This window comes from Flavivirga eckloniae, from assembly GCF_002886045.1.
In the GTDB taxonomy this organism is placed as follows: domain Bacteria; phylum Bacteroidota; class Bacteroidia; order Flavobacteriales; family Flavobacteriaceae; genus Flavivirga; species Flavivirga eckloniae.
Genome location: NZ_CP025791.1, coordinates 1,466,714 through 1,582,056, shown reverse-complemented (window position 1 = coordinate 1,582,056; position 115,343 = coordinate 1,466,714). Strand labels below are relative to the sequence as shown.

Sequence of the window (115,343 nt, the reverse complement as noted above, 5' to 3'; positions counted from 1 at the left end):
CGTTATGATGAGTCTATAACATTAGCCATTGGTGACGAACCAAAAACAATCGAGACTTACATAGGTAAATATTTAAAGGAGAGCATAAAGATTAAGATTAATAACGAAGAAACAGCGCTTACTTTTATAGGTAAAGAATACGATCAAGATATTATGCGTTGTTATTTAGAAATAGAAGATGTTAAAAGCATTGAATCCTTTGAGGTTAGCAATAAAGTGTTGTTCGATTTATTTAAGGAACAGCAAAACATTATAAAGACAAAAATCAACTCCAAACAAAAAAGTTTTATACTTATTCGTGAAAAAGATAATGCTCTGTTAAAATTTAATTAAAAATAAGTTAAAACCTTTCCCAATTCATTATTTTCAACCGTTTTTTGTAATAATTAATTCAATTATTATTACTCAAATGTTGAATTTATTAAACAAAATTTAAAAACGGACAATGAAACAAATCAAATATTATCTCCTTTCTGTGGTTTTTGCTTCAACTGGAATTTTTGCTCAAAATCAAGTAAACGAAAAGCCTCAAGGTCATACAGACCAGAATAAATTTAGGCAAATGAAAGATGTGTTGCCTACACCTAATACGACCAGAACAGCTTCTGGAGCACCAGGTTATGAATATACGCAACAGAAGGTAGATTATATTATGGATATTCGTTTGGATGAATCTAAAAATCAGATTTTCGGAAACGAAAAAATAACATATCATAATAATTCTAAAGACCACTTAGAATATCTATGGGTGCAGCTCGATCAAAATATGAGAGCTAGAGATTCTAAAACCCCAGATATTAATTCTGAAGATTTCAATGCCACATTTAACGGACCAAGTAGTTTTACTTCATCGAACATGAAAAAACGTTTTGATGGTGGATTTAATATTGAGGCCGTTAAAAACTCAGATGGTTCCGATTTATCTTTTATGATAAACCAAACCATGATGCGGATTAATTTGCCTAAGCCGTTAGCACCAGGAGCTGTATTTAAGTTCCAAATAAAATGGTGGTATAATGTTAATAATCACATTGAAGACCATGGACGCTCCGGTTACGAGGCATTTCCAGATGGAAATAGCAATTATGTAATTGCTCAATTCTATCCAAGGCTTTGTGTTTACGATAATGTTGAGGGTTGGCAAAACATGCAGTTCTGGGGGCGTAGTGAATGGGCTTTAGAGTTTGGAGATTTCGAGGTTAAAATTACCGTGCCTGCAGATCACAAATTAGAGGCTACAGGAGTGCTTCAAAACGAAAAGGATGTTTTAACTAAATTACAGCTTAAGCGTTTTGAGTTGGCTAAAAAATCATTTAAAGATCCTGTATTTATTGTAACTCAGGAAGAAGCAGAAGCAGCAGAAAAAGAAAAGAGTACAAAAACTAAAACATGGCACTTTAAAGCAAATAACGTAAGGGATTTTGCTTTTGCAACTTCAAGAAAGTTTATATGGGATGCCATGGCTGTAGATATAAATGGAAGAGCTGTTATGGCTATTTCGTTGTATTCAAAAGAAGGGAATCCGCTTTGGGAAGAGCATTCAACACGGGTTGTGGCCAATACATTAGAAGAGTATTCTAAGCTTACTTTCGATTATCCATATAATAAAGCCGTTTCTGTACACGCACAAATGGGAATGGAATATCCTATGATTTGTTTTAACTATGGAAGACCAAATCCAGATGGAACCTATTCAGAAAGACTTAAAAGAGGTATGATTGGTGTTATTACCCATGAAGTGGGTCATAATTTTTTCCCAATGATTGTAAATAGTGACGAACGTCAATGGACATGGATGGATGAAGGTTTAAACTCTTTTGTTGAAACATTGGCTGAGCTAGATTACGACCCTAATTTTTTTACAGGTAATTTACCTAAAGATATAGTGCATTATATGGGAGGCGATCAAAGCCATCTTTCCCCAATTATGTCGCAAGGCGATTATGTATATCAATTCGGTCCTAATGCTTATACGAAACCTGCAGCAGGATTGTATATGCTAAGACATACTATTATGGGGCCAGAGTTATTCGATTATGCTTTTAGAACATATTCGAAACGATGGATGTTTAAGCACCCAACACCAGCAGACTTTTTTAGAAGTATGGAAGACGCTTCGGCCATGGATTTAGATTGGTTTTGGAGAGGCTGGTTTTATACTACAGATTATACAGATATAGGTATTAAACAAGTTAAGAGTTATTATTTAACAGATAAGCCAACCGAAAAAGCAAAAGAAGTTGCCGAGCAAAATAATTTTAATCTTGATAACTATAAGGACAGGTTAATTTATTTTGCAGAAGCCGAAAATGGAGTCGTACCGGCAGATGCAAAAAAACCTTCAGACTTTGAATTCTTAAATAATCATTTAAATGCTTTGAACGATCAAGAAAAAGGAGAGTTAAACGAAGCGCCAAAATACTTTTACGAGGTTACTTTCGAAAAACCAGGAGGATTGGTTATGCCAATAATTTTAGAATTAACTTACGAAGATGGCACTAAAGAAAGAAAAAAATACCCGGCACAAATTTGGAGGTATGATGAAAGAGAAGTAAAAAAGGTTTTTAAATCGCAAAAGGCTATTACTGGTTTTGTTGTAGATCCGGACTTAGAAACTGCCGATGTGGACATGTCTAATAATTCATGGCCAAAAGAAGAAAAGCAGAGCGATTTCGATCAATTTAAGAAAAGGGTTAAAGGATAAAAAAATATTTTAAGTTAAAAAGCCGATTTTAAGATCGGCTTTTTTTATTCTAACAAAACAACTCACTATATTTGCGTTGTGATACAACAAGCTACATTTTTATTTATTAGTGGTGCAGAAATAGCTTTTATACTATTTATTGTCATCATGGTTTTTGGTGCAGATAAGTTACCAGAAATAGCTCGTGGTTTAGGTAAAGGCATGCGAACTCTTAAAGATGCTACTAACGATATTAAGCATGAGATCACTAAAACTGCAGAAAACAACGGCATCGACACAAGTATCACAGACGATGTTAAGAACGAACTTAACAAGGTTAAAGATGATTTGGAGGATTTTACGGGATCGGTAAAACGTAAATTCTAACACCCCTGTAGGTTTTACCCCCTGAAGATGCATGTTGTCGGTTTAATTTAGTTTTCAACGAGTATTTTTACTTTATGGTTTTGATTATAAATATATTGCGAATCCAAATCTAATCTAAAAATACTAACCAAAAATGAAAGCAATCCTACTTGTGTGTTTTATGAGTGCTACTATGTTGTCGTTTTCTCAAGATGATCGGCACACAATCTTTCAAATAGATAGTTTAAACTCAAGAGCTTTAAGATTTTACAATAGTAATCAGATTGTTGATGCGCTGTCTTCTATTGATCAGTCTAAAAAAATGTCGAATACCATTAATGATGTATATGGTAACGCGTTAGCTAATTTTATTCAAGGTTTAATTTATAGTTCTATAGAAGAGTTCGACGCTGCAGAGAATAGATTTGTAACTTCGCTTAAATCTTCATTGGAAATAGATGATAATTACCTTATAGCAAACTCATGTTTAAATTTGGGAAAGCTGTTTAAAGAAAAAAAATCATTTAGTCAAGCGCATTATTATTATGAGAATGCTTTAAAATATGCCTCAAATGGTAATGTTAAGGATCATAATAACATTGAAAAACAAAAACAAGTTCTATTTGATATTCAAATTAACTTGTGCCAGGTGTATTTAGAGAATAATCTAACGGAAAAAGCACTGATATACCTTTTAAGAGCAGAGGAAAGCCTGAATGAATTCAAGGCAGGCGCGAAAGATTATGGAAGTTTAAAATATACTCAAGGATTATACTTTATAAATAAGGAATTGTATAGCAATGCTAATAAAAAATTAAATGAAGCATTGGTGTTTTTAGATAAAAGCGTAACTGGTAATAAGCAACTACATAATTTACTTTTACTTAATGTATATGAAAAACTAGCTTGGTCATCAGATAAGCAAGGTTTAGATAAACAGGCATACGATGCGTTATTAAAGTATAACGATTATATGTTTAAGTATACAAATAAGGCGCAATCTGAACGAAAGTCTATTTCTGGATCAAAAATTCTTATTGAAGATTACAAAAAGGATGCTCAAATAGCAAATACAGAGCGTATTCAACAAGTAGAAATTACCAATAAAGTAAAAAACCTAAACATTATTATTACGGTTGCATTGGTGCTATTTCTTATATCGTTAATTACGGTTTACAAAAGTTATGTGTCTAAAAGAAGGCTTACTAATATCTTAAAAGTTCAGAACGAGCAATTAGAAATAGCACGTAACGAAGCTGTAAAATCATCAGAGTTAAAATCGAAGTTCATATCTAATGTAACACACGAGTTAAGAACGCCACTTTATGGTGTTGTTGGAATAACATCTTTACTTCTGGAAAACACCAATTTAGTAGAAAGTGACGTTAAGCTTATTAATTCGCTAAAATATTCGGGAGATTATTTATTGAGTCTTATTAATGATATTTTACAAGTAAGTAAAATAGAGTCGCATAAAATCGAATTAAAAAATACATCGGTAAACCTAAAAGGATTAGTAAAGAACATTGTTGATTCTTTCGACTTTAGGTTAAAAGAAACCAATAATAAAATTAATGTCTTAATAGACAAAGGACTTCCAGAATATATAAAATGTGATAATGTTAGATTATCTCAAATTTTAATTAATCTAATAGGAAACAGTATAAAATTTACAGAAAGCGGATGTATTAATCTTCGCGTAATCATGCTAAATAGAAATAGGGAAGAGGTTATTGTGCGTTTTGAAATCGAAGATAATGGTTGCGGTATTCCAGAGCATAAATTCGATACTGTTTTTGATAATTTTTCACAATTAGACGAAAATAATAACATCAATTACCAAGGTACTGGTTTAGGGCTTTCTATTACCAAGAATTTAGTAGAACTGTTTAAAAGTAAAATTGAACTTAAAAGCGAAGTAGGCGTTGGTACGATGTTTAGTTTTGATATTACTTTTGAAATTGATGCTGCTGATAAAAATGAGTTAAAATCGAAAGGTAAGCGACAATTAAAGTCTTTAAATAAAAAGTTTAAGATACTTATAGTAGAAGATAATAAGATAAACCAAATTGTTACACAAAACCTATTGAAAAAGGCCAACTACGAATATGAAGTGGCAAGTAATGGTTTAGAAGCTTTAAACTTAGCTAGAAAAAATAAGTATGATCTTATTTTAATGGATATTAATATGCCGGTTATGAACGGTAGGGATGCAACCAAACAGATTAGGGAGTTTGATGTGCATATCCCAATAATTGCTTTGACAGCATCTGATGTTGATAGTATGAAAAAGGATTGTAATGATGATGGTACAGGTTTTAATGATATTATCTATAAACCTTTTGACACATACGAGTTCTACCAGATTATCGAAACCAATATTCAATCGTGCAAGTTAAAACTGTCTGAAGAAAACAGATCTGGAAATAATATGCAATTAGTAGGTTAGTAGATTATTATTTAACCTTTTTAAGTAATATAAATAGCCCATCTTCTTGATGGGTAAAAACCGGGGGGTTGCCCGATTATCATTTCTTTTTAGAATAGATAATTGGGTTTTTTGTTTTAGATGGTTACCTATTCTAAAGTTTAGTATTAGATAAAAATATAATATTAGAATAATTTTCTATAACATTGTTAAAGAACATGGTAAGGTATTAATAGGTGTGAAATTACAAGGTTTACTTGTATTGATAGATCTTTACCGTTTATCTTTAAAGAATACAGAGGTTTTATAGTTAATATTGACTGCGTTTATGAGGTCCAGAAATATTTTAACGGTAGGTATATAATAAAGTCTAGTTTAAACTTTTCTGCTAATTGTTAACCCGTCCCTGATAGGTAGAACAACAGTTTCTACCCGATCATCATTTTTTAAGAGTAAATTGTATTCTATTAGCGCTTTTGTAGAAAAATCATCAGGCTTTAAATCTTCAAGAATTTTACCACTCCAAAGCACATTGTCTGATAAAATAATACCTCCGGGATTTAATTTATCAATAACAATATTGAAGTAGTTAGGGTAGTTTTCCTTATCTGCATCAATAAATACTAAATCAAACATTTTATCCAGTTCAGGAATAATCTCTTGAGCATCCCCAATATGCTGAAAAATTTGACTTCCATAACCCGATTTATCGAAATACTTTCGTTGAAAATCTGCCAGTTCTTCATTAATATCTATGGTGTGCAATGCTCCAGAAGCTTGTATGCCTTCGGCCAAGCACAAAGCAGAATACCCTGTGTAAGTCCCTATTTCCAAAATGTTTTTAGGATTAACGAGTTTAGAGATCATGCTTAACACACGCCCTTGATAATGACCGCTAAGCATTCTTGGCTGTAATATCTTTTGATACGTTTCTCTATTAAGCTGTTGTAAAAGTTCTGGTTCGTCCTCAGAATGCTTTACAACATAATCATCTAATTCTTCAGGTATAAAATGCATGGATCGTTATTAATGAACACCAGACATCATATTCTTAATAACTGGCGAAGTTAGTATTGCAAATATACCAACAATCACACTAATAAAACCAACCCCATAATAAAAGACACCTATTTTTTGGGGATAGCTGAACTATCTTAATTAGCTAAAATTCGCTGTACTAATTTTTGTTTAGCATCGTCGTCGTCACCAAATAGCCACCGCAGTACATTGTCTTCCCATATATCGTCATATTGCTTTTCGTTGATTACTTGCTTTTCCAGAGCTAAATCTAATAGTTTTCCGGGATAAGACGATTGTGCATCGCTTTCCATTTCACCTAAAGGGTAGGGGTCGTCTAGCCCCATAATAACTTGATTGCTGCCTTGGCGCTCTATCATGAGTTTTAACGAATCGGTATCATGTACCAAGGTGTCGAAGTAAATATTTGGGTGTCCGACAGCTTTTCTTGGGTGGTGTTTTCCTTCAAACAAATCAGGTCTGCCATCAAAACCTTGAATCCGTCTTCCTAAATTCATTTGAGCTAATTGTCCACCATGGGCAAAGCAAGTTCTTATATTGGGAAAACGCTCTTGCATACCATTTAAGGTGTAGAAGTGATAAGCATCGCCACACTGTGCCAGCATCCATATTAAATGAAATCGCCAGGCAGAGTTTTCTAAATTTATCATTTTATCACCATCGTAAGGATGAATTTCGATAGCTAACTTATACTTATTGGCCAATTCGAAGATGGCATCATTTTCTTTATCGAAAACCGAACGCCATTGTCCTATAGAATCCATAAAGTGTGTTGGTAAACACAATACTTTCATATTAAGTTCTTCAACACAACGTTCAATTTCATATAAGGCACCGTGTATAAAACCTGGATGTACTACAAAGCCACAAGTGAACTTTTCGGGATGATCGCGCTGTATTTTTGCATTAAAATCATTTTGAAACCGAAGCGCTTTTTTCATTTCCTCTAAACGCAATCCGTTACCATAAAGCTGCGATAAGTTTAGAACCACAGCATGATCGAGTTTGTTACGTGCCATCCATTCCAGTTTTTCATGCAAGAAGAAACTAGAATCGGTTACTGGTCTTCTCCAGCCTTTTTGAAGCATATATTTACGCTCGTCATCTACCCAGAAAATTTCCTTTTCTTTCATGAATTGTGGTATTTCCTCAGGATAAGGAAGTAAATGTGAATGTCCATTTATGCGGAGTTTACGTGCCATATTTTTGTTTAAACTTTATTAGGAGCTTCCATTTTTACACCACATTTTTTACAAGTACATTTTTCTTCACTGGAGTAGTACTTGTCAAAAATCTTTGGCATATCGGTTTCTATATTGTCGAGTTTGAATTTTTTTCTATATAATAAATTATTACAGTTCTCGCAGTACCACTCTAAAGCGTCTTTCATTTTTTTAGAACGCGGATACTCAATAACCAATCCAACTGTATTGGCTACACGTTGCGGTGAGTGCGGTACTTTAGGGGGTAATAAATAAATATCACCTTCTTTAATATGAACATCTTTTGGTTTATTGCCGTCCATGATTTTTAAAACCATATCGCCTTCTACTTGATAGAAGAATTCTGGGGTTTCATTATAATGATAATCTTTCCTATTATTAGGGCCGCCAACTACCATAACAATAAAATCGCCATCTTTCCAAACACATTTATTACCAACTGGTGGTTTTAAAAGATGTCTGTTTTCTTCAATCCAAGCCTTAAAATTTAAAGGAGAAACTAATTTGCCCATAGAAAGCCCCTTTTAATCTCCCCTAAGGGGAGAAACTCAAATCGGGTATTTGAGTTTTTGTTAAACATAGTATTTTATATAAAGATAATGCATTTGTATAATTTTTCCTCACGAAGAGTTGGTGGTACTTTTACAAACTTTTTGTTCGTCCGCCATCAACAGGCAGGTTAATTCCATTAACATAACCAGCAACCTCACTTGCTAAAAAAGTAACGACATTAGCAGTTTCTTCGGGTTTGGCAAAACGTTTGACTGGTGTGTGCCCCTTCATAGTTTTAGTCATTTCCTCAACAGTAGTATCTTCATTTTTCGCCTTAATTTTAATGATTTCCGATAAGCGTTCCGTTTCTGTAAACCCAGGAAGAACATTGTTAACCGTAATGCCAAATGGGGCTACTTCTTCCGATAAGGTTTTGCTCCAATTACCAACGGCGCCTCTAATGGTATTGCTAACGCCAAGACCGGGAATAGGTTCTTTAACCGAAGTGGAAATAATGTTTACAATTCTCCCGAAACCTTCTTCTTTCATAAACGGGATAGTTGCTTGAGCCAATACATGATTGCATTTAAGATGTTGTACAAAAGCGTTTTCAAATTCATCTAAACTTGCAGTCAAAATATTACCGCTCCTTGGACCTCCGGTATTATTAATGAGGATATGAAATCCGTGATTTTGATTTATAAATTTGATAACCTTCTCTTGTAAATCTCTAGGATCTGAAAAATCTGCTACAATAAAGCTGTGGTTTCTGTGCTCGGGTAATTCGCTTAAAACGGCTTTAAGTTTTTCTCTGTTTCTAGCTACTAAAGTTACGTTTACACCTTCCTGAGCTAATGCTATAGCTGTTGCCTTGCCTATGCCTTGGGTGCTTCCGCATACTAGGGCGTTCTTATTGTTTATGTTTAAGTTCATATATTTTGTTTTATCCTGAATTTTTTCAGGGGCATTTTTGTTTTAATTCAAAAGGAGGCTGACTAAAAAGTGTCATTCAGAACACCCGACTGCCGGCAGACAGGGAATCTCATAAAATTAAACACCTGTTTGTTTAAGTGTTGAGATTTTTCGACTTTAGTTTATGCTGAGCATAGCCGAAGTACTCAAAATGACAATTCAAGAACCTTTTAGACATCCTCTTAATACTTTATACATACGTTTTTTGCTTCTGTAAAAAACCTTAAAGCTTCAAAACCACCTTCGCGACCCATTCCTGAATCTTTTACGCCTCCAAAAGGTGTTCGTAAGTCGCGCAACATCCAGGTGTTTACCCATACGATTCCAGATTGTAATTTATTGCTCATGCGCATGGTACGTTTTAAATCATTAGTCCATAATGTTGCCGATAAACCATATTTCACTTTATTGGCTATTTGTAAAACTTCTGCTTCGGTATTAAAAGGCATAATGGTTACCACGGGACCAAAAATTTCTTCTTGATTCACTCTGCATTCGTCGGTTGGGACTTCTATAATTGTTGGTTCTAAATAATAGCCATTTTCGTAATCTGCAATGGTTATTTTATGCCCTCCGTAAAGAATGGTTCCGTTTTCTTGTTTAGCAATGTTAATGTATTGCATGACTTTTTCTAAATGTGGCTTAGAAACTAAAGCGCCTATATTGGTGTCTTCTTTTGAAGGGTGCCCGACTTTAAGTTGTTTTACTTTTTCAACAAAATCAGTTTTAAATTTTTCATAAATGGGAGCTTCTACAAAAATGCGACTTCCGCATAAGCAAATCTGACCTTGATTGGCAAATGAGGAACGCACTGTAGTTTCTAGCATATCGTTATAATCGCAGTCTGCAAAAATGATATTAGGATTTTTGCCGCCAAGTTCCAGAGATAATTTTTTAAACATTGGAGCAGCTACTTTAGCAATATGCGCACCTGTAGCTGTGCCTCCTGTAAATGAAATGGCTTTGATATCTGGATGCTCAACAATAGCCTGTCCGGTTGTAGTACCTAAGCCGTGAACAATGTTTAAAACACCATTTGGTAGCCCGGCCTCTGTACAAATCTCGCCTAATAAATAGGCTGTTATAGGTGTGACTTCACTTGGTTTGGCAACTACACAATTACCTGCTGCAATGGCAGGGGCAATTTTCCAGGTAAAGAGATAGAGTGGGAGGTTCCAAGGTGAAATACAGCCTACAACGCCAATGGGTTGGCGTAAGGTGTAATTTATGGCATTATGACCTACACTTTCGTGGCTTTCGCTTGCGAATTGTGTGATGGCATTTCCGAAAAAACGGAAGTTACTTGCTGCTCTTGGAATATCTACCGTTTTTGCCAAATTAATAGGTTTACCATTGTCTTTACTTTCGGCTTCCGCGAAACGTTGTAAGTTGGCTTCCAGTAATTCTGAAATCTTGATAAGGATTCTGCTGCGTGTTTCCAAGGTGGTTTTAGACCAATCTGGAAAAGCTAATTTTGCTGCAGTATATGCGTTTTCTACATCTGCTTTTGATGAGTTTGGGATTTGTCCGTAAACTTTACCATCGGCAGGGCAATAGTTATCTATCCATTCGTTAGAGAAAGGAGGTGTGAATTTGCCGTTTATGTAATTCTGAATGTTCATCGGTTTGTCTGGTCGAGCGCAGTCGAGACCTATTCGTTTTCTAAATTATATTTTGAATGTGTTGCATTTCTGCATTCCGCTAAAATTTGTAACATGTCAAAGTTTTTATCTGCTAAAGCTAACTTTTTCTTTGCACTCCAATTTTTAATTTTCTTTTCAAAATAAATAGCTTGATTAATATCGTTAAATTCTTGATGAAAAACTAACTGTAAGGGTCTTCTTTTAAAAGTGAAACAACTTTGGTTTAAGCCTTTTTGGTGTTCTTTAAAACGTCTTGAAATATTATTTGTAACTCCCGTATAAGTTAAACCGTCATTGCATTTTAATATATAAACGTAATAAGTTTTCATAATTAACCTCTCGACTGCGCTCGAGGAGACATTTAGTTAATTTTTATAATTTATTTCTAATTTTTTACAGAATATCATTTATTGAAAGACCATGGTTTATGGCTAGGTCATAATTTGGTTTTATAAGCCATCACCTTAATCTCCACAACCAAATCCGGATGAGGTAGCTGGTGTACTGCCACAGTTGTACGTGCTGGTCCGGTTTCTACATCAAAAAATTCGGCATAGGCTTTATTGTAACCTGCGAAATCATTCATATTTACTAAAAAAGACGTCACGTCTACTACGTCTTTTAAAGTAGCACCTACTTTGGCTAGATTTTTTTCTATGTTTAATAACACTTCACGCGTTTGTACTTCAATATTCAAACGTTTGGTACCCATGTCGTCAATAATATCGACTCCAGCTATGGTGTTATCAGGTCTTCTTGAACTGGTGCCGGATACGAATATAAAATCACCAACACGTTTGGTGTGTGGGTATGCGCCTCTTGGTGTTACGTTGTTTGGTATGCTCATTTTTTGTTGTTTCGATTGTGTTCTCTCTTCCATTTTCAGTTCCTTTTAGAGGGACTGCATCCATACCGAATCAAGTTCGGTAAAGCTCTTCCTTTAAAAAGTGAAAGAGCTGATTTAGAATGTTATTTCAATTCAGTCATATTGTTTTTAATTCTAAGAATTGATTTTGGACTTTACCAATTCCTTTTTATTTCCTAACTCAACGATGCATGGTTTTCGCAATTCTGTCATCTTCAAGTATGTTATTGGTTTCTTGTTGAACCTTCTTTAGAATGCTTTTTAATTCATCTTTGCTTAGATCCAGTTCTGTTGAGATTGTCTTATCTGCTAACATGCTTAAAATAGCTTTGTCTTGTGCACGGCCTCTCGTCATAGCTTCATGATAGCCCATGTTTTCATTAAATGTTACCAGTGAATACTTGGAGGCGTATTCTTCTGGGAAATTTTGTTCTAAAGCCATCTCTAATTTACGTTTTTCTTGGAACATGGGGTTGGCAACATGGTCTCTCATTTCATAAAAGTTATCTATAGCTAAATCTGCAATAGCATCGGTGTCTTTTTTACGGGTTTCTTCATAGGTTTTAAATATGGTTTCCCAACTTCCTAAGTTTTGGTCTAAAACCGCATCAAACTCAACAACATCTTCAAAGGAAGCATTCATGCCTTGACCATAAAATGGTACGATGGCGTGAGCTGAATCTCCCATTAACAGCGTGTTGCCTTTGTAATGCCAAGGCGAACATTTTACGGTACCTAATGGTGATGTTGGATTCTTAAAGAAGTCTTCAATAAGATTAGGCATGAGTTGTAAAGCGTCTGGGAACTCTTTTTGAAAGAATTCTGTAACGATCTCGGGAGTTGTTAGATTGTTGAAATTGTAGGTGCCATCATCATAACTTAAAAATAATGTTACCGTAAAACTGCCGTCTAAATTTGGTAGGGCTATAAGCATAAAACTACCTCGGGGCCATATATGCAATGCGTTTTTGTAGGTTTTAAAATCGCCTGTTTTACTAGGTAGAATACTTAATTCTTTATAACCATGTGTTAAATAGTCTTGCGAAAAGCTAAATAAAAACTTTTTACCTAAATAATAGCTTTTGCGCATTGCAGAGCCCGCACCGTCTGTAGCGATAATAACATCGGCGTCTTCTACAAACTCCTTTTTTGTTTCATAATCTTTAAATAATGCGGTTGTTTTTTTAAAATCGACCGATTTACACTTTTTATTAAAATAAATGGAAACATTTTTATGCTTTTCAGCTTCATCTAAAAGTAAGGCGTTTAACCCACCACGAGACACGGAGTTGATGTATTCGTGGTCGCGTCCGCTATAATTAGATAGAAAAGTGCGCTCTTCTTTATCGTGGATCATACGGCCATTCATAGGAATGCAGAGTGCTTTTACTTTTTCTTCTATACCTACGAGTTTCATGGCTTTATTACCGCGATTTGAAAATGCCAGATTTATAGAGCGTCCTGCACTAATATCTACTTTACGTAAATCTGGACGCATTTCGTAAACGGAGACATTATATCCTCTTTGACCTAGACGTAATGCGAGGAGGGAACCGCAAAGACCTGCGCCTATAATAAGTATGTTTTGTTGTTTTTTCATGACTATCATCCTGAGCTTGCTTATGCTAAACTCGTTTCAGTATTTCAGGATCTTATTTTATTTCTACTGCTAATAATTAGTTCAAGATACTTTTTATTTGTTGAATTTCTTCAAGGGTAATTCTTAGGTCGCTCAGTTCAATATATTCTTTTTCTTGCTTTTCATCATAATATTCGATTCTGTTTTTTTTTAAATCAAAATTAACTTTAGATTGGTTGCTATATGAAACATTCTTTATAACCTTATTTCTTATAATGTATAGTATTCTTTGTTTTGTAATTATTAGATAATCGAATTTTTTACGTTTCAAAAAGAATAAGAGTCCAATAAGCGATTTATCTGATGACATTAATGTTTCTGAAAAATTACCCTCTGAGGTTTTTTTAATCATTAATATATTTTGCTTAGCAGACAAGGTTTACTCTATTTGATTTTTGTTTAGTATGTCTTTTAACTTATCAACCATGTAATAAACATCTTGAAATGAATTGTAAAGTGGAGCGGGAGCACAACGAATAACATCAGGCTCTCTCCAGTCGCTTATTATTCCGGCATCGGTTAATTTATCATGTAAGGCTTTGTCTGCATTTAAAACCTGGATAGATAGTTGGCAACCTCGTTCATCTGGATTTTCAGGGGTAATTATTCTTATAATATCTTCTCCTAATTGTTTTAGTAAAAATTCAAAATAGCCTGTTAGTTTTTTAGATTTATCAGTGAGTTTCTTTATGCCCACTTCATTAAAAATATCTAAAGAAGCTTTAATGGCTGCCATCGATAATATTGGTGGGTTGCTTAGTTGCCATCCTTCGGCTCCGGGGAGTACATCAAATTCGTCACGCATATTAAATCGGGTTTGCTTATTATGGCTCCACCAGCCTGTAAAACGATTTAAGTCTTTGTTGTGGGCATGTCTTTCGTGTACAAAGCAACCGGCTAAGCTTCCTGGTCCTGAGTTTAAATATTTGTAGGTGCACCATACAGCAAAATCGGCACCAGAATCGTGCAGATTAAGTTGTACATTACCTGCCCCATGAGCGCAATCGAATCCAACCATACAACCGTGTTTGTGTCCGAGTCCTGTAATCCGTTTTAGGTTAAAGTATTGACCTGTGTAATAGTTTACCCCGCCAATCATAACCAATGCTACTTCGTTACCGTGTTTTTCAAGGATGTCTTCTAAATCCTCATAACGTAATAGTTCTTCATGCTCTCTGGGTTTCCAAAGAATAACCCCTTCCTTATCATTAAAACCATGATGTCGTAATTGCGATTCTACCGCATATTTATCAGATGGAAAAGCGTCACTTTCAATAACTATTTTGTAACGTGTTTTTGTTGGTTTGTAAAAGGACACCATCATTAAATGAAGGTTGGCGGTTAATGTATTCATGGTAACCACTTCAATAGGTTTAGCACCAACAACGTTTGCCATGCTTTCTGTTAAAAATTCATGATATGGTAACCATGGGTTTTTAGCTTCGGTGTGTCCTTCTACACCTAAATTAGCCCAATCTTCAAGTTCCTGGTCGATATATGCTTTGGTTTGTTTTGGTTGAAGGCCTAGAGAATTCCCGGTCATGTAAATCAATTCATTTCCGTTCTTGTCTTTTGGAATATGAAACTGATTGCGGTAATTAGAAAGTTCGTCTAATTCGTCCTGTTGTTTAGCGTAATTTAAAGTGGCTTTATGCATTTTAAACCGAATAGTTTATTGTATAAATTTATTATTCTGATAATGAAATGATTGTTTCCTGCAAAGTAAAAAAACAAGAATCGTTTCACTATATGAAACGCTGTTTCAAAAATAATACTTATTTTTGAATAACAAAAACTATTTACGCTCTCTGATTAAAAGATCGTAAGTAGATATCTCCCTTATGAAAGAAGTTAATAAAGATTTAAATTTATCTGTTATTAAAGCTTTTAAGCTTTTAGATGTGTATTTAAGTAATAAGCAAGAATGGGGCGTGCGTGAATTAGCTAAAGAAACTGGCTATAATAAAACCACCACTTATCGCTTACTAAGTACATTGGAGTCTTTGGATATTGTACAGAAAAATAACGACGACAAATACATTTTAGGGCTCAAGCTATTTGAACTTGGGAATTTGGTTTCTGTATACAAATCATTAAGAAACTATTCTCGGATTCCTTTGGAGAATATTGCTAAGGAAATTAAGGAAACGGTGCATTTTGGGGTGTTAAACGATCATCGGGTTTTATATTTAAATAAGGCAGAAAGTCCTTTTGGATTAAAGGTGAGTACGTTAATAGGATCTTATCAGCACGCTTATTGCACGGCTTTAGGGAAAGTACTTTTAGCTTTTTCATCAAAAAAACAAATCTCAGATTATTTAAAACATATAGAATTTGAAACCTACACTTCAAATACGATAGCACATTCTGAAGCATTATTGTCAGAGCTCAAACAGATAAGAGAAAATGGCTATGCGTTGGATATGGAAGAACTCGAATTGGGACTTATTTGTATTGCTATACCTGTATTTAATAAAAAAAAGGAAGTTATTGCCGGTATTAGCGTTTCTGGCCCTTCTAGTAGATTTAAATCTGAGAATATTAAGTCTTACCTATCTATTGTAAAAAGAGGTGCTTCTGAAATTGAAACCCATTTACGGGATTACAATTAAAGTTATTCTGTTAAAAACAGGTAGTGGTCTGTAGGTGTTTTTGCATAATCATTTTTTGTATTTTTAAGGGAAAATTTGAACTATGAGTAAAATAAAAGAGTATTCGAACGGTGAAACGACTGTTGTTTGGGAGGCTGAAAAATGCATTCATTCGGCAATTTGCGCTAAAGGTTTGTCCCAAGTGTTCAGACCAAAAGAACGTCCTTGGGTTAAAATAGATGCAGCTTCTACTGATGCTATAATAAATCAAGTGAAACAATGTCCTTCGGGAGCTTTACGCTACTATATGAATGCAGAAGGTGATAATGCTTCTGAAACTTTAGAAACGAAAGTTGAGGTTATGAAGAATGGTCCGCTATTGGTTTATGGTACATTAAAGGTGATCCGCAAAGACGGTGCTGAAGAAACCAAAAATAAAACCACTGCGTTTTGTAGGTGTGGTGCTTCTGCAAATAAACCCTATTGTGATGGCGCTCATGTAAAAGTTGAGTTTGAGGGGTAGTTGTTAGTTTTCAGTAAGCAGTGTTCAGTGATCGGTAGGCGGTGTTCAGTGATCGGTAGGCGGTGTTCAGTGATCGGTAGGCAGTGTTCAGTATTCAGTGATCTGTGGTCGGTATTCAGTGATCAGTTTTGAAGAGTTTGGGGTGCTTTTATTTGAAACGTAACTCATATTTTTAAATCAAAAATAAGTATGCATAAGCGGAATATGTTATGCTTTAATGCTAAAAGTAATAAAAAGAAAAGGGCTTCAATCATTTAGATTAAAGCCCTTTTGATATATATAGGCGCATAATGCGGAAAATTCTATTTATACTTTATATACGAATTTTGTCGTATGTTGGATGTTTTCATTACACAAAGATTAAATAAAATTCTATTTTTAGGTTTATGTCAATATTAAATGTGTGCTAATTAATTGATAATATTGATGTTGGTGAAGTTAAGATTCCAATTAGCATCACCCTTCTTATGGTCTAAAGCAATCTTGATACCGTTAAAGTCTTTGTAGTTTTCGAAAGTTGTAATCATAGATGGTTCCGTTACATTTCCTCTTCTAAAAATCCATTCTTTAATTAAAAAGTCATTTCCATAGTAAATATCGTAAGCATCGCCAGGAGTGTAACCGCCTTCGTCGGAATAGGTTAAAGTGATTTTGTTTAGTTCTGTTTTACTAATCGGTGCTGCTTCTTTGGTGGGTTCAGAAATGGTAAGGCCTTTATCCCAAATTAATTGAAAAGGAACTAGTAGCCAGTATTTATCATTTATAAATCTACTGTCAGTTTGGGTTAATGTTGAATCAATCTTAGCTCTATTGTAGATGATTGTATCATTTTTATTTATGGCGGTAACATCGTTTGTTTTAGGTTTCCATATCCATGTGCGATCAAAATGACTGCTGTCTTTATCTACATTAAAGGAAAAGGTTATTTCGGATACGTTTTTCCAGTTTTCAAAACCATGGGCATTGGCTATTTTTTCTGCAATAGTGAGTGGTTTAACATCAGCCTGTTTTTCCTGTTTTTGTTTGCATGAAAAACATAATGTAATGATGAGGGTAATTAGGATATATTTTTTCATAATTGAAATTTTTGGTAAAGGTATAGAAGATTGGATGAGATTTTTTATATTGAAGTATTAAATTCATGTAATGAACACAAACGATAAATATTTTAGTACGAATAAAGCGACTTGGAATGATAAGGTAAAGGTACATGCCAAAAGCGAGATGTATGATTTAGAGTCTTTCAAACAAGGTAAATCTTCTTTAATGCGCTATGAGTTGGAAGCTCTTGGGAATGTAAAAGGAAAATCGCTTTTGCATTTACAATGTCATTTTGGACAAGATACATTAAGCTGGAGTAGGTTAGGGGCTAAATGTACGGGAGTTGATTTAAGCGATGAAGGTATTAAGTTGGCGCAAAGTTTAAACAGAGAATTAAATCTAGATGCGGAATTTGTTTGTTGTAATGTTTTAAATACTTCTGATGTTGTAAAAAATACTTTCGATATTGTTTTTACAAGTTATGGTGTGATTGGTTGGCTACCCGATTTAAAGCCTTGGGGGCAAATGATTGCTGAGCGTTTAAAAACAGGCGGTACGTTTTTTATGGCTGAATTTCATCCTATAGTCTGGATGTTCGATTATTTGGAAGCCCAACCGGTTATGAAATATGGGTATATGCAAAAAGATGTGATTTATGAAGAATATGAGGGAACGTATGCCAATGAAGCATCGAAAATGGTGAGTAAGGAATATGGGTGGAATCATGGGTTGGGTGAAGTTGTTTCTGTTTTAACTGAGGCTGGTTTGCATGTTGAATATTTAAAGGAGTATGACGAAAGTCCCTATGATGTTTTGCCGGATTTAGAAAAAACCGAATCTGGAATGTATGTAACAAAAGATAAATTGTACCCGTTAATCTTTACACTAAAGGCTACTAAATCGTAAGTTGTAAATATTTTGTAGAATAAGATAAGCTTATATATAAAGCTTTTGTGTGTAAAAAGTAACGGGAAGAATCTAGTTTTCCAAATGAGGTTTTTGTAAAAAATAAAGCCGATGAATTTTTCATCAGCTTTATACTCACTTGCGTGTTGCATAGGACTAGTTCACTACTTGTTTGTTTGTTTGTTTGTTTGTTTGTTGTGAATACATCCTATAAAGTTCGTCTGTCTACACTAACATAATCGACTAACACTTCTGTTCTGTTAAATACATTGTTTTTCGTGTTATCGAAAAGATATAGTTCATCATTAGAACCGATATTTAAATTTAGGATTATATTATGTGCTGAAAACTGGTCTAAACGCAAACCACTTACATTATTATTGGTATATGTTTTCTTTAAACTGTTGTTTACATAAATTTCCACTTTATTCCATCCATTTTGATTAGACCAGCGCATTTCAAAATCATTCCAACCACCTTGGGCATTAACAGAATTGCTATAGTAATTTACAGATTGACTAGAATTTAGAATATTATTGCCTTGCTGCCATCCGAAGAAAAGATTACTCGCATATTTATCATTCCAACTTTGTCCAAAAGTATACCCTTCCATGATATCAATTTCGCCTTTTGTTGGCCATCCGTTCTCTTCAACAGTCCAGAAAGCTGGCCAAGCCCCATAAGTTAGATGAAAAGGTTTCCATCCGTTATTATCAAAAGCATTAAACTTAATTCTAGCTTTAAAACGTAGCTCTTCATTATTACCAGGTCTAAAATTCTGTTTGGATTTTACATGTCCCGATTTCCATTGATTGCTATTCCATTTTTCGGCTCTTAAAACCAAAAAAGTATCTCCTTGCCAAGAACCTATAAAAACTTGTTCTGGTAGGTATCTGCATCTCCAAGAGTTATAATCTGTTCTGTTTGTTTTTGACCATTTACTCCAGTTAAACCCGTCGAAATTGTCCCAAAAGATATTTTGCCAAGCAGATTTTGCTGTTGAAGTTTTGGTTGACATCTTATCTGTAGTTATAGAACTGGAAACATTTTCAGTAGCTTGGTCTTCCTCAAGTTCATTTTCGCAGGAAGTTATTAGAGCAAGGCACAACAGCATTGTAATTAATGATAGTTTTTTCATGATTAAATTGATTTTAGTTTGTTTAAATTAATGACTATAACAAGTAAGCTAAATCAATGGTAGTTCTACGCGTATGATGATATTCGGGTACTAATAAAATTATACAATAATTGCTGTTTGGATATGTAGTTTTGCAGCGTATTGTATAAATTATGATGTATAATTCGTTTTTATGGTAAATAATTGATTGTGTGATTCTTAGATGGTGTGTAGAGATAGAGTTACAATCAAGAATGCTTATTGAATTGAAGTATTGTGTTTATGAAAAATATAAGGGAGATATGCAAATGAATAATCAAAATGGAGAGTAAGGAATATTCATGGAATCATGATTTGAGCGAGGTTGTTTTTGCTTTAATGGAGGCCTGTTTGCATATTGAGTATTTATAGGAGTGTGATGAAAGTTCTTATGATGTTTTTTAAGGTTTAGAGAAAACCGAGTCTAGAATGTGTTTTACCAGATATAATTTACACTCTTTTAATTTTTATTTAAAGGTTGTTAAATTATAGTTTTTAAGTGTTTTGTGTGTGTTGTTTAATGTTCTAGTATAAGAATAGTAACGGATTTTGAAACGCTAATTTTTTCGATTAAATTCAGACTTTTTTAGATTCTTTTAGTTTTAGGGATTATACCTCTATTATTTTTATACATTGCTAAGTACTGGTATTTCTTTCTCTGTCAATAATATTTCTTTCAGTTTAGCCTTGATTTTCTCAGTTCTATATTCGTTAAATTCCTTAATTCCACCCCAATTTAGTTCACAATTCTCGTCTATATAATTCCTTCGCTTGTAGGCTTTAATTTGCTCTTCGTTATTAGAAAAATGTTCTCCTAGCCAAATTTCTGGGTTTTTTGCTTTTTTAGCTAAATTTTCCTCTCCTTGTAGAAGTTGAAGGTTGTAAAGGAAATTAGCTTCTGTAAGATAGTCCCCATCTAGATCTGTGTTCTTGGGTTTAAACTTCGATTTCGGATAAATGTGATCAATATGAAAAGTTGAATTTTTATAATCTAAATCTGGATATAAAATTTGTAAAATTGGAAGAATTGCGGGATTTCCATATTGAAAGTCCATCATTCTATCGATGTCATCTCTTGATATTTTTAAGGGTTGTACTTTGCTTATAGCCAATTTATTATTAACCATTTTAAAATTTTCCGCTGTTCTAATGATTTTTGCTACAACCTCTAATTTACCATCTAAAGAAGTTGTGAAATAACTTGTGATTTGTGCGTTTCGCACAAATTTGAGTAATTCAGTTTTGTCTTCTTGTACTATGTTTTTCTTTTTGAAAATGTAATATGCGACAGCTGATAAAATGTAAGCGGAAGAAAGTTGGTTTGTATAACCAAACTCTTTTAACAATTTTGTTGCTTTAAAAATCGTTTCGGTTATTCCTTCCCAATTATCCTCAATTTTATTGATATTACTTTTGCTGAAATTCTTTAGTTGAAAGATATGGTTGCTTTCGGTCAGTAGTAAGCAAGTTTTTAACACTTGGTCCCTTCCCATTACTCCAAAACCCTGTTCTTTTAAAGAGTCGACAAATTTATTCATCACATCACGAATGTCAGTCGAGAAATTCGCAGTCAAAATCGACATTAAAAGGTCAGAATATGATAATTGTGTTCCGCCACTATTTACACGAATAAAAATCTTTAAAACTTTATCAAGGTTTTTTTCGGTTTCCTCAAAATATGAAATCAAACTTTTTGTGCAAAAAGCATCTTTTAATTTTTCAAGTATTTCCGCTTCGTTGTCCGAAAGGTTTTTCTCTCTAGCATAGCTTACAATACTACCCAATTCAAGAATATCACCAATTTTAAACCAATAATTATTTTCATCGATTTTTGGAATCGTGTTTTTACGAAGAAAATCGAAATCGAAGTTGTCATCTGGATTTTCTTCATTTGGTTGGTATCTTAAATTTAAGAAAAGTTGTTTTTCCTCAAACGCATTTGGATTGTCCCACCACGCTTTTGGTTTTTTCAGAGTTCTCGTACCTTTAAGTCCAATGTAAAGCGAAGTCAATCTTTGTTGCCCGTCAAGTACAATAGATAAATCATCAGAGTTGATTTGTTCTATGTTTACTTTTTCATTATGTGTTTTTCGTTCATCGTAGTTTTCTATGAACTTATATAGTTGAAAGTTCAGTTTTTCAGAATCTTCTTTAGCATCTTTATTGGTTTCAATATCGTCTTTCTTGAGTTTCCAAAACAGGAATGAGCCAATTGGATAACCTCTTAAAATGGAATCAAAAAGTTGTTCGATTTTCTTCTCTTTTGCTTTTCGTAACCAAACATATTCTCTTTGAATGTCAGGTAGAAAATAGCTTTGGTTTAAGTCCTCAATTACATTTTTTATTGATACATCTCTGAATTGCCCCATATTTTTTCAAATGCTTGTTGGTTAGTTTTACTTGTGCCTAACAATATGATATGATATGAAACATTAAAATGATATCATATTGTTAGGCAAATTTAGAAGAAAATTTTTACAAAATCAAATTTGAACCAAAAACTAATTAAAGCTACTTTTTTTAATAATTCTTTTGGAAATGCAGCTTTAGTTCTATTTGGTTTAGAAGCAGGTATGTTTCTTATATAAAAAAGGTTAGGATGTAATTTTTCATAATCCCGATGATAATTTTCATCAAACCAAAACTTTTGAAATGGATTATGCCTAAATACCTTTGGCTATTTTTTATTCAGGTTTGTTAATATAGAAATTCAATAAATCAATAGCTTTTTGATTATTTAGTTTTTTTGCAACAAGCATAGGTGTTTCTTGCCCCATGACTTCTTTAATAGATGGATTCCCGCCACTTTCAAGTAACAATTTTGCTATTTTTAAATGGTTATATCTAATACTCTCTACCAGAGGTGAAGCCATAAATTCTGGATGTTGATAATTGGGGTCTATTCCCATATTAAGGTAGAATTTTACTAATTCAAAATCATCTTCCTGAACAGCCTTAAACATGGATTTCCAATCTCCTCCTGACATGCGTTATTAATTTTCTTTTAGTTGCTAACTAACCGCTATATTCTTTTTCTGCTTGTTTGTATTGCAAAAGATAAAGTTTCGTTTCAATGAATTTTATTTGTTGTTGAACTAAGTTAGCTGAAAATTTTTATAAAATCAAGTTAGAGCGAAATACTAATTATGGCTCTCTTTTTAGTAACTCTGGAAATTTGGATTTAAATCTGTTTAATCGCGGAATAGATACGTTTTTTATATAGGGATGGTTGGGATGTAACTTTTCGTAGTTTTGATGATAATCTTCTGCAATCCAAAACTTTTGAAATGGATAGACTTCTGCAGCAATCTTAACGCCTAGTTCTTTTGCTAGAACCGCTTTTTTCTTTAAAATGATTTGTTTTTGCTCTTCATTTTGATAAAAGATAATAGAACGGTATTGAGAACCTCTATCGTTACCTTGTCCGTTTACTTGGGTTACATTTTGTGATCCAAAGTATACATCGACTAAAGTTTCGAAACTTACAATTTTAGGATCGTAAATAATCTCAACGGCTTCTGCATGTCCCGTTCTACCAGTATTGCTGGCTCCGTAGGTTGGGTTTTTAGTATATCCGCCAGAATAGCCTGAAATAGATTCTTCAACACCTTTTACACTTTCGTAAATAGCTTCTACACACCAAAAACAACCACTGGCAAAATAAGCACGAGCTTTTCCATTTTTTATAGGAACTTCAATAGGGTCTGCGTTAATAACAGCTTGTTGTTTTGATTTATCTTGTGCTGTGTTTTGACAGCTAAATAGGAGGGCTAAAACGAATAGTGGAATTATCTTTTTCATTGAGAATATGTTTTTCATGTTGTAATAGACGAATAAAATTATAAAACCTTAAAAGCTGATAAAAAAATAGAATTATCAAGAAGCTAATTTTGTATCCTTGTTAAGCTTGCTTGTCGTCAAGGAGGTGCAATTGTGGCAATTTAGTTTTATATTAGATTTTATTTAAGAGATTCCCTGCTGGCAGCTACGGTGTACTCATATCTTTTTAAGTTATTTTTCCTATTAGCTTTGTGAAATTTTAATCTATATAAGCTGAGACAGTAAACTAGAGCCTGAGTACCACGATAATTAAGACACGAATTGCACAAATTTACACGAATAGAATCTCAATGTGATTGGGGTTATTTTCAACATAAATACGAATATAGCTTTTAGTCTGTCTTAAACCCATACAGATTTTAAACTTGCTATGACTTTAGCTTGGAAAATCATGCCTTTAACTTAGTGAACTAGTAGATAGGATAATTCGTGATAATTAGTGAAATTAGTGTCTACTTTCTTATGTAATATTATTTTTTAAGTATGTCTATAAGCTATGTATTAATATTTGTGGCTATACCTTAACTGCCGGCAGATAGGTTCGTTTGCTTCAACTACGCTCAGCACGAGCTGTTCTGGATGACAATAAAAAAAGCCTTCATGAAAATGAAGGCTTTAAAAATATATGTTTTGTAATGGATTATAGTTTTGAAAACATTTTTTCCATTTTCGCTTTTTGTTCTTCGGCTAAAGCGGCATCTACCAAAATTCTACCACTATGCTCATCTGTAATTACTTTTTTACGAGAAGCAATTTCCACCTGTACTTGTGGTGGTATGGTAAAGAAAGAACCTCCAGAAGCACCTCTTTCAATAGGTACAACTGCTAAACCATTTTTTACATTTGTACGAATTCTGACATAGGCAGCTACTAGTCGCTCTTCAATTTGAGTTTTGTAGGTTTCAGACTTTTCGATTAAAGCTTGTTCTTCTTTTTCGGTTTCAGCTAAAATGGCATCTAATTCACCTTTTTTGTGCTTTAAATGTGTTTCACGTTCTTTTAAACGCTCTTTGGTTTCAGCTATTACTTGTTTTTTCTGCTCTATTTGAGCTTTGAATTCTTTAATATGCTTTTCGGCTAATTCAATTTCTAATTCTTGAAATTCAACTTCCTTAGTTAAAGAATTGTACTCTCTGTTATTTCTAACATTTTTTTGTTGTTCGCTGTACTTCTTTATTAAAGCTTTAGATTCTTCAATAAGATTTTTTTTCGAAGCAATATCGTTATCGATAACCTCTAAACTTGAAACAAGTTTTTCTAATCTTATGTTTAGTCCAGCAACTTCATCTTCTAAGTCACGAACTTCTAAAGGAAGTTCTCCACGAACATTTCTTATTTCGTCTATACGAGAATCAATTAGTTGTAAATCGTAAAGAGCTCTTAGGCGCTCTTCTACAGTTACTTCTTTCTTTTTAGCCATACTTTAAAAATACTTAACAGGATTGGTAGTTATCTTTGATAAAATGACTGCAAAATTAGTAATTTTTTTTGTAAGATATGCTACTAAAAGGTTTTTTGTGTATTGTTCGCTTTCATAATGACCGATATCTGTCAAAAGAATGCGGTTTTCTGCTGTAAAAAAGTCATGATATTTTAAATCTGCAGTTATAAAGACGTGAGCACCAGATGCTTTAGCGGCTTGGATGGCAAAACTTCCGGAACCTCCTAAAACTGCTACTTTTTTTATTGGTTTGCTCAAAAATGATGAATGTCTGATGCATGCCGTGTTCATTTTTACTTTTAAATAGTTTAAAAAGTCAGGCTCATCCATCGGCACTTTTAATTCGCCAACCATACCCATGCCAATGTTTTGGTTTTTATTCTCCAATGTGGTTATTTCGTATGCAACTTCTTCATAACTATGGGTGTCGAAAAGGGTTTTTATAATTTTCGATTCTAAATGTTTTGCGTATGTAACCGTAATTTTGGTTTCGGCTTCGGTATGTATTTGTCCTTTTTCTCCTTTTGTAGGGTTAGAGCCTTCATTACCATTAAAGGTGCCGTAACCTTCTACATTAAAACTACAGTCATCGTAATTACCAATGCTTCCTGCTCCTACATTAAATAAAGCGGCTCTTAGCTGCTCTGCTTCATCTTTTGGTACGTAGGTTGTTAGTTTTTTAATGGTTTGAGATTGCGGAATTAATATGCGTTTATTGGTTAGTTCTAACTGATTGCAAATTATATCGTTTACACCTTGCAAGGCGTTATCCAGGGCGGTGTGCATGCTATAAATGGCGATATCGTGTTTAATGGCTTTCATAACCACACGTTCCACATAGTTTTTACCCGTTAGTTTTTTTAAACCTTTAAAGATAATGGGGTGAAAACTAACTATAAGATTACAGTTTTCCTCTATAGCTTCGTCTACTACGGCTTCGAGTGTGTCTAACGTAACAAGTACGCCAGTTAGTTTTTCATTTTTGTTACCTACCAAAAGACCAACATTGTCGAAATCTTCAGCGTAAGCTAGTGGTGCTAATTTTTCTAAGTGGTTAATAACGTCTTGAACAATCATACCATTTGTGTTTATTTTCAAAGATAAAATAATTACATTCGTTGCAATGATTTTTTTGCGTTACATTTTGTTTCCTGTGGTTCCCGTTTACTATTTAGTAACATGGCTAAGGAATAGGTTATATGATTTAGGAATTAAAAAATCCACGGCTTACGATTTTCCGGTGATTTGTGTTGGTAATTTAAGTGTTGGAGGCACTGGTAAAACACCCATGATTGAGTATTTGGTTACCCTTTTGAAGGATGATTTTTTAGTGGCTACATTAAGTAGGGGGTATAAGCGCAAAACAGAAGGTTTTCAATTGGCCAATAAAGATGCTACGGCAGAATCGATAGGGGATGAGCCTTTTCAATTTTATAATAAGTTTAAAAATGATATTCTTGTAGCGGTTGACGCCAATAGGACTAATGGCATTAAACAATTGCGATCTATTGATGATCAGCCAGAAGTTATTTTGCTAGATGATGCTTTTCAGCACAGAAAAGTAAAAGCTGGATTCAATATCTTACTTACTACGTATAGTAATCCGTATTTTAAGGATGTTGTTTTACCAACGGGTAATTTACGCGAACCTAGAAGTGGATCGAAACGAGCAAATATTATTGTAATTACTAAGTGTCCGAACGATTTAAGTGATGCTGAAAGAGATGCTATTTTGAAGAAAATAGCTCCTGAAACCAATCAACATGTGTTCTTTAGTTCGATTAGCTATTCAAACAATGTTATTTCCAGTAACATGACTAAATCTATTGAAGCTTTAGAAGATTTTACTTTGGTTACAGGTATTGCTAATGCTACCCCTTTAGTTAATTTTTTAAGCGAAAAAGAGCTGAGGTTTGAGCATTTAAATTTTAAAGACCACCATGAGTTTTCAAAACAGGATATTGTTGAGTTAAATAAAAAGGAATTAATAGTGACTACCGAAAAGGATTTTATGCGATTAAAACAATATGAATCCTTACAAGATAAGTTGTTCTATCTACCCATTAGCGTGGTAATTAATGATACTGAAAAAATGAATGGGCTGATTAGAGATTTTGTAAAAACTAAGCTGTAGCCGATTTATCGTTATTAGAAGCTAATGCGTTGTAAAGCTTTTTCTCGAACTCTTCTTGTTTAAATGGTTTTGGAATAATATCGGTAAAACCAGCTTCATCAAATTCGTGCATTTTATCTTCAATGGTAACGGCCGTTAAAGCAAAAATGGTTAGTTCTTTATCGAAAGCTCTAACTCTTTTAGTAGCTTCCATACCGCTTATTCCTGGCATGTGAATATCCATTAAAACAATATCGTATTTGTTGGCCTTAATCATTTCAACGGCTTCTTCACCATTATCTACTATATCACATTTAAGACTCATTTTGGTAAGAATCTTTTTGGTGATCATTTGGTTGATTTTATTGTCTTCAACAACTAAAATCTTAACATCGGAAAGATCTAATTCGTTAGTATCTCCGTTAAAGTAAGCGACCTTGTTGTCTTTTTCTTCTTCAACAGATGTATACTCAAGTGGTATTTCGAAATAGAATGTTGTTCCTTTGTCTAATTCACTTTTAACGTAGATGGTACCTTTTAAAATGTCGATTAATCCTTTTACAATGGAAAGACCTAAACCGGTACCACCATATTTACGGTTTATTTGAATAGAACCTTGTGAGAAACTCTCAAACATATTGTCTTGTTTCTCCTGACTAATACCAATACCGTTATCTTCTACCTCGAAGCGTAAGGTGTAAATGCTGTCTTTTTCTTCTATTTTATAAACTCTAATCCAGATATCTCCATCTTTGGTAAACTTAATAGAGTTACCAATTAGGTTTATAAGTATTTGAGAGATCTTAAGTTGATCGGCAATAAAGTTCTCAGGTAAATTGTTGTCGTACTCGAAGTGAATTTTAATATTGTTGTCTTGTGCCGAATTGTTAAGAGCTAAAACAATATTGTTTATTTTCTTCTTTAAGTTGAAAGATTCTGGCTCTATGTCAACTTTATTAGCTTCAATTTTATTTATTTGAAGGATGTCGTTTATAAATGTTAGAAGATAATCCCCAGAAAACTTTAATGATTTTAAATGCTGAACTTGTTCGGGTTTTGGGTTTTCATCCAGTAACATGTTACTTAATCCTGTAACGGCATACAGAGGCGTACGTAGCTCATGAGTTACCGTAGACAGGAAATTGGCTTTGGTTTTAGATGCCAATTCTGCTTTTTCTTTTGCAATAATAAGTTCCCCATTTTTTTTATGAAGCATATTATTGGTTTTAAGCCTAATGTTATTGTTTTTGTAAAGTGATAAGGTGAGTAGCGATAAAATGGTGATTAAAGCAACACTTAAAATAGAGATTAAGGTACCAAGGTTTTTATCGTCTTCGGCTTTTTCTAACTTTTCTACAATTTCAATATTCTTCTCATTAGCTTCATTCAATAAGTATTGTGTTTCTTGATCTTTTGAAGAGTTTAAGCGTGTTAAGTCTCTTATAGAATCTGTAAGTGTTGAATGCTCGCTAAAATAATCTCTGGATAGTTTATAGTTTTCGGTAGCATAGTATATATTACTAACCACTAAATACCCTTCATTAAGTATGGCTGTAAAGTTATTTTCTTTAGCAAGTGTTAAACCTTCATTGGCAAAGCTCAAAGCCTTTTCATAGTCGCCTAGTTTATGGTAAATGATACCATGATTAATAAGTGCCTCGCTTAATATTTTTTTGTAATCTCCTTTTTTTGCTTGAGCCAAAGATTGCTCAATAATGTCTCTAGCTTTTTCGTAATCATCTAAAAACATATAGGTCTTACCTTCACATAAAAGAATCTCGGCTAAATTTTCATTTAAACCTTCTTCCTGGAATTTCGACTTAGCCGCTTTATAGGAATCTAGGGCTTGCGCATAATCCTTTTTGGTTAGATAAACATCTCCGAAAGTTTTATAAGATTTACCCAGATTTTTGTTGTCATTAATAATTCTTTGTACTTCAATTGCTTTATTAAGGGATTTTATGGCGTTGTCTTCCTCCTCAATTATAAGTTGAAGTTTTCCTTTTATGGTGTAAATAATTCCAATACTCTTTTTATTATCTGATTTTTCGGCCAATTTTAAGGCTTCATCTAGATTTTTTTGAGCATCGTAGTAGTTGTATTTTTCCAATTCAACCTGAGATTGCTCAATACGATAATTAATACTATTTTGCTGTATCTCAGGGTCATCATCGATTGTTTTTTGCGATGAAGCACAGAGGCTGAATAGCATTATTATAAGATATATGTAGTTTTTAACCTGGGACATATTTATTCAATATTACCGACAAATATAATTATTTTATCGACAAAATACACTTTTTTTCCGACAAATTGCATATTAAATCAATTATTCGTTTGGAATAACCACTTTCATTATCGTACCATCCAATTATTTTCACCATGTTTCCAATTACAGATGTCATACCCGAATCGAAAATGCAGGAGTGTGTGTTTCCTACAATATCAATAGAAACGATAGGATCTTCTGTATATTCTATTATGCCTTTATAATTATTTTTTGACGCTTCTTTAAAAGCATTATTAATATCTTTTATCGAAACATTTTTTTTCACATTAAATGTAATATCTGTTAAAGAACCATTTATTACAGGAACTCTTATACCGCAACCTCCAATAACATCAGACAAATCTGGAAATATTTTAGTAAGCGCTTTTGCGGCACCTGTTGTTGTAGGCACTATAGATTGTCCGGCAGCTCTTGCACGACGCAGGTCGCGATGAGGTTGATCGTGTAAACTTTGATCGGTAGTGTAGGAGTGTACCGTAGTAATGTATGCCTGATCAATGCCACAGAGGTTATTGATAACATCAATCATAGGGGCTGCATTATTTGTGGTACATGATGCATTGGAAATTATGGTTTCAGATCCATCGATACTACAATCGTTAACACCCCTAACAATGGTTTTTATTGAGTCTTCAGCTGGCGGCACACTTAGAATTACACATTCTGCTCCATTATTTATATGGTTTTGTAGTTCGGATGTTGTTTTAAACTTTCCGGTAGCTTCAATAACAAAATCTGGGTTATATGGTTTCCAATCTGTTGCTTCTGGATGATTGTTATTGAGTAAAGGAATCTTTTCTTCGTTAACTATGATATGGTTGTTATCGTAGGATATAGAACCATTAAACAAGCCATGTATACTATCATATTTAAGAAGATGGCTTAACGTTTTGGCATCTGCCAAATCGTTAATAGCTACAACCTTTATGTTATTATAGTCTTGAAGTAATCTAAAAACACGCCTACCAATTCTACCAAAACCATTGATTGCAACAGTAATCATATATTTAATTTATGTGTTTTTGTGCTCGGTAAGAGGATCTTACCAAGGCGCTACTTTCAACATGACGGAAACCTAATTCAAGACCAATGTCTTCATATTCTTTGAATTCGTCTGGGTTTATGAATTTTTTTACCGGTAAATGCTTTTTGGTAGGTTGTAGGTATTGACCAATGGTAACGACGTCTACATCATTTGCTTTTAAATCGTGAAGTGTTTCTATAACTTCTTCCTTGGTTTCTCCTAAACCAAGCATAATACCAGATTTTGTACGTCTTTGTCCTTGTTGTTTTAAATACTTTAAAACGCCTAAACTTCTATCGTATTGAGCTTGTATACGAACTTCGCGGGTTAAACGTCTAACAGTTTCAATATTGTGCGATACAACTTCTGGAGCTACATCTACAATTCTATCGATATGTTGTTCGATACCTTGAAAGTCTGGAATTAAAGTTTCGAGTGTTGTTTCAGGATTCATTCTACGAACCGCTTTCACGGTTTCAGACCACATGATGCTTCCCATATCCTTTAAATCATCCCTGTCTACACTGGTTAAAACGGCATGTTTAATTTTCATGATCTTTATAGATCGCGCTACTTTTTCAGGTTCATCCCAATCTACGGTCTCTGGTCTGCCGGTTTTTACACCACAAAAACCACAAGAACGGGTACATATGTTTCCTAAAATCATAAAGGTAGCTGTACCTTCTCCCCAGCATTCACCCATATTTGGACAGCTTCCAGAGGTGCATATAGTATTTAGTTTATACTTGTCGACTAAACCTCTAAGTTCTGTATATTTTTTACCTGTGGGTAATTTAACCCGAAGCCATTTTGGCTTAGCTTTTCGCTCTGGTAATATATTTGAAGCGGTTTCTGAATTCATATATTAAAAAATAAAGGGCAAAGATACAAATAATGCTTTTAAAAGTAGCTTATAAAGTCGTGAGGTACCAGATGCTAAATCCTATTAAAAAAGCTATTCCCAACCAACTTAGGATATGAAGCTGTTTAGAGGGGTGCCAATCTTTAGGTGTATGTTTACTGGAGATTAAACGATAGTTTATAATGGCATAAAAAGGCGCTGTAATAAAGGATAAAATGGTAGCTATTTTTACAAGGAAACCCATTTCTGATGCAAAAAAGAAAAAGATACCTATAGTTCCAATCGCTAATAGGGCTATCCAAAAGCTATAGTTGAATTTTGATGATGTACTAAAAAGTAACTTTATAGTTTTTGTCATGGCTCTTGGCGAGGCATCTAAAGTTGTTAGGGTTGTGCTAAACATGGTTGTAAATGCTGCGATACCTATAATTATATAAGCCCAATCTCCTAAACTACTTGTATACATTTTTATTAATTGATTAGAAAAAGCGCCTGCCGCATTACTAAATGTTTCTCCATTGTTAAACATAACTAAAGCTCCTAATGAAAGAAAACCAATGCCTAAAAAGATTGTGCTTATGTAGCCAACATTAAAATCGAATAAAGCGGATTTAGGACCATAATTTTTCATATCCTTCTTTTTTTCGATACACCATAATGATTGCCATACAGAAACATCTAATGGGGCTGGCATCCATCCCATAAATGCAATTAAAAATGTAATTTCTAAACTATTTTCTGGTAATACTTGTTTAAATGAAACTGGGTCGGTATTATTTAAAGCCATGGTTACGGCTACTAAGGTGCTAATGGTTAAGGTGATTATGATAATCTTCATTAGCTTATCTAATAGTTTATACTTACCAACGATTAGTAGTAGTAAGCAAATGGACGTGATAATAACTGTCCAAATCTCGGTGCTATTAATAGCTCGGTTGCCAATTTCGAAAGCAGGGAAATCACCAAAAAGAGAAGATGCCAAGCCGGCAGTTACTACGGTTACTGCAGCTTGAATGGTAAACATGGTTGCTAAGTTTAGTATAAAATAAGCGATTAAAACCTCTTTGCCTAATTTGTTGTAGCCATCTAATAAACTTTCGCCTGTTGCAGTAGCATAGCGTGGACCGAATTGAAAAAACGGATATTTAAAGATATTTACTAAAAGCAATGCCCAAAGTAATCCCAAACCAAAATCGGCACCAGCACGGGTAGATTGTACCAGATGCGATACACCAATAGCTGCACCGGCAAATAATAAGCCTGGACCTAAGTTTTTGAGTTTGTTAATCATCTGCTTTTTCGAATAATTTCGGCAAGTAGCTTTTTTGCACGTAGTAATTTTACCTTAACATTATTTATAGGCTCATCTAATTCTTTAGAGATTTCTTTATAGCTTAATTCTTGAAAATAGCGCAGGTTTATAACTTCTTGATAATGCGGTTTCAATTTTTTGATATCTCGTAGAAGTTTTGCTAAATGTTGTTCGGTTATTAGTTTGTCTTCGGGGGAGGGAGATTCGTCTAAAACCTGAAAAACATCGCCATCATTTTTAGATATAATCTGTGCAATGGAATTTTTTTCTTTACGTAGTAAATCTATGTGGATGTTTTTTGAAATGGTGATTAACCATGTTTTAAATTTAAAATCATCATCAAAAGTATCAATTCTATCAAATGCTTTGGAAAACGTTTGTATAGTGATGTCTTCTGCATCATTTTCATTTTGAATACGCTTTAATTGAAAGCCATATACATCATCCCAAAAGATGTCTAACAAGTAATTAAACGCTTTTTGGTCGTTTTCTTTTGCACGTTTAATAGCTTCGCTTATTTCCAATAATTAGGTTTTGATATAAGATTATTTATAAAGATAGTTAATTGTACTATAATTAAAAAAACTTCAAGGAAAGGTAATAGTACTAACAGGTCTTTTTCTCTTAATTTCTTAGCAGATTTATTATAAATGACATATTGAAAAATCATTCTGAACAATACCAGAGCCAAAACAATTTCCCAGTTGTATGGTATGGAGAATAATAAGATGGCTAAACCCCAAAATAACAATTGGGAACTGTAAATTAAGGTAAGCAAAATTTTATGCTTTAATTTATAGAATTTAGCCGTTGAAACGTGGCGTCTTTTTTGTTTAAACCAGCTTCTAAATGAGGTTTTTGGAATTGATTCTGTGAAGCTGTTTGTAGTCACACAAATCGATGTATTCTTTTTATTAGCTACTTGGTTAATAAATAGATCGTCGTCTCCAGAAGGTAGTTTCATATGATCGACGAAACCATTGGCTTTAAAGAATTTGGTTTTTGTGTAAGCCAGATTTCTTCCAACACCCATATATGGCAGCCCTAATTTTGCAAAAGAAAAGTAGTGTATTGCTGTTACTAGTGTCTCGAAACGGACGAGTTTATTTAAAAAGGAGTTTTTAATTTTTACATAACCGCCGTAACCCAAAACCAGATGCTTTTTATCGCTAAAATGAGCGGTCATATGCTTAATCCAATGTTTGGAGGCAGGTTTGCAATCGGCATCAGTAAACAGAAGATATTCATGTTTTGAAGCCTTGATACCAAGTGTTAAGGCGTATTTTTTATTTGCCCAAAAGGCTTCGGTATTTTTAACGTTAACAATTTTAATGTTTTTATGTTTACTTGCAAATTGCTCCATGACTTGTAATGTATTGTCATTAGAGGCGTCGTTAATTAAAACAATTTCAAAATCGGGATAATCTTGATTGATAACTAATGGTAAAAAGTTCTGTAGATTCTCAGCTTCATTTTTGGCACAAATAAGTACGGAAACAGAAATGTTCTTTTTGTATTTTTTTGCTTGTTTAAGGAAAGCAAACCTACTGAAGAAAAAGGTATAAAAGATGATTTGAATAGCAACTACAACAATAAATGCGTAGAAAATAAAATCAAGAAATACCATAAATTATTACGAATGTTGAGGTTCGTTGCAATCGCTAAATTGATCAGGAGTTTTTCCGCAAAAGCCACAAACTTCACCTTCTTTATTTAGTACGGGGTTTTGACTTGCACAAGTACCTGCAAATTTGCCGTCTTTTTTTGCCCAAATTTTAATGGCTATACCTGCAATTCCTAACCCTAATAGGATGATAGTTATTAAAAGAAGTTTCATGTGTTGATATTTATTATTTATCAAAGGTCATACTTCGACTTCGCTCAGTACAAGTACTTTGGCTTCACTCAGCATTAGTACTTCGATTTTGTTCGGTACTGGTACTTCGGCTGCATTCGGTATTAGTATGCGGCATCTTGTACAAGATCCTTTGCGTAACCAGAAGGTTTTTGTAAAAGATGTTTCCTTATGATTTATTTTGTGCAAAGATAATGCTTTTCGTTAAAAAAGCGGCTAAATATATGCTCAGATATGGAATGGGTGACGGATTGTATTAGTTAGTGTCTTATATAGTGTATATTAAAATACTTACTAACTAAAATTGATATTTATGAAAAAATTATTTGCAGAATTTTTCGGAACATTTTGGCTTGTTTTTGGAGGCTGTGGTAGTGCTGTTTTTGCAGCAGGCTATCCGGATTTAGGAATTGGTTTTGTAGGCGTGGCACTAGCATTTGGACTTACCGTGTTAACCATGGCTTATGCTGTAGGGCATATTTCTGGTGGTCATTTTAATCCAGCAGTGTCTCTTGGCTTATGGGCAGGAGGGAAGTTTGAAACCAAAAACCTATTAGGTTATATATTTGCTCAATTAGTAGGAGCAGTGGCAGCCGCAGGAGCTTTGTATTTAATAGTAACCAATAAATCTGATTTTGTAACTATTGGTGGTTTTGCAGCTAATGGCTATGGTGATTTATCTCCAGATGGTTATTCTTTAACAGCAGCCCTAATAGCAGAGTTTTTACTAACAGCTTTTTTCTTGCTAATCATTTTAGGAAGTACTAATAAAAGAGCGCCTAAAGGGTTTGCGCCTATTGCTATTGGTTTAGGTTTAACTTTAATACATTTAATTAGCATTCCAATAACAAATACATCGGTTAATCCGGCACGCTCTACGAGTCAGGCATTGTTTGTAGAAGGAGCGTATTTATCGCAACTTTGGTTGTTTTGGGTGGCTCCAATTGCTGGTGCTATCGTAGCAGGTTTTATACACAAAGCTTTATTTGATAAAGAATAATAAAACTACTTATAAGCAAAAGCGGTTATATAAAAAGTATCATTTTAAATGACGTTTTTTATATAGCCGCTTTTAAGTGTTGAGTATTAGTTAAGTCTGCTTTACTGTAAGCTAATTTCTGCGACTTTGTTCTCTATTGAAGCAATGGTATTTCCACCTTTAGGTTCAATAGTAATATTTAAAGCGAGCGCATTTTCTGCATAAGGGATAGACATAAGTTGTCTGTCTGATTCGCTTAAAATACCTAAGCTTACCATCTTACCTTGCAACTCTGCCCATATTTGGTAGCATTGTTCTTCTGGTAGTTGAGGTAACGAAACCACATCGATCATAGATGTTTTTTCTTTAGGGTTTATATAAGCAACCGTTTTTAAATCTTTTGCTCTTTCATTTCCTGTAATAATGTACTTTTCAGTTTCAGGGTTGTTAAGCTTTAACAACTGCCTCATAACATTATCAAGCAAGAGATTGTTTTTTTCGATATCACTTCGTAGATCAAAAATTTCGTCAACTACCACTTGGTTTTCTTGAGATAGTTTGCGTTTTTGACTGTAGAAATGATACGATGTTCCAGCAAAAATTAAGGCTGCAATACTGGCAGCTATACTAATTTTATGCCACGCTTTATATTTATTTTTATTTCCAGTGTTTAATTCAACAACTGGTTTATCATCTAGTTCTTCTAAAATGTTATCTAAGATATTTTTAGGGGCTTCAACAGCATTGCTTTTAGCAACAATTTCTAAATTGTATTGCAATGTGTTGTATGCGTTCTGTACTTCTGGATATCTTGAAATATAAGATTCAACCTTTTCTGTTTCAGCAGAAGAGGTTTCACCTAATAGATATTTTTCTAAAAGGCCAGAATTTAAAAAAGTAGTTATTTTCTCATTCATGACTTAGTTTAGTTTTAGGATTATAAATTTTTTTCAATTCTCGTAACCCAATTTTTAATCTCGATTTTATAGTACCCAACGGAATATCCAATTCATCGCTGGCTTCTTGCTGCGTCATACCCTCAAAAAACAGTGCGTTAATCACTATTTGGTATTTCTCATCAAGTGTTTTTAGATGTGTTTTTATATCTAAAACGTCTTGATTGAGTTCATTCGATGTAATTTTATATACGGAAGATGTCTCTATTTGGACTTCCTTACCGTTTTTATTTTTTAACGATCTAACTTTGTCAATAGCAGTATTATAGGCAATTCTATATAGCCAAGTAAATAATTTTGCTTTATTAGCGTCGTATTTTTTCGAATATCTCCAAATTTTCACGAAGCTTTCTTGAAGCACGTCCTGCGCCACGTCGTCATCTGTAATTATCTTTTTAATAACCCCAAATAACGAATCTGAATAGCTTTCATAAAGCAGTGAAATGGCTTTTTTATCGCCATTTTCTAGGAAGTGGATTATTTCTTTTTCTGTGGATGATATCAAGGTAAATTTGGTTTTTAACGATAAGCCGTATGGTATGTAATTTACGTCAAAGTTAGAAATTTCTTTTAAATTACAAGATATTTACCTCTGTTTCAATTGAAATATTAAAAAGTCTTTTAATTGTTTTCTGTATTAATTTAGAAAGATTTAGGATGTCCAATCCCTTTGCATTACCATAATTTACGAGTACTAACGCTTGATTTTTGTGTACGCCATAATCGCCAAATTGCTTACCTTTAAACCCTGCTTTTTCAATAAGCCAACCTGCAGGTACTTTTACTTCGTTTTCTGAAACAGGGTAGCTCGGAATATCTGAAAAATTTTGCAACAGTGTATTAAAATCGGATTTTGAAATCACGGGGTTTTTAAAAAAACTACCGCTATTGCCTATTTCTTTAGGGTTAGGCAGTTTACTTTCTCTAATAGCTATAACAGCTTTCGAAACATCTTGAATAGTTGGTTGGGTAACCAGCATCACTTCAAGCTGAGAAGTAATGGCACCATAGCTTATATGAAGCTTGTGGTTGTTTTTGCTAAGAGCAAATGTAACACTGGTTATAACGTACTTTGCTTTGGCGTGCTGTTTAAAAATAGAATTCCGATAACCAAAATCGCAAGCCTCTTTTGTAAATGTTTCTATAGTTTTCTTTTCTAACGATATGGCTTCGCACGACACAAATACATCTTTCAATTCTACTCCATAAGCTCCAATATTTTGTATAGGGGCCGTACCAACGTTACCAGGAATTAGCGATAAGTTTTCAATACCTCCAAAATCGTTATTAATGCACCAAAGTACAAATTCGTGCCAATTTTCGCCTGCATATGCCTTAATGGTAACAAAATCATCATTTTCCGATACGATTTCGATACCTTTTAAATTAATGTGTATAACAAGCCCTTCAAAATCTTTAGTTAGCAACATATTACTGCCACCTCCTAGAATAAGTTTGTCAGGGTACTCTTTGAGGGTTAAAACCTGTTTTAAGTCTTCTATGTTGGAAACAGAAACGAAAAATTTTGCAAATACATCAATACCAAAAGTGTTGTACGGTTTTAAGGATATGTTTTCTTTTATGTACACTATTATTTATTGTAAACTTTTAAAGCTTCTTTTAATATGTTGACTGCTTTTATAAGACTTTCCTTTTTTAATACGTAAGCAATACGTATCTGGTTTATACCAACTCCTGGAGTAGAGTAAAAACCACCAGCAGGAGCAACCATTATTGTTTCACCATCAACATCAAAATGCTCTAGAAGCCACTGTGCAAAATCGTCGGAGTTTTTTACAGGCAGTTCTACAATGCAATAAAAAGCACCTTTAGGCTTTGCTACTTTAACCCCGTCTATTTTTTGTAATTCAGAAATTAGTGTATTTCGTCGTTCTACGTATTCTTTATTAACGGCATCAAAATAACTCTGAGGGGTATCTAATGCAGCTTCACTAGCAATTTGCGCCAGTGTTGGCGGACTCAAACGTGCTTGAGCAAACTTTAAAACAGTTTGTATAAGTGCTTTGTTTTTCGATACTAAACACCCAACTCTTGCACCGCACATGCTATATCGTTTTGAAACAGAATCAATCATAATAGTATGATCGTCGAGTCCAGTTTCTTGCATAACAGAATAATGGGTATTCCCATCGTAGGTGAATTCTCGGTAAACCTCGTCGGCAATTAAAAATAAATCATGTTTTTTAACTATGGCCGCGAGTTTTTGTATCTCTTCTTTTGAATATAAATAACCGGTTGGATTACCAGGATTACATATTAAAATAGCCTTTGTTTTTGGCGTAATTAGTTTTTCAAATTCTTCAATAGGCGGTAATGCAAAGTTGTTTTCAATTTTAGAAATTACCGGAACTACTTTTACTCCGGAAGCTGTTGAAAATCCATTATAGTTAGCATAAAACGGTTCTGGTATAATAATTTCGTCATCTACATCCATGATACTTCCAAAGGCAAATAAAAGCGCTTCGCTACCTCCGGTAGTTACCACAATATCATCATGGGCCACCTGAATGTCATGTTTAGAGTAATAGGCAGAAATTTTTTGTCTGTATACTTCAGAACCTTCCGATCTTGAATATGCTATTACATCAATATTACTTTCCTTAACAGCTTTTAAAGCAATTTCAGGGGTTTTAATATCGGGTTGTCCAATATTCAAGTAATAGATATGTTTTCCTTTTTTTACAGCTTCTTCTGCATAAGGAACTAATTTACGTATAGGGGAAGCAGGCATCTGCTGCCCTTTCATAGATATTGTTGGCATTTATGATAATTTATGCTGCAAAGTTGAGAAAATTATCTTAAATTTTTTTTAAAAAACTGGACTAAATATATAAGATAATCTAAAAGATTCGTAAATTCAATATATGAAAATTACTTATCTCTCAGTCAAAAGAGTTTTAATTCTTATTTTAATATTTTTTTGTTCCATTGTCTTTGGTTTTTCTCAAAGCAAATTTGTTGTTCAAAATAAAAAGCATACAGATAAGATTAACTTCAAATTAATTAATAACCTAATCGTCATTCCTGTAGAGGTTAATGGTGTAGATTTATCCTTTTTATTGGATACTGGCGTGAGTAAGCCTATTATTTTTAATTTTTTAAATGTTTCAGATACGTTGAAAATAAAGGATACCGAAACTATCTTTTTAAGAGGTTTAGGAGAAGGTGAATCTGTAGAAGCATTAAAATCTAAGAATAATGTTTTTAAAATCGGTGATGCTATTAATTTAAAGCAGGATTTATATGCGGTTTACGATTCTAATCTCAATTTTGCACCTAGGTTAGGGTTTCCAGTTCATGGTATTATTGGTTTCGATTTGTTTAAGGACTTGGTGGTAGAAATAAGTTATTCTAAAAAGATTTTAAAACTAACAGATTCGGATAAATATGTTTACAAGGAATGTAAAAAATGCGAAAGGCTTAATCTGGAGTTTTACAATAATAAACCTTATATAAACACAGAGGTAAGGATGAATGAAAGAATGATTCCTATTAAATTATTGATAGATTCCGGAGGAAGTGATGCTTTATGGTTGTTCGAGGATGATTTGTTAGGAATAAAATCCAGCGATAAGTTTTTTCACGATTTTCTGGGGCATGGATTAAGTGGCAGTGTTTATGGTAAACGTTCGAAAGTAGAAACGTTTTATTTAAAAAGTTTTGAACTTAACAAGGTTAATGTATCGTATCCGGATTCTGCATACATAGCATATGCAAGAAGGCATAAAAACCGTAACGGTAGCTTATCTGGTAATATCTTAAAGCGTTTTAATGTTATTTTCGACTATAGGAAGGCATTGGTTACGCTTAAGAAGAACCATTATTTTGGTGAAAAGTTCCGGTATAATAAAAGTGGTATAGAGCTAGCTCATAACGGATTTAGGTTGGTAAGAGAGCAGGACAACGTTATTAAAGTTGCTGATGTTAGAGGAAATTACGGAGATTCCCAAAACCAAAACGGAACAAGAATTATAATGAACCCTCAATATAAACTGTCGTTAAAACCAGCTTATGAAATAGTAGAATTAAGAGAAAACTCTCCGGCAGCACGATCGGGCTTGCGCAAAGGCGATATAGTCTTAAGTATAAACAATAAGGGAACGCACCAATTTAAGTTACAGGAATTAATTCAAATGTTTTATGAAGATGAAGGTAAGCGTATAAAAATAAAAGTTGAAAGGGATGCTATTGTTATGACTTTTGAATTTGAATTAGAAAATATTTTTCAATAAAAAAGCCTTCATATTAATATGAAGGCTTCAAAATATTTATTAATAAAGTATTATTGCTGAACAATACTTTTATCTTTCTTTTCTAATACACTTTTCTTACTAGAATCTACAACCAAGCCTTTTATTTTTAAAGCTATCGTAGGTGTGTCTGCATTAGACATAACTGTTATTGTTTTTCTAATAGGATTTACTCTATTAGTGTCGTACTTAACCTCGATTTCTCCAGTTTGTCCAGGTAAAATAGGATCTTTTGGCTTTTTAGGAATGGTACAACCACAACTAGATGAAACCTTAGAAATTATAAGGGGAGCGTCACCCGTATTTGTAAATTCAAAAACACGTACGCCGTTAGAGCCTTTTTCGATAGTTCCATAATCGATAGTTTCAGACTTAAACTTAATTTTTGCTACTTTATCTTGCGCATTTACAGCTAAACTGATTAATCCGATAAATAAAATTGTAATTAATTTTTTCATTTGTCTATTTTTTATTGTTTTATAAGGTCAAATGCTATTAGCACTATATTAAACACTTCTAAAATTATTAAAATAAAGTAATGTTTGTTTCATTACTTTTAATTTTTAAACTCATGTCAAACATACTTACTTTTTCCACAATCTGCAAAAATATTAGATGTAATACTGGTATGTTAACATATTCGACAGAGTTAAAAGTACGTACAACTTTTCTTAAATAAGTTTATTTTTTGTTAAAATTTTTAGTAACATTTTAATTATTAATACATAGTTTTTTTGTTAACATTCGTCTTCTTATCGTTTTATTCTAATCTATAAGCATCATTCGCATATTAAAATTTTGTTTCTAAATAAAATTAATAGCTGCGCTCATTTCACAGAAAAAGAAATATAAGTACTTTTGCAGATCAATATTCAAAAACTATTCCAAAGTATGCAAATACCTTCAAAATACGAGGCAAGTCAAGCAGAAAGCAAGTGGTATGATTACTGGATGAAGCATAACTATTTTCATTCAGAACCAGATGAAAGAGAGCCCTATACCATTGTAATACCTCCGCCAAATGTAACAGGAGTTTTACATATGGGGCATATGCTTAATAACACCATTCAGGATGTGTTAATTCGTCGTGCACGTTTACAAGGAAAAAATGCATGCTGGGTACCTGGTACAGACCATGCATCTATTGCTACCGAGGCAAAAGTTGTTGCTAAATTAAAAGAGCAGGGTATTGATAAAAATGATTTATCTCGCGATGAGTTTTTAAAACATGCTTGGGATTGGACACATGAATATGGAGGCGTTATTTTAGAGCAACTTAAAAAATTAGGATGTTCTTGTGATTGGGAGCGTACTAAGTTTACTATGGATGATGACATGAGTGAAGCGGTTATCAAGGTATTTGTAGACTTGTATAATAAAGGTTTGATTTACCGTGGTTATCGTATGGTAAACTGGGACCCTGAAGCAAAAACAACCTTGTCGGACGAAGAGGTTATTCATGAGGAGCGTCAAGGAAACCTGTATTATCTTAAATATAAGATTGAAGGAAGCAACGATACTTTAACTATAGCTACAACACGTCCTGAGACTATTTTTGGAGATACAGCCATTTGTATTAATCCGAACGATGAAAGGTTCCAGCATTTAAAAGGTAAAAAGGCTATTGTGCCTATATGCAATCGCGTTGTTCCTATTATTGAAGACGAATATGTTGATGTTGAGTTTGGTACGGGATGTTTAAAAGTTACGCCAGCGCATGATGAAAATGATAAGAATTTAGGAGATAAGCACAAGCTGGAAGTTGTAGATATTTTTAATGAAGATGCTACTTTAAACAGTTACGGCTTGCATTTTGAAGGTCAAGATCGTTTTGTAGCCAGAAAAGCAGTTGCTAAAGAATTAGAAGAAACAGGGGTTTTAGTAAAAACCGAAACCCACATTAATAAAGTAGGAACTTCTGAAAGAACCAAGGCAGTTATAGAGCCACGTTTAAGCGATCAATGGTTTTTAAAAATGGAAGAATTGGTAAAACCGGCGATTAAGGCGGTTTTAGGAGAAGATTCCGAAATAAAATTATTTCCTAAGAAATTTGAAAATACCTACCGTCATTGGATGGAGAATATTCGTGATTGGAATATATCGCGTCAATTACTTTGGGGGCAACAAATCCCTGCGTATTACTACGGCAAAGGAAAAGAAGATTTTGTAGTAGCAGAACATATAGAAGACGCCGTAAAATTGGCAAGAGAAAAGACATCGAATTCCGAACTTCAAACTTCGGATTTAACACAAGATACCGATGCTCTAGATACTTGGTTTAGCTCGTGGTTGTGGCCAATTAGTGTTTTTGACGGGATAAGGAATCCTGAAAATGACGACATTAAATACTATTACCCAACAAACGATTTGGTAACAGGTCCAGATATTTTATTCTTTTGGGTAGCACGTATGATCATTTCAGGGTATGAGTATAAAGGTGATAAGCCTTTTAACAATGTGTATTTAACAGGATTGGTTCGCGATAAGCAACGTCGTAAAATGTCTAAGCAACTGGGGAATTCGCCAGATGCCTTAAAGCTAATAGAAGAATATGGAGCTGGTGGTGTTCGTGTTGGATTATTGCTAAGTTCTGCAGCAGGAAACGATTTAATGTTCGATGAGGCACTTTGTCAGCAAGGAAAAGGTTTCGGTAATAAGATTTGGAATGCTTACCGATTGGTTGATGGGTGGCAGGTTGATGATAGTATAGAACAGCCAGAGTCTAGTAAAATAGCTATAGATTGGTATGAGTCCAAATTTCAAAAAACTTTAATTGAAATTGAAGATCATTTTAGTAAATATAGATTGAGTGATGCTTTAATGACCATATACAAGCTTATTTATGATGATTTTTGTGGTTGGTTCTTAGAAATGATTAAACCGGCATATCAACAACCTATTGATGCCAAAACTTTAAAAAGCGCTATCACCATTTTTGAGGATAACCTAAAGATAGTACACCCTTTTATGCCATTTTTAACAGAAGATATTTGGCATTATATAGCAGACAGAACTCCAGAAGAAGCATTAATTGTTGCAAAATGGCCAGAGTCTAAGGAAATAAATGAGGCTTTGGTTAATGAGTTTGAATTTGCTTCGGAAGTTATTTCTGGAATTAGAAATATTAGAAAACAAAAGAACATCGCTTTTAAAGATGCTATTGGGTTTTCTGTAATTAATAACGAGAAAGCCAATACAACTTTCGATAGTATTATTTCTAAATTAGGAAACTTAGAAAGTATCGATTATGTTTCTGATGCTGTTGATGGTGCCTTAACTTTTAGGGTAAAGTCTAATGAGTATTTTATACCTATGGCTGGAAGTATCGATGTTGAGGCGGAAGTTAAAAAGCTAACTGAAGAATTAAATTATACAGAAGGCTTTTTGAAATCTGTACAAAAGAAACTTTCTAACGAGCGTTTTGTTAATGGCGCACCAGAACAGGTGGTTGCAAGCGAGAAGAAAAAGGAAGCTGATGCTTTGGCTAAAATAGAGACGCTTAAAGCTAGTTTGGCTAGTTTGGGGTAGTTTTTTTTAGTGTTCAGTATTCAGTATTCAGTATTCAGTGTTCAGTATTCAGTATTCAGTGTTCAGTGTTCAGTGTTCAGTGTTCAGTATTCAGTATTCAGTATTCAGTGTTCAGTAAGCAGTGTACGGTTAGCAGTGTTTAAGTTGGTAATGTTATTCGGAGCGACTTACTTGTGCGGAGCTGAAGCGAGCGAAGAATCTCCTCTATTTTGTATTTTCTAAAAAGTTAATACTGGTATTAAATATTAGTTTGTGGTGTAACTTATGCTATCGCCAACAGAAATTCCCCAGGTATCAACTAAACCGGCATTAATTTCTAGCACATATTTTGCGGGAAACGTAGAAGGTAAGGAGCTTTCATCAAACGGTTTTGCGTTTTTTTGAAAGCTCACTATATTTTTTTTCTCGTTTATATAAATTAAATCTAAAGGTATTTTGGTGTTTTTCATATAAAAGAAACGCTCTCTTTCGTCTTCGAAAACGAAAAGCATACCTCTGTTTTTATCCATCGAGTTTCTGTACATGAGCCCGGTTTGAATATCGAAATCGGTATCGGCTATTTCAATATCTAGTTTTATCTGTGTGGAATCAATGGACTTGAAAATGATAAATTCGCCTTCTTTTTTAAAAGCCACTTCGGTTTGTTTTATAATTTTTTTATCCTTTTTACAAGACGATAGGCTTAATGCTAAACCACTCGAAATAATAAAAATCAATAAAGAAAAACGTTTAAAAAACATCTTATTTAACAGCTGTTTTTGGTTTGTAAATAAACATAAAGTATAAACCAATTAGAATAAACGGAATACTAAGCCATTGGCCTGTATTTAAATTGGCCCAATTAATATACTCTTCACCTTGAGGTTCTTTTGTAAACTCAATAAAGAAACGAATGGTCCATAATAAGATTAAAAATAATCCAAATAGAAAACCAGTTTGCTCTCTTTTTTTGGTTTTAGAATAGAAATACCATAGAATTAAGAACACAAAAATGTAGCAGAAAGATTCATATAGCTGCGAAGGGTGTCTATACGGTACCTTTTCCAATAGTTCGGCAAATTGCGGATTATCTGTTACTGCATTATACGCTTTTTGTACGTCTTTAATACCTGTAAGTTGTGTAATTTGTCTTTTATAGTATTCATCCTGAATAAAACGAACTCCTAAACCAGAGTCTGTAACTTTTCCTATAATTTCAGAATTGATAAAATTCCCAATTCTAATAAAAATAGCTCCCGAAGCAACCGAAATAACAACACGGTCTAAAATCCATAATAACGACTTATACTTGTATTTTCTACGATACAAGTACATACCGAGTATAATACCTATGGCTGCACCATGACTTGCCAGACCTTGAAAACCGGTAAACTCAAAGCCGCCTTTAAATTTGAATGGAAGAAAAATACTAAAAAAGTCCTGCGATATTAATTCCGATTGATAAAATAAAACATGCCCCAAACGTGCTCCTAGCATGGTTGCCAGTACCGTATATATAAATAAAGGATCAAGATAGTCTAAAGATACTTTTTCCTTAGTAAAAATACGTTTCATAATGTACCAGCCAACTATAAAGGCAACGACCCACATGAGGCTATAGAAATGTATCTTGAAATTTCCAACAATGTCAATTCCAGTTACAGGGTTCCAATCAAATTTTAATGTATGCATACGTTTTGTGTTTTACTTTAAAAGCTCTAGTATTTCGACTTCAAAAATAATATTAGATTTAGGAGGAATACCTCTACCACCAGATTCGCCATAAGCCAAATGGTAAGGAATAAATAAGGTTGCCTTGTCACCAACACTTAACTGTCTAACCCCTTCTTTAAAACCAGCAATCATTTCTGCGTCTGGACCAATATCGGCAGTTATAGGGCGGTATCGATTTGCAGCTTTACTTTTTTCATTTACAGCATCAAGCGCTTCGGCAATTTCCAATTTACTTGTTTGGAGTAATTTTCCGTTCTCAAAATATACGGCATAATGTGTAAGTACACTGGCATTTTCAGGTAATTTTTCGCCAGTACCTTTTTCGGTAATAATATACTGTAAGCCAGAATCCAATAAGGTTGCTTCAGCTTTTTGTTTATTAAATTTTTCTTTTGTTGCCTTAATAATAGCTTCTGCTTTAGCTTTTCTTTCTTTTTCTTTACGTTCTGCTTCTGCAAAATGATTACTAAATGTACTAGGTGCATCAAAGGATTTAGCGTCTTTACCTTTTCTAATAATGTTTAACTCCTTAATAACAACATCTTCTACAGGTTTATCGCCAGCTGCAGTTTTTACATTAGAAATACTGTCTTGAACATCTATACCAATAACCAATTCACCAAAAACGTTATATCCGTTATCTAAGTGAGGTTTTGGAACTTCTGTAATAAAGAATTGGCTTCCGTTTGTATTGCGTCCGGAGTTTGCCATAGATAAAATACCAGGTTTATCATGTTTTAAATCCGGGTGAAACTCATCTCTGAACTTATAACCAGGGCTTCCAGATCCAGTTCCCGTTGGGTCACCTCCTTGTATCATAAATTGATCGATAACGCGATGAAAAATAAGCCCATTATAGAATTTTTTTCCTTTATATTCGTCATCAACAGCAGTATTTGTACCTTCTGCTAACGATACAAAATTGGCAACAGTTATTGGCGCTTTTTTATGTGCTAATTTTGCAACCATAATACCTTCTGTGGTTACAAATTCTGCGTATATGCCATCTTCAAGTTCTGGGTATTGGGCTTTACATGAAACTAGAGCTATTAAAAAAGCAAATGTTAAAATTTTGATAGTGTTTTTTAAAAAAATCATTTTAATTTGTTTGATTTTGGGTAATTGAATTTATTGTAACCTCGCAAATTAGCGGTGTATTACTGCCTATTTTCTTTTCATCGCCATAATAACCGTAGGCTTTTTGAGATGGGAAAAGAAAGGTAACGGTTTCTCCGGTTTTCATTAGCTTTAAACCTTCGCGTAAACCCGTAAACAATTCTTCTTTATCCATGGTATAGACTTGTGTTTTAAGGTCTTCTTTAGAATATATCAGGCTGCCATTTAACGCTTTTACATTGTAATTATAGTTTACAATATCTCCAAAAAGAGGTTTTTTTAAAGTATCGGATTCTATTCTGTTATTGTAATAATACCAAAAGCCACTTTCTGAAGCGATATAATTCTTGCCTTGTTCTTGCATGATTTTTTCTATGGAAGCTTGCTCTTGAGCATTTAGTTTTTTATTGCGCTCTACAGAAGCATCTATAAAAGAGCCGGTTTTAACTGATTCCGGTCGCCGAGCTTCTGGTGTTTTACAGTTTATGGCCAGTAAAACAATGGCTAGTGTTAGTAATTTATTCATTATTTAGGGCTTTATTATAACTAGGCAATATACTAATAAATTTAGCAACCGTATCCTCTAGAGATAAATAGCTTTTTCCTCCAGCTGCATTGGTATGGCCACCACCGTTAAAATGCGCTCTTGATAATTCGTTAACAGAAAAATGTCCTTTTGAGCGTAACGATATTTTTACAATACCTTCTTGCTTGTCTTCAATAAAAATAGCAGCTAGTACCGTGTTGTTTAATGATAAAGCATAATTAACAACGCCTTCGGTATCGCCTTTCTTATAATTGTATTTGTTTAATTCTTCTTGCGAAAGCGTTATATAAGCTGCTCTCGATTCTGGAATTACTTTTAAGTTGCTCAAAGCGCACCCCAGAAGTTGTAAGCGTTCATAACTGTTAGTATCGTAAACATTGTTGTGAATGTTGGTGTTATTTGCGCCTTTTTCAATGAGTTGGGCTATTATTCTATGGGTTTTGCTTGTGGTAGATAAAAACCTAAAGGAACCAGTGTCTGTCATTATACCAACATATAAACAGGTCGCAATGTTGGAATCAATCAGGTCAGTATCACCTAACATATCAATAAAATTGTATATCATTTCGCAAGTAGAACTCATGCTAACATCGCTAAACATATAAGTAGCATAATCATCGGGTGCTTGATGATGATCGATCATGATTTTTAAGGCATTGCTATTAGCTAATACCGTTTCCATATTGCCGGTTCTGTGAAAAGCATTAAAATCTAAAGTGAAAATAATATCTGCATTTTCTATTAACGCATCGCAGACTTTGGTTTGAGAATCATGTTTTAGAATAACATCATTACCCGGAATCCATTTTAGGAAGGTAGGGTAATCGTTAGGAACTAAAACATTTACCAAATGGTTACCTTTAATAAGGTAGTGATACAAGCCAAGAGTAGAGCCAATAGCATCTCCATCTGGATTTTTATGAGGTACAATAACAATCTTTTTTTGGTTAGATAATAGTTGTTTTATACTTGTTATATCTTGTTCATTCATAGGTGACGAAGATACAATTTTTTTTAACCAGAATAATGAATCAAATAGTTGTTATGACGCTTGTGATTGTAATTAAAGATAAGATTTAATAGGCTAAAATGACGATAAAACTTAACAAACAAGGCAGAGATGCGTTTTGTAATCGCTTTAATACAAATGATATTTTAATGTGTTATGTTGGTTAACAATTTAATGATTGTTTTTAATGATAATTACATTACTTTTGCAGCAAAAGTAAAACTATAAAATGGTAACAAACAGAACATTTACAATGCTTAAGCCTGATGCTGTCGAAAAGGGACACATTGGAGCTATATTAGAAAAAATTTCGGCTTCAGGATTTAGAATCGTAGCCATGAAATTAACGCAAATGACTAAGGCTGATGCTGAAGCATTTTATGCGATACATAAAGAACGTCCGTTTTTTGGAGAGCTGGTTGAATATATGACTCGTGGACCTATTGTTGCAGCTATTCTGGAAAAAGACAATGCTGTTGAAGATTTTAGAACATTAATAGGAGCGACAAACCCTGCAGATGCTGCCGAAGGAACTATTCGTAAATTATATGCAGCTTCTATTGGAGAGAATGCTGTACATGGTAGTGATAGTGATGAGAACGCTGCTATAGAAGGTGCTTTTCATTTTTCTGGTAGAGAAATGTTTTAAAAAATGTCATTCAAAGTATAGCGAAGAATCTTATTCATAAATAAGTTAAAAAGACTATGTAGAGATTTTTCGCTTACTTCGACTACCTTTGCTCAGGTCGCTCTGGAAATAAAGTAATTGAGTTAATTATAAAATTAATTCCATAAAAAAAGTCTATCATTTTATGATAGACTTTATTTGTAAATTAAAGTATATGTTTATTAGACTACTTTTACGTTTACGGCGTTTAATCCTTTTCTACCTTCTTGTAGATCGAATTCTACTGTATCACCTTCACGAATTTCATCGATAAGTCCTGAAATGTGTACGAAGTGTTCTTTGTTGTTGTCTTCTTCAATGATAAATCCAAAACCTTTAGAATCATTGAAAAATTTTACGGTACCTTTACTCATGTTATGTTATATAAAAAATTAAGTGACAAATATACACAAATAATAATAGCTTTTATACTTTGAAGAAAATTTTTACATAAAGTTTACTTATCTAATCATCGGAGTACCAGTTTTTTAATAATTTCCTTACCTAAATCTTCGTTAAGCATATCGATTATTTTTTGCTTACCATAACTTAGTTCCTCCCTTAAAACACTGGAAGTCAGTTGTACGTATAGGGTGTCTCGTTCTAAATTTACAGAGGCTGTATAGTTATTTACACCATTGCCCATAAGTTTGGTCCAAGCGTCTGCAACATTAACCTTGTTTAAGCCTTTTTCTAATTTATTTGCTTCTACAAACTCTTTTAATGCATCACTTATGCTTATATGTTCGTTGTTTCGTTTTGCCATTAGATTTTGTCCTGTTTTTGGGTTGTTTGAAATTTAAATACTAAAGTCAAACAATCTTCTTACATGTTTTTCTTTTTGATACCAGTCATTATATACTAATTCAAGATTTTTGACTTTAAAGCTACCAAAATCATAATTTCTAAAGTCTTCAACTGATTTTAAAAATTCAGATTTTTGATTTAATTTGTCACTAAAGCGACATATGGTTGCATGAGCTGTTTGTATTGAGTAGCGTTTGTCAATACTTTGCTCTAAGGTAGTGTTTTTAAAGTTTTCTCTTAAATTATTTCGGATGATATTTAACGATTCATGATTCATAATTCATAAAACCTTGAACCATTAAACATGACGGTGAAGCAGTAATTCCTTTAAAATTAATTTCAAGTTCAGTATTATAATTTAAACTTTGGTTGATGACTTTTATATATTCTGATATATCTATGTTTTTTAAATGAAAACCATCGTAGCATGATATTATGGACATCACTGTAATATGAATATCTGAATTTTGATAATAATATTGATTAGGTTCTATTGCTTTGAGCTTATTAAGAAACTCTTGAATCTTATTTTTAACTTCTAACGGAGGTCTTATTATAAGTGTTATGCCAAATCTTTTATCAAGAGGAGAATCAATTAAATTGTCAATTTGATAGTTATCGTTAGAAATTTTTCGAATAGATTCTCTATAAAGAGTGTTATAGTGATCTTTAAGATTCATTGAAAATATATCTTGAATTTACAGCTTGAAAATTTCGTATGATTGATGTACTTGCTTAACGGCAGCTTCAGTGCGCTCTGCATGCGTGTCGCTTATAAATAGTTGTCCGAAATTTTCATCATCTACTAATTTTATAATTTGAGCCACACGTTGTTCATCTAGTTTATCAAAAATATCATCTAATAATAAAATGGGGTTTACACCACTTTGCGTTTTTATAAAATCGAATTGAGCCAATTTTAAGGCAATTAAAAATGATTTTTGCTGACCCTGACTTCCAAACTTTTTAATAGGATGCCCTTCTATATTAAAATGCAGATCATCTTTATGAATACCAACACTAGTGTATTGCAATGCTTTATCTTTATTAATGGTATTTTGCAAAAGGGTGTTTAATTTGCCATCAAATAAATCGCTATGGTATACTAGGTCTACAGATTCGTTACCACTACTAATAGCCTCGTAACGAGCTTTAAAAATAGGGATGAATGTTTTTAAGAAAGCATCTCGTTTTTCAAAAATAGCAGTTCCATAATCGGTCAATTGATTGTTGTAAACTTCTAAAGTATCGTTGTTAAAGGTATGGTTTAAAGCAAAATATTTTAGTAGGGCATTACGTTGTGCCAGTATTTTATTGTAGTTAATTAAATGACTTAAATAGGTTTTGTCGCTTTGTGAAATCACACTATCTATAAACTTTCGTCGGGTAGTACTGCCTTCAATAATTAAATCCCTATCGGCTGGTGAAATAATCACTAAAGGTAAAAAACCGATATGGTCACTAAACTTTTCGTAAATTTTAGCATTGCGTTTAATAACTTTTTTTTGCCCTCGTTTTAAGCTAACAACTATTTTTTCGTTTTTTTCGTCCTTTTCGTAGTCGCCATTTATAACAAAAAAATCTTCATGATGCCTGATATTCTGAGTTGCAACCGGATTAAAATAGCTTTTTCCAAAGGACAAATGATAAATAGCATCAAGTACATTGGTTTTCCCGATACCATTATTGCCAACAATGCAATTTATTTTATCATTGAAAGTAAATGATTTACTATCAAAGTTTTTATAATTTAATAATGAAAGCGATTTTAAAATCATATAATAAGCGACTTATGCCGATCGAATTTTAATGTTTAATAGGTGTTATTGGCTATTTAGTTGCTAAACTCTTTAAAAAGAAGTGCAAATTATTGAAAAATATCAAATAAATACCCTTTTAGTTATGAAGAAAAATTATATTTTTGCGGGCACAAATACAGATAGAATTCATGGCGACTTATAGTAAAAGAGGATACAAACCTAAGAATAAGGTAGAAAAAGAGCAAAACATTGAAGAAGGCTCTACTACTGCAGAAGTTTTCAATACACTTGATGAAACAGCTTCGAAAACAGAGGCATTTGTAGAAAAGAATCAGAAGTATATTTTTATAATTATAGGAGTAGTTGCAATAATTGTTCTGGGATCTTTAGGATACAAGGAGTTTATAGGCAAGCCAAAGCAAATGGCGGCTATGAACGATATGTTCCAGGCTCAGAAATATTTTGATCAGGCAGTTACTGGTACAGCTAAAGACTCGTTATACAATTTAGCTTTAAGTGGAGGAGAAGGAAAGTTTGGTATGTTAGATATTATTGAAGAGTACAGTGGTACACCTTCGGCTAATTTAGCAAGTTATTATGCAGGTACGGCTTATTTAAGATTAAAAGATTATAAAAAAGCCATTGAGCATTTAGAAAACTTTAAAAGTGAAGATGAAGTATTGGCGCCTTTAGCAAAAGGAAATATAGGAGATGCTTTTGTTCAGCTAAATCAGTCTGAAGACGCTTTAGGATATTACGAAGAAGCTGCCGAAATGCGCAATAATGAATATACTACACCAATGTATCTGTTTAAAGCAGGAACAATTGCTTTAGAGCTAGGAAAAGCAGATAAGGCGTTAGCTAATTTTGAGAGAATTAAGGAAGATTATCCTAATTCAACCGAGGCATCTAAAGTAGATGTGTTTATTGGTAAAGCTCAAGTGCTGGCAGATAAATACTAATTATTAGGTATACATATGGCTACGGTAAATAAAAATTTATCCGATTACGATAAAACAACAATCCCAAACGCGAGTAAATTTCGGTTTGGGATTGTTGTTTCAGAGTGGAATCATACTATAACAGAAGGCTTATACAAAGGCGCATACGATACTTTGATTGCCCATGGTGTTTTACCAAACAATATAATTCGTTGGGATGTTCCTGGTAGTTTCGAGCTTATTTACGGCAGTAAAAAAATGCAGGAACAAATGGTTAATGCTGTTATTGCCATAGGAAGTGTTATTCAAGGTGAAACAAAACATTTCGATTTTGTTTGCGAAGCCGTGTCTCAAGGCATTAAAGATTTAAACGTAACGCGTGAAACACCAGTTATTTTCTGTGTGCTCACCGATAATAATATGCAACAAGCCATAGAACGATCTGGGGGTAAACATGGTAATAAAGGTACTGAAGCTGCTGTTGCTGCTATTAAAATGGCTGAATTACGGAAGAATAGTTAGGTTAGTGTTCAGTGTTCAGTGTTCGGTGTTCGGTAGTGATGATAAGTTTGTCCAAATAATAGGGTATAAAAATCTTGGCGCCTTTGTGTCTTGGCGAGACAGATAAGTATTCAATGTTTATCATTTTTATTAATTAGTTTCCAAAATTTTTGAAGCATATTTTATATCCATGTTAAGTTTTCCTTCTTGGCGTGTTTTATGGAAAGTGTTTGGAGGTAGAATTCAGATGATGGTATTCGATGTTTAATAGCAATTTCTTAATAGTTTCGCGAGTCATTTTTATAAGATTATACCGTTAATAGCTGGTTTTTGTTCCAACTTCTAACTTCCTGCTTCCAACTTCTTACTTTGTTGACAGTGTTAACAATTTTTGACATTTCAAATCCTGTTTTCTCCCCATTTTTGAGTATTTTTGAGGAATAAGCATTCATTATTTTGTTTAAACAACGCAAAAATAAGGCCTTTAATTATCAGCCTAGATTCTCTAACGAAAACGAAAATGATTCTAGTTCAAGTGATACTGGAACTACCGATTTTGTTTCTAAATGGAAAGAGGTTAGGGGTAATAAACGAAAAGTAAGAGGTGGCATGTCTTTTAAGATGCTAGTCTTGGTTTTGGTATTATTATTGATTTGTATGTATATATTGGATTCGAAATTCGGTTAACATTAAAACTTAGAAATTATGGGAATTTTAAAATTGCGGAAAAATAAAAAGTTTAGTTACAAGCCTCGTTATTTTGATGATAAAGGCGAAGGAAATCCATTTGAAATTAAACATAAATTTGATGAACACAGGAAAACAGTTGGTGGGAATACAGGTTTAAAAACAAAATTTAATAATGCTATAGACGATTTAAAAAATAATCCAGATGCAGAAGTTAACAGACGTGTTTTAATAATAATTGCTATTCTTGTTTTAATATTTCTTTTTATTATCGACTTCGATTTATCTATATTCTTTTCTTAGTAATACATGGCAGACATTATCCAGCTCTTACCAGATCATGTGGCTAATCAAATAGCTGCGGGAGAAGTTGTGCAACGCCCGGCATCTGTTGTAAAGGAGCTGCTCGAAAACGCTATTGACGCGGGAGCTTTAACGATTAAACTTATTATAAAAGACGCCGGAAAAACATTAATACAGGTTATTGATGATGGAAAAGGTATGAGTGAGACCGATGCGCGTTTAAGTTTCGAGCGCCATGCTACTTCTAAAATCCGTACGGCCGATGATTTATTTCAATTAGATACAAAAGGATTTCGTGGTGAAGCTTTAGCAAGTATTGCTGCTATCGCTCATGTAGAATTAAAAACAAAACAGGAGGGAGATGACGTTGGTAATGTTATAGTTATTGAAGGTAGTAATGTGGTATCGCAAGAGGTTGTTGTAACACCAAAAGGTACTTCAGTTTCTGTAAAAAATCTGTTTTTTAATATTCCAGCACGACGCAATTTTTTAAAGTCGAATACAGTGGAATTGCGTCATGTTATTGATGAGTTTCAACGTGTAGCATTAGCGCATCCCGATATTAGTTTTGCCTTATATAATAACGGAAGCGAATCGTTTAATTTACCAGTAAGTAACTATAGACAGCGTATTGTAAATATCTTTGGAAATAAAACCAATGAAAGATTGGTTCCTGTTGAAGAAGAAACCGAGGTTCTTGATATTTCCGGATTTGTTGGTAAACCCGAGTTTGCTAAAAAGACAAGAGGCGAGCAGTACTTTTTTGTAAATAACCGCTTTATAAAAAGTGCCTATTTAAACCATGCTATAGCATCGGCATTTGATGGTTTATTAAAAAACGGTACGCACCCAAGCTATTTTTTAAATTTAACGGTAGATCCGCAGACTATCGATATTAACATACACCCTACAAAAACCGAGATCAAGTTTGATGATGAGCATACGCTTTATGCTTTGTTGCGTTCGGCTGTAAAACATAGTTTGGGACAATTTAATATAGCTCCTGTTTTAGATTTTGAACGTGATCCTAATCTTGATACACCCTATGATTATAAGAACAATACGGCGAATGTTCCTAAAATAGAAGTGGATAGAAGTTTTAATCCGTTTCAAGATGACACACAACCTAAAACAAGAACTACAACTACTACAACCTATAAAAAAGAACCAGCTGCAAATTGGGAGAGCTTATATGTTGGATTAGAATCTAAAGGTACACAAACAGATCAGGATTTTAGTGAGGTGCATTTTGAAAGCGAAGAATCTACACCTTCTATTTTTGATGATGAAAAACAAGTTGAGAGTGGAAATACGACACATCAGCTACATAATAAATATATAGTAAGTACTATTAAATCTGGTATGTTGGTTATCGATCAGCATCGGGCGCATCAACGTATTTTATACGAAGAACTTCTTAAAAACATGACCGTTAAAGAAGCGGTGAGTCAACAACTGTTGTTTCCGCTACAGTTACACTTTTCGGCACAGGAAATAACTATTGTAAAGCAATTGAAGGCTGATTTAGAAAATACTGGGTTTGTATTTTCGAATATCGATGAAGAGTCTGTAGAAATTACCGGAGTTCCAGTATCTGTACCCGAAAGTGAAGTGTCTATTATTTTAGAACAATTAATGAGTGACGTAGAAAACGAGGTGCCGGATAGCAGTTTTAGTGCTACTGATTTATTAGCAAAATCGATGGCAAAAAGTTTGGCTATTAAAACGGGGCAATCGTTACAAAAAGATGAACAAGAACATTTGGTTAATAAGTTATTTGCTTGCAAAGAACCAAATATTTCACCCACTAACAGGTCAACATTTATCACATTAAGTGTTGATGAGTTAGATAAAAAATTTTTATAAGTTATGATGAGGATTTCAGAAACCGTTAAACACTTACTAATCATTAACGTGATTATGTTTATCGGTACGATGTTTATAGGAAAGGGAATTTTGTTTTATGATTGGTTTGCGATGCATTTCCCAAAGAATGAGGCATATCAGCCTTGGCAAATTTTAACACATATGTTTATGCATGGTGGTCCATGGCATTTGGCTTTAAATATGTTTGGGCTTTGGATGTTCGGTACGCCTGTGGAGCAAGTTTTGGGACAAAAACGTTTCTTGTTTATATATTTTTCTGCGGGTTTAGGAGCAGTTGCATTACAAGTTGGAGAATACTATTTTGGATTTTTACCAACTTTTAATGAATTACTAGCATCTGGATTATCTGAATCAGAAATTTTACAAATGCTTTCAGATGGAAAGACTCAGGGTAGGGTTAGTGTTATCCAACACAATTATTTACAAGAGATTTATCCTTTCTACAAATCAACTATGGTGGGGGCGTCAGGATGTATTATGGGTATACTTGCCGCATTTGGTATGATGAACCCTAACGCAGAACTTATGATGATATTTTTACCAATTCCGATAAAGGCAAAATATTTTATTCCTGCTTTAATTGCCATAGAAACTATTTTAGGATTTACGGGGCAATCTATTTTCGGAGGCACGAGCATTGCACATTTTGCCCATGTTGGAGGTGCAATAACAGGCTTCTTGATTATGTGGTATTGGAAAAAAACGCAGTTTAACAGAAATCGTTGGAACTAATGACCTCGTTATCTCAAGATATAAAAGATAAATTGTCTAGGCTTAACGTCTTGGAAAAGATTATAGGCATTAACGTTGCTATTTATATAATCGGGTTGTTTCTTAAGTCTAATTTAGGCTGGTTAGAATTGCCAAGCGATTTCTCAGACTTTATAGTACAACCATGGGCTATTATAACCTATGCCTTCTTGCATTACGATATTTGGCATCTCTTTTTCAATATGCTTTGGTTGTATTTTATTGGGCGTATATTTTTAAATCTGTTTAACCCAAAAATGGCGTTAAATATTTACTTTTTAGGAGGCATTGCTGGAGGGTTATTGTATATGTTATGCTATGCCTTGTTTCCTGATGCACTTGGTACAAATTCGAGGTTATTGGGTGCCTCTGGAGCAGTTCGGGCATTGTTGATATTTCTTTGTGCTTACATGCCTAATAAAGAACTGCGGGTTTTTACATTTAATTTAAAGCTATGGTATGTTGGTGTAGCTATTGTTATACTTGATGTTATAGGTGTGTTTTCTGGAATTAAAAACCCAACAGGAGGTAATTCTGGTGGTTATTTGGCGCATTTGGGAGGCGTATTATTAGGCTATTTATATGCAAAACAACTCTTGAAAGGACAAGATATAGGTAAAGGTTTCGAGCGTTTAATGGATGCTGTATTTGGTGTGTTTAAATCATCGAAAAAAGGACCATTAAAAACAGTACACAAGAACAAATCGAAAGTTGGAGGATATACGAGAGCTGATTTTCATGAGTTTAATAATCAAAAGAAAATAGACGTTATTTTAGATAAGATTAGTAAAAGTGGTTATGAAAGTTTAACTGCCGAAGAGAAAGAGTTTTTGTTTAGAGCAGGAAAGAAATAGTTTGATTGAGATAGGGGAACAGAAACAGTAGAAAAAAACAATGTATTTAAGAGAGGAAATGTATTCGTTAATCGAAAATTTCTTACGTAAAGAAATTTATAAATTATCTTCTCGTTTATTAATAAAGTTAAGATTCTATAGTTTTAAATATTAGAAAAGGGACAATTTACGGATATTAATTCTGAGTATTAATTTACCAGATTTCTATGCGTTCTAAAGCTGAAATTGTTAGCATCTTTACATAAACCAATTAGGAGAAAAACGGAATATAATTTCGATAGGAGATTTATGTCTTCTTAGGATTGATATGAGGAAATTAAGTTTTATAAATAAAATTATATATCTAGTAAATGTAGTTGCGGCAATTTTGTTACTATTTTCATTTGCTTTACCATTTTTACCACCTAAAACATTTTCCCTTTTATCCGTACTTAATTTAGGGGTTTCGTTTTTAATATTGATTAATCTATTGTTCTTTTTATACTGGCTTATAAAGCTGAAAAGGCAATTATTTCTATCTTGTCTTGTGCTTCTTATAGGATATATTTCTTTCGGATCTTTGTATAAGTTTTCATCTTCTAAAGTGATTGAGAACCCAAACAATATTAGGGTTATGAATTACAATGTAAGATTGTTTAATCTCTATAATTGGATTCCTGAAAAGCAAGTAGAGAGCAAAATTGTTGACTTTATTAAGGAAGAGAAACCGGAAATTCTGAGCATTCAGGAGTATCACCCTCATGAAAATATCGACCTTTCTTTTTTTAAGTATAAATATGAAAAGCTTTCTGGTAAAAAAACAAAATACGGACAGGCGATTTTTTCGCAATTTCCTATTGTAAACTCAGGGTCCATTGAGTTTCCTAAAACTGGAAACAATGCTGTTTTTGCCGATGTTGTAAAAGGTGCCGATACCATTAGGGTTTATAATATCCATTTAGAATCCTTGCATATTAATGCGGATGTAGAAACTCTTAAGAATGAGGATTCCGAACGTCTTTTTAACCGTATCGGGGCAACATTTACAATGCAGCAGTTTCAAACAGAATTATTTTTAAAGCATAAAGAAAAATGCTCGTATAAAATGATTGTTTGTGGCGATTTCAACAATACAGCTTTCTCTTATGTATATAGAAAAATTAAAGGTGATTTAAATGACACTTTTAGAGAAGCGGGGAGTGGATTTGGACGTACCTACGATTTTAAATTTTTTCCTGTACGAATCGATTTTATTTTTTCCGATGAAGCCTTCGCTGTAAACGGTTTTAAAACTTTTAACGACCGTTATTCTGATCATTATCCTATTATGGCTACTTTGAGTCTTGATGATTAGTGTTCAGTATTCAGTGATCAGTAGCTATAATGAGTTTGTGTAATTATAGATAGAGATTAGAGTTAACCTTTGTGTCTTGGCGCCTTTGCGAGAATAAGCAGTATTCAGTGATCAGTTGCTATAATGAGTTCGTGTAATAATAGATAGAGATTAGGGTTAACCTTTGCGTCTTTGTGCCTTTGTGAGAATAAGCAGTATTCAGTGATCAGTAGCTATAATGAGTTCGTGTAATAATAGATAGAGATTAGAGTTAACCTTTGCGTCTTCGCGTTTTGCTAGTATTTAGTGTTCAGTCGCTATAATGAGTTTGTGTAATAATAGATAGAGATCATAGTTAACCTTTGCGTCTTCGCGTCTTTGCGAGAATAAACAGTATTCAGTAATAATTAGTAGTTCATTTCATAGTGAGAGTTGTTATTAACCTTTGCGCCTCAGCGTCTTTGAGGGAAAGGAGGGGGTAGGGATTCGGTACTTTTCTATTAATCTACATAAACGAGCAATCCACAATATCTGCAATAATATGTATCACCAAACCCAACCCCAATAAACGTGTCTTTTTAGGAAATAGTAGAATAAGGTATATGGCTATGGCATAATAGGAGTGAAGCGGGTGAAAATTAATGCTACACCTATTAGGATCGAAAACCGGGGCGGCTAGTAAATGGTCTATGTCTATCCACATGCCAGAAAACATGATTAAAAAAGCCATTTTCCAACGGGATTTATACCAAATTAGAGCAACCAATAGAGGTATGAAAACATGACAGCCATAATGGGCAAAAGTTTGTAACATTATTGCGCTGTTATGGTTTGAGATTCTAAATAGTTTAATGCATTAGGGCCTTCATTAAAAAGTAAGTCTAAAATACTAAGATTAGGTATAAAACCGTGTTTGCTACCAAATACTTGTGTATAGTTGTCAAAACGCTGAGGTGATTCTTTTTTTGCATTTACCAAGTGTCTGAAGTCGGTTTTGTCTTCTACTGTTTTTTCATACACTTCAGATTTTGTAGTATTCAATTCCAATTGTAAGCAGTTATATATGGCCTCGAGACATTTAAAGTTGAAGTCTAGAATATAATCCGCTTTTGTATTAAACAATGGTAGAAGTTCATCCTCGTAATATTCAAAAAAAGGTGATGTTCTGTATGCGGAAAGTAATGATTTCCAATGGAGGCTTTGCCATTTTTCTTCATTAAAAATCTTTACGTCGCGATACTTCTGACGGTTTTTTTGAGAATGGATAACTGGTATGTTTAAGGCAAGTTTACCATTAGCACCATATATGTAAGTACGGTTTCTGTATGTCTGTTTTAAAAAATTATCGTCAGTTTCAAACACGATTTCCTTAGCATTTACCATGGAGACAAAATGCGCTATGTTAGGGAAGTATGTTGGATGTATGATTATGTTCATATTACAATCCCTGCGAAGGCAGGGATCTCATAAATTTATTGTAACAGACAGATTCCTGCCTTACTGAAACAAGTTCAGCACAAGCCGCAGGAATTTAGGCCTTAGCTTTCTTGTGCTTTCTCCATTTGTTAAATCCAATCCATCCGAATAGTAAAACAAGAAATGGAATGAAATAAGAAGTTGCCTTACCGCTACCACTTACTGTAGTAAAGAAACGTTCCAAACGTGGATTCTTTAAACCATCCCAACTCATCCAGATGAATACAGGTTTACCAACAACATGATCGAAAGGCACAAAGCCCCAAGCACGTGCATCGATAGAGTTATGGCGGTTATCTCCCATCATCCAATAATAATTTTGCTTAAAGGTATAAGTACTTGCAACTTCTCCGTTAATAAAAATTTGATTTCCTTCTACTCGTAAATCATTGCCCTCATACTCTGTAATAACACGCTTGTATAATGGTAATACTTCTAAGTTTATATCAATCGTTTTTCCCTCTTCTGGTATATATAGAGGTCCGAAAAAATCAACATTCCATTTGTAATTAGGATCATGTGGAAAAATGTTAGGATCTCTTACGCCTTTTTCTCTTTTGTTTGGTGTAATACCGGCAACATTTGGATGATTCTTAAACTTTGCTAAGGCTTCATCTGAAATGGCCGAAAAATAATAAGTATTATTCGTGTTTGGCATAATCCCAAAACCATCTGTTATATCATAACGATCTTTAAGATATTTCGGGCTAAATTGATTTGTTTTTGGTTGTACGTGATAACTAAATTGTAAATGGGCTCTATCTGGTAGTACATTTTGTTTTCCGTTTATGTACACATAGCCATTTCGAACTTCGAGCGAATCACCTGCAACTCCAACGCATCGCTTTACCAGGTTGGTTTTTTTATCAATAGGCTTATAATAGTTTCTGTCTGGATGAAAATCATTCATATCCAGTAATGTATCCGCAGGTTGGTTAAAAACGACAATTTCATTTCGGTCTATTTTTTCAAAACCAGGTAACCTTAAATAAGGTAGTTGCAGTTTGTTTACCCAAGAGGTTTTCCTTTCTTCAAAATTATCATTAAACAGATATGACTTTGTTCCTAATTTAGGAATAGTATCGTGTACCATAGGTGCTCCAACAGTCGTCATAGGTATTCTAGCTCCATAATGAAATTTACTTACAAAAAGGAAATCGCCAACTAGTAACGATTTTTCTAATGACGATGAAGGTATGGTAAAGGGTTGTATAAAATACGTGTGCACTATTGTGGCTGCAACTATAGCGAATAAAATAGAGCTTACCCAATCGCCTCCAGATGTTTTTGGTTGTAGGCTTCTGTTCTCAACATAGCTAACATCTGTTGCATAATTTAGATAGTAATTGTAAAACCCTAGCGTAACTACAGCTAAAAAAGTGTCTAAATGCGAATTTTTGCCAAAGCTTCTAGCGGTTTCTACCCAAACAACAGGAAACATAATTAGGTTTACTATTGGTAAAAATAATAGGATAACCCACCACCAAGATCGGTTTATGATTTTCATTAAAACTATGCCGTTATAAACAGGTACAAAAGCTTCCCATGCTTGTCTGCCGGCTTTTGTATAAAGTTTCCACGTACCTAAGCCATGAATTATTTGAATAATCAATATGAATATAAACCATTGCGAAAGCGTCATAATCTTAAAATTTTAATTTTTTGTTAGTAGCTAAACTCATAAATATGGTTACAAAACCATTAAGCTTTAACCAATATTTAACACATCGTTCATTGTAAATACACCTGTTTTTCCAGCTATCCATTCGGCAGCAATCACTGCACCTAAAGCAAAGCCTTGTCTTGTATGGGCTATATGCTCTATATTAATAGTATCTACTTCGCTTTCGTAATTTACTGTGTGCGTACCGGGAACATCTTCAATACGTTTTGCAACAATAGGGATTGTAGTTTCGCCACTTTCATCTAACTTCCAGTTGTCGTAACCGGCATGTTTAGAAATAATATCGTTTGCTAAAGAAATTGCAGTACCACTTGGCGCATCAAGTTTTTGTGTATGATGAATTTCTTCCATACTAACATTGTATTGTTTAAGCGTACTCATCATTTTGGCAAGTGTTTTATTAAGCTCGAAAAAGATGTTAACTCCTAAACTAAAATTAGAGGTATAAATAAAAGCTCCCTTTTTGTCTTTACATAAAGCTACAGCCTCATCATATTTATCCAACCAACCTGTAGTACCAGAAACAACTGGAACCTGATTATTTATGCAGTTAGAAATATTGTTAAAAGCTACAGTTGGAATACTAAAATCTATAGCTACATCAGCTTTTGTGATATCGTAATCATTATCACCCTTGTCTATAGTTAATACAATATTATGTCCTCTTTTAATAGCAATCTGCTCAATGGTTTTCCCCATTTTTCCGTACCCTAGTAATGCTATATTCATTTAAAATTTAAAATTTAAAGTTAATCCAAGATTGCTGGTGGCATCAAATTCGTTAAACTTATAATGCGGTGCCAGCGATAGTTTATCGTCTACATTATATTGCAACAAATGGGCATCGACATTGGCATCAATTATATTTAAAGCATAAAGCCCAATGGTTACCAAAAGTGCAACTTCTTTATTTTTTCTATAAAATTTTTGTCCTCGTTCTAAGCTTTCTGTAGTTACTCTAGGTGATGTTAATCGAGTAGTACCATCAGCAGAGAAAAAAAACTCATCGTCTTCAAAACCAGCTAATCTCCTTTTGTAAGCATCCCTATATCTGTTATACTCTCTGTCATTTGTTACATAAAAATAAATTCCAGTTCCAATAGCGCCATAAACTAGTGGGATTTTCCAATATTTTTTATTGTAAGCCTGTCCGAGTCCAGGTAGCACAGCAGAATAAAATGCTGCTTTGGCTGGAGATAAAGGGTTAATAGGATCTTTAACTTCTATGATGGAATCTATAACAACTTCTTTTGGAAGCTGTTTTCTTTTTTTTTCTTTTTCTTGAGCTATGGTTGAAAAACAAAATAAAAAGGCAATGGCACTAACTATTAGAGATTTATTTGGCACCCTCAACTAATTTTTTAATACGATTAAAGTCTTCTTCTGAATGGAATGGAATGGTAATTTTTCCTTTCCCATTTTTAGAAACTTTAACGTCAATTTTATGCCCAAAGTATTCAGAAAATGTAGTAATTCCTTTTTTTATGAATTTAGGAGTTTCGTCAACAGTTTCTTTTTTGGGTGATACTTCTACTTCTTGGGTATCATTATAGTTTCGAACCAAACTTTCTGTTTCTCTAACAGATAGCTTATTTGCCAGTATTTTTTTGTAAATATCTAGCTGAATGGTAGTGTCTTCTATATTAATAATGGCACGTCCATGTCCCATAGAAATAAAACCATCTCGCATCCCGGTTTGGATGATCGGGTCTAGTTTTAGTAAACGTAAGTAATTAGCAATTGTAGAGCGTTTTTTTCCAACACGCTCACTCATTTGTTCTTGTGTTAATTGTATTTCGTCAATTAAACGTTGGTATGATAAGGCAATTTCAATAGGGTCTAGATCTTGACGTTGAATATTTTCAACCAAGGCCATTTCTAGTGATTCCTGATCGTTAGCAATTCTTATATATGCAGGAATAGTTTTTAAACCGATTAATTTCGACGCTCTATATCGACGTTCTCCAGAAACTAATTGATAGGTGTTAAATTCTAACTTCCTAACAGTTATAGGTTGAATAATACCTAATTCTTTAATAGATGATGCTAATTCACGTAACGATTCTTCGCTAAAATTTGTACGTGGTTGAAAGGGGTTAACCTCTATGGAATCAATTTCTAATTCAACAATATTCCCAATAACTTTATCGGCATTTTTATCCTGTACCGACTGTATATCGTTGTCAGGGTCTTGTAATAGTGCGGATAATCCTCTTCCTAAAGCTTGTTTTTTTGTTGCCTTAGCCATATTAATCTAGGTGTTTTTATTGATAATTTCTTTGGCCAAACTTAAGTAATTGTTTGCACCTTTACTAGAGGCATCATAATTAATTATACTTTCGCCATAACTTGGTGCTTCGCTCAAGCGTACATTACGTTGAATAATGGTTTTAAATACCATGTTGTTAAAGTGTTTTTGAACTTCTTCAACAACTTGATTAGATAATCTTAATCGGGCATCGTACATGGTAAGTAGTAACCCTTCGATGTCTAATCCCGGATTATGAATTTTTTGGACACTTTTTATAGTGTTCAATAGTTTTCCTAAACCTTCTAGTGCAAAGTACTCACATTGTATTGGTATTACAACCGCATCTGCAGCTGTTAAAGCATTTAATGTTAGTAAGCCTAAAGATGGGGCACAATCGATTAAAATATAATCGTAATCGTCTTTAATATCCTTTAAAGCCTTTTTTAACATATACTCACGCGACTCTTTATCGACAAGTTCTATTTCAATGGCAACTAAATCTATATGAGCAGGGATTAAATCCAAGTTGGGCGATTCGGTTTTCATAATAGTATCCTTAGCTATATTTGAGTGTTCTAAAAGCTGGTAGGTTCCTATTTCTATAGATTCTATGTCAATTCCGATTCCTGAAGTTGCGTTCGCTTGAGGATCGGCGTCAATAAGTAATATTTTTTTTTCCAGAACGCCAAGTGCGGCTGCTAAGTTTATTGATGTTGTTGTTTTACCAACACCTCCTTTTTGATTAGCAATTGCTATAATTTTACCCATGAAATGATTTGGTTTTGTGATATTTTTATAAGCTTATATTAAAGAAAATATGAGCGAAAGGTAGTGATTTTTGAGATAAAAAACGATTTTAAATTATTTTTAATAACAACTATTGCGTAGTATTCATTTTAAAGGTTGTGAGCTTGTAATTTGCAACTTTTTCGTTTTCAAAATACAAATATAAATAGTTCTTTTTTATGATACTGAATGACGAACTAGTTCTATACATCCATACATTTGAATGGACGTCATTATACGAAAAACCTAATACGTTATTTATCTCATCTCTTTTTAAACCAAGTAGATGGCCATAATCTTCATCCTTTTTTTCGCTATTGGCATTTGTATGCCCTTTAATGATAAAGTCAACATCTTCTGTATCATGTGTTAGTATTTTTGATAAATCTTTTTCGGGTTCTGAATCTGTTTCCGTTTTCTGACTTCTACTGATTAATTCTGACCCCAGATTTAAATAGTTTTCAGTACCAACACTCTCGGGATTATATTTTATAATACTTAGTCCGTAACTAGGCGCTTCTCTTAGTTTTACATTTCGTTGTATAACGGTATTGAAAACCATAGATTCGAAATGTTTAATGAGTTCTTTTCTTAGTTGATTGGATATACTTGTTCTTGAATCGTACATCGTAATTAATAAGCCTTCGATATCGATGTCTGGGTTAGATGACTTCTTGATACTTTTAATGGTTATTAATAGTTTGCTTAAACCTTCTAGGGCATAAAATTCGCATTGTACAGGTATGATTACGGAATGACATGCCGTTAATGCGTTTAGTGTTAGTAGCCCGAATGAAGGGGAGCAGTCAATAATGATATAGTGATAATCTTTTATGACTTTACTTAGTGCGGTTTTTAGCATAAATAAATCCACGTTTTTAGATCTATTTATTTCTATGGATGCCAAACGTATGTTTGAGGGGATAAAATCGAAATGTGCCGAATCTGGTCTTACAATATTATTTTCAACTTTAAATGTATTCGTAAAAAAACTTAAACTACTGTATTTAATATCGGAAGGAACAAGACCAACCCCCGACGTAGCATTTGCTTGAGGGTCTAAGTCTATTAACAGCACTTTTTTGTCAAGTATACCCAGAGCATCGGCCAGATTAATAGACGTAGTGGTTTTGCCAACTCCGCCTTTTTGATTAGCGATTGCTATGATTTTGTTCATAAGTAGTGATAGTTAGGGAATAGTAAAAGTAAATTATTTTTGGGGATAATTAACAGAATTTACTGATATTTTATGCCAAATGAGAGTTTTTTGACACAAAAAAACACTTTTAATCGATAAGAATCTGTAAAATCTTAATCGCAGCATCGCTAATTTTGGTACCTGGACCAAATACGGCTATGGCACCAGCATCGAATAGGTATTGGTAATCTTGTTTTGGTATAACACCACCTACGATTACCATAATGTCGTCGCGACCATAAGCTTTTAATGCGTTAATAACTTGCGGAACAAGGGTTTTATGTCCGGCAGCCAATGAAGAAACTCCTAAAACATGCACGTCGTTTTCAACGGCTTGTTTGGCGGCTTCCTGAGGTGTTTGAAATAATGGGCCAATATCTACATCGAAACCAACATCTGCATAGCCTGTGGCTACTACTTTAGCACCACGGTCGTGACCGTCTTGTCCCATTTTAGCTATCATAATACGGGGTCTTCTACCGTCCTGTTCTGCAAAGATATCGGCTAATTGCTGTGCTTTTTTAAAGGATTCGTCGTTTTTAATTTCTTTACTATACACTCCAGAAAATGATTTTATTTGCGCTTTATATCGTCCAAATACAGCTTCTAAGGCATCACTAATCTCTCCAAGGGTAGCTCGCTCTCGGGCAGCTTCTACCGCTAAAGCTAACAAGTTTTTGCCTGCTTGAAATTCGGCATCTTCCGAATTTAAGGAAAATTTTGCTGCTTCGGTTAACTTTGAAAGTGCTTTGTTGACTTTTTCAGGGTCTCTATTGGCTCTTATTTGATCTAACCGCTCTATTTGCTGGTTTCTTACAGTTTGGTTGTCGACTTCGAGCGTAGAAATAATATCTTCTTCTTCGAGTCTGTATTTATTAACCCCAACAATAATATCCTGTCCGGAATCAATACGAGCTTGTTTTTTAGCGGCTGCTTCTTCAATTCGTATTTTGGGAATACCGGCTTCGATAGCTTTTGTCATTCCTCCTAAGTCTTCAACTTCTTCAATTAAAGCCCATGCTTTCTGGGCAATATCATGGGTTAATTTTTCTACATAATAGCTTCCGGCCCAAGGATCGACAGTTTTGGTAATTTTTGTTTCTTCTTGTAGATATATTTGTGTATTTCTGGCTATACGTGCAGAAAAATCGGTTGGTAAAGCGATGGCTTCGTCTAACGCATTGGTATGCAAACTTTGTGTGCCTCCAAAAGCTGCGGCTGCTGCTTCTATAGTTGTTCTGGCTATATTGTTAAATGGGTCTTGTTCTGTTAAACTCCAACCGCTGGTTTGGCAATGGGTACGTAATGCCAAGGATTTAGGGTTTTTCGGATTAAATTGTTTCACCAGTTTAGCCCAAAGCATACGTGCTGCGCGCATTTTGGCAATCTCCATAAAGTGATTCATACCTATAGCCCAAAAGAAAGATAGGCGAGGCGCAAAGGTATCGATATCCATGCCGGCAGCAAGTCCTTTTCTTATATATTCAAGACCGTCTGCCAGAGTATAAGCTAATTCTATATCGCAAGTGGCACCAGCTTCTTGCATATGGTATCCTGATATGCTAATGCTGTTGAATTTAGGCATGTTTTTACTGGTGTAATCAAAAATATCCGAAATAATTTTCATTGAAGGTGTAGGTGGATATATGTACGTATTACGTACCATAAACTCCTTTAAAATATCGTTTTGAATAGTACCGGCTAGTTGTTCTGGTTTTACACCTTGTTCTTCGGCAGCAACAATATAAAATGCCATAATGGGTAATACAGCACCATTCATGGTCATAGAAACCGACATTTTGTCTAGCGGGATTTGGTCGAAGAGAATTTTCATGTCTTCAACCGAATCAATAGCAACACCAGCTTTTCCTACATCGCCAACTACACGTTCATGGTCACTATCGTAACCTCTGTGGGTTGGCAGGTCGAATGCAACAGAAAGTCCTTTTTGTCCAGCTGCTAGATTACGCCTGTAAAAAGCATTGCTCTCTTCTGCTGTACTAAAGCCAGCGTATTGCCTAATAGTCCAGGGTCTTCTAACATACATTGTGCTGTATGGTCCCCTTAGGTTTGGTGCTATTCCTGCAACAAATCCGAGGTGTTCCAAATCTTTAATATCATCTTTTGTGTAAGATGATTTAACTTTGATGCCTTCGGCGGTTGAAAAAAAATCTAATGTTTCGGAGTTCGATTTTTTTTGCTCGCTATTTATTTCGATATGTTGAAGATCCTTTCTCAAAACTATTGGGGTTTCTTATTAAAATCTACTTTCGACTCAGGTTTGTTTAGGTTAACTTTAGAAAAATCGACATCAAAAAGTTTTGCATAAAACAAATCTAACGCAATGTAAGTTGCCAGATATTTATCTTTTATAGCTGATCTGTATTTGCTCATTAGAGGGGCTCCAAACAGTTTCGGACTCATACTATTGGTTGATACAAGTGAGTTGAAAGTTGTTTTTAAAGCAGCATCTTGTATTTTACTTGCTATACAACTTACTATAGGGCTGTTATAATTTAAATGACTTTTAACGTTATTGACATTCCATAAGATATTTTCGCTTTTTAATGCTTCGAATACTTTAAGGGTATGTGCGGAGACAATATCTTCGAATTTTGTTCTTCCATAAACAGTCGTTCTTACAAATTGGCTGTAGGCTTGGGTTTGAGATATATTTTTGTTTGTTTTGCTGTAGAATTTTAAAATATCGTTTTCAAAAGAATATAATGCTTCATGATACAGCTTAGAATTAAAATCGTCGCATGTTAATACGATATTATAATCGGCATATTTGTATTCCGAAAATTTGTTTTCGTTTTTACAGTTTAATAAAGTAAGTACTAATAAAAAAAGCGTAATAAAGTTAAAATTTTTGGTCATTTTAAGATTCAGTTTTTAGTCGTTCTTGTTCTATTTTTTCTGCTAATCGTTTTTCAATTATGGGTTCGATCAATGTTTTTCTTTGGTTTGTTTTTACAAAAGGATAGAGTTCTAACTCGTGTTTCATTTTGTCTTCTGCATTTGGATGTTTGTTAGTACCCAATAAAATGTTTTCTCCTGCATCAAATTGTTGATCTTCTTTTGTAGCGCTTTCTTTTATTTTTCGTTGAATGGTGCCATCTTTCAACTGTTTTAAAAAGCCACCGTTTTTTTCAATGTTTTTAAACAAATCTAAAGCCTTTTCAGTTAATTGATTTGTTAGTGATTCTATATAATAAGCACCATCTGAGGGGTTGTTTACAACATCGAAATAACTTTCGTGTTTTAAAACTAATAATTGGTTTCTGGCTATACGTTCTCCAAAAGCATTGTCTTTATGGTAGATGGCATCGTAAGGTAAATTATTGATGCTGTTAGCGCCTCCGAGAATAGCACTCATGCATTCGGTAGTGGTGCGGAGTGTATTGGTGTTATAATCGTATAATGTTTTGTTTCGTTTTGTTGGGGTTGCCAGAATATAGCAATTTGGATTTGCTTGATATGCTTTTGCTAATGTATCCCAAAGCATTCGTAAGGCACGTAGTTTTGCAATTTCGAAAAAGTAGTTTGTTCCAACCGATACATTAAAGGTTACTTCTAATATGGGTAGAATGTCTTTGTTGTTTTCGAAATGATTTAAGTATTCGTTAGCGTGTGCCAATGCGTATGCCAGTTGTTGAACGATATTTGCCCCTGCATTTTGGTACAGGGAGGCATTAATCGCAGCTTGTTTTGTATGGGTTGTTATGGCTTCAAACTTAGAAAAATCGTCGTTTAAATTATGGTGCCAGTTTCCGCTTTTTGCCAAATTTCCAATAATATCTGTATGGATATAGATTCCAGTATTGGAGCTGGCTGTTAATTGTTTTACGTATGCTTTGGAAAGGAATTGTAATTCAAAATAAAGCGGTGTTGATTCTGGATTAATGTTTTGTAATAAATCGTTAATTGAAATGTCTTCCGAAGGAATAATAAATTTAATGCTTTCTGCTCCTTTTTTTATAGCGTCTATGGCTTTTTCGTTAGATCTTTTAACATCGGCTACAAAAATAGATTGGCATATTTTCCATGTGGTGGTTTCTGTATTTGAAACTTTAGCATGTTCTTTAAGATCATCTGCATGGTAAAATGGTTTTACAGATATATCTTCATTGGTTTTCCAAACAAGGGTATCGTTATAATCGGCTCCTTTTAAATCGAACTGTATTTTTTGTTTCCATTGTTTGGCTGAAACAGAATCGAATTCATTAAACAACTTATTACTCATTTTTCTTAGCTTTTAAACTGTCTTCGTATTCAATAATATAGATTTCTTCATTATCGCGTTTCATATAGTATTCTTCACGCGCAAATTTTTCTAAGCCATCTTCTGTACGTAGTTTTTTTATGGCTTTGTTATCCTTTTCTATTTCTTTTTTATAATATTCTTTTTCGTTTTCTAAGGCTTCAATATCTGTGTTTAATTCGTGGTGTAATATCCATGAATTATCATCGAAAAACAGCATCCAAACTATAAAAGAGACTAAAATTAGGGTAAACCAATTTTTAAAGGGTTTAAAAAATTTATGTTTAAATAATGCCATTTATAGTTTATCGTTTATTATGGTTTTAACAATATCTACAGCTACTGTGTTGTATTTGTTATTTGGTATTATAATATCTGCATATTCTTTCATGGGTTCAATAAATTGATCGTGCATAGGTTTTAGCGTTGTTTGGTAACGTCCTAAAACTTCATCTAAATCTCTACCTCGTTCTGAGATATCACGCTTTAAACGTCTTATTAAACGTTCGTCTGTGTCGGCATGTACAAATATTTTAATATCAAACATATCCCGTAATTCCGGGTTTGTTAAAATTAAAATACCTTCAACGATCATAACTTTTCTGGGATGGGTTAAAATGGTATCTCCAGTTCTATTATGTTTAACAAAAGAATACACAGGTTGGTGTATGGGCTTGTTGTTTTTGAGCTCTTTTAAATGTTTGGCTAAAAGATCGAAATCGATTGAGCGCGGGTGATCAAAATTTATTTTCACACGTTCATCATAAGATAAATGTGAGGTGTCTTTGTAATAGGAATCCTGTGAAATCACGCCCACTTCTCCTTCGGGAAGTTCATTTAATATCTGGTCTACAACAGTAGTTTTTCCACAACCAGTACCGCCTGCAATTCCGATTATAAGCATTCTTGATATTATTCTAGTTAGTCTTTTACAAAGTTAGTTAAATGTTAAGTTATTTTATATGAAAAATCAGCTTATTTTTTAACTTTCGAGACTTCTTTTTCTGTAACTATTTTATCGTTTTTGTTTCCCCAACTATTTGTAATATAGTTCATAACATCTGCAACTTCGTCGTCGCTTAATCCTAAGGGAGCCATGTAGCCATCGTAAGTTTCTCCGTTAACAACAATAGCCCCTTTTTGGCCGTATTTAATACCTCTAATACTGGCTTCTCGATTTTTTTTAAGATAGTCTGAATTGGCTAATGGGGGATACACCTTTTCTACGCCTTTACCATCTGGCAAATGGCATGTTACGCAAAAGTCTGTATAGATCTCTTTACCTCTTTGTATACTTTCTTTTAAAGGGTCTATTTGTGGTTTGTGGTTTTGGTTTGTAGAAACGATTATTACAGAGAATAGAGCTATTAAACTCGTGGTGATTAATTTCATGTATTTGTTTTAATTTTTCGGAACAATTTTTATAATACCTAGACCCTCAATTCCTGCATAAATGTAGCCATCTGGCGCTTGAATAACACTTCTAACACGGCCTATGTTTTCGAAAAGTTTTTCGCGTTTCACTACTTTGTTGTTTTCTAGTACAAGTCTTTCTAAGTATTCAAATTTTAGAGAACCTACTAATACATTTCCTTTCCAGTTGGGATAGTTGTCTGAAGAAACAAACGTCATACCACTTGGAGCTATTGAAGGTACCCAATAGAATAGGGGTTGCTCCATGCCTTCTTTTTCGGTAAGATCTGTAAAGGAGGTACCATCGTAATTAATACCGTATGAAATAACAGGCCAACCAAAGTTTTTTCCTTTTTGTATAATGTTGATTTCATCTCCTCCTCGTGGACCATGTTCGTTAACCCAAATGTCTCCAGTAAATGGGTTTTTTGCCATGCCTTGCGGGTTTCTATGTCCGTAGCTGTAAATCGCCGTTTTAGCATTAGCTGTATTTATAAAAGGGTTGTCATCTGGAATACTACCATCGTCTTTTAATCTATATATTTTACCGCAATCTCTAGTTAAATCTTGTGGATTTACATCTCTGTTGCCGCGATCTCCTACAGAAAAATACATATACCCTTCGTTGTCGAATTCAATTCGAGATCCCCAATGTTGCCCTCGTTTAGTATTTGGCCCTGCTTTATAAAGCAATTGCGTTTCTACTAAAGTATTGTTGTTTAATTTGGTTCTTAAAATGGCTGTGTTGCCACCATCTCCTTCACCTTCCGATGATCCGTATGAGATATAAATCCAGCCGTTGTTTTGATAGTCGGGGTGCAGTTTAACATCCATTAAGCCACCTTGGCCCCGTACGTATATGTCTGGCAATCCTGCAATGGTTGTTTTTACACCGTTTTTAAAGTGTATGAGTTCTCCGGCTTTTTCGGTAATAAGCATACTACCGTCTGGTAAAAAAGCCATACCCCAGGGAATGTTTAAATCTGGGACAACGACTTCGTTGGTATAATCAATATTAGCAGGTGGATCAGCTTTTATTTCAGATTCCGTTTGCTGGGCACATGAGATACATGATATAAGGATTATTGCTAAGAATGATGAGATATTTTTCATGGCTTTTTTGTTTAAAGATGCTTTAAAACGTATAATTTATATGTATTCCTGTATAGTAGTTTACAGGGTTTCCAGGGTAATAATACCTTGGCGCATTTCCATTAAAACCAGATGCATTTATTAAAATTTGAGATGCATAAGCTTTATCAAAGATATTATTTATACCGAAGAAAATATTTAAGTTTAGCTTTTTATTAAGAAATGTGTTATATCCCATTTTTAAGTTTGTTAAGCTGTAATTGTCTGAATATAGGTCGTTACTATCGGTAATAGGCATATCGCTTACGTATTGAAAGTTTATGTTACCGTAAATTCCAAATGATGATTCAACATCGACTCCTGCATTAAAAACATCTGAAGGTACACCTGTTAAATCGTTACCCGAAAAATCATTTTCACCATCAATAAATTTTTTGAATTTAAAATGATTTAGGGTGTAATTAGCAAATGAGTTTATTGTTAAAATGTCTTTTTGAAGCCATTGGTAATTTAACGCTAATTCTAATCCGTTATGTTCTGTGCTTCCGGCATTTATTCCGATAAATTCATCTTGAGCTGTTCTACGGGAAACCAAAAGATTTTTTATAGCTAAACGGTAAAGTGCTAAATTAAATTGTAAGCGATCGTTTATTATCGTGCCTCGTGTGCCAATTTCGTAATTCCATCCGGTTTCTGGTTTAAGATTTGTGTTTATTTGTCCGTCGGGTAATAATGCTTCATTTAATGTAATAGGAGAGAAGCCATGGCTAATACTTGAATAAACATTAATGTTTTTTGTGACTAAATAGGATATGCCGAATTTTGGGGATAGTATATGTTTAAATGTAAAACTCCCGGATTGATCTGGATTATTTTCTGTGATAGGGAATCTGTCTTTTAACTGGTATGACGTCTGATTTAGATTTAAACCTATGGTTAGGGTCGTTTTTTCTGAAAGTTCGTAAATGGTTTCAAAAAATGCGTTGTAATAATTTCTTTTTTCTTTGAAATTAGATAAACTATTACCTTCTACACTTCCGGTACCATCGGGGAAATCTCGATATAAGTTTTCAAAAGTTTTAGATTTGTAGGTATCTCTAAACAATTCACCGCCAAGTGTCCAGTTAAAAGGTTTTCCTAAAAGTTTAGAATTTCCTAAAATTCGACTTCTAATACCTATTGCTAAGGTGTTTTCTTTTAAAATATTGAAAGGTCTGGGTTCGTAGGCATCGTAAAAAGACGAGAAGATACTCGTTATTTGTTTTATGTTCTTGTTGTATTGGTGATTCCACGACAGGCCGAAAACGCCTCGTTTGGAATCTTCGAACCCACGAGCTGTTTTCCATGTAAATGCAGCGGTTTTAGGATTGTTTAAATAGTCTTCTTGGTTGATCGAGCTGGGTATAAATGCTTTTAAGTCTATATAACTGGCTAAAAAAGAGAGTTCGTTTTTTGGGCTTAAATAATGGTTTGAGTTTATAGTCATGGTTTGCCTATCGTATGTGTTGTTTTCGCGGTAGCCATCACTGTGGGTGTTGCTATAAACGGCTCTAAAACTATTGGTTGTAGTGCCATGGTTTGCATTTATAATGCTTTTTAATAATCCAAAAGAGCCGGCAGAAAGTTTGCTGCTTATATTGGATTGATTAGTAAAGGCATTCTTTGTGGTTAGGTGAATAGTACCCCCAAGACCAGCACCATAAATACTGGAAGCGGCTCCTTTTATAATTTCGAATCGAGATATGGTATGTAGCTCAAAATCTTCAATGGTAGTTTCTCCGCTTCCTGTTGTTAAAGGGATGTCTTTATAATAGGCTCTTATTTTTGCTGTTCCAAACAAGTTTCTGGAACCAATACCTCGAATTGTAATTCGATTGGTGTTAAGCGCTCCACTTTGCATGAATACACCGGGAGTCCTGTTTAAAATAGGGGCTATATTAGTATCGTTGCCAAGTTCAATATCTTTTAAGGTAATAATACTTGTGGATGTTGCTACCTTTTTTAATTTTTCTGGAATATGATTTGAGTTGATAATAACTTCATTTAATTCGGAAGGGTTAATGCTTAACTGAATAATATGGTACGTGTCGTTTTTTAATTCAAGAATCTTTTCGAGGTATCCTTCTTTTTTTAATGAATATGTGCCAGCTTCACTGGTTTCAAAAGTTCCGTTTGAATTAGAAACTGTCTTGTTTTTGGTGTCGAGGTTTGTTACTTGTACGTTTGATAATGGGATACTATTGTCGCCATCAATAACTTTTCCTTTAATTTTTGATTGTCCTAGGGCAGAGAAGGTAAAGCTAATAATACATACGAAAACAATTCTTTTTCTTATAATATACACAAGTAAATAGTATGATTTAGATGTGCTAAATTATAGTTTTTTTGAGAATATGTTTTTAATTGTATAAAGGGATAAATATTTTTAATATTTATGAGTTGCAAAATGAATAAAAAAACTATATTTGCAGTCCTAAAATGATAACCGATTCGGGGTGTACCACGCTAAGGCGTGGCAGGTCTATGCCCGGTCAAAGATGACGCCGAAGGAGTTATTATCGCGCCGCGTTTGGGACGCGGAGGTCGTCACGCTTGAGGCGTGACCACTCAATAAAGATATGGAGTATGTAGTATATATATTATATAGTCAAAAACGTTCCCGATATTATGTAGGTCAAACCAATAATATCAAAAAAAGAATAGAAAGACATAATAAAGATTTAGTTCCTTCAACAAAAGGTGGATCACCGTGGAAGCTGATAAAAACTTTAGAAGTTACAAATAGGTCTGAAGCATTGAAGTTGGAAAATAAGATAAAGAAAAGAGGAGCTAAACGATATTTAGAAGATAACCAATTCGGGGTGTAGCGTAGCCCGGTTATCGCGCCGCGTTTGGGACGCGGAGGTCGCAGGTTCGAATCCTGCCACCCCGACAACCTAGTAATAGGTTAAAACAAAACACTGTTAATCTTTTGATTTTCAGTGTTTTTTGTTTTTACACATTTTTTTGGTGCCAAATAAAAGGTTGCAGTAATAAAATGTATTTTTTCTTGATCTCGTATAATGTAACCTTCTTTCAAATTTTATACTCTTGGTTGATTAATGTCCCGCTAAGTCGGGAGACTTTGCGGAGCAGGGGGTTTTTACTCACAAACCTTTCGGTTTTGGACTGACCTTTATTTAATGTTTATACTTTCGTTTTATCGCTTAAACCGCTATTGCCTATACACATTGTTCTCTGCTGGCTTTTCTTCATTCGGCTTGTTAGTCAGCGTTGGTAAAGACACACTCTTTTGTAATTTTGGGCTTGTGAGTTGGCTTGAGCGAATTGCAAATGTGTATGGCTTTCTGCTCGGGTATTTCAGTTAATGGTATTCATTTTTTGCATTAATAATCTTCCAATAATCATTTTTGTTAGAAACATAAAAATAAAATTCATAAGTATTAGATTCATTGCAAGGGTCTTTTGCAAAATATCTTGCATAAATAATCTCTAAATTGTCATTAATAACTTCAATATTTTTTATAGAATAAATATTTACGTTTGTTATGCAACCAAAACCTTTGTTGGATGTGAATTTACTTTCATTTCCCCAACTTGGGTTATTTGTAAGTTTGTGAGCTTTGATGTATAATTTTTTATTTAAGAAATTTAGAAAACTTCTAACTGCATCTTCTGCACTTGAAGGGACTTCTTTCTTCTTCAATATGTCAATATTCGGATTTTTAGGGTTATATAATCTGATTATTTTCCAATCGTTATTATATTTCTTTAAATGGAAGTCAAAATCTCTATTTGAGTTAACTAGTGATTTGTCAACTGTTCCGCTATATTTAACGTTAATAATAGTATCTGCACCATATTTTGAATAATAAGATTTGCCTTTAAACTCGCTGATTTCAGTTATTTTCCAATTTTTTAAATACGTTTTGAAATTGTCTAACGAATTCCATTTGGCGTGATTAGTAAGTTTGTAGGCTTCATAATAATTTTCATTATTCAAGGCGTCAAAAAATGTTTTTATTGTATTAATCGCAGTAGTTTGCTCATTTTTTACATTAAAAAACTTTTCTTGGATTAAGTCAGATTTTTGCCAAATGAAAAAAACTATGGATAAAACAACAAGAGTTAAAAACATATAATTAAATCGTTTTTTTACTCTTTTCTTTCTTTTATCTGAAACAAAATAAATTCTTTCGCATTGTGGACAAATATAATTTATTACATCATCATCATTCTTTTTCCCAATTGATAATTGATGTTTTAAGTTGGTGCAAAATTTCATATTCAGTCTGGAAATTTAATTTCTTGTCCAATTTTAATTTTGCTTATATCCGATATCTTATTAAATTCCGCAATTTGATCAGTTGAGAAATTACTTCCATTCGATTCATTAAACTCAATTACTATTTTTCGTAATGTTTCTCCGCTTTTAACGGTATGTGAACGGTTCTTAATTTCACTTGAAGTATTTAAATTATTATTAGATGACGGTGCTTTATTCTTATATACAGACAATTGCCCTTCTAAAACCTCAATTTCGTCATTTAATGATTTAATTCTTAGTTTATAATTTTCTATTTCTTCATTACTGCTTTTTCCTCCTCCGAATAAAGTAAGTAATAGCAAAATTATTAATATAAGAGTATTTATTTTTGAAAACGAAAACTTCATTTTATCAATAGCTCGTTCCGAATTCCTATTTTGTTCAATTTCACTTTTTTTAACTTTATCATCTTCTAAAGATGAATTTATACTAGTTATAAAGGGGGCATCCCTAATTTTTTCAACAATCCTTTCAGGATTTAAATCTACTAATACACTTTCATCATCTAGTATTGGCTCTAAATAGCTTTTAAAGTCCGTTAAGAAATTATTTTTGAAGACATTTATAAGTTTATCAAGTTTAGTAGCAACATCATTGAAAGAATTGATTAAAAAGTGTCTTTCATTATTCGAATTATCATCAAAGATATTAGCATTTTTAACTATGCCTTTATTTATAAAATCTTCAATATAATCGAGGATTTTTTTCTGACCGATAGGGTTGATTTTTAAATTTTCTATCTCAATCCATACGCCAAAGTTTCTGCCTCCTCTAGACTTTCCGTGTTGACCGATACCAGTTAAACCATATTCGATATACTTTACTCTACTTCTTTTTTGGTTAATTGAATATTTACACTCAACCTTGTGTTTAGAAGTTGATTTATCTAAACCATTAACTAAGTTGGAATACTTAGTTGGATATGAAGTAAAACCTTCGGCTGGTGAACCAAAAAAGAAAACTTCTATTTGTTCTTTATTACTCATAATTACTTTTTCTTATCCAAACCAATTAACTGACTTAAAACATCTTTCAATATGCTTCCATAGCTCTTTGGGATAAAAATTATCAGAGTGTATCCATCTTTGGTGTTGACTATCAGGAATATCTTGAAAATCTCCATTAGAAAATGGAACAAATTTTACTGGAATTCCTAAGTCTTTCAATGAACCTAAAAAGTCGCTATAATTAGGATTATTGTAAACGAGTTTTTTGAATTCTTTTACGTTTGGTTTATTACGGTCATATAAGTTTCTTTGTCTATCCGCTTTATTGTAAAGAATAATAACATCATCTTTCTTTTTATTCATCATACTAACAAGTCTAGATAATCTTGAAGAATAAGCCATTGGGTCGCTATTCATTAACATTCCTTCTTCAAAAAAGAAAACAAAGACCTTATTAATTTTACTATTGTTAAATATACTTGTAAGGTACGCTGGAAAACCAATATCGTGTGGATTTTTTAAGTCAAAATAAGCCTCTCCAGGTGCTTCTAAAAATTGACAATGTAGCTTTGCATTTTTAAACACATCCAATACTAAAAAATCCATATTAGCTGTACGTTTAGCATTAAAATTTGGTTGATGCAAATCGTCCTTGAATTCATTTATAGATTCAATATAGCGTTTGTCCTTTCTATACGTCTGGTTAGGCTCAATTTTTATGTTCCGAGTGTTTTTTAGATAATGAATTAAACGCATTAGCGTAACGGTTTTACCAACTTCTCGTGGACCAACAAAAACCACCACGTTTTCATGTAGTTGCCCAGTTATCACTTCTTGAATCGTAGTTGGTTCCTCTTTTTCTAATTTTGGTTTTGAAACCAATTCATCATCATTTTTAATCGTGTTTTCGGAATCATTATCAATATTCCATTTATCATTATTTTTTTCCATAATTTAATCTTCTTCTTTAAGTATTACAAAATAAAATATTATGAATGCTGCTACATCTAGCACTAGTGCAATAGCAACGCTAAGCCAAAAAGAACTCAAGTATTGTCCAGGCTTCTCTTTAGGATAATTTTTGACAAAAGGGATTAGGTAAGGTATCTTTTCCAGTTTAAAACTTGGAACAGGTAACTCCAATTTCTTTTCAAACTTTTTTGTTTTGGTAAATTCATCAACACTATTAATATTCTGAACTAAACCAGTATTGTAACATTCATACAACTGATTATAGTATTCGTGAGCATCAGAAATAGTCTGTTTAACTTCTAAGCCGTCTAAATCGGATAAATAATTATTTTGTTTTTTTAAATCCAATATTATTTTTGTCCTCTTATCAATATCGTTACAGTCATCTAATTCCTTAATAATATTATTCATTGATGTAATACGATTGTCCAATTCAGAAAACATTCTTGCTGCCATTTCATTGGCGAGTTTCCTACAATTGGATTCATTCTTTTGCCTTCCCGATGGTGGCGATATTGAAAATCCTGGCATACTTTTTTGAACTTTACTCATTAAAGAGTCAGCTACTTTTCCGTGACCACAATTTTCTGGATTTTTTACTTCTTCTTTATAATCTATAATCCTACTTGAAACATACTGTCGGTAATCTTCGATAACTTGGTCTCCTACAGTTTTTTTATTTTTTTCTATTGTCTCTAAAGCTATTGTAGCATCATTCAGTTCATTTTTCCTTATATCCTGTAATTTAAGTTGAGTAAATAATTTATGAGTATTTGTTGATAAACTTACTGCCCACAGAATTAAAAAAACTACTATGACAAATAGAAGTTTAAGAACACCAATTCGTCTGTCCTCAATAGTGTCTTTAATTACGCCTAATAAAAGTGCAATTATCATTACAATAGCTATAGCAATAGCATATGTAACAATCTTTGGTAAATCAAATGAAGAGTTTAGTGATTCTGCTGTTGCCCACACACTAATTGCAGAAATTACGAGATAAGTAATAATACCAAAGACTTTTTTTGTGGTTATAGGCCCATCAAGGGCATTGTAAAAAATTCCCATATATTATAATTTAAGTATTAATTTATTTGATTCATTATTTATTTCCCAACTTTTAAATCTATCAAGAAATGATTTTCCTAATAAGAGTACATCTTTTGATTTGTTTACCGAACATAACACATTCTTAACTAATACGTTATTGATTTTGACGTAAGGTATAATAAATCGATTAGATTGAACTACACTACCATCAGCAATTGTATATAGTCCAGGTTTTAAGTATTCTTTTTGATTGATTATATTTTTGCTTAAGAGTTCTTGTTCAAAACTTTCTGATATAGATACATCACTTGCACCTGAATCTAAAATAGCGTTAGTCTCTAATCCTCCAATGTTGATTGTTAGAAATGATACACCATTTTTTTTCTCTAAGTCAATTATTTCATTATTTGTTTTTGATTGATTAATTATTTGGTTAAATGTTAAGTCTCGTTTTTGCCCATTTAACCTCTTCATTTCATAAATGATATAATTAAGAGCGATAAAAACCTTATTCTGGCTTTTTATATTATTTAAATAAAAGAGATGAAGGTAGTCATAGTGATTGTAAGTATTTGGTCTATCAGAAAATTCTTTTGAGAATGATATTTTTATGGCTTCGTTTTCCATTAAAAAACAATTTTTTGTGCCATTTTTACATTTTAATGATACTGTTTTTTTCGTCTTATATTCGTTAGTAAATACCTCAGAAATATTTGAAATATCAAAAGTTATTTCATTGAATTTAATTTCACTATTCAAATATTCATATTTAATAACATCATTGTTATTTTCCCAATAATATTTGACACTAATTTCATTTTCATAGATACTAATATCTATTTTTTGATTCCCCTCATAGATATTGTCTTTTTTTGATAATTCATCGTTGACTATACTTTCAAGATAAATTACTGCGTCATTCACACTTAATTCCTGACCCTGACAAATATTGTGTGTAAGAAATAATGTGAAATATAATGTACTTAAAAAAGTATAGGATAATAGGCTCTTTTGTTTTTTTAAGTTTGGCTTTTTAGCGTTGAGAAAAAACAAATGTGCTTGTGAGCGTTGGCTAATCTTATATTTATTTTTTTTCTTGTTCATTTCGTCTGTTTGTTACAGCTTGCAGAGAACGTCTCTTGTATGGTGCATATGCATTATACAAATTGTTGTAGTGGGTTTTTATTCAGTTAATGTTCTTTTATTTCCGCAAGCAGCACATAATTTAGCTTTTGGAGTTCTGTATGATTTTCCACATTTTTCACAATCAGGTCCAATTTGTCCAAGAGAGTGATGCATAATAGCATTCGGTTCCGTTTCTCCAAATCCCGTCAAATCATTATAATAGTCTAATAACTCTTTGAAACGTTCTTGTCTGTCTTTTTTCAAAACTTTAAATCCTTTCGCATAAAGTTTAGATGCAATCGCATGCTCTTCTTAGTCAAGCATTGGAACTTCCATTTTACATCTCCAGCAATATTTATATTCCATTACTCGTCAATTTTTATAACAACTTCTTCCATTGTATAATGAACAAACTTTTTACCTAATTCAGTGAGTTCATATTGTTTTTCATTATCAAATGCAGATGTTAGTGTTCCAGATTTTGATTTTCTTGTGGAGCTTTTTACATAGTTTCCCCAATAATCTACCTCTCTATGTTGTCTAATTATTCCTCCTGTGCTTAAATCTCGAATAAGCAATTTGTATAAGTCTGCCTCAAGAGAATCTTCTCTTGGTTGACTTCCATTTAGATTACTCCATATTTGACCTCTTGTTACGCCAGGAGTTTTATAGATTTCTTTAATTACTAAAAAATGAGTTTCATGATAAAGTCTAATCCACTCAATAAACAACTGTATTAAGTCATCAGTTGTTAAATCAGTAGCACAAGCATTTGTTAATAATTTTCTTATGTATTCTTTCTTTTCGAAAGTTTCCGCATTGTCCCACTCTTTAAATCCTTTCCGAACAAGTGTTAGATATTCTTCACTTTCCATTCGTTCATGTACATCCTGACCAGCAGCATCTAATCTTTCATTAATTTGGTAAATGGTATAATATAGTTCTTCAATTTTTCTATTATGTTCCTCTAACCAAATTTTTTGAAGGTCATTAATTTTTCCTTGTTCTTTTTCTGCGTGTATTGCTGAACTTGCGGCAATTGCTCCACCAATCCAAGGAATACTTCCTAAAGCTGCAACAACAAAACGTCCTTTGCGAGTTTTCTTTCCCTTTTCATTAATTTCGGAAAGCTCGTCTTTGACCTTTTCAATTGCATCTTTTTTAATCAGTTTATTCATTTTTTGAATTTTAGTCACAATACACTACAACAATGGAATAAACCCAATTGGGTTTATTTCTCATATAAAGCAAATAGATTTTATTATAATTGGAACCGAAATCAATTTTAATCTTAAAATTTGTTTCGAAATGTAAACTTCAATCAAATGCCTAAGTTTTATTTATGGAAATCCATAATATGTAAATACTCATTATTAAGTCAAACCTACTGCCTTCTGTAATTGGTCTTTATAACACAAAAAATAAGTTATATGGGTGGTCAATTGTTTAGACTTATTTAAAAAAAATAGACGAGTGGTTAAAATAGTACGATGTAAGTCCTCAAGTGGGAAGTTTATATTTTCGGATAAGGCTATAAAAGATAAGTTTATTCTAATTTTAATTTCTATTCTTTTTCATAAAATTTGTACCTTTATAACACCAAAGAAGATCAAATTATATCTTCAAAGTTCTTTTTATGGTTTTAGTGTACAAATAGGTGTGCACGATTTGAAAAAACGAAATAAAATACTGTAAAACAGTGTGATATAAAGTGGTGGTTAGTTCTGCCACCCCGACAAACCTAGAAATAGGTCACAACAAAACACTGTTAATCGTATGATTATCAGTGTTTTTTTTGAAGCCAAATAAAAAGACACTATATCGGATCATGCGCAAAAGTTGTGTTTAGGCAAAAATTCTGTAACATTATAAATATGTGGTGGCGTAGAAAATCCGTCAACAAATTTCGCTAAAAACCAGTTGCTACTTTACCTTTTCTATTGACCCAAATTGTTCCGGCTTGAGGGCTTTGGTCTCCTCTTACTGGATTTAATTTTCCCCAAACAATTTCGGAACTTAAAATCACTTTATTAGTTGGATTTTCAATTTTCTCTGAAACAGTTTCGTTTAGTTTCTTTTCCTGATTTTTACAAGAAAGTATTCCAAGAATTACCAAAACATAAAGTGTTGATTTGTTCATTTTATTGAATTTGAGTTATTTCATTAAGTATAAATTCTTCAACAGCACCATCGGTAGCTTTCATATAATCAACTAAATGTTTGTTGTTCATATGTGTTTGCCATAATGCTCTGCTTTCCCAGTTTTCATAGAATAGAAATAGGTTTTCATTTTCATTGTCTTGGTGCAAGTCGTGGTTAATGCAGCCTTTTTTTACTCTTGTAATATCAATTAGTTTTAGTAGTTCACTTTTTACTAATTCTCTTTTTTCCGGTTTTGCTACAATTTTTGCTACAATTGTTAACTTTTGATTACTCATAATTTCTGTTTTTGCATTATTTAATTTGTTTTCCTTATAAAAAGCATACTTATTCCTAATACCATTACTACTTTTTTCATATGGTTTCTATTACTTTATTAATATCTCTTCTCGATTTCGGTTTTTTTCTTGGCTGGTTAAAATCTTCATTGTCTCTATAGCCAATAGTTACTGCCATAAGCGTAGCATATTCTGTTTGATTTAGAATTTTTGTCATAGTTTTCTGGTTCAACTCCTTCCATTGGTGTGGCATCGATTCCCATTTCAGCACAAGCACTTAAAAACACACCTAAAGCCAAATAAACTTGTCGGTCAAACCAAGCTTTTATTTGCTCGTCCGTTTGGGGTTTTATAAATTCTTTGTAATAATTAACCGCTCCTTCTGGAAGCTCATTTTCTATTTGTGTTTCGAAAACGTCAATATTGTTGATTCGACTAAAAACGACAACAGTATCACTGTCGAGAACTTTATTAGTATTTAGCCACGATACATTTGAAAGTTTTTGTTTTGTGTTATTGTCTGAAACAAAAGTAAATTTCCAAGGTTGACTGTTTATTGAAGAAGGACTTAATTGTAAAATTTCTTTTAACTCTTTAATTTTTCCTTCTTCAATTCTTTTTGTGTTGTCATACTTTTTGGTTGTATAACGGTTTTGCATTGATTTTAAAAAACTCATTTTTATTTTGTTTTATATTACTATAAATTTTATAGTTGCAAACTTAAGTATAGTTTTATATTTTTGCAATAACGGTCGAAAATGATAGTATACATTTTATGGAAAAAGCAGAGCCAAAAATGCTAAAATTCAGAGGTAAAGAATACCCTTGTTGTGCAAGCTTAACGATGGGAATTATTGGTGGGAAATGGAAAACAGTTATCCTTTTTCATTTAATGAATGAAAAGTTAAGGTATAATGAATTACGAAAGTCTATGCCTACTGTTACTGAAAGGACATTAAGCTTGCAATTAAAAGCGTTAGAGGAAGACGGATTGATTAAAAGGAAAGTTTATACCTCAAAACCACCGTTAAAAGTCGAATATTCACTTACAGATTTCGGAAATACTTTAATTCCATTAATTAAATCGATTGCAAATTGGGGTGATTTAGTAGTTGAAAAATATTCTTAGTTGATTCTCACTTCTGCTTGTTGCCAACGATTTGGCTGAACTGCGTTTCAATGTAGTTTAGGTTTTGTTAGTACCGGTTTCTACTTTTTTTCTTCACGCAAAATTTTCTCCATTTTACGGCCTCTTGCCAATTCATCAATCAGCTTTTCCATACGTCTACATTGTTTATACAATTCAAATTCATCCTCTATTTCTTCAATTCGATAACCACAAACGACTCCTTTAATCAAGTGTGCGTTTGGATTTATTTTAGCTTTTTGAAAAAATGTTCTAAAAGTTGCTTTTTCATCAATAAGTGCTTGTAAAGTATCTTGATCAAAACCAGTAAACCATTTAATTACTTGGTTGAGTTCTTCTTTTGTTCTACCATTTTTCTCCAATCTATTCAGGTAAAGTGGATAAATGGATGCAAATATCATATTGGCAACCTTTTCATTTTTTTCAACTGTAACTTTCATTTTCATTTGATTTTGAATTGATTGGTGCTAACAACTGGATATGTGTACTGGTACACATATATCCATTATATTTTTCACAAATCTAATGGATTTCTGATGGATTTGAAATTACTTACGGCAACATGTGTGTAAATTTCTGTCGTTTTTTGTACTACTATGCCCTAAAAGCGTTTGGATATATTTAATATCAATACCATCTTCTAAAAGATTCTAACTTAGACCCCAAAAATAAAGCAACCCATTTTTGATTAAATTTGTGGTGTTTTAATTTCTTTTATTTAAACCTATATGGAGGCTATCCCAATAAGACATATAACTGCCACACAAAAAGAGCCGGACCTATTGGGAAATTTCACTATAAGAAACCTGCAAGATCTCCTTGATGGAAAAGACATGGTTCATACGCTTCACAGGCATGATTTCTATTTTATTTTAATTTTAAAGAAGGGTTATGGGCAACATGAAATAGATTTTGTAAACTACGAGGTATCAGATTATTCAGTTTTTATCGTTCGTCCTGGCCAGGTACACAGGCTTGAATTAAGAAGCGATAGTATTGGTTTTATGATTCAATTTAATTCTGAATTTTATTGTCCAATTGAAAAAGAGCCAAACATTTTATTGCAAAAAGCAAGTACTAAAAACCTTTATCAATTAGGTGAAGGCAACTTTTCAAGATTGAATGCCTTGTTGATGTCAATTTTTAATGAATACCAAAATAGGCCAGAAGCATATAAAGAAGTAATAACATCCAATCTTCGGATTCTTTTTATAGAATTAATGAGATTAAGACATGCAAACAAAAAAGATTCCAATAATAAAGACTTGTATGTTCAGGAGCGCCTTGAAGAGTTTTTTCAGCTTTTAGAAGTAAATATCGCTAGTAAAAAGCAGGTGTCTCAATACGCAGATATGTTAAACTTATCGAATTATCAATTAAATGCGATAACAAAACAAACTTTAGGTAAAACAGCATCAGAACTTATAAACGAACAAATTATATTAGAATCCAAAAGGTATCTTTTGGCAACATCCAATCAAGTAAATCAAATAGCATATCAATTAGGGTATGAGGATGTTTCGTATTTTATTAGATTCTTTAAAAAACATACAGGTTATTCCCCAGAGGTATTTAGGCAGAAACTTAAATAAGTCCTATTCTACTTCATTTTTATCCTAATACTCTAAGGCTTATCAAAATTACTTTTGTATTGTAATTTTTAGAATAAGCATATTAAATGAGGATCGTATATAAAGCTATTTTAGTAGGTTTAGGGGCAACACTTTTTATTGATTTCTGGAAACTGATTGCAAGCTTTTTTGAAATACAATCAAGAGGTGTGCTTTTTTTGGGTAGGTGGTTTGCATATACTTTAGAGGGGCAATTTTTTCATAATACAATCATTCAAACACCAAATGCAGAAAACGAAAGATTATATGGTCTAATTGGACATTATTGTATAGGTGTTGTATTCGCTTTTTTGTTGCCTTTGTTTTATGGTAGTAAATGGTTTTGTAACCCTAAAGTATTAACTGCAATTGCTGTTGGTTTAGTTTCACTTTTTTCAAAAATACCAGATTCTTCACAACATCTTTTAAAGGTTTTTATAATTCATCTGATTTATGCAATTGGTTTGTATTTAACAGCAACAGCATTGAGACGAATTAAACTTTTTAATTAATAAGAATGAAAAAAACGCCAAACAAATGGATACTTGTGAGTCTTTCACTTTCCACCTTAATGGCTTCTTTGGGTGTGAGCATTGCTAATGTTGCTTTACCAACTTTAACTGAAGCCTTTTCTGCCACATTTCAATCTGTACAATGGGTAGTCATTTCATATCTTTTATCGATTACGGTTATTATTGTGAGCATAGCAAGGTTGGGAGATATTTTTGGTCTACGACAGATGTTAATGTTAGGCGCTATCGTGTATACTTTAGCTTCCCTTGTCTGTGGTATAGCTCCAACGCTATGGGGATTGATTTTAGCACGTACTTTTCAAGGATTGGGAGCAGCTATTTTAATAGCGCTCACTTTGGCTTTTGTTCGTGAAGCTATATCGGAGAAAAAAATAGGTAGTGCGATGGGCTTGTTAGGAACGATGTCTGCAATAGGTACTGCTTTGGGACCAACACTTGGTGGCGTTTTAATAGAAACTTTTGGATGGAGAACTATTTTTTTAATTATGATTCCATTAGGGATTTTAAATATATTCTTAATATACAAGCATCTGCCAATAACTAAAGAGAAAGTAAAATTTGAAGATAAAAAAATAGATTGGATAGGAACGTTATTATTAGCAGTAACACTTGCATGCTATACATTGGCAATGACCACTGGTAAAGGACGTTTTAATTGGATAAATCTTATGTTACTTTTATTGGCCGTTATTGGTATAGGTACATTTATTTATTCACAAGCTAAAGTGGAATTCCCTTTAATTAAGTTATCAGCATTTGCAAATAGAAACTTAAGTGCTAGTTTGATTATAAATTCCTTTGTTTCTACAGTAATGATGACAACTTTGGTTGTTGGCCCATTTTATCTATCATTAGCATTAGGTCTTAATGAAACTTTTGTTGGAATGGTTATGTCTGTTGGGCCAATAGTTTCTGTTCTTACAGGAATTCCTTCTGGTCGTGTTGTTGACCGTTTTGGAGCAACAATAATGGTTACAACAGGACTTCTTATAATGACATTAGGAGCTTTTGCACTATCAATATTGCCAAACCAATATGGCGTTATTGGCTATATAATTGCATTGGTAATTTTAACACCAGGATATCAACTTTTTCAAGCGGCCAATAATACATCTGTTATGATGTATGCCAACAAAAACCAGCGAGGTGTTATATCTGGCGTACTTAACTTATCTCGTAATTTAGGTCTTATTACAGGAGCTTCAGTTATGGGCGCTTTATTTGCTTATACTGTTGGTACAAGTGATTTTGAAATCGCTCAAGTACAAGATATTTCAAGGGGAATGCGTATAACATTTATCATTGCTGGAATTTTGATAACCATAGCTGTAATTATCTCATCGACTACACGGAAAAAGACAATATAGTCTTCTGAAAATTTAGTATTTGTCCAATACTACTTCAGTTTTGTCCTAGTACAGAACTTCATTAAGACAATATTTTTACGCCATATAAATCGAATACTATTATGGAAAAACAAAGTGAATTAAAATACAAGGAATTTTGGAATGAAAGATATCAAGATTCTAATTATGCTTATGGCAAAGAACCAAACATGTTCTTTAAAGAGCAATTACAAAAGCTAAAACCAGGAGCTATTTTATTACCAGCAGATGGCGAAGGCCGTAATGGAGTGTTTGCTGCAAAATTAGGATGGGAAGTAACAGCTGTAGATTTAAGTAAAGAAGGGCATCGAAAAGCATTGCAACTAGCATCAGAACAACATGTAAATATTGATTATGTTGTAGAAGATATACAAAATGTTGAGTTGCTTAATAAGCCTTTTGATGCTATAGCCTTAATCTATGCACATTTTTCATCATGGAAGATTTCACCTATCCATCAGAAATTAACCCAACTTCTTAAGGAGAATGGAATGATAATTTTTGAGGCTTACAGTAAAAAACATTTAGCATACAAAGAAGTAAATCCCAAAGTTGGTGGTCCTGGAGATATAGACATGCTATTTTCTTTAGAACAAATACGAGCAGATTTTAAAGATTTGGAAATACAAGTATTAGAGGAAAAGGAAATAATCTTAAATGAAGGGGAGTTTCACAAAGGAACTGGAAGTGTAATTCGTTTTGTAGGAAAGAGAATATCGCAATAAAAATGAAAAAGTTAATTATAATGACTCTTTTCGTTTTTACATGTCTTGTCGCTAAAGCCCAAAAGGCAGACCAGTTTAATTCATGGTGGTATTATTCCGGAAAATATCGATTGACCGAAAAATTTAATATACAAACATTATACTCTTGGAGCAGACATGATTTTATTAAAAAGTGGCAACAATCAAAATTAAGACTTGGTGCCAGTTATGACTATTTAAAAAATATAAGCTTTGGAGCAGGGTATGAGTGGGTCGTATTGTTTCCTTATGGCGCCCATCCTGTACCCGAAAAAAGAACAGAACATAGAATTTATGAACAGTTTAGTATAAAAAGTAAGATCAAAACGGTTTCTGTAAGCTATGGGATGTTGCTGGAGCACCGAATTATGGAAAATAGAACAAGACACCGATTGCGGCTAATATTTGGTGCAAAAATGCCAATTATACGTTCTAAAGAAGGAGAAACAAAACTAGGTGTTTCGTTTTTTAATCAAGTGTTTTTAGATATCGATAAATATGCAAATGGGAATCATTTTAGACAAAATAGAGTTTATGGAGCTTTTGATATTCCCATTAACAAAGCTCTCACTACAAGTTTAGGATATATGAATCAATATATTATAATAAATGACAATCGTATTGAAAATGATCACACTTTAATGGTAGGTTTTTTTCACAAACTCGACCTTAGAAAGAAGGATTAATGATACTAATGATTAATTCTGAAAACAATTGAAAAAACAATCATTTTTCGATTTAGAACTTATCAGCTATATCTTACCATGTACCTATAGTTTTTTGATTTTTTTCATTTTTTGTATGATTGTTTGATAGAACAATTTCAAGGCCTTGTTATTTCTTGTCTGTGTGAAGAAACAAATAATTAAATCATATTTAGGGATGATTAGTGCCAGTGTTCCGTCAGAACCACTATGTCCATAAATAAGACCAAATTCGCTTTCTTTTTTTTCAAAAATTTGCAAATGATTACCATATCCATAGTAATTTTTTTTAGCGCTAATAGATAATTTATTCGCTAATAATGCCGAATCTATGGTTTCTTTCTGAAGAATTTCCTGATTCATAAACTTTCCTTCCTTTATCCATAAATGACAAAATACAGCATAGTCTCTCGCTGTTGAAAAAATACCTCCACTTGCTCTAAAATATGAAACAAAGTTTTCCTCATTATTATCCCAGTATTTTTTCAATCCAATAAGTGGATCATCAATATGTGTAGAGGATAAATTATTTCTGAAAGAATCTTTAATTTGAGTATGTGTATTTTCTAAGCGAAGAGGTATGAAAATTTGCTGCTTAAGAAGGGTTTCTATTGATTTTCCTGAAACCTCTTCTAAAACTAGCGCTAAAATTGCAGTATTGACATCTGAATAGGTGAATTTTTCACCTGTTTTAAAGTCTACACATTTATTGGCAATTGAATCGATTCCTGATTTCAAATTATTAAGCCCTAAAATACTTTGCTGATTAAAACCCGAAGTATGTTGCAATAAATCTTTAATTGTTATGTTTGATGTACATGTTTTAGATAAACTTTTTATGTACTGTCCCGCCTTATCTGATAGTTTAAGTTTTTTATTTTCAACAAATTGTAAAATCAGCGTACCTATGAATGGTTTTGTCATAGACCTAATTCTGCATATCGTGTTTAGTTCATGTTTTTCACCATCCTCTATATCTTTCCAACCAGCACTACTGTGATGCAATACTACACTGTCTTTAGCTATAAAGATTTCACCTCCATTGGTGTAACCTTTTTCAATCCATCCTTTTAATTTTATAGATAAATCCTTAAAAATCTTTTTGGCTTCATTTTTTTCATCGGTTCCACTGTTATATTTAAAATAAGGGTCATCGTGTTCTTCCCCAAAAACAGATACTGGAACTTCATTATACTGGCTGGGGAATGAATCTAATTTAATTAACACAATTAAAACCATTACAGCTAACACAAAGAATCCGATGACACTTAATAATATTTTTTTTACCATAGTTTGTTCTAGATTAATATTTTTGATGTTATCGCAAAATACCAAAGTGAGCAACTGTAAGTTACATGTTTGTATGGTTTGTTACATGTTTTAAGCACCTAATTTAGCAAATACAAACCGAATAGAAAGTCTACGAGGATTTTTCCATATAGACACTGCACTAAGCAATTAATTATAGGACACGTTGTTAGCTGTAGTTATTTTGCTTCCAACTCATTCTGCCAGTTATCTAATAATTCTCGACAAATTTTATCGAATTGCTTTTTCATAAATGGGTGGATTAAAAGATTGTAAATTCTCCTCTTGTAGGTAAACTCAAATACCATTGTTATTTTGGTTTGGTATCCGGAAATTTTTTCAACTTTCCAAGTCCCTTGCAAGTATTTTAGAGGGTAAGGGTAATCTTCAGCATCTGTATTGACTTTAAAGGAATATTGTTCTCCCTCGTCCCATAAAGTTGCTATTTCAGTCCATTTGTCCTTTTTATGTGTACAACTCCTAACCATTCCTTCGCCTTCGCCTGAAATTATCTCCACACTATCAATATTCGGTGCCACTTGGTGGTAATTAGCAACATCGGATATTGTTTTCCAAGTGTTTTCTTTTGAAGCGTTTATTACCCTTTCAAAAGACAAACGTTTAATGCCTTTTTCTTTTATTGAATCTGTTTGGGCAAGTCCAACAGATTGACCAACTCCAAAAAACAGGACAACAAATGCTACACCTGTAATAATTTGATTACCGAGGACTGTAATGTTGAAAGGTTTTATCAAGAGTATTACAATACTCGCCAAAACCCAAATAAGATCTTGAACAATAATGTAAAATACAGCGCCAAGTTCGGGATTCTTTAATTGCTCGAAAATGGAATACGAGAAGTATAATAGACCAAGTCCGATTATTAAGAATGCTAATGATTTTTCTTGCCCGAACCATCGAGCGACTCTATTTTTAAAGATCAATAAGAAAAGGCCAGTCGTTAGGGAAAAAATTCCGTTGCCAAGTAATGCGATTTGTAAGATGTTCATTATCGTAAGGTTTTGTTTCTACAAATTTCCTACGATTTAAATTATTCTCTCTTGATAAATGTTAAGAAGTTGGTCGGGTGAGGTTTTTTCTTAACCTGCTTAAAGATTCGGGCGTGATACCTAGCATAGAGGCAATATGTTGTAAAGGTACGTACTTAAAAAGTGCAGGTTCTTCTTTGAGTAAACTTTCAAATCGTTGTTGTGCCGTAGTGTGAAGTTGAGAAAACATACTCTTTTCCAATAATGAGAATGAATGAGCTAATAATAAATTGTCAAATTCTAGCCATTTTGAGTGTTGTTTACAAAGTTCAAAATGTTTTTGTCTGCTAATTACAAAAACGGTACAATCGGTAACTGCTTGTATATTCCAGAAATTTTCGGATTCAAAAACGAAGCTCGAAAGGGAGGTAATGAATTTTCCGTCGCTTCCAACCCAAAAAGTAATTTCTTTTCCGTCCACAATGTCGTACATTCTTAAATATCCGGATTCGATAAAAGCCATTTTTCGACAAATTCTGCCAGATTTTAGAAAAAATTCCCCTTTTTTGACTGTTTGAATTTCAAAAGCAGAGACAATCGATTCCAGAGACTCTTTGTCTATATTGATTTGGTTTGATATGCACTTTCTTAATTGTTCCATTGTTTCTTTGTAATTACTGCCAACATTCTAGTATAACCGTCAGTTATGAGATTAAAGTTAATGTTTTTTTAATTTTTTAACCGCAATTTTTCCCTAAATGAAGAAAGGATCTATATGCATAATATTGTAAAACTTCTTCTAAAGCCATTTTAAGAGCTTTGTTTATAGGCAAAATGATATTTCCTAAGTTAAAATCTATCTGATTTAATTGCATATAGTATTCTGTAAATACAGGTACATAAAGCCCTTTAGTTATTGCTTCGGCAGTTGAACTATAACCTTTGGCTTGACCTTCTTTGATAATTTTACATGTAACCAATCTTAAGTTCCCGTATTTATCTGTATTGGCTGTAAATCCAAACAGCCTACAAATTAAACCTCGGTATTTGTAATTGCTACAACGACCTTGATTAATAATAGATAAGGGTTTGTAGATTAAACAAGTTGAACTTTGGGTTTTGTTAAGCTGAATGATTGTCTTTTCTGCCTCTCCATTTAAAAACAATTGAAATGCCCATGGTAAAAATTCTATTGGAGAAGCTTCTACATTTGGATAAGTACAGCATTTTCCACAGCCAGAAACACAACTAATTCCTGATGATTGCTCAAACTGAGCGGTTTCTTGTTCTAATTTAGAAAAAAGATTTTCTACTAAATAAACTTTTCGCTCTATCGACATTATTTTTTATCGAAGGTAGACTAAATACTCCTATGAAGTTTGATTTACTCTTAAAAAGAAATTAATACGGTTTTACTAGTAGTATGAAGATTTGATTTTGGAATACGTGTATGTTAAGTTGCATTGGTTGGAACTAAATCAGGAAAAGAAAACGAACCAGAGGAAAATCTGTGGGATTTTCCGAATAAACATAGAACAAGCAATTGATTATACAGATTGTTGGGGTATCGTTTTATTTCAGAGAATTTATTTCAATATTATACTCTATCTATCATAGACATTGTATTCAATACACAATGAGCAATAATTAACGGCCACAAATTTCTTCCAAATTTCACATAAGCTATTCCCATTATTAATCCAATAAGTCCAACCCTAATTGATCTTTCAGATAAATTGTAAGCGTGTCTAAATCCAAAAATTAATGCTTGTAAAATTACTGCAAGAATGGTGGCTACTGTAGTTTTAGAAAATAATTTTTCAAACCAATTAATCAAGAAGCCTCTATCTAATAATTCTTCTAACATTGATTCAAGTAGAACCGCTGGCATAATAGTAAAAAATAACAACCAATTTCCTTTCAGATTTCCAAATTTAGATGCAGAATTTTCAGAGTAGTTCTTTGGTTCTAAAGAAATAGGCAAGTAGTCTTTAGTCAGTTCAAATAGCATAATTGATAGAGGTATTGCTATTAAAATTCCGATAGTGACTAATAAAGTTTTTTTAATGCTTTTAGATTTTTGAAGTCCTAAATCTGTCCACGAAACATTGCGTACTTTCATTCTCCAACTTGCAATCATTAATGTTGAGAATGACCAAAATAGACCATTAACTATAAATCCAACTTTTGGAAAGTATATTTCTCTAATTAGAAACATTACTGATATGTAAATAATTAGGTCAAATAAAAACCCTTTTTGATTCGTTGTTTTTGTAGTCATACCTTTTTTGTAATCTATTGATTTCATTATTGGACTACTACAATTTTGAAAAGGTTACAGGTTATTAGTATTGATTATCGGTTGAGTGTGGAAATGCACACCAACAATCGCATATGCCTACTGGTACGCATATATCCATTTTGTTAAGACTACTAATCTAGTGGATTTTTAATTGTTTTGAAAGTATTTGCAGCGACATGAGTATAAATTTCTGTTGTTTTAATAAATAACAAACTATGTTAGTTTTTTCTATAATTAATTTGTTGTTAAAACACAGTTCTTTCTTGAAAAGAATTCGGATTTTTGATCTTAGTTAATAATTATAAAACTTTATTCTATGTATGACTTACCATATCATAAAGAACAAAATGAGCAAGTCATTAGGGAGTTTGTTCTTCAATATCCGTTTGCTTTTTTAACAGGATGTGATTCGGAAAACAAACCCATTGCCACCCAATTACCCGTTTTTATTGAAGATAAAGGTGGCAAAAAAGTATTACGAGGGCATATAATGAAGAACACTGATCATCACAAGGCTTTTTTACACAATGAAAATGTACTCGCGGTTTTTACAGGTAAGCACACTTACGTAAGTGGTACTTGGTATAGCAATCCGAATACGGCATCTACTTGGAACTACATGAGTGTACATGCGAAAGGAACCATTAAGTTTTTAGATGATAAGGCTCTTGAAGATGTGCTTAGAATGACCACACTGCACTTCGAAGATCAGAACCAGAATTCTGCTACTGTTTTCGATAATTTACCTATGGAGTTTAAACGAAGAGCAATGGGAGCCATCGTAGCTTTTGAAATTGAGATAAAGGAAATGGATACTATCTTTAAATTAAGCCAAGACAGAGATGCTGAAAGCTATCAAAACATTATCAATAAGCTTAGAGAACAAGATGAAGATGGTCGTGTGATTGCTGCAGAGATGGAAAAAAGAACGAAGGAATTATTTCCTGAATAGTAGTATAAAAGTCTATTTCGTTAACATGAACATTATAACGTGTTAAAAAAACAGAAAAATGTTAACACGTTTCAAATTTCATGTTAAGTTTTTCTACAAACCTTAACTTATACATTTACCAATACATTAATCAATTCAGAATTGATATAGTAGTTTACCTTACCAACTTTGACTTTTTCTAACAAACCTAAACTTGATATTTTGTTTAAATAATTTGAAGCTGTTTGCCTTGTAACCTTTAAATCATTTTCTAAATACTCAATTTTAGTATAGGGATTTTTGAATAAATTATTGATCAAATCTTGACTGTAAATTTTAGGTAATTCTGTACGGATGGTAACCTTATGCTTTTGCATTAAGACTTTAATTTCGGTGATTAAAGTAATGGTTTGTTTTGCAGTAACCTCAACACCTTTTAATAAATATAATACCAAACTTTCCCAATCATTATTTGTTCTTACTTCTTGTAATACTTTATAATAATCCGATTTGTTTTGAGTAATGAACCTACTTAAATAAAGAACAGGAATATCTAACAAACCTTGTTGCACTAAATAAAGGATGTTAATTATTCTGCCAGTTCTGCCATTACCATCATAAAAAGGGTGAATGCTTTCAAATTGGTAATGAATTACAGTCATTTTAATTAAGCTATCTAAATCGGAAAAATCATTATTATTAATAAACTTTTCAAAGTTAGACATTAAATCAAGTATTTCGTCTGGGTGTTGAGGTGGGGTATAAACTACTTTACCTTGAGAGTTAACTAATTTAGTTCCTGCTTGAGTTCTAAAACCAGCATTACTTTCTAATAATTCTTTTTGAATAGTTAGGATGTGTTTATTCAAAAGCAGCCTTTCTTTACGCACTATTTCAAACCCTAACTTTAAACCACGAGCATAATTATAAACCTCTTTAGCAGCAGTACTTTTACTTTCAATAAAGATGTTTTCCTTATACAAATCATCGTGAGTAGTAACTATATTTTCAATTTCGCTACTGTCTTTCGCTTCCTGTAGTGTAAGTGTATCAATTAAAATACTCTCATTGGGAATTGTTTTTGCGGTTCCTTTTAACTCGGCAAGGTAACGATGCGCCTTTGCTAATTGCTTTAAAATTTTTGGTGTTTCTAATTCTGTATTGGGAGGGAGTAAAGGTAGTTTAAATTCCATACTTAATTACTCTTTTTTAATTCGTCTACAGGCACATAAGCCCCTCTTGGAGCGGATAAGTTGTTTCTGTACTCAATTTTATTTAATAGTATTTAATAAATTTTGCAAATCTTCTTTAGAATAGATACGATAAATCTCGTCTTCATATTCTACGAACCCATTAAGTAACTCTCCTCCTTTTGTGGGCTTAAATAGCTGTCTAATGTCAACGTCTAAAACTTCAGCAATTTTGACTAAGGTATCAAACTTTGGTTTTGTTTTACCAGATTTGAACGCACTTGCGGAAGTTTCTGAAACTCCAATCATTGAAGCAAATTCACTATTACTAATACGTTTTTCTTTTAATATCTCATCAATTCGCAGCATATCTAATGTCGTTTATCTGAATCAAATATAAATAATACTTGCAAAATAGTCAAAAATATAAGTGTTATTTGTATTTTATAAAACTTATACTTATATTTGACTTGTTTTTAAAACTATTACTTTTAAAAAAGTTTAGTAATCGACTTCAAAACCAAAGTATTTATAAGAGAAGAACTTATGAAAATTTATAAAACTACAATACCCGAAATTAAACTGAAAAAGCTGAAAACAAATTTCAACAAGGCAAAAGTATCTTCAAGTATTTCGGCATCAAAATATGCAAGACAATTTTACCATGATGATTTAACTATTTATGAATCGTTTTTTATGATATTATTGAATAATGCAAATAATACTATTGGTTATGTTAAAATAAGTCAAGGAGGCATTACAGGAACACTGGTAGACACCAGGATAATAGCCAAGTATGTTATAGATTCGCTTGCTACAGCAGTTATATTAGTACATAACCATCCTTCGGGTACACTTAAGCCAAGTCGGGCTGATAAAGGTATTACCGACAAAATAAAAAGAACCTTGAATATTTTTGACTGTAAAGTGTTAGATCACATAATCCTAACTGAAACAGGTTATTATTCTTTTGCCGATAACCTTATTATTTAAACTAGAAAAATTTATAACATAAGGGCATTAATAAAAGTGATTAAAACAAGCTTTACTTACACCTAAATTTACACCCAAAAAAAACAACCCCAGTGATAATAGTATCTACTGGGATTTTTTGTGGAGTCGGAGAGAATCGAACTCTCGTCCAAACAAGTAACCGAAGAGCTTTCTACACGTTTATTCTTTTCTTGGTTTTTCGATTATAAGCTGGTTAAAGACAACCTACTTATAACTTATCTTTTTTAGTTTCAAAAAGGCATCAAAGCGCTACCCAATCTATGTTAACATTTACGATGCCTCAAAATGGAACGCCGTTAACAAAGGCTTTCCGGAGACATAAAGCTTGTACACCTTGTGTACCTAGGCCAATCCTACTATAATTCGGATTATGCAGCTAAAGCGTAATTATTTTCGCCGTTTAAAGTTTGACCTAGCCTTTAACGTGTTTCAATGTCATTACACGACGTGCTTACCGTTCAATTAATCTCGCTGTCAAAACCAGTCGACCCCGTAATTAATTTTATCATCTCTATTAACTCCTAGTTTTACAGGAATTGCATTGAGAAGTGGTATTCCCTAAAGGGATGGATTATCAGCAAAAATTCTTTGAAAAAAACTCTATAAAAGTGCTTCAATCCTTGATTGCAGACCGCAAAGGTATCAAAAAGTTTGTATAACCATGCAAATCCTCTTATTTTCGTGCAAAAATTATTCCAGTTTTAACCAAATAACCAATAATAACAGTTATTAGATTTATAAAAGAATACACAACGACCTAAACCAAATAAACCAATGAGCATGAAGTTTGCTATTATAAAAGAACGTAAAAACCCACCAGATAGACGTGTGGTATTTTCTCCATTAAAACTAGCAGAAGCTCAAAATGAATTTTCAGAAGCAACTTTTAAAGTAGAATCCAGCGATATTCGCGTGTTTCCTGATGAACAATATAAAACGGAAGGGTTTGAAGTTGTAACCAATGTTGAAGACTGTGATGTTATGATTGGTGTAAAGGAAGTGCCGATTGAAAACTTAATACCAAATAAAAAATACTTTTTCTTTTCGCATACTATAAAAAAACAACCTTATAACAGGAAACTTTTAAAAGCGGTGTTAGAAAAGAATATAGAGCTATACGACCATGAAACCATAATAGGTAGTAACGAATATCGTTTAATAGGCTTTGGTTATTATGCCGGTTTGGTAGGTGCTTATAACGGTTTTAGGGCTCTAGGACTAAGAGACGGATTGTTTAATTTGCCAAAAGTGGAAAGTTTGGCAGATTTAAATGAGGTTAAAGCCGAGTTGGATAAAATACAATTACCAGATAATATTAAAATATTACTTTCCGGTACTGGGAAGGTAGCGCGTGGTGCTAAGGAAATCCTTGATCATTTAAAAGTAAAACAAGTTAGTGATGCCCTGTATTTAACATCTAAGTTTACAGAGCCTGTTTATTGTTTGGTTGATGTTATGGAATATACCAAACGTAAAGATGGTAAGGTAGGTAGCACATTGGAGTTTTATAAAGATGCAACAGGTTACGAAAGTAACTTTATGCCATATGCTAAAGAAACCGATTTTTTTATTGCTGGCCATTTTTATGGTACTGGAGCACCTTATTTGTTTACGAGGAATGATGCTAAATCATCAGATTTTAATATAAATTTGGTTGCAGATATTAGCTGTGATGTCGATGGCCCAGTAGCTTCAACGTTAAGAGCATCAACTATTGCAGATCCGTTTTACGGTTATGATCCACAATCTGAAAGCGAAGTCGATTTTAATGCTAAAGATGCGATTGCGGTTATGGCAGTCGATAATTTACCATGTGAACTTCCTAAGGATGCGAGCGAAGGTTTTGGAGAACAATTTCTCCAACATGTTATTCCTGCTTTTTTTAATAATGATGCTGATGGTGTTTTAGAACGTGCCAGAATAACAGAAAACGGAAAGTTAACAGAAAGATTCTCTTATCTACAGGATTATGTGGATGGTAAAGAATGAAGAAAAAAGATAAACCCTAAATTACTAAAGAATATGATAGCTAAAACAGCGTTAGTGACAGGTGCTGCTTCAGGACTTGGATACGAATTAGCATTATTACTAATAAAAGACAATTATAACCTTGTTTTAGTTGATAAAGACGCACCTAAACTTGAAGAAGTTAAAACCCTTTTCAATAAAGATTTTAAAAATGATATCCATTTATTGGTTAAAGATTTAAGCCAACCCAATATTGCCCAAGAGATTTATGATGAGGTAGCCCATTTATCCATTGATGTACTAGTAAATAATGCTGGGTTTGGGTTATTTGGCACATTTGCAAAAACAGATTGGAAGCGAGAATCTGATATGCTCCATCTTCATATTTTAACAACAACTCATTTAACAAAATTGGTTTTACCATCAATGATTGCTAAAAAGTCTGGTAAGATTTTAAATATTTCGTCTTTGGCAGCGTTTCAGCCAGGTCCATTAATGTCGATGTATTATGCATCAAAATCTTATATTTTGTCTTTTTCTGAAGCCATAGCGAACGAGTTAAAAGGTACAGGTGTTACAGTCACAGCACTGTGTCCGGGACCTACCAAAACGTTATTTCAAGAAACTGTTTCTAGCGATTGTTCGGAAAATAAAATTAGCTTTAACATGGCCTGTCCTGTTCAGGTGGCTGCGTATGGTTACAATGCGATGAAAAAAGGGAAGACCGTAGCCATTCCTGGTGCATTTAATAAATTTTTATCAACCATACCTCGTTTTGTTCCAAGAAATATGGCAACAAGAATTGTTAGGAATATTCAAGAAAAAAATAGAGAGGTGTAATTCCTTTAATTGGGTTTTATGGTTTGTGTAGTACTTTAAACATCCAATATCCTATACTTAAAAAAACGCCGAATAGGAGGGTGAATAACCAAGCTTCTGCATGTTGATTTGGGTATAAGATAATACTAAAAATATCGTTAAATAGACTAGTAGGGCTTTGAAGAATTTCCCAGGAGTTATAACGTAAAAATCGACCTAAGTAAACACCGAATCCACTAAGAAATAGGATGCATAGTACGATGAGGTTTGTCTTTTTACTTTTTATATGTTTGTTTAGTATTGTTTCCATATCTAATAAAGACAAGAAGAACATTAATAATCCGTTTAGAGCAAAAGAGCAAACTACAAGCACATCTAACCATAAAAAATGATTGGAACTTATTTTTAAATGCAATAAGTCTGTAATAATATAAGGCGCATTTGGTAAAAAAAGCAGCCATACGCCAAACCATAGAGCGAGCCCTATTTTATTGATCTTTGGGGTGTTTGCTAAATAGGTTGTTATGGCAAAAGGGATGACTGCTAAAAACAAATTCCAAACTAAAAATAAGTAGAAAAAGGAATGTGTTAGTTTGATTCTAATCATAAGTAAAACAATGGTTAAAGCCATTGAAATGCTTAATAGCGAAAAGATCTTAAACCGATGGAATACAAGAGATTTTATAGTGTTCATAATTTATTAGTTTTTTAAACTTGGGATGTTAAGTGAATATTCGATAATTAAAACTGTAATAACTCCTAAAGAATAGGCTACCAAGTCCGAAACCTGAAATGTACTGCCGAATACAAGTTTCAATACATAATTATCATTTAGGTTTAGTAGTTCTAACATGTTTATTAATTGTAATAGTTCTATAGTGTACGCGATTATTAAAACTATAATTGCAACAATAATAGAAGTGGTATTGGTAAAACTTTTAAAAAAGCAATAGAGTAGTATAACTACCAAATAATCTCCGAAAGTATAGCGTATAAAACCATGAGTTACATACAGCGCAATAAGTACTTCAATTGTAAAAAGAAGTATGGTGAATATTAAATATGTTTTGTTTAATTGTAGTTTCATATCCTTGGGGATTTAATTGATATAATTACATAGAGATATAGGATAGCTATAGGAATGTTTAAAAGTATTATTCCACAGGTTTTTATGTGATCAATTCTATCCTTACTTGTAATGACTGCTAAAATCATGTTTACTAGTAAAAAAATGAAATTAATTAGAAAGGCTATAATTAAAAACCTAAGACCGGTAATAGCTGGTATATGAGCTTCTCCATAATATAGAAATAATGAAAACAATATGGTGCCTATACCAAAGCTAGCAGCTGCAGTTATTTTACTAATAGTTGTTAGATTGTACATGCTATTATTTTTTATTAATAATTGGAAATCATTTTTTGGAATATTAAAGCAGGTTTAGTAGCCTAAGTATATTGTGTAGAGCATAACCCCGAAATTCTTCGGGGAAATGCCTAACACATCACAATCAACTAATAAATTAACCATTATTCCAATCTATTTTTCTAGATACAAACATCACAATTGAAAGGATTAAAAATAACCCAATACTACCTACTAAAAGTGCGTAGTTTTCCAATTGAATGATTACATATATAAATGTATACAGAGCCGTTAATGATAGCCCTATAAACAGAGGGAATTTAAACGTTTTTAATATGGATTTTGAGTATAACGTTATTAGCACTATTACAGAGATTCCAGCTATTAAGTATGCTTTTAAGAAATTACTGTGTTCTGAAATAGAAACCAAAAGCGTATAAAACATGGTGAGTGCTAACCCGATCATTAAGTATTGAAAAGGGTGAATATCTATTTTACTTAGTGTTTGTATTAAAAAGAAAATTAAAAAGGTTAGTGCAATTACCAAGAAGCCATATTTAGCAGAACGCTCACTTTTTTGATACTCGTCTACCATAACCATAAACTTAGTACCGAATGCAAACTGGTTTAGGTTGGGTATGGTATTTAAATGTTGCTGAGAAAAAGCCCGATTAATATGTAATACTTTCCAATCTGCTTTAAAACCGGTTTGCGATATTTCTTTAGTTTCATCGTTTGGTAAATAATTCCCCATAAAGCTAGGGTCTGCCCAATTTGATGTCATTTGCATGGTAGTAATTTTACCAATTGGAATAATCTCAATTTGCTTACTACCATTAAAAGTCATGGAAATACTAAAGTTTGCGTTCTCTTTAGTAGAGATATCTAAAGCATCAATAAACCCGGTTTCTAACACATCCAAATGATAGTTTTTAGAGCCATCATTAAAATTGGTTTGAAAAGCGTAGGAGTTATTGTTAAGTTTTAAAAGCATTTCACTTTTTATACCTTTTAGGTTCGATGTTTTAATAATTACGGTGGCTTTATCCCAAATAATATCTTCATTTTTAATATCTTTTTCTTTTAAATCTGTTTGGATATAATGCCCAGAAAACTTCATATTAGTAGTAAATACTGCTGATTCAAAATTTCCTCGATTTAACGTTTTAGATTTTACATCGACTTCAGATTTTAACGATTCCGGGAATATATATGCATGATTTATATGTGTTTTTGTTTCTTTAAAATAGGTTTTTGTCTTCTCGTTAAAGGTTTTTGTTTCGGAGTATGTTTTATAAGGGATTTTGAGAATTGGACCATAGACAAGTACATTGTTTCCCCATTTTTCATTGATTTCATTTACTACATCGGTTTGCCTGTAGGCACGTTCTTTTATGAGGCCATTTATAAATGATAAGGGGATGAGTAATATAATAACTAAGAACCCTACCATGAGCATTCTTGCTGTAATTGAGGTTTTAATCCAATTTCCGAACTTGTTTTGTTGTGGTTTGTTTGTGTTTTCCATGATTGTATTGTAAAGTACTTTGAAATTCAAAGTGATGAGTTAAAAAAAATGTTTTATTGTTTGTTTATCAATTTTTCAAGGGCGTTAATATGTTTTTTAAATTCAATTTCGCCTAATTTAGTTGTGCTATACCGTGTATTAGGTTTTCTGCCAATAAACTGTTTTTCTACTTTTATATATTCGGCTTTTTCAAGTGCTTTGGTATGACTAGCTAAATTACCGTCGGTGGCACCCAATAATTCTTTCAGCATTTTAAAATCGGCATACTCATTCACCATTAAAATAGACATAATGCCTAATCTAATTCTATGATCAAAAGCTTTATTTATGTTAGTTATTATACTCATATAAATTCCTAATAAAGTAGGAATGTTTAATAAATTTTAAATTACTGAAAGCTGTGACTAACTACTGCTTACTTTTTAACATCATATTTAAAATGCATCCATGTTCCATAAATAATATGCATAAAACCGAAGCCAAAAACCCAAAGCCAAAATCCATACCCTGGTAACCAAGCGCAAATTAAACCTAAAATAATTTGTATAAAACCTAAATAACGAATATCTCCAATACTATATTTAGAGGCATTTACCAAAGCAAGACCATAGAACAATAGCATAAGCGCTCCTGTTTGTCCATATTTTTGCTGGTTAAGTATAACTAATATGTATATACCTCCTGCTACTAATGGAATTAAAAAGTTTATGACTAAACGGCGCGATGAGGTATCCCAAATATTGGCACCATTTTTTTTCGCTTTTCTTGTGGTTAAAATAATTCCAGTAACAACACTAAAAAGAGCAATTAAGAACAGATCTAGCATAACTAACCTAAATATTTTACCATTAAGAATTAAAATACCACTACTATATTCTGTAACTAACCAATAGGCTATTGCTGCTCCTATAAGTGCATAGATACCAGCTAATATCCCCGATATACCGCTTAGCGATATAAAGCGAGACGATTTATTCATTAAATCTTTTATTTCGCTTATGTCTTTTAAATAATCTTTTGACTCCATATAAAAGTACTTTGAAATACAAAGTAAATAAATATTTTTCAATCACCCATCATAAATTTTTGTTAAGTTTGGGTTTTGTTATTAAATCTAGAATGAAAATTGAAACCGGTAGACGAATACTTTTTAAACCAAAAAGAACCTTTTCAATCTATTATGCTATACGTTAGAAGTGTTATACTTAATACACTTCCCGAAATAGAGGAGAGGTATAGTTATAAAATTCCGTTTTATAACATTGGTAAAAAGCCTATGATATATTTAAATATTTTAAAAGGTAAGGATTATGTTGATGTAGCTTTTGTTCAAGGCGTATTGTTGGAAAAGCAGTTTCCAGTTTTAAAGAACGATAATAAACGCAAGCAAGTACGATCCATTCAGTTAAAAACTATCGAGGATCTAGATCATGAAAACTTTGTGGCATTATTGCACGAGGCATCAAACTTATTAAGTGTAAGCAAGAAAGCCTGGTTTCTCGATTAAAGTTTTTAAAATCAGGGTTTAAAATCCGTTGATCGTTTTCCTAATAGCTACTAAATTAGTAAGTAGCTTTTCTAAATTATCTAAATGCAACATGTTGGCACCATCACTTTTTGCATTTGCAGGGTCGAAATGTGTTTCAATAAATAAACCGTCTGCATTATTAACAATTCCTGCTCTAGCTATGGTTTCTATCATATCTGGTCTGCCACCAGTAACGCCAGCAGTTTGATTTGGCTGTTGTAACGAATGTGTCACATCTAAAACCGTAGGGGCGTATTGGCGCATGGTTGGAATACCACGGAAATCAACAATCATATCTTGATAACCAAACATGGTACCTCTATCTGTTATCCATGCTTTATCGCTACCGGCATCCTTAACTTTTTGTACAGCATGTTTCATAGCTTCCGGACTCATGAACTGTCCCTTTTTTAAGTTTACTACTTTCCCAGTTTTGGCTGCAGCAACCACTAGATCTGTTTGACGAACCAAAAATGCGGGGATTTGTAACACGTCTACATACTGTGCCGCTAATTCGGCATCGGAAGTTTCATGAATATCCGTAACCGTTGGTACATCGAAAGTATCTGAAACTTTTTTTAGAATTTTTAATGCTTTTTCATTTCCAATTCCAGTGAAACTATCTATTCTACTACGATTGGCTTTTTTAAAGCTTCCTTTAAAAATATAAGGAATTTCCAGTTTATCGGTAATAGTAATGACTTTCTCGGCTATGCGAAGTGCCATATCTTCTCCCTCGATGGCACATGGTCCACAAAGCAAGAAAAAATTATTTGAATTTGTATGTTTTATCTTTGGAATATCTTGAAGCGTCATAAGCTTATGTTTCATAAAAATTATGCTGCAAAGATAGTATTAATGATGAATTAACACGACCATCTTTTAAATTCAAAATAGAAACATTTTAATGATTAATACTAGAAGTATTTTCTTGCTTTTAATTTGTTAAAAACAAGAAAGATAAGGTTTGCAATGTTTCTTTCCCTATATTTTACAGAGGGGAATATTCAAAAAAGATTTAATATATAATTTATCCGTTATTTATAATTACCTTTGCACGCTTAAAATATTAAGGTATGGCTAATATTAAAAATATCGCAATTATTGCGCACGTAGATCACGGTAAAACAACTTTGGTAGACAAAATTATGTATCACTGTCAGTTATTTCGTGAAAACGAAAACACCGGAGATCTAATTCTTGATAACAATGATTTGGAGCGTGAAAGAGGTATTACAATTACATCTAAAAATGTTTCCGTTATATATAAGGGCTCAAAAATTAATATTATAGATACACCAGGTCACGCCGATTTTGGAGGAGAAGTAGAGCGTGTACTAAATATGGCTGATGGGGTTTTACTGTTAGTAGATGCTTTTGAGGGGCCTATGCCGCAGACACGTTTTGTATTGCAAAAAGCAATCGATTTGGGCTTAAAACCTTGTGTAGTTGTTAATAAAGTGGATAAAGAAAACTGCACACCGGATGAGGTTCATGAAAAAGTTTTTGATTTGATGTTTGAATTAGGTGCAGAAGAATGGCAATTGGATTTCCCTACAGTTTATGGTTCGGCTAAGAACAATTGGATGAGTGAAGATTGGCAAAAAGAAACAGATAGTATAGAACCTTTATTGGATATGGTTGTAGAGCATATTCCAGAACCAAAAATTGAGGAGGGTAATACTCAGATGTTAATCACATCTTTAGATTTTTCTTCTTTTACAGGAAGAATTGCTATAGGACGTTTAACCCGTGGGGAGCTAAAAGCAGGCCAAAACATATCTTTAGTTAAGCGTGACGGAAGTATAGTTAAGTCTAAAATAAAGGAACTTCATGTCTTTGAAGGTTTAGGTCGTAAAAAAGTAGACGAAGTTCAAACTGGAGATATTTGTGCCATTGTAGGTTTGGAAGGTTTTGAAATAGGAGATACTGTAGCAGATTGGGAAACACCTGAAGGATTGAAAACTATTGCAATAGATGAACCAACAATGAGTATGTTGTTTACTATTAACGATTCACCTTTCTTTGGTAAAGATGGAAAATATGTTACATCTCGTCATATAAAAGAGCGTTTAATGAAAGAGCTCGAAAAGAATTTGGCATTGCGTGTTGAAGAAACAGATAGTGCAGATAAGTTTATGGTGTTTGGTAGAGGTGTATTACATTTATCGGTTTTAATTGAAACAATGCGTCGTGAAGGCTATGAATTACAAATAGGGCAACCGCAGGTTATAATAAAAGAAGTTGATGGTGTAAAGTGCGAGCCTGTAGAAGAAATGACCATAGATTTACCAGAGGAAGTTTCTGGTAAGGCTATTGAAATGGTTACCTTAAGAAAAGGAGAAATGCTAAGCATGGAGGCTAAAGGAGATCGTATGGTTTGTGAGTTTATAGTACCATCTAGAGGTATTATAGGGTTGCGTAATCAGTTGCTAACAGCTACTGCTGGTGAAGCTATTATGGCTCACCGTTTTAAAGAATACCAACCACTAAAGGGAGGGATTCCAGAAAGACAAAATGGCTCATTGGTATCTATGGAAAACGGACAAGCGATTCCTTATTCTATTGATAAGTTACAGGAAAGAGGCAAGTTTTTTATTGACCCGGGAGAAGATATTTACGAAGGACAGGTTATTGGGGAAAATTCTCGTGGCGATGATATGACGGTTAATGTAACTAAAACCAAAAAGCTTAGTAATGTACGATCTGCAGGAGCCGATGATAAGGCTAAAATTGTACCTGCAATAAAATTTTCTTTGGAAGAGGCTTTAGAATATATTCAAAAAGATGAATATGTTGAGGTAACGCCAAACCACTTAAGATTACGTAAAATTTATTTAAAGGAAGTAGATCGCAAACGAAACAAAGCAATATAACAAACATGGAATTCTTAGGGGTTTCAGGTGTAGAATGGGTTGGATATGCCGCTATGGCAACTGTTTTAATTTCATTCTTAATGAAATCGATTAACACATTACGAATAGTAAACTCTTTTGGGTGTTTACTATTTGCGTTTTATGGACTTTTATTAGATCCACTTTCTAAACCAATTGTAATAACAAACACTGCTATATTCTCTATTAATTTGTATTATTTGTTGCAAAAGAAAAAGTCATAATCTTATTTATTATGTAATAACGTATTATTTCTTACAATTCCTTGTTTTTAAGGTAGAAAAGTTAAATGATTTTGTATATTTAGCCCCTAAAAAAGGAAAAAGAAATAATTAAGCATATACTTCGTATATTCAATTTAAAGTAATTTTTTAGTAAAAAATCGTACTTAATTGAGAAAATTAATTGATTATATAAACAGTAAGGTTTTAGTTAAAATTGCTTCGTTACAAACAGCTTCTGTATTAACAAGAATAATAGCTGGAATATTAACTTCTAAGGCTATAGCTGTTTTTATTGGACCTGTAGGATTGGCTTTAATTGGAAATTTACAGAATTTTGTTAGTTCTTTTCAAACGGTTTCTGTACTTGGTTTTTACAATGGTGCTGTAAAATATATTTCAGATTTTAAGGATGATGTTGTAGAGTTAAGTAAAACAATATCAACAATATTTTATGTTGCTTTTGTATCTACTATTTTGGTGTCGTTTTTATGCTATTTTAATGCTGGGTTAATAAATGACCTCATTTTTCCTGTTTATAATGACTATACTTATGTTATTCAAGTATTTGCCATAGTACTCCCTTTTTATGCTTTAAACATGTTTTCATTTTCTATAATGAATGGTTTTTCCAAGTATAAAATACTAATCATAATTAATATAATAGGACAAATCTTAAGCGTTTCCATAGCCTTACTTTTAATTTACCAAGAAAAGCTTAATGGGGCTTTAATTTCTGTGGTAATTGCAGAAGCACTAATATTTTTAATCACTTTAGTAGGGATTATTAATAGGCGTAGTTTGGTACCGCTTATAAGAATAGATAGGGTAACTTTTAGTTTTTTAAAGAAAATGAGTTCTTACTCGTTAATGGCGCTTTTTTCTGCTGTTTTTTTACCGTTTGTTGCTATTGCGATTAGATCATATATCATAGATAATGTTGGTTATAAAGATGCTGGTTTTTGGGAGGCTATGACTCGAATATCCAAATATTATTTAATGTTGGTTAGTTCGCTTATAGCCCTATATATTTTACCTCGATTTTCTGAAATTGATGATGCTAAGGAATTTAAAAAAGAGGTGTTTAGTTTTTATAAGGCTGTTATACCTATCTTGGCTTTAGGGATGTTTCTTATATACTTATTGAAACCGTTTATAGTATATGTGGTTTTTTCCAGTGAATTTGAACCTGTTGAGGATCTATTCTTATGGCAACTGTTGGGTGATTTTGTTAAGGTTTTATCCATTGTTATAGCTTACCAGTTTTTAGCAAAAAAGATGTTTTGGCATTATATTCTAACCGAAGCCTTTTTAATAGTCATTTTATATACCACCAGTATTTATTTTATAAACCTATTTGATGGTGTTAAAGGAGCCGTTATTGCTCATTTTGTGAGCTATGTCATGTATTATGGCATTATTTTACTCATATTTGGAAGTTCACTTTTTGGAGTGGATAATGGGGATAAGATTGATAAATAAGTTACTTTTGATTAGTTTACTTTATCTAATTAATTGAATATACCTAGCTTTATAAAGAATAATTTGTTACTAAAAGTTACTTCAGCTAATACTTTATTAGTTGCAGTAAGGATGGGAGTTTCTTTAATTTCTCAAAAAGTTTTAGCAATATTAATTGGCGCTGAAGGTATTGCTCAGGTTGGCAATTTATGGAATGTGATTAGGTTTTTTGAACAATTTTCTATACTAGGAACTTCTAATGGTTTAATAAAATATGTATCTGAGTATAGAGACGATAAAAAACAGTTAAATTATTTACTTTCTACAGTATTGGTTTTTACAGCTTTAGCTTCAATACTTTCTTTTGTTATATTATTCTTTTGGTCCGATGCTCTAAATAACCTCATTTTTGGAATAAATAATGATTATGGATACATTTTTAAAATCCTATCATTTATAATTCCTTTTATGGGAATAAATGCCACTTTGAATGCTCTGCTTAATGGACATTCGGCTTATAAGCTATTTTCTAAGATAACTTTATTTACTGTAATTGTTAGTACAATAGTTATTGTGGTTCTAACTTTCAAACAAGGAACGTATGGAAGCTTATTAGCCATTAGCATCTCTCCTTTAATACAATTTTTCGGGTATATTTTAATCCTCCCTCGTAAATATAGAAATCATATAAATTTAACAAAGTTATCTTATGGTTTGCATTTTAAAAGCAAACTGATGTCTTATAGTTTCATGACTGTTATAGTTGTATTAATTATAAACATTAGCGAAATTGCTATAAGGTATCTTATAGAAAGCAAAGTAAGTGCTTTAGATGCTGGGTACTGGACAGCTATGTCCTCTATTTCTAAAACGTATATGCAATTTTCAGCTGCGATTTTTCCATTATATGTATTGCCTAAGTATGCAAAAATTAAGGATACTTTTGGTTTTAGGAAAGAAGTGAAAAAAATTTATCAAATGTTGCTGCCAATAATAGTAGTAGGGATGTTTTTGGTTTTTCTATTTAGAGATTTAATAATAAAAGTACTTTATACCGAAGAATTTTTAAGTATGTCTACATTGTTTAAGTGGCAATTATTAGGCGACTTAATAAAGTTTTGCGCCATCGTGATATCCTATCAGTTTTTAGCAAAAAAACAGATAGGTTATTTTGTTTTTACCGAAATATTATCAGTATTATTATTTTATGGCTTTTCGGTTTATTTTGTGAATATATATGGAACTGAAGGTATTGTAATTGCGCATTTTATTAGATATGTTTTATATTTTATTGTGGTGCTTTATATTTTAAGGCATAGTTTTATTGGAAAGAATAAATTGCTATAGAGAATATAGATGGAATGGGAACGTTAACAAAAGAAAATAACTTGAAACTTGAAGTTTTAATTTCTACAATGAATAAAGTTTCATTAGACTTTGTTAAGGAAATGTTTCCTGATGATAGGTTAGAGAATGTAAATGTTTTAATAGTAAACCAAACAAAAAAGGGAAAAGAACTTACTTCAAATTTCGATAATATTCGAGTTATAAACTCTTATGAAACTGGACTTTCAAAAAGTAGAAACTTAGCTATAAAAAATGCGATTGGAGATATCTGTTTAATAGCTGATGACGACATTGTATATGTAGAAAGCTTTCAAGAGATTGTAAAGGAAACATTTTCAGCATTGTATAATGCATCAATTATAATGTTCAAAATCGAAACTTTTTGTGGAAAAGCATACAAATTATATCCAAATAACTCAAAAAGACTTTACAAAGAGAAAGATATTGAAGCAGGGTCTTCAATAGAAATGGCTTTTAGAAGAAAAGATATATTAAAAAATGATATTTCTTTTAATATTTTATTTGGTTTGGGAGGTAATTTTCCATCAGGCGAGGAGTATTTATTTTTAAGTAATGCTTTAGATAAAAATTTAGAGATATATTTTAAAAATAAATACATAGTTAAGCATTCATTCCAAAGTTCTACCAGTAATATGGGGGGGGATAATTTTATAAAAGCACAAGCAGCTTTATATTTTCATAAATATAAAAGATTCGGCTATTTATTTTTACTTAAGTTAGTTTTCTTTCTTTTTAGAAAAAGACATATTAAGTTTAATACTATTGTTAGAAAAATTTGGATTGGGTTAAATGCTATTAAAGAATATAAAAAAATAAATGAAGAATATTAGCGGAATAAAAAAACTGGGATATTTGTTTTTAATCCCAATTATACTGTCCTTTTCTTTTGAATGTATCTTTAATAAAGTTACTATAAGCGTTTTTTATAATTTAATAGAGAATCTTTTATTTAGTATATTATTGATTGCGCCTTTATTTTTTTTGACGCACCATATAATAAACAAGTGCTATTTTATTTTAGCGTATTTGTTTTTTATCATTTGTATAAGTTTTGAAACACTATATTACTATTTATTTAAAACATATTTCAGTTCGTCTGCAATATTTGTAATATTTGATTCCAATATGGAAGAAACAAAGGAATTTGTTGACTTTTATATTGACATGCCAATAATAGTCTATACCATATTAATTATATTATCATTATTTATCGCTTTAATTAAAAAAAACAATTTGGAAGCGATCAGGTTATTCAGAACCAAAAGCAATAAACTTAATGTTTTAGATTTGGTAATTTCAGTTTTACTCTTTTTAAAATTATCCACTTTAATTATATTCAATGTTCCTTATTTAATGATCAAATCAGGTATAGAGTATAATATAGAATCTAAGAAATTTGGTAATTACAAAGAGAATAAAAGTGGAAATTTTAAAAATACTTATAGATCATTAAGTGATGATAATGAATTGTATATAATTATTATAGGAGAATCTACTTCCAGATCTCATTTAGGGATATATAATTACTATAGGGAAACTACACCTGAGCTGAAAAAGATGAGTAAAAATTTGCTGGTGTATAAAAATGTAATTAGTCCGCATGCATATTCTGTTGGTGCTTTAACAAAAATATTAACCATTGGGAATTATGAAAACCCTGAAAAGGTTTCAGCAGGTTCTATAATACAGCTTGCCAATAGTGTTGGTTTTGAAACCTATTGGCTATCTAATCAAAGACCAATAGGTCCTTACGAAAGCATGATAACTAAAATTAGTTTATCAGCTAAAAATCATAAGTTTTTAACTACTACCATAGCTGGTAATAGTAAAGTTTTAGATGAAGAACTTTTAGGAGAATTTAATGAAGTTATTAGTAATAATGATGTTAAGAAGAAATTGGTTTTTGTTCATTTAATGGGGACGCATCATCATTACGAAAATAGATACCCAAAGGCTTTTAATAAGTTTAAAGATGATCCAATTACAAAATTTAAATCTGAAGAAAATTTCACAAAAATAAATCATTACCATAATGCCGTTTTGTACAATGACTTTATTATATCGGAGCTTATTAAACAAGTAGATAGTTTGCACACAAAAAGTTTTGCTCTATATTTTTCAGATCATGGAGAAGAAGTATTCGATGATTTAAATATGGCAGGGCATAATGAAGATATTTATTCAAAAAAGATGTTTGATATTCCGTTTGTGCTTTGGCAATCTCAAAAGTATAAAGAAGAAAAGGAGCTGTTATTTGTTGAAGACAGAAAATACATGACTGACGATTTATTTCATGGTATGGCAGATTTATTAGATATTAGTGCAAATGAAGTCGATTTTAAACGTAGTATTTTTAATAAAGATTTTAAGGAAAGAAAAAGAATTATAAAGGATACGATTGATTATGACACCTTTTTTAAATGAGTATTTAGACTATTATATAAATGACTTTTAATTGTTTTAAATTATCCTCAATTGACGATACATCTACATTTAATGTTGTTGTTTAAATACAAGTAATCTAATATTTATAGTTTAAATGTAAGTGATTACCTGATAAATATGATGAATTATACCAATACATTTTATAAATTTGATTTAGATTAAATACCTTATGAATTATATATTTCTTATCTAACTTAATTCGAATAATTGGCACTATTTAATAGAATTACTACCGACTTTTATAAAACTACTTATATACTAATATATGTGATTGTTGGTGTTTTTGTTATTAATAAAGACATAATTTATTATCCAGATAGCTATACTTTTTTAGATATGGCCTTTAATCATTCGCCGGTCTATTGTATATTTCTTTATTTATTAACTGCCGTTTTTGGAGATAATTTCGAATTACCACTAATTTTAAGTCAATTTGGAATAATAGTTTTAGCTACTCGGTTTTTTATTAAAAGCCTAAACAAGGTTTTTAAAATTCATTCTGTAGGACTTTTGATTATTCAGCTAATATTAATGGCACCTTGTGTTTATTTACATTTTTTATGTAACTCAATATTAACAGAAGCTATATCTTATTCGCTTTTTTTAATAATTTTCAGTTACGCCCTAAAAATGTTTGTTGAAGAAAAGTTAAGCTATATCTATAAAATTAGCTTGGTTCTTTTTTTTCTTGTTTTAACAAGAGGTCAGTTTATTGCTGTTGTTCCAGTATTGGTTTTAACCGTTGGCTATTTAATTTTTAAAGATAAATCATTCGCGAAAAATTATAAATATTTAATTATACTAGTTGCGCTGCCATTTATAACGAGCTTAACTGAAAAGGTATATAATAAGATAGTATTTGGGCATTTTGTAAACAATGCTATGAATTATGTACATTTAATAAGCTCTCCGTTTTACATTGCAAATGAAGATGATATAAATCTGTTTGATGAAGAAAATGAAAAAACATATTTTAAGCTGATTTACGATAGTTTGTATGAAGCAGAACTAACACATGATCAAAATTTTAGTATTGAAACTGATGACTATAAATTTTATGAGCATAACTTCACCAAAATTTGTAATAAAAGAGTTTATAAACTCGGATTAGAGTTTTTTGAAGAAAAGGGGCTGGATTATTATGAGCAAAACATTGCTTTAAATAAGTTGTGTTCAAAAATGGTTTTTCCTTTAATAAAACAGAATTTAAAAACCTGGTGTATTCTGTTTTTTAAAAATTTAAAAAATGCTTTTGGATCGTTCAAGGGATTACTCATGTTCTTAGTGCTATTAGGGTATGGTATATTCTTCCTTATAAAAAATAACAGCACAATCTATAAATTTATAGTCTTGGCTATCTTGTTTATGCTTGCCAATAATGCACTCATTGCTTTAGCTGTGCATTCAATTAAGCGTTACATATTCTATTTTGATTGGGTGATTTTTGTTGTTTTAATACTTTTTTTAAACGAGATTTTAAAAAATAAACGAATAGATGAGTGTTGAACTATCCATTGTTATGCCCTGCTTGAATGAAGCAGAAACTATTGCTAAGTGTGTTCAAAAAGCAATGACTTTTATGAATAATAATAGTATAGTAGGAGAAGTGGTTATAGGTGATAACGGAAGTACCGACGGTTCTCAAGAAATAGCAAAAGGCTTAGGAGCTTTAGTAGTTGATGTTGAGAAAAAAGGGTATGGAAATGCTTCCAGAGGAGCTATTGAAGCATCTTGTGGAAAATACATAATTACTGCAGATACAGATGATAGTCACGATATTCTTAATCTCGATCCTTTTATAGAAAAATTAAGGGAAGGCTATGATCTAGTTATGGGTAATCGTTTTAAGGGTGAGACTAATAAGAAGTCTATGCCTTTTCTGCATCGATATGTTGGAAATCCTGTACTAACGTTTATTGGAAATTTATTTTTTAAAACTAATATTGGCGATTTTCATTGTGGATTAAGAGGGTTTA

The 115,343-nt window shown here is 32.7% G+C and carries 119 protein-coding genes, 1 tRNA gene, 1 other RNA gene and 2 pseudogenes (2 of these 123 running past the window's edge); 41 read left to right on the top strand and 82 right to left on the bottom strand.

Annotation, left to right across the window (positions count from 1 at the left end; translation table 11 throughout):
- From C1H87_RS06655 to C1H87_RS06640, 4 genes are all read left to right on the top strand, one after another.
- Positions 1-333, top strand: partial view of a DUF6702 family protein gene (locus tag C1H87_RS06655; RefSeq protein WP_102755062.1) — the 3' portion only. Its footprint begins 171 nt before the window's first position; only the last 333 of its 504 coding nucleotides appear in the window; its start codon lies beyond the left edge, outside the window; its stop codon occupies positions 331-333.
- A gap of 112 nt (positions 334-445) precedes the next feature.
- Positions 446-2,704: a M1 family metallopeptidase gene (locus C1H87_RS06650; protein ID WP_102755061.1), complete on the top strand. Its 2,259-nt coding sequence runs from the start codon at positions 446-448 to the stop codon at positions 2,702-2,704.
- Between the two features lie 78 nt (positions 2,705-2,782).
- On the top strand, positions 2,783-3,070 hold the full coding sequence (locus C1H87_RS06645; protein WP_102755060.1) for a Sec-independent protein translocase subunit TatA/TatB: 288 nt from the start codon (positions 2,783-2,785) through the stop codon (positions 3,068-3,070).
- Between the two features lie 133 nt (positions 3,071-3,203).
- Positions 3,204-5,498 carry a response regulator gene (locus C1H87_RS06640; RefSeq protein WP_102755059.1) on the top strand — a complete coding sequence of 765 codons (2,295 nt, stop codon included), beginning with the start codon at positions 3,204-3,206 and terminating at the stop codon, positions 5,496-5,498.
- A 354-nt stretch (positions 5,499-5,852) separates the two neighbouring features.
- Here the strand turns inward: C1H87_RS06640 and C1H87_RS06635 are convergent, their stop codons facing one another.
- The 10 genes from C1H87_RS06635 to kynU form a co-directional block, all read right to left on the bottom strand.
- Positions 5,853-6,494: an O-methyltransferase gene (locus C1H87_RS06635; RefSeq protein WP_102755058.1), complete on the bottom strand. Its 642-nt coding sequence runs from the start codon at positions 6,492-6,494 to the stop codon at positions 5,853-5,855.
- A gap of 137 nt (positions 6,495-6,631) precedes the next feature.
- On the bottom strand, positions 6,632-7,717 hold the full coding sequence (locus tag C1H87_RS06630; protein WP_102755057.1) for an amidohydrolase family protein: 1,086 nt from the start codon (positions 7,715-7,717) through the stop codon (positions 6,632-6,634).
- 8 nt (positions 7,718-7,725) lie between these two features.
- Positions 7,726-8,250: a 3-hydroxyanthranilate 3,4-dioxygenase gene (locus tag C1H87_RS06625; protein ID WP_102755056.1), complete on the bottom strand. Its 525-nt coding sequence runs from the start codon at positions 8,248-8,250 to the stop codon at positions 7,726-7,728.
- 130 nt (positions 8,251-8,380) lie between these two features.
- Complete coding sequence (locus C1H87_RS06620; RefSeq protein ID WP_102755055.1) at positions 8,381-9,163, bottom strand: SDR family oxidoreductase; 783 nt, start codon at positions 9,161-9,163, stop codon at positions 8,381-8,383.
- Between the two features lie 221 nt (positions 9,164-9,384).
- Positions 9,385-10,824 (bottom strand): aldehyde dehydrogenase, encoded by a 1,440-nt coding sequence (locus C1H87_RS06615; RefSeq protein ID WP_102755054.1) that lies wholly within the window; start codon positions 10,822-10,824, stop codon positions 9,385-9,387.
- Positions 10,825-10,853: 29 nt separating this feature from the next.
- Entirely contained in the window at positions 10,854-11,174 is a 321-nt protein-coding gene (locus tag C1H87_RS06610) for a GIY-YIG nuclease family protein (RefSeq protein ID WP_102755053.1), read from the bottom strand.
- A gap of 107 nt (positions 11,175-11,281) precedes the next feature.
- A complete protein-coding gene (locus C1H87_RS06605) occupies positions 11,282-11,725 on the bottom strand; it encodes a RidA family protein (RefSeq protein WP_233783376.1) in 444 nt (147 codons plus the stop codon).
- A 166-nt stretch (positions 11,726-11,891) separates the two neighbouring features.
- Positions 11,892-13,310, bottom strand: a complete 1,419-nt coding sequence (locus tag C1H87_RS06600; RefSeq protein WP_102755052.1) for an FAD-dependent oxidoreductase — start codon at positions 13,308-13,310, stop codon at positions 11,892-11,894.
- A gap of 76 nt (positions 13,311-13,386) precedes the next feature.
- The gene (locus C1H87_RS06595) at positions 13,387-13,701 is read right to left on the bottom strand and encodes a hypothetical protein (protein ID WP_102755051.1); all 315 of its coding nucleotides are present in this window, start codon (positions 13,699-13,701) and stop codon (positions 13,387-13,389) included.
- Between the two features lie 27 nt (positions 13,702-13,728).
- Positions 13,729-15,006, bottom strand: coding sequence for a kynureninase (gene kynU, locus C1H87_RS06590; protein ID WP_102755050.1), 1,278 nt, complete (start codon positions 15,004-15,006; stop codon positions 13,729-13,731).
- 184 nt (positions 15,007-15,190) lie between these two features.
- On the opposite strand from kynU, the gene C1H87_RS06585 reads away from it, so the two are divergent.
- Both C1H87_RS06585 and C1H87_RS06580 read left to right on the top strand, forming a co-directional pair.
- Positions 15,191-15,961 carry an IclR family transcriptional regulator gene (locus C1H87_RS06585; RefSeq protein WP_102755049.1) on the top strand — a complete coding sequence of 257 codons (771 nt, stop codon included), beginning with the start codon at positions 15,191-15,193 and terminating at the stop codon, positions 15,959-15,961.
- 82 nt (positions 15,962-16,043) lie between these two features.
- Complete coding sequence (locus C1H87_RS06580) at positions 16,044-16,463, top strand: (4Fe-4S)-binding protein (protein WP_102755048.1); 420 nt, start codon at positions 16,044-16,046, stop codon at positions 16,461-16,463.
- Between the two features lie 410 nt (positions 16,464-16,873).
- Here the strand turns inward: C1H87_RS06580 and C1H87_RS06575 are convergent, their stop codons facing one another.
- Positions 16,874-17,539, bottom strand: coding sequence for a hypothetical protein (locus C1H87_RS06575; RefSeq protein ID WP_102755047.1), 666 nt, complete (start codon positions 17,537-17,539; stop codon positions 16,874-16,876).
- Positions 17,540-17,609: 70 nt separating this feature from the next.
- On the opposite strand from C1H87_RS06575, the gene C1H87_RS06570 reads away from it, so the two are divergent.
- Positions 17,610-18,410 carry a class I SAM-dependent methyltransferase gene (locus C1H87_RS06570; protein ID WP_102755046.1) on the top strand — a complete coding sequence of 267 codons (801 nt, stop codon included), beginning with the start codon at positions 17,610-17,612 and terminating at the stop codon, positions 18,408-18,410.
- 208 nt (positions 18,411-18,618) lie between these two features.
- On the opposite strand, the gene C1H87_RS06565 is transcribed toward C1H87_RS06570, so the two are convergent.
- The 6 genes from C1H87_RS06565 to C1H87_RS06535 form a co-directional block, all read right to left on the bottom strand.
- Complete coding sequence (locus C1H87_RS06565; RefSeq protein WP_102755045.1) at positions 18,619-19,548, bottom strand: glycoside hydrolase family 16 protein; 930 nt, start codon at positions 19,546-19,548, stop codon at positions 18,619-18,621.
- Between the two features lie 644 nt (positions 19,549-20,192).
- Positions 20,193-21,935, bottom strand: a complete 1,743-nt coding sequence (locus C1H87_RS06555) for a DUF262 domain-containing protein (RefSeq protein WP_102755044.1) — start codon at positions 21,933-21,935, stop codon at positions 20,193-20,195.
- 315 nt (positions 21,936-22,250) lie between these two features.
- Positions 22,251-22,553, bottom strand: coding sequence for an ankyrin repeat domain-containing protein (locus C1H87_RS06550; RefSeq protein WP_102755043.1), 303 nt, complete (start codon positions 22,551-22,553; stop codon positions 22,251-22,253).
- Between the two features lie 157 nt (positions 22,554-22,710).
- A complete protein-coding gene (gene msrA, locus C1H87_RS06545; RefSeq protein WP_102755042.1) occupies positions 22,711-23,367 on the bottom strand; it encodes a peptide-methionine (S)-S-oxide reductase MsrA in 657 nt (218 codons plus the stop codon).
- Between the two features lie 679 nt (positions 23,368-24,046).
- On the bottom strand, positions 24,047-24,826 hold the full coding sequence (locus tag C1H87_RS06540; protein WP_102755041.1) for a zinc ribbon domain-containing protein: 780 nt from the start codon (positions 24,824-24,826) through the stop codon (positions 24,047-24,049).
- Between the two features lie 3 nt (positions 24,827-24,829).
- Positions 24,830-25,924, bottom strand: a complete 1,095-nt coding sequence (locus tag C1H87_RS06535) for a Nif3-like dinuclear metal center hexameric protein (protein WP_102755040.1) — start codon at positions 25,922-25,924, stop codon at positions 24,830-24,832.
- Between the two features lie 46 nt (positions 25,925-25,970).
- On the opposite strand from C1H87_RS06535, the gene lpxK reads away from it, so the two are divergent.
- Entirely contained in the window at positions 25,971-26,981 is a 1,011-nt protein-coding gene (lpxK, locus tag C1H87_RS06530; protein WP_102755039.1) for a tetraacyldisaccharide 4'-kinase, read from the top strand.
- On the opposite strand, the gene C1H87_RS06525 is transcribed toward lpxK, so the two are convergent.
- From C1H87_RS06525 to C1H87_RS06495, 7 genes are all read right to left on the bottom strand, one after another.
- Positions 26,971-29,172 carry an ATP-binding protein gene (locus tag C1H87_RS06525; protein ID WP_233783374.1) on the bottom strand — a complete coding sequence of 734 codons (2,202 nt, stop codon included), beginning with the start codon at positions 29,170-29,172 and terminating at the stop codon, positions 26,971-26,973. The two genes, lpxK and C1H87_RS06525, sit on opposite strands and share 11 nt — an antisense overlap.
- A gap of 64 nt (positions 29,173-29,236) precedes the next feature.
- Entirely contained in the window at positions 29,237-30,253 is a 1,017-nt protein-coding gene (gene gap, locus C1H87_RS06520; RefSeq protein ID WP_102755037.1) for a type I glyceraldehyde-3-phosphate dehydrogenase, read from the bottom strand.
- A 4-nt stretch (positions 30,254-30,257) separates the two neighbouring features.
- Positions 30,258-31,136, bottom strand: coding sequence for a lipoyl synthase (gene lipA, locus C1H87_RS06515; RefSeq protein WP_102755036.1), 879 nt, complete (start codon positions 31,134-31,136; stop codon positions 30,258-30,260).
- 49 nt (positions 31,137-31,185) lie between these two features.
- Positions 31,186-32,427 (bottom strand): Nramp family divalent metal transporter, encoded by a 1,242-nt coding sequence (locus C1H87_RS06510; RefSeq protein ID WP_102755035.1) that lies wholly within the window; start codon positions 32,425-32,427, stop codon positions 31,186-31,188.
- Positions 32,424-32,972 carry an RNA polymerase sigma factor gene (locus C1H87_RS06505; protein WP_102755034.1) on the bottom strand — a complete coding sequence of 183 codons (549 nt, stop codon included), beginning with the start codon at positions 32,970-32,972 and terminating at the stop codon, positions 32,424-32,426. Before C1H87_RS06505 ends, C1H87_RS06510 begins: the two co-directional genes overlap by 4 nt.
- Positions 32,963-34,075, bottom strand: coding sequence for a glycosyltransferase (locus tag C1H87_RS06500; RefSeq protein WP_102755033.1), 1,113 nt, complete (start codon positions 34,073-34,075; stop codon positions 32,963-32,965). Before C1H87_RS06500 ends, C1H87_RS06505 begins: the two co-directional genes overlap by 10 nt.
- Before the next feature lie 6 nt (positions 34,076-34,081).
- Positions 34,082-34,285: a membrane or secreted protein gene (locus C1H87_RS06495; RefSeq protein WP_102755032.1), complete on the bottom strand. Its 204-nt coding sequence runs from the start codon at positions 34,283-34,285 to the stop codon at positions 34,082-34,084.
- 331 nt (positions 34,286-34,616) lie between these two features.
- On the opposite strand from C1H87_RS06495, the gene aqpZ reads away from it, so the two are divergent.
- Complete coding sequence (gene aqpZ / locus C1H87_RS06490; protein ID WP_102755031.1) at positions 34,617-35,303, top strand: aquaporin Z; 687 nt, start codon at positions 34,617-34,619, stop codon at positions 35,301-35,303.
- Between the two features lie 101 nt (positions 35,304-35,404).
- Here aqpZ and C1H87_RS06485 read toward each other — a convergent pair whose 3' ends face one another.
- The 4 genes from C1H87_RS06485 to C1H87_RS06470 all read right to left on the bottom strand — a co-directional run bounded on the left by C1H87_RS06485 (position 35,405) and on the right by C1H87_RS06470 (position 39,020).
- Positions 35,405-36,199: an anti-sigma factor gene (locus C1H87_RS06485; protein ID WP_102755030.1), complete on the bottom strand. Its 795-nt coding sequence runs from the start codon at positions 36,197-36,199 to the stop codon at positions 35,405-35,407.
- The gene (locus C1H87_RS06480) at positions 36,192-36,743 is read right to left on the bottom strand and encodes an RNA polymerase sigma factor (protein WP_102755029.1); all 552 of its coding nucleotides are present in this window, start codon (positions 36,741-36,743) and stop codon (positions 36,192-36,194) included. The genes C1H87_RS06485 and C1H87_RS06480 overlap by 8 nt, the downstream gene beginning before the upstream one ends.
- Positions 36,744-36,813: 70 nt before the next feature.
- Positions 36,814-37,827, bottom strand: a complete 1,014-nt coding sequence (gene murB / locus C1H87_RS06475; protein ID WP_102755028.1) for a UDP-N-acetylmuramate dehydrogenase — start codon at positions 37,825-37,827, stop codon at positions 36,814-36,816.
- Positions 37,828-37,829: 2 nt separating this feature from the next.
- Positions 37,830-39,020: a pyridoxal phosphate-dependent aminotransferase gene (locus C1H87_RS06470; RefSeq protein ID WP_102755027.1), complete on the bottom strand. Its 1,191-nt coding sequence runs from the start codon at positions 39,018-39,020 to the stop codon at positions 37,830-37,832.
- Positions 39,021-39,123: 103 nt separating this feature from the next.
- Between C1H87_RS06470 and C1H87_RS06465 the strand changes: the two genes are divergently transcribed.
- The gene (locus C1H87_RS06465) at positions 39,124-40,491 is read left to right on the top strand and encodes a PDZ domain-containing protein (RefSeq protein WP_102755026.1); all 1,368 of its coding nucleotides are present in this window, start codon (positions 39,124-39,126) and stop codon (positions 40,489-40,491) included.
- Positions 40,492-40,541: 50 nt separating this feature from the next.
- Here C1H87_RS06465 and C1H87_RS06460 read toward each other — a convergent pair whose 3' ends face one another.
- Entirely contained in the window at positions 40,542-40,967 is a 426-nt protein-coding gene (locus tag C1H87_RS06460; RefSeq protein WP_102755025.1) for a DUF1573 domain-containing protein, read from the bottom strand.
- Between the two features lie 433 nt (positions 40,968-41,400).
- Here C1H87_RS06460 and C1H87_RS06455 point away from each other — a divergent pair, with 433 nt between their 5' ends.
- The gene (locus C1H87_RS06455; RefSeq protein ID WP_102755024.1) at positions 41,401-44,037 is read left to right on the top strand and encodes a valine--tRNA ligase; all 2,637 of its coding nucleotides are present in this window, start codon (positions 41,401-41,403) and stop codon (positions 44,035-44,037) included.
- A 245-nt stretch (positions 44,038-44,282) separates the two neighbouring features.
- Here C1H87_RS06455 and C1H87_RS06450 read toward each other — a convergent pair whose 3' ends face one another.
- The 5 genes from C1H87_RS06450 to C1H87_RS06430 are packed head-to-tail and all read right to left on the bottom strand — an operon-like array spanning position 44,283 to position 48,404.
- The gene (locus C1H87_RS06450; protein WP_317048191.1) at positions 44,283-44,753 is read right to left on the bottom strand and encodes a DUF192 domain-containing protein; all 471 of its coding nucleotides are present in this window, start codon (positions 44,751-44,753) and stop codon (positions 44,283-44,285) included.
- A 25-nt stretch (positions 44,754-44,778) separates the two neighbouring features.
- Entirely contained in the window at positions 44,779-45,708 is a 930-nt protein-coding gene (lgt, locus tag C1H87_RS06445) for a prolipoprotein diacylglyceryl transferase (protein WP_102755022.1), read from the bottom strand.
- A 12-nt stretch (positions 45,709-45,720) separates the two neighbouring features.
- Positions 45,721-46,848 (bottom strand): peptidylprolyl isomerase, encoded by a 1,128-nt coding sequence (locus C1H87_RS06440; RefSeq protein ID WP_102755021.1) that lies wholly within the window; start codon positions 46,846-46,848, stop codon positions 45,721-45,723.
- Between the two features lies 1 nt (position 46,849).
- Positions 46,850-47,392 carry a gliding motility-associated peptidyl-prolyl isomerase GldI gene (gene gldI, locus C1H87_RS06435; RefSeq protein ID WP_102755020.1) on the bottom strand — a complete coding sequence of 181 codons (543 nt, stop codon included), beginning with the start codon at positions 47,390-47,392 and terminating at the stop codon, positions 46,850-46,852.
- Positions 47,385-48,404 carry a DHH family phosphoesterase gene (locus tag C1H87_RS06430; protein WP_102755019.1) on the bottom strand — a complete coding sequence of 340 codons (1,020 nt, stop codon included), beginning with the start codon at positions 48,402-48,404 and terminating at the stop codon, positions 47,385-47,387. The genes gldI and C1H87_RS06430 overlap by 8 nt, the downstream gene beginning before the upstream one ends.
- Before the next feature lie 247 nt (positions 48,405-48,651).
- On the opposite strand from C1H87_RS06430, the gene C1H87_RS06425 reads away from it, so the two are divergent.
- Positions 48,652-49,071, top strand: a complete 420-nt coding sequence (locus C1H87_RS06425) for a nucleoside-diphosphate kinase (protein WP_102755018.1) — start codon at positions 48,652-48,654, stop codon at positions 49,069-49,071.
- Between the two features lie 200 nt (positions 49,072-49,271).
- Here the strand turns inward: C1H87_RS06425 and C1H87_RS06420 are convergent, their stop codons facing one another.
- From C1H87_RS06420 to recF, 5 genes are all read right to left on the bottom strand, one after another.
- Positions 49,272-49,463 (bottom strand): cold-shock protein, encoded by a 192-nt coding sequence (locus C1H87_RS06420; protein WP_102755017.1) that lies wholly within the window; start codon positions 49,461-49,463, stop codon positions 49,272-49,274.
- Positions 49,464-49,558: 95 nt separating this feature from the next.
- Entirely contained in the window at positions 49,559-49,855 is a 297-nt protein-coding gene (locus C1H87_RS06415; RefSeq protein ID WP_102755016.1) for a DUF721 domain-containing protein, read from the bottom strand.
- A gap of 33 nt (positions 49,856-49,888) precedes the next feature.
- The gene (locus C1H87_RS23545) at positions 49,889-50,173 is read right to left on the bottom strand and encodes a hypothetical protein (protein ID WP_233783372.1); all 285 of its coding nucleotides are present in this window, start codon (positions 50,171-50,173) and stop codon (positions 49,889-49,891) included.
- On the bottom strand, positions 50,163-50,576 hold the full coding sequence (locus C1H87_RS23540; RefSeq protein WP_233783370.1) for a hypothetical protein: 414 nt from the start codon (positions 50,574-50,576) through the stop codon (positions 50,163-50,165). The genes C1H87_RS23545 and C1H87_RS23540 overlap by 11 nt, the downstream gene beginning before the upstream one ends.
- Before the next feature lie 18 nt (positions 50,577-50,594).
- A complete protein-coding gene (gene recF / locus C1H87_RS06405; protein ID WP_102755015.1) occupies positions 50,595-51,674 on the bottom strand; it encodes a DNA replication/repair protein RecF in 1,080 nt (359 codons plus the stop codon).
- 170 nt (positions 51,675-51,844) lie between these two features.
- On the opposite strand from recF, the gene C1H87_RS06400 reads away from it, so the two are divergent.
- The 8 genes from C1H87_RS06400 to C1H87_RS06365 all read left to right on the top strand — a co-directional run bounded on the left by C1H87_RS06400 (position 51,845) and on the right by C1H87_RS06365 (position 58,912).
- A complete protein-coding gene (locus C1H87_RS06400; protein ID WP_102755014.1) occupies positions 51,845-52,618 on the top strand; it encodes a tetratricopeptide repeat protein in 774 nt (257 codons plus the stop codon).
- Positions 52,619-52,633: 15 nt separating this feature from the next.
- Positions 52,634-53,119 carry a 6,7-dimethyl-8-ribityllumazine synthase gene (gene ribH / locus C1H87_RS06395; protein ID WP_102755013.1) on the top strand — a complete coding sequence of 162 codons (486 nt, stop codon included), beginning with the start codon at positions 52,634-52,636 and terminating at the stop codon, positions 53,117-53,119.
- A gap of 435 nt (positions 53,120-53,554) precedes the next feature.
- On the top strand, positions 53,555-53,785 hold the full coding sequence (locus tag C1H87_RS06390) for a hypothetical protein (RefSeq protein ID WP_102755012.1): 231 nt from the start codon (positions 53,555-53,557) through the stop codon (positions 53,783-53,785).
- A gap of 18 nt (positions 53,786-53,803) precedes the next feature.
- The gene (locus C1H87_RS06385) at positions 53,804-54,088 is read left to right on the top strand and encodes a riboflavin synthase subunit beta (RefSeq protein WP_102755011.1); all 285 of its coding nucleotides are present in this window, start codon (positions 53,804-53,806) and stop codon (positions 54,086-54,088) included.
- Between the two features lie 6 nt (positions 54,089-54,094).
- A complete protein-coding gene (gene mutL, locus C1H87_RS06380; RefSeq protein WP_102755010.1) occupies positions 54,095-55,954 on the top strand; it encodes a DNA mismatch repair endonuclease MutL in 1,860 nt (619 codons plus the stop codon).
- Positions 55,955-55,957: 3 nt separating this feature from the next.
- Positions 55,958-56,707, top strand: coding sequence for a rhomboid family intramembrane serine protease (locus C1H87_RS06375; protein ID WP_102755009.1), 750 nt, complete (start codon positions 55,958-55,960; stop codon positions 56,705-56,707).
- Positions 56,707-57,579, top strand: a complete 873-nt coding sequence (locus C1H87_RS06370; protein ID WP_102755008.1) for a rhomboid family protein — start codon at positions 56,707-56,709, stop codon at positions 57,577-57,579. The genes C1H87_RS06375 and C1H87_RS06370 overlap by 1 nt, the downstream gene beginning before the upstream one ends.
- 613 nt (positions 57,580-58,192) lie before the next feature.
- Positions 58,193-58,912, top strand: coding sequence for an endonuclease/exonuclease/phosphatase family protein (locus C1H87_RS06365; RefSeq protein ID WP_317048190.1), 720 nt, complete (start codon positions 58,193-58,195; stop codon positions 58,910-58,912).
- Between the two features lie 484 nt (positions 58,913-59,396).
- Here C1H87_RS06365 and C1H87_RS06360 read toward each other — a convergent pair whose 3' ends face one another.
- The 16 genes and pseudogenes from C1H87_RS06360 to C1H87_RS06285 form a co-directional block, all read right to left on the bottom strand.
- Positions 59,397-59,705, bottom strand: a complete 309-nt coding sequence (locus tag C1H87_RS06360; RefSeq protein WP_102755006.1) for a DUF6122 family protein — start codon at positions 59,703-59,705, stop codon at positions 59,397-59,399.
- On the bottom strand, positions 59,705-60,328 hold the full coding sequence (locus C1H87_RS06355; RefSeq protein ID WP_102755005.1) for a WbqC family protein: 624 nt from the start codon (positions 60,326-60,328) through the stop codon (positions 59,705-59,707). The genes C1H87_RS06360 and C1H87_RS06355 overlap by 1 nt, the downstream gene beginning before the upstream one ends.
- Positions 60,329-60,422: 94 nt before the next feature.
- Positions 60,423-62,009: a signal peptidase I gene (gene lepB, locus C1H87_RS06350; protein ID WP_102755004.1), complete on the bottom strand. Its 1,587-nt coding sequence runs from the start codon at positions 62,007-62,009 to the stop codon at positions 60,423-60,425.
- A 66-nt stretch (positions 62,010-62,075) separates the two neighbouring features.
- Positions 62,076-62,780: a 4-hydroxy-tetrahydrodipicolinate reductase gene (gene dapB, locus C1H87_RS06345; RefSeq protein WP_102755003.1), complete on the bottom strand. Its 705-nt coding sequence runs from the start codon at positions 62,778-62,780 to the stop codon at positions 62,076-62,078.
- Positions 62,781-63,398, bottom strand: a complete 618-nt coding sequence (locus C1H87_RS06340) for a DUF5683 domain-containing protein (protein WP_102755002.1) — start codon at positions 63,396-63,398, stop codon at positions 62,781-62,783.
- A complete protein-coding gene (locus C1H87_RS06335) occupies positions 63,388-64,299 on the bottom strand; it encodes a ParB/RepB/Spo0J family partition protein (protein ID WP_102755001.1) in 912 nt (303 codons plus the stop codon). Before C1H87_RS06335 ends, C1H87_RS06340 begins: the two co-directional genes overlap by 11 nt.
- Before the next feature lie 6 nt (positions 64,300-64,305).
- Complete coding sequence (locus C1H87_RS06330) at positions 64,306-65,070, bottom strand: ParA family protein (RefSeq protein WP_102755000.1); 765 nt, start codon at positions 65,068-65,070, stop codon at positions 64,306-64,308.
- Between the two features lie 436 nt (positions 65,071-65,506).
- A pseudogene (locus C1H87_RS06325) lies at positions 65,507-66,265 on the bottom strand (ParA family protein); the annotation flags it as partial.
- A gap of 109 nt (positions 66,266-66,374) precedes the next feature.
- Positions 66,375-68,525 carry a methylmalonyl-CoA mutase gene (gene scpA, locus C1H87_RS06320; protein ID WP_102754998.1) on the bottom strand — a complete coding sequence of 717 codons (2,151 nt, stop codon included), beginning with the start codon at positions 68,523-68,525 and terminating at the stop codon, positions 66,375-66,377.
- Between the two features lie 2 nt (positions 68,526-68,527).
- Positions 68,528-69,166, bottom strand: coding sequence for a hypothetical protein (locus tag C1H87_RS06315; protein ID WP_102754997.1), 639 nt, complete (start codon positions 69,164-69,166; stop codon positions 68,528-68,530).
- 1 nt (position 69,167) lies between these two features.
- Complete coding sequence (locus C1H87_RS06310) at positions 69,168-70,532, bottom strand: methylmalonyl-CoA mutase subunit beta (RefSeq protein WP_102754996.1); 1,365 nt, start codon at positions 70,530-70,532, stop codon at positions 69,168-69,170.
- On the bottom strand, positions 70,525-70,848 hold the full coding sequence (locus tag C1H87_RS06305) for an FtsB family cell division protein (RefSeq protein WP_102754995.1): 324 nt from the start codon (positions 70,846-70,848) through the stop codon (positions 70,525-70,527). The genes C1H87_RS06310 and C1H87_RS06305 overlap by 8 nt, the downstream gene beginning before the upstream one ends.
- On the bottom strand, positions 70,849-71,454 hold the full coding sequence (udk, locus tag C1H87_RS06300) for a uridine kinase (protein ID WP_102754994.1): 606 nt from the start codon (positions 71,452-71,454) through the stop codon (positions 70,849-70,851).
- A gap of 71 nt (positions 71,455-71,525) precedes the next feature.
- The gene (locus tag C1H87_RS06295) at positions 71,526-71,942 is read right to left on the bottom strand and encodes a c-type cytochrome (RefSeq protein ID WP_102754993.1); all 417 of its coding nucleotides are present in this window, start codon (positions 71,940-71,942) and stop codon (positions 71,526-71,528) included.
- A 9-nt stretch (positions 71,943-71,951) separates the two neighbouring features.
- Entirely contained in the window at positions 71,952-73,076 is a 1,125-nt protein-coding gene (locus tag C1H87_RS06290) for a PQQ-dependent sugar dehydrogenase (protein ID WP_102754992.1), read from the bottom strand.
- 22 nt (positions 73,077-73,098) lie between these two features.
- The gene (locus tag C1H87_RS06285; protein WP_233783368.1) at positions 73,099-75,399 is read right to left on the bottom strand and encodes a TonB-dependent receptor; all 2,301 of its coding nucleotides are present in this window, start codon (positions 75,397-75,399) and stop codon (positions 73,099-73,101) included.
- 274 nt (positions 75,400-75,673) lie between these two features.
- Here C1H87_RS06285 and C1H87_RS06280 point away from each other — a divergent pair, with 274 nt between their 5' ends.
- The gene (locus C1H87_RS06280) at positions 75,674-75,922 is read left to right on the top strand and encodes a GIY-YIG nuclease family protein (RefSeq protein WP_102754991.1); all 249 of its coding nucleotides are present in this window, start codon (positions 75,674-75,676) and stop codon (positions 75,920-75,922) included.
- Positions 75,913-75,987: transfer RNA gene (locus tag C1H87_RS06275), tRNA-Pro, on the top strand. The genes C1H87_RS06280 and C1H87_RS06275 overlap by 10 nt, the downstream gene beginning before the upstream one ends.
- A 432-nt stretch (positions 75,988-76,419) precedes the next feature.
- Here the strand turns inward: C1H87_RS06275 and C1H87_RS06270 are convergent.
- From C1H87_RS06270 to C1H87_RS06225, 10 genes are all read right to left on the bottom strand, one after another.
- Positions 76,420-77,340, bottom strand: a complete 921-nt coding sequence (locus C1H87_RS06270) for a hypothetical protein (RefSeq protein WP_102754990.1) — start codon at positions 77,338-77,340, stop codon at positions 76,420-76,422.
- A 2-nt stretch (positions 77,341-77,342) separates the two neighbouring features.
- Positions 77,343-78,368: a LysM peptidoglycan-binding domain-containing protein gene (locus C1H87_RS06265; RefSeq protein WP_102754989.1), complete on the bottom strand. Its 1,026-nt coding sequence runs from the start codon at positions 78,366-78,368 to the stop codon at positions 77,343-77,345.
- A gap of 12 nt (positions 78,369-78,380) precedes the next feature.
- Complete coding sequence (locus C1H87_RS06260; RefSeq protein WP_102754988.1) at positions 78,381-79,280, bottom strand: hypothetical protein; 900 nt, start codon at positions 79,278-79,280, stop codon at positions 78,381-78,383.
- Positions 79,281-79,283: 3 nt separating this feature from the next.
- On the bottom strand, positions 79,284-80,369 hold the full coding sequence (locus C1H87_RS06255; RefSeq protein ID WP_102754987.1) for a hypothetical protein: 1,086 nt from the start codon (positions 80,367-80,369) through the stop codon (positions 79,284-79,286).
- Positions 80,370-80,372: 3 nt separating this feature from the next.
- Positions 80,373-81,455, bottom strand: coding sequence for a retropepsin-like aspartic protease (locus C1H87_RS06250; RefSeq protein WP_102754986.1), 1,083 nt, complete (start codon positions 81,453-81,455; stop codon positions 80,373-80,375).
- A gap of 78 nt (positions 81,456-81,533) precedes the next feature.
- On the bottom strand, positions 81,534-81,740 hold the full coding sequence (locus C1H87_RS06245) for a hypothetical protein (protein WP_199769339.1): 207 nt from the start codon (positions 81,738-81,740) through the stop codon (positions 81,534-81,536).
- 101 nt (positions 81,741-81,841) lie between these two features.
- Complete coding sequence (locus C1H87_RS06240; protein WP_102754985.1) at positions 81,842-82,654, bottom strand: hypothetical protein; 813 nt, start codon at positions 82,652-82,654, stop codon at positions 81,842-81,844.
- Between the two features lie 731 nt (positions 82,655-83,385).
- The gene (locus tag C1H87_RS23280; protein ID WP_199769338.1) at positions 83,386-83,616 is read right to left on the bottom strand and encodes a DUF4437 domain-containing protein; all 231 of its coding nucleotides are present in this window, start codon (positions 83,614-83,616) and stop codon (positions 83,386-83,388) included.
- Position 83,617: 1 nt separating this feature from the next.
- A complete protein-coding gene (locus C1H87_RS06230) occupies positions 83,618-83,914 on the bottom strand; it encodes a putative quinol monooxygenase (protein ID WP_102754984.1) in 297 nt (98 codons plus the stop codon).
- Between the two features lie 155 nt (positions 83,915-84,069).
- Positions 84,070-84,591 carry a nitroreductase family protein gene (locus C1H87_RS06225; RefSeq protein ID WP_317048189.1) on the bottom strand — a complete coding sequence of 174 codons (522 nt, stop codon included), beginning with the start codon at positions 84,589-84,591 and terminating at the stop codon, positions 84,070-84,072.
- Positions 84,592-84,689: 98 nt separating this feature from the next.
- Here C1H87_RS06225 and C1H87_RS06220 point away from each other — a divergent pair, with 98 nt between their 5' ends.
- Positions 84,690-85,043 carry a winged helix-turn-helix transcriptional regulator gene (locus C1H87_RS06220; protein WP_394337958.1) on the top strand — a complete coding sequence of 118 codons (354 nt, stop codon included), beginning with the start codon at positions 84,690-84,692 and terminating at the stop codon, positions 85,041-85,043.
- Positions 85,044-85,123: 80 nt separating this feature from the next.
- Here C1H87_RS06220 and C1H87_RS06215 read toward each other — a convergent pair whose 3' ends face one another.
- Positions 85,124-85,501: a DUF2200 domain-containing protein gene (locus C1H87_RS06215; protein ID WP_102758191.1), complete on the bottom strand. Its 378-nt coding sequence runs from the start codon at positions 85,499-85,501 to the stop codon at positions 85,124-85,126.
- Between the two features lie 74 nt (positions 85,502-85,575).
- A pseudogene (locus C1H87_RS23535) lies at positions 85,576-85,711 on the bottom strand (tyrosine-type recombinase/integrase); the annotation flags it as partial.
- Between the two features lie 78 nt (positions 85,712-85,789).
- Here C1H87_RS23535 and C1H87_RS06205 point away from each other — a divergent pair.
- From C1H87_RS06205 to C1H87_RS06185, 5 genes are all read left to right on the top strand, one after another.
- Complete coding sequence (locus C1H87_RS06205; RefSeq protein WP_102754983.1) at positions 85,790-86,653, top strand: AraC family transcriptional regulator; 864 nt, start codon at positions 85,790-85,792, stop codon at positions 86,651-86,653.
- An 86-nt stretch (positions 86,654-86,739) separates the two neighbouring features.
- Positions 86,740-87,183: a DUF2938 family protein gene (locus tag C1H87_RS06200; RefSeq protein WP_102754982.1), complete on the top strand. Its 444-nt coding sequence runs from the start codon at positions 86,740-86,742 to the stop codon at positions 87,181-87,183.
- A 5-nt stretch (positions 87,184-87,188) separates the two neighbouring features.
- Complete coding sequence (locus C1H87_RS06195; protein ID WP_102754981.1) at positions 87,189-88,571, top strand: MFS transporter; 1,383 nt, start codon at positions 87,189-87,191, stop codon at positions 88,569-88,571.
- A gap of 101 nt (positions 88,572-88,672) precedes the next feature.
- Entirely contained in the window at positions 88,673-89,314 is a 642-nt protein-coding gene (locus C1H87_RS06190) for a class I SAM-dependent methyltransferase (protein ID WP_102754980.1), read from the top strand.
- A gap of 2 nt (positions 89,315-89,316) precedes the next feature.
- Positions 89,317-90,018, top strand: coding sequence for a DUF2490 domain-containing protein (locus C1H87_RS06185; RefSeq protein ID WP_102754979.1), 702 nt, complete (start codon positions 89,317-89,319; stop codon positions 90,016-90,018).
- A gap of 84 nt (positions 90,019-90,102) precedes the next feature.
- Here the strand turns inward: C1H87_RS06185 and C1H87_RS06180 are convergent, their stop codons facing one another.
- The 5 genes from C1H87_RS06180 to C1H87_RS06160 all read right to left on the bottom strand — a co-directional run bounded on the left by C1H87_RS06180 (position 90,103) and on the right by C1H87_RS06160 (position 94,641).
- A complete protein-coding gene (locus C1H87_RS06180) occupies positions 90,103-91,326 on the bottom strand; it encodes a serine hydrolase domain-containing protein (protein WP_102754978.1) in 1,224 nt (407 codons plus the stop codon).
- A gap of 197 nt (positions 91,327-91,523) precedes the next feature.
- Positions 91,524-92,354, bottom strand: coding sequence for a type II toxin-antitoxin system RatA family toxin (locus C1H87_RS06175; protein WP_102754977.1), 831 nt, complete (start codon positions 92,352-92,354; stop codon positions 91,524-91,526).
- A gap of 61 nt (positions 92,355-92,415) precedes the next feature.
- Positions 92,416-92,994, bottom strand: a complete 579-nt coding sequence (locus tag C1H87_RS06170) for a Crp/Fnr family transcriptional regulator (RefSeq protein WP_102754976.1) — start codon at positions 92,992-92,994, stop codon at positions 92,416-92,418.
- 76 nt (positions 92,995-93,070) lie between these two features.
- On the bottom strand, positions 93,071-93,673 hold the full coding sequence (locus tag C1H87_RS06165) for a YkgJ family cysteine cluster protein (RefSeq protein ID WP_102754975.1): 603 nt from the start codon (positions 93,671-93,673) through the stop codon (positions 93,071-93,073).
- A gap of 257 nt (positions 93,674-93,930) precedes the next feature.
- Complete coding sequence (locus tag C1H87_RS06160) at positions 93,931-94,641, bottom strand: CPBP family intramembrane glutamic endopeptidase (protein ID WP_102754974.1); 711 nt, start codon at positions 94,639-94,641, stop codon at positions 93,931-93,933.
- Between the two features lie 310 nt (positions 94,642-94,951).
- Between C1H87_RS06160 and C1H87_RS06155 the strand changes: the two genes are divergently transcribed.
- A complete protein-coding gene (locus C1H87_RS06155) occupies positions 94,952-95,587 on the top strand; it encodes an FMN-binding negative transcriptional regulator (protein ID WP_102754973.1) in 636 nt (211 codons plus the stop codon).
- Between the two features lie 107 nt (positions 95,588-95,694).
- Here C1H87_RS06155 and C1H87_RS06150 read toward each other — a convergent pair whose 3' ends face one another.
- Entirely contained in the window at positions 95,695-96,759 is a 1,065-nt protein-coding gene (locus C1H87_RS06150; protein ID WP_102754972.1) for a Fic family protein, read from the bottom strand.
- A gap of 78 nt (positions 96,760-96,837) precedes the next feature.
- Complete coding sequence (locus tag C1H87_RS06145) at positions 96,838-97,125, bottom strand: helix-turn-helix domain-containing protein (RefSeq protein WP_102754971.1); 288 nt, start codon at positions 97,123-97,125, stop codon at positions 96,838-96,840.
- Between the two features lie 177 nt (positions 97,126-97,302).
- On the opposite strand from C1H87_RS06145, the gene C1H87_RS06140 reads away from it, so the two are divergent.
- The gene (locus C1H87_RS06140) at positions 97,303-97,749 is read left to right on the top strand and encodes a JAB domain-containing protein (RefSeq protein ID WP_102754970.1); all 447 of its coding nucleotides are present in this window, start codon (positions 97,303-97,305) and stop codon (positions 97,747-97,749) included.
- Positions 97,750-97,867: 118 nt separating this feature from the next.
- Here the strand turns inward: C1H87_RS06140 and ssrA are convergent.
- Positions 97,868-98,262: a transfer-messenger RNA gene (gene ssrA, locus C1H87_RS06135) on the bottom strand.
- A 288-nt stretch (positions 98,263-98,550) separates the two neighbouring features.
- Here ssrA and C1H87_RS06130 point away from each other — a divergent pair.
- Entirely contained in the window at positions 98,551-99,759 is a 1,209-nt protein-coding gene (locus C1H87_RS06130) for an NAD(P)-dependent oxidoreductase (RefSeq protein WP_102758190.1), read from the top strand.
- A gap of 33 nt (positions 99,760-99,792) precedes the next feature.
- On the top strand, positions 99,793-100,578 hold the full coding sequence (locus C1H87_RS06125; RefSeq protein ID WP_102754969.1) for an SDR family NAD(P)-dependent oxidoreductase: 786 nt from the start codon (positions 99,793-99,795) through the stop codon (positions 100,576-100,578).
- Between the two features lie 16 nt (positions 100,579-100,594).
- On the opposite strand, the gene C1H87_RS06120 is transcribed toward C1H87_RS06125, so the two are convergent.
- The 6 genes from C1H87_RS06120 to C1H87_RS06095 all read right to left on the bottom strand — a co-directional run bounded on the left by C1H87_RS06120 (position 100,595) and on the right by C1H87_RS06095 (position 104,477).
- Positions 100,595-101,251 (bottom strand): DUF1361 domain-containing protein, encoded by a 657-nt coding sequence (locus C1H87_RS06120; RefSeq protein ID WP_102754968.1) that lies wholly within the window; start codon positions 101,249-101,251, stop codon positions 100,595-100,597.
- A 6-nt stretch (positions 101,252-101,257) separates the two neighbouring features.
- Positions 101,258-101,644, bottom strand: a complete 387-nt coding sequence (locus C1H87_RS06115) for a ribosomal maturation YjgA family protein (RefSeq protein WP_102754967.1) — start codon at positions 101,642-101,644, stop codon at positions 101,258-101,260.
- Entirely contained in the window at positions 101,641-101,943 is a 303-nt protein-coding gene (locus tag C1H87_RS06110) for a hypothetical protein (protein WP_102754966.1), read from the bottom strand. The genes C1H87_RS06115 and C1H87_RS06110 overlap by 4 nt, the downstream gene beginning before the upstream one ends.
- A gap of 136 nt (positions 101,944-102,079) precedes the next feature.
- Positions 102,080-103,450 carry a cell envelope integrity protein CreD gene (gene creD, locus C1H87_RS06105; protein WP_102754965.1) on the bottom strand — a complete coding sequence of 457 codons (1,371 nt, stop codon included), beginning with the start codon at positions 103,448-103,450 and terminating at the stop codon, positions 102,080-102,082.
- A gap of 53 nt (positions 103,451-103,503) precedes the next feature.
- Positions 103,504-103,797 (bottom strand): winged helix-turn-helix domain-containing protein, encoded by a 294-nt coding sequence (locus tag C1H87_RS06100; protein ID WP_102754964.1) that lies wholly within the window; start codon positions 103,795-103,797, stop codon positions 103,504-103,506.
- 68 nt (positions 103,798-103,865) lie between these two features.
- Positions 103,866-104,477 (bottom strand): hypothetical protein, encoded by a 612-nt coding sequence (locus C1H87_RS06095; RefSeq protein WP_102754963.1) that lies wholly within the window; start codon positions 104,475-104,477, stop codon positions 103,866-103,868.
- A 99-nt stretch (positions 104,478-104,576) separates the two neighbouring features.
- On the opposite strand from C1H87_RS06095, the gene C1H87_RS06090 reads away from it, so the two are divergent.
- The gene (locus tag C1H87_RS06090; protein ID WP_102754962.1) at positions 104,577-104,957 is read left to right on the top strand and encodes a DUF1801 domain-containing protein; all 381 of its coding nucleotides are present in this window, start codon (positions 104,577-104,579) and stop codon (positions 104,955-104,957) included.
- An 18-nt stretch (positions 104,958-104,975) separates the two neighbouring features.
- On the opposite strand, the gene kdsA is transcribed toward C1H87_RS06090, so the two are convergent.
- Positions 104,976-105,794, bottom strand: coding sequence for a 3-deoxy-8-phosphooctulonate synthase (gene kdsA / locus C1H87_RS06085; protein WP_102758189.1), 819 nt, complete (start codon positions 105,792-105,794; stop codon positions 104,976-104,978).
- A 260-nt stretch (positions 105,795-106,054) separates the two neighbouring features.
- Here kdsA and typA point away from each other — a divergent pair, with 260 nt between their 5' ends.
- The 8 genes from typA to C1H87_RS06045 all read left to right on the top strand — a co-directional run.
- Positions 106,055-107,854, top strand: a complete 1,800-nt coding sequence (typA, locus tag C1H87_RS06080; protein ID WP_102754961.1) for a translational GTPase TypA — start codon at positions 106,055-106,057, stop codon at positions 107,852-107,854.
- Between the two features lie 5 nt (positions 107,855-107,859).
- A complete protein-coding gene (locus C1H87_RS06075; protein WP_102754960.1) occupies positions 107,860-108,096 on the top strand; it encodes a uroporphyrinogen decarboxylase in 237 nt (78 codons plus the stop codon).
- Positions 108,097-108,264: 168 nt separating this feature from the next.
- A complete protein-coding gene (locus C1H87_RS06070; RefSeq protein WP_102754959.1) occupies positions 108,265-109,575 on the top strand; it encodes an O-antigen translocase in 1,311 nt (436 codons plus the stop codon).
- Between the two features lie 63 nt (positions 109,576-109,638).
- Positions 109,639-110,901, top strand: coding sequence for an O-antigen translocase (locus C1H87_RS06065; RefSeq protein WP_158655141.1), 1,263 nt, complete (start codon positions 109,639-109,641; stop codon positions 110,899-110,901).
- Between the two features lie 14 nt (positions 110,902-110,915).
- Entirely contained in the window at positions 110,916-111,752 is an 837-nt protein-coding gene (locus tag C1H87_RS06060; protein WP_102754957.1) for a glycosyltransferase family A protein, read from the top strand.
- 295 nt (positions 111,753-112,047) lie between these two features.
- A complete protein-coding gene (locus C1H87_RS06055) occupies positions 112,048-113,346 on the top strand; it encodes a phosphoethanolamine transferase (protein WP_158655140.1) in 1,299 nt (432 codons plus the stop codon).
- 651 nt (positions 113,347-113,997) lie between these two features.
- The gene (locus tag C1H87_RS06050; protein ID WP_158655139.1) at positions 113,998-114,873 is read left to right on the top strand and encodes a hypothetical protein; all 876 of its coding nucleotides are present in this window, start codon (positions 113,998-114,000) and stop codon (positions 114,871-114,873) included.
- A protein-coding gene (locus C1H87_RS06045) for a glycosyltransferase family 2 protein (protein ID WP_233783364.1) crosses the window boundary here: on the top strand, positions 114,863-115,343 show its 5' portion. It continues 635 nt past the right edge of the window; the window shows 481 of its 1,116 coding nt (coding positions 1-481); it begins with the start codon at positions 114,863-114,865; its stop codon lies beyond the right edge, outside the window. The genes C1H87_RS06050 and C1H87_RS06045 overlap by 11 nt, the downstream gene beginning before the upstream one ends.

Bases quoted from the DNA above. Each gene is read 5' to 3' on its own strand.
- C1H87_RS06650 (WP_102755061.1), top strand. From the start codon at position 446: ATGAAACAAATCAAATATTATCTCCTTTCTGTGGTTTTTGCTTCAACT.
- C1H87_RS06640 (WP_102755059.1), top strand. From the start codon at position 3,204: ATGAAAGCAATCCTACTTGTGTGTTTTATGAGTGCTACTATGTTGTCG.
- C1H87_RS06635 (WP_102755058.1), bottom strand. From the start codon at position 6,494: ATGCATTTTATACCTGAAGAATTAGATGATTATGTTGTAAAGCATTCT.
- C1H87_RS06630 (WP_102755057.1), bottom strand. From the start codon at position 7,717: ATGGCACGTAAACTCCGCATAAATGGACATTCACATTTACTTCCTTAT.
- C1H87_RS06625 (WP_102755056.1), bottom strand. From the start codon at position 8,250: ATGGGCAAATTAGTTTCTCCTTTAAATTTTAAGGCTTGGATTGAAGAA.
- C1H87_RS06620 (WP_102755055.1), bottom strand. From the start codon at position 9,163: ATGAACTTAAACATAAACAATAAGAACGCCCTAGTATGCGGAAGCACC.
- C1H87_RS06615 (WP_102755054.1), bottom strand. From the start codon at position 10,824: ATGAACATTCAGAATTACATAAACGGCAAATTCACACCTCCTTTCTCT.
- C1H87_RS06610 (WP_102755053.1), bottom strand. From the start codon at position 11,174: ATGAAAACTTATTACGTTTATATATTAAAATGCAATGACGGTTTAACT.
- C1H87_RS06605 (WP_233783376.1), bottom strand. From the start codon at position 11,725: ATGGAAGAGAGAACACAATCGAAACAACAAAAAATGAGCATACCAAAC.
- C1H87_RS06600 (WP_102755052.1), bottom strand. From the start codon at position 13,310: ATGAAAAAACAACAAAACATACTTATTATAGGCGCAGGTCTTTGCGGT.
- C1H87_RS06595 (WP_102755051.1), bottom strand. From the start codon at position 13,701: ATGATTAAAAAAACCTCAGAGGGTAATTTTTCAGAAACATTAATGTCA.
- kynU (WP_102755050.1), bottom strand. From the start codon at position 15,006: ATGCATAAAGCCACTTTAAATTACGCTAAACAACAGGACGAATTAGAC.
- C1H87_RS06585 (WP_102755049.1), top strand. From the start codon at position 15,191: ATGAAAGAAGTTAATAAAGATTTAAATTTATCTGTTATTAAAGCTTTT.
- C1H87_RS06580 (WP_102755048.1), top strand. From the start codon at position 16,044: ATGAGTAAAATAAAAGAGTATTCGAACGGTGAAACGACTGTTGTTTGG.
- C1H87_RS06575 (WP_102755047.1), bottom strand. From the start codon at position 17,539: ATGAAAAAATATATCCTAATTACCCTCATCATTACATTATGTTTTTCA.
- C1H87_RS06570 (WP_102755046.1), top strand. From the start codon at position 17,610: ATGAACACAAACGATAAATATTTTAGTACGAATAAAGCGACTTGGAAT.
- C1H87_RS06565 (WP_102755045.1), bottom strand. From the start codon at position 19,548: ATGAAAAAACTATCATTAATTACAATGCTGTTGTGCCTTGCTCTAATA.
- C1H87_RS06555 (WP_102755044.1), bottom strand. From the start codon at position 21,935: ATGGGGCAATTCAGAGATGTATCAATAAAAAATGTAATTGAGGACTTA.
- C1H87_RS06550 (WP_102755043.1), bottom strand. From the start codon at position 22,553: ATGTCAGGAGGAGATTGGAAATCCATGTTTAAGGCTGTTCAGGAAGAT.
- msrA (WP_102755042.1), bottom strand. From the start codon at position 23,367: ATGAAAAAGATAATTCCACTATTCGTTTTAGCCCTCCTATTTAGCTGT.
- C1H87_RS06540 (WP_102755041.1), bottom strand. From the start codon at position 24,826: ATGGCTAAAAAGAAAGAAGTAACTGTAGAAGAGCGCCTAAGAGCTCTT.
- C1H87_RS06535 (WP_102755040.1), bottom strand. From the start codon at position 25,924: ATGATTGTTCAAGACGTTATTAACCACTTAGAAAAATTAGCACCACTA.
- lpxK (WP_102755039.1), top strand. From the start codon at position 25,971: ATGATTTTTTTGCGTTACATTTTGTTTCCTGTGGTTCCCGTTTACTAT.
- C1H87_RS06525 (WP_233783374.1), bottom strand. From the start codon at position 29,172: ATGCTATTCAGCCTCTGTGCTTCATCGCAAAAAACAATCGATGATGAC.
- gap (WP_102755037.1), bottom strand. From the start codon at position 30,253: ATGATTACTGTTGCAATCAATGGTTTTGGTAGAATTGGTAGGCGTGTT.
- lipA (WP_102755036.1), bottom strand. From the start codon at position 31,136: ATGAATTCAGAAACCGCTTCAAATATATTACCAGAGCGAAAAGCTAAG.
- C1H87_RS06510 (WP_102755035.1), bottom strand. From the start codon at position 32,427: ATGATTAACAAACTCAAAAACTTAGGTCCAGGCTTATTATTTGCCGGT.
- C1H87_RS06500 (WP_102755033.1), bottom strand. From the start codon at position 34,075: ATGGTATTTCTTGATTTTATTTTCTACGCATTTATTGTTGTAGTTGCT.
- C1H87_RS06495 (WP_102755032.1), bottom strand. From the start codon at position 34,285: ATGAAACTTCTTTTAATAACTATCATCCTATTAGGGTTAGGAATTGCA.
- aqpZ (WP_102755031.1), top strand. From the start codon at position 34,617: ATGAAAAAATTATTTGCAGAATTTTTCGGAACATTTTGGCTTGTTTTT.
- C1H87_RS06485 (WP_102755030.1), bottom strand. From the start codon at position 36,199: ATGAATGAGAAAATAACTACTTTTTTAAATTCTGGCCTTTTAGAAAAA.
- C1H87_RS06470 (WP_102755027.1), bottom strand. From the start codon at position 39,020: ATGCCAACAATATCTATGAAAGGGCAGCAGATGCCTGCTTCCCCTATA.
- C1H87_RS06465 (WP_102755026.1), top strand. From the start codon at position 39,124: ATGAAAATTACTTATCTCTCAGTCAAAAGAGTTTTAATTCTTATTTTA.
- C1H87_RS06460 (WP_102755025.1), bottom strand. From the start codon at position 40,967: ATGAAAAAATTAATTACAATTTTATTTATCGGATTAATCAGTTTAGCT.
- C1H87_RS06455 (WP_102755024.1), top strand. From the start codon at position 41,401: ATGCAAATACCTTCAAAATACGAGGCAAGTCAAGCAGAAAGCAAGTGG.
- lgt (WP_102755022.1), bottom strand. From the start codon at position 45,708: ATGCATACATTAAAATTTGATTGGAACCCTGTAACTGGAATTGACATT.
- C1H87_RS06440 (WP_102755021.1), bottom strand. From the start codon at position 46,848: ATGATTTTTTTAAAAAACACTATCAAAATTTTAACATTTGCTTTTTTA.
- gldI (WP_102755020.1), bottom strand. From the start codon at position 47,392: ATGAATAAATTACTAACACTAGCCATTGTTTTACTGGCCATAAACTGT.
- C1H87_RS06430 (WP_102755019.1), bottom strand. From the start codon at position 48,404: ATGAATGAACAAGATATAACAAGTATAAAACAACTATTATCTAACCAA.
- C1H87_RS06425 (WP_102755018.1), top strand. From the start codon at position 48,652: ATGGTAACAAACAGAACATTTACAATGCTTAAGCCTGATGCTGTCGAA.
- C1H87_RS06420 (WP_102755017.1), bottom strand. From the start codon at position 49,463: ATGAGTAAAGGTACCGTAAAATTTTTCAATGATTCTAAAGGTTTTGGA.
- C1H87_RS06415 (WP_102755016.1), bottom strand. From the start codon at position 49,855: ATGGCAAAACGAAACAACGAACATATAAGCATAAGTGATGCATTAAAA.
- C1H87_RS23545 (WP_233783372.1), bottom strand. From the start codon at position 50,173: ATGAATCATGAATCGTTAAATATCATCCGAAATAATTTAAGAGAAAAC.
- C1H87_RS23540 (WP_233783370.1), bottom strand. From the start codon at position 50,576: ATGAATCTTAAAGATCACTATAACACTCTTTATAGAGAATCTATTCGA.
- recF (WP_102755015.1), bottom strand. From the start codon at position 51,674: ATGATTTTAAAATCGCTTTCATTATTAAATTATAAAAACTTTGATAGT.
- C1H87_RS06400 (WP_102755014.1), top strand. From the start codon at position 51,845: ATGGCGACTTATAGTAAAAGAGGATACAAACCTAAGAATAAGGTAGAA.
- ribH (WP_102755013.1), top strand. From the start codon at position 52,634: ATGGCTACGGTAAATAAAAATTTATCCGATTACGATAAAACAACAATC.
- C1H87_RS06385 (WP_102755011.1), top strand. From the start codon at position 53,804: ATGGGAATTTTAAAATTGCGGAAAAATAAAAAGTTTAGTTACAAGCCT.
- mutL (WP_102755010.1), top strand. From the start codon at position 54,095: ATGGCAGACATTATCCAGCTCTTACCAGATCATGTGGCTAATCAAATA.
- C1H87_RS06375 (WP_102755009.1), top strand. From the start codon at position 55,958: ATGATGAGGATTTCAGAAACCGTTAAACACTTACTAATCATTAACGTG.
- C1H87_RS06370 (WP_102755008.1), top strand. From the start codon at position 56,707: ATGACCTCGTTATCTCAAGATATAAAAGATAAATTGTCTAGGCTTAAC.
- C1H87_RS06365 (WP_317048190.1), top strand. From the start codon at position 58,193: ATGAATTACAATGTAAGATTGTTTAATCTCTATAATTGGATTCCTGAA.
- C1H87_RS06360 (WP_102755006.1), bottom strand. From the start codon at position 59,705: ATGTTACAAACTTTTGCCCATTATGGCTGTCATGTTTTCATACCTCTA.
- C1H87_RS06355 (WP_102755005.1), bottom strand. From the start codon at position 60,328: ATGAACATAATCATACATCCAACATACTTCCCTAACATAGCGCATTTT.
- lepB (WP_102755004.1), bottom strand. From the start codon at position 62,009: ATGACGCTTTCGCAATGGTTTATATTCATATTGATTATTCAAATAATT.
- dapB (WP_102755003.1), bottom strand. From the start codon at position 62,780: ATGAATATAGCATTACTAGGGTACGGAAAAATGGGGAAAACCATTGAG.
- C1H87_RS06335 (WP_102755001.1), bottom strand. From the start codon at position 64,299: ATGGCTAAGGCAACAAAAAAACAAGCTTTAGGAAGAGGATTATCCGCA.
- C1H87_RS06330 (WP_102755000.1), bottom strand. From the start codon at position 65,070: ATGGGTAAAATTATAGCAATTGCTAATCAAAAAGGAGGTGTTGGTAAA.
- C1H87_RS06315 (WP_102754997.1), bottom strand. From the start codon at position 69,166: ATGACCAAAAATTTTAACTTTATTACGCTTTTTTTATTAGTACTTACT.
- C1H87_RS06310 (WP_102754996.1), bottom strand. From the start codon at position 70,532: ATGAGTAATAAGTTGTTTAATGAATTCGATTCTGTTTCAGCCAAACAA.
- C1H87_RS06305 (WP_102754995.1), bottom strand. From the start codon at position 70,848: ATGGCATTATTTAAACATAAATTTTTTAAACCCTTTAAAAATTGGTTT.
- udk (WP_102754994.1), bottom strand. From the start codon at position 71,454: ATGCTTATAATCGGAATTGCAGGCGGTACTGGTTGTGGAAAAACTACT.
- C1H87_RS06295 (WP_102754993.1), bottom strand. From the start codon at position 71,942: ATGAAATTAATCACCACGAGTTTAATAGCTCTATTCTCTGTAATAATC.
- C1H87_RS06290 (WP_102754992.1), bottom strand. From the start codon at position 73,076: ATGAAAAATATCTCATCATTCTTAGCAATAATCCTTATATCATGTATC.
- C1H87_RS06280 (WP_102754991.1), top strand. From the start codon at position 75,674: ATGGAGTATGTAGTATATATATTATATAGTCAAAAACGTTCCCGATAT.
- C1H87_RS06270 (WP_102754990.1), bottom strand. From the start codon at position 77,340: ATGAAATTTTGCACCAACTTAAAACATCAATTATCAATTGGGAAAAAG.
- C1H87_RS06265 (WP_102754989.1), bottom strand. From the start codon at position 78,368: ATGAGTAATAAAGAACAAATAGAAGTTTTCTTTTTTGGTTCACCAGCC.
- C1H87_RS06260 (WP_102754988.1), bottom strand. From the start codon at position 79,280: ATGGAAAAAAATAATGATAAATGGAATATTGATAATGATTCCGAAAAC.
- C1H87_RS06255 (WP_102754987.1), bottom strand. From the start codon at position 80,369: ATGGGAATTTTTTACAATGCCCTTGATGGGCCTATAACCACAAAAAAA.
- C1H87_RS06250 (WP_102754986.1), bottom strand. From the start codon at position 81,455: ATGAACAAGAAAAAAAATAAATATAAGATTAGCCAACGCTCACAAGCA.
- C1H87_RS06240 (WP_102754985.1), bottom strand. From the start codon at position 82,654: ATGAATAAACTGATTAAAAAAGATGCAATTGAAAAGGTCAAAGACGAG.
- C1H87_RS23280 (WP_199769338.1), bottom strand. From the start codon at position 83,616: ATGAACAAATCAACACTTTATGTTTTGGTAATTCTTGGAATACTTTCT.
- C1H87_RS06230 (WP_102754984.1), bottom strand. From the start codon at position 83,914: ATGAGTAATCAAAAGTTAACAATTGTAGCAAAAATTGTAGCAAAACCG.
- C1H87_RS06225 (WP_317048189.1), bottom strand. From the start codon at position 84,591: ATGAGTTTTTTAAAATCAATGCAAAACCGTTATACAACCAAAAAGTAT.
- C1H87_RS06220 (WP_394337958.1), top strand. From the start codon at position 84,690: ATGGAAAAAGCAGAGCCAAAAATGCTAAAATTCAGAGGTAAAGAATAC.
- C1H87_RS06215 (WP_102758191.1), bottom strand. From the start codon at position 85,501: ATGAAAGTTACAGTTGAAAAAAATGAAAAGGTTGCCAATATGATATTT.
- C1H87_RS06205 (WP_102754983.1), top strand. From the start codon at position 85,790: ATGGAGGCTATCCCAATAAGACATATAACTGCCACACAAAAAGAGCCG.
- C1H87_RS06200 (WP_102754982.1), top strand. From the start codon at position 86,740: ATGAGGATCGTATATAAAGCTATTTTAGTAGGTTTAGGGGCAACACTT.
- C1H87_RS06195 (WP_102754981.1), top strand. From the start codon at position 87,189: ATGAAAAAAACGCCAAACAAATGGATACTTGTGAGTCTTTCACTTTCC.
- C1H87_RS06190 (WP_102754980.1), top strand. From the start codon at position 88,673: ATGGAAAAACAAAGTGAATTAAAATACAAGGAATTTTGGAATGAAAGA.
- C1H87_RS06185 (WP_102754979.1), top strand. From the start codon at position 89,317: ATGAAAAAGTTAATTATAATGACTCTTTTCGTTTTTACATGTCTTGTC.
- C1H87_RS06180 (WP_102754978.1), bottom strand. From the start codon at position 91,326: ATGGTAAAAAAAATATTATTAAGTGTCATCGGATTCTTTGTGTTAGCT.
- C1H87_RS06175 (WP_102754977.1), bottom strand. From the start codon at position 92,354: ATGAACATCTTACAAATCGCATTACTTGGCAACGGAATTTTTTCCCTA.
- C1H87_RS06170 (WP_102754976.1), bottom strand. From the start codon at position 92,994: ATGGAACAATTAAGAAAGTGCATATCAAACCAAATCAATATAGACAAA.
- C1H87_RS06165 (WP_102754975.1), bottom strand. From the start codon at position 93,673: ATGTCGATAGAGCGAAAAGTTTATTTAGTAGAAAATCTTTTTTCTAAA.
- C1H87_RS06160 (WP_102754974.1), bottom strand. From the start codon at position 94,641: ATGAAATCAATAGATTACAAAAAAGGTATGACTACAAAAACAACGAAT.
- C1H87_RS06155 (WP_102754973.1), top strand. From the start codon at position 94,952: ATGTATGACTTACCATATCATAAAGAACAAAATGAGCAAGTCATTAGG.
- C1H87_RS06150 (WP_102754972.1), bottom strand. From the start codon at position 96,759: ATGGAATTTAAACTACCTTTACTCCCTCCCAATACAGAATTAGAAACA.
- C1H87_RS06145 (WP_102754971.1), bottom strand. From the start codon at position 97,125: ATGCTGCGAATTGATGAGATATTAAAAGAAAAACGTATTAGTAATAGT.
- C1H87_RS06140 (WP_102754970.1), top strand. From the start codon at position 97,303: ATGAAAATTTATAAAACTACAATACCCGAAATTAAACTGAAAAAGCTG.
- C1H87_RS06130 (WP_102758190.1), top strand. From the start codon at position 98,551: ATGAAGTTTGCTATTATAAAAGAACGTAAAAACCCACCAGATAGACGT.
- C1H87_RS06125 (WP_102754969.1), top strand. From the start codon at position 99,793: ATGATAGCTAAAACAGCGTTAGTGACAGGTGCTGCTTCAGGACTTGGA.
- C1H87_RS06120 (WP_102754968.1), bottom strand. From the start codon at position 101,251: ATGAACACTATAAAATCTCTTGTATTCCATCGGTTTAAGATCTTTTCG.
- C1H87_RS06115 (WP_102754967.1), bottom strand. From the start codon at position 101,644: ATGAAACTACAATTAAACAAAACATATTTAATATTCACCATACTTCTT.
- C1H87_RS06110 (WP_102754966.1), bottom strand. From the start codon at position 101,943: ATGTACAATCTAACAACTATTAGTAAAATAACTGCAGCTGCTAGCTTT.
- creD (WP_102754965.1), bottom strand. From the start codon at position 103,450: ATGGAAAACACAAACAAACCACAACAAAACAAGTTCGGAAATTGGATT.
- C1H87_RS06100 (WP_102754964.1), bottom strand. From the start codon at position 103,797: ATGAGTATAATAACTAACATAAATAAAGCTTTTGATCATAGAATTAGA.
- C1H87_RS06095 (WP_102754963.1), bottom strand. From the start codon at position 104,477: ATGGAGTCAAAAGATTATTTAAAAGACATAAGCGAAATAAAAGATTTA.
- kdsA (WP_102758189.1), bottom strand. From the start codon at position 105,794: ATGACGCTTCAAGATATTCCAAAGATAAAACATACAAATTCAAATAAT.
- typA (WP_102754961.1), top strand. From the start codon at position 106,055: ATGGCTAATATTAAAAATATCGCAATTATTGCGCACGTAGATCACGGT.
- C1H87_RS06075 (WP_102754960.1), top strand. From the start codon at position 107,860: ATGGAATTCTTAGGGGTTTCAGGTGTAGAATGGGTTGGATATGCCGCT.
- C1H87_RS06060 (WP_102754957.1), top strand. From the start codon at position 110,916: ATGGGAACGTTAACAAAAGAAAATAACTTGAAACTTGAAGTTTTAATT.
- C1H87_RS06055 (WP_158655140.1), top strand. From the start codon at position 112,048: ATGGAAGAAACAAAGGAATTTGTTGACTTTTATATTGACATGCCAATA.
- C1H87_RS06050 (WP_158655139.1), top strand. From the start codon at position 113,998: ATGTTTGTTGAAGAAAAGTTAAGCTATATCTATAAAATTAGCTTGGTT.